Annotated in this window: 112 protein-coding genes and 1 tRNA gene (2 of these 113 only partly in view); 62 read left to right on the top strand and 51 right to left on the bottom strand. The window is 64.3% G+C overall.

The window, feature by feature from the left end:
* Together MUG98_RS15490 and MUG98_RS15485 are read right to left on the bottom strand one after the other, a co-directional pair.
* Window positions 1–2,015 carry the 5' portion of an FAD-binding and (Fe-S)-binding domain-containing protein gene (locus tag MUG98_RS15490; RefSeq protein WP_265108343.1) on the bottom strand. The gene continues 1,114 nt to the left of window position 1, outside the view, so 2,015 of the gene's 3,129 nt are visible here — the first part of the coding sequence; its start codon is at window positions 2,013–2,015; the stop codon falls past the left edge of the window.
* A gap of 5 nt (window positions 2,016–2,020) precedes the next feature.
* A complete protein-coding gene (locus MUG98_RS15485) occupies window positions 2,021–3,004 on the bottom strand; it encodes a D-2-hydroxyacid dehydrogenase (RefSeq protein ID WP_265108342.1) in 984 nt (327 codons plus the stop codon).
* 201 nt (window positions 3,005–3,205) lie between these two features.
* On the opposite strand from MUG98_RS15485, the gene MUG98_RS15480 reads away from it, so the two are divergent.
* On the top strand, window positions 3,206–4,432 hold the full coding sequence (locus tag MUG98_RS15480; protein WP_265108341.1) for an amidohydrolase: 1,227 nt from the start codon (window positions 3,206–3,208) through the stop codon (window positions 4,430–4,432).
* Window positions 4,429–5,679 (top strand): threonine ammonia-lyase, encoded by a 1,251-nt coding sequence (ilvA, locus tag MUG98_RS15475; protein WP_265108340.1) that lies wholly within the window; start codon window positions 4,429–4,431, stop codon window positions 5,677–5,679. Before MUG98_RS15480 ends, ilvA begins: the two co-directional genes overlap by 4 nt.
* Window positions 5,680–5,838: 159 nt before the next feature.
* On the opposite strand, the gene MUG98_RS15470 is transcribed toward ilvA, so the two are convergent.
* The 6 genes from MUG98_RS15470 to MUG98_RS15445 all read right to left on the bottom strand — a co-directional run bounded on the left by MUG98_RS15470 (window position 5,839) and on the right by MUG98_RS15445 (window position 13,577).
* On the bottom strand, window positions 5,839–7,200 hold the full coding sequence (locus MUG98_RS15470; protein ID WP_265108339.1) for an aminotransferase class III-fold pyridoxal phosphate-dependent enzyme: 1,362 nt from the start codon (window positions 7,198–7,200) through the stop codon (window positions 5,839–5,841).
* A 136-nt stretch (window positions 7,201–7,336) separates the two neighbouring features.
* On the bottom strand, window positions 7,337–9,001 hold the full coding sequence (locus MUG98_RS15465) for a BCCT family transporter (RefSeq protein WP_265108338.1): 1,665 nt from the start codon (window positions 8,999–9,001) through the stop codon (window positions 7,337–7,339).
* A gap of 509 nt (window positions 9,002–9,510) precedes the next feature.
* Window positions 9,511–10,158: a DUF8102 family protein gene (locus MUG98_RS15460; RefSeq protein WP_265108337.1), complete on the bottom strand. Its 648-nt coding sequence runs from the start codon at window positions 10,156–10,158 to the stop codon at window positions 9,511–9,513.
* An 88-nt stretch (window positions 10,159–10,246) separates the two neighbouring features.
* Window positions 10,247–11,527: an amidohydrolase gene (locus MUG98_RS15455; RefSeq protein WP_265108336.1), complete on the bottom strand. Its 1,281-nt coding sequence runs from the start codon at window positions 11,525–11,527 to the stop codon at window positions 10,247–10,249.
* A 261-nt stretch (window positions 11,528–11,788) separates the two neighbouring features.
* A complete protein-coding gene (locus MUG98_RS15450) occupies window positions 11,789–12,178 on the bottom strand; it encodes a Rid family detoxifying hydrolase (RefSeq protein WP_265108335.1) in 390 nt (129 codons plus the stop codon).
* Between the two features lie 16 nt (window positions 12,179–12,194).
* Entirely contained in the window at window positions 12,195–13,577 is a 1,383-nt protein-coding gene (locus tag MUG98_RS15445) for an aspartate aminotransferase family protein (protein ID WP_265108334.1), read from the bottom strand.
* Window positions 13,578–13,845: 268 nt separating this feature from the next.
* On the opposite strand from MUG98_RS15445, the gene MUG98_RS15440 reads away from it, so the two are divergent.
* Window positions 13,846–14,829, top strand: coding sequence for an alpha/beta hydrolase (locus tag MUG98_RS15440; protein ID WP_265108333.1), 984 nt, complete (start codon window positions 13,846–13,848; stop codon window positions 14,827–14,829).
* Between the two features lie 67 nt (window positions 14,830–14,896).
* Here the strand turns inward: MUG98_RS15440 and MUG98_RS15435 are convergent, their stop codons facing one another.
* The 3 genes from MUG98_RS15435 to MUG98_RS15425 form a co-directional block, all read right to left on the bottom strand.
* Window positions 14,897–15,403, bottom strand: coding sequence for a hypothetical protein (locus tag MUG98_RS15435; RefSeq protein WP_265108332.1), 507 nt, complete (start codon window positions 15,401–15,403; stop codon window positions 14,897–14,899).
* A 145-nt stretch (window positions 15,404–15,548) separates the two neighbouring features.
* Window positions 15,549–15,908, bottom strand: coding sequence for a 4a-hydroxytetrahydrobiopterin dehydratase (locus tag MUG98_RS15430; protein WP_265108331.1), 360 nt, complete (start codon window positions 15,906–15,908; stop codon window positions 15,549–15,551).
* 311 nt (window positions 15,909–16,219) lie between these two features.
* Window positions 16,220–16,765, bottom strand: a complete 546-nt coding sequence (locus MUG98_RS15425) for a CDP-2,3-bis-(O-geranylgeranyl)-sn-glycerol synthase (RefSeq protein WP_265108330.1) — start codon at window positions 16,763–16,765, stop codon at window positions 16,220–16,222.
* 117 nt (window positions 16,766–16,882) lie between these two features.
* Between MUG98_RS15425 and MUG98_RS15420 the strand changes: the two genes are divergently transcribed.
* From MUG98_RS15420 to MUG98_RS15410, 3 genes are all read left to right on the top strand, one after another.
* The gene (locus tag MUG98_RS15420; protein WP_265108329.1) at window positions 16,883–17,719 is read left to right on the top strand and encodes a proline dehydrogenase family protein; all 837 of its coding nucleotides are present in this window, start codon (window positions 16,883–16,885) and stop codon (window positions 17,717–17,719) included.
* 39 nt (window positions 17,720–17,758) lie between these two features.
* Window positions 17,759–18,469 carry a DUF502 domain-containing protein gene (locus tag MUG98_RS15415; protein ID WP_265108328.1) on the top strand — a complete coding sequence of 237 codons (711 nt, stop codon included), beginning with the start codon at window positions 17,759–17,761 and terminating at the stop codon, window positions 18,467–18,469.
* 226 nt (window positions 18,470–18,695) lie between these two features.
* Window positions 18,696–19,052, top strand: a complete 357-nt coding sequence (locus MUG98_RS15410; protein WP_320443080.1) for a hypothetical protein — start codon at window positions 18,696–18,698, stop codon at window positions 19,050–19,052.
* Between the two features lie 240 nt (window positions 19,053–19,292).
* Here MUG98_RS15410 and MUG98_RS15405 read toward each other — a convergent pair whose 3' ends face one another.
* Window positions 19,293–20,222, bottom strand: coding sequence for a branched-chain amino acid transaminase (locus MUG98_RS15405; RefSeq protein WP_265108327.1), 930 nt, complete (start codon window positions 20,220–20,222; stop codon window positions 19,293–19,295).
* A gap of 102 nt (window positions 20,223–20,324) precedes the next feature.
* Window positions 20,325–20,870, bottom strand: a complete 546-nt coding sequence (locus tag MUG98_RS15400; RefSeq protein WP_265108326.1) for a winged helix-turn-helix transcriptional regulator — start codon at window positions 20,868–20,870, stop codon at window positions 20,325–20,327.
* A gap of 306 nt (window positions 20,871–21,176) precedes the next feature.
* Here MUG98_RS15400 and MUG98_RS15395 point away from each other — a divergent pair, with 306 nt between their 5' ends.
* Window positions 21,177–21,527, top strand: coding sequence for a DUF7471 family protein (locus MUG98_RS15395; protein ID WP_265108325.1), 351 nt, complete (start codon window positions 21,177–21,179; stop codon window positions 21,525–21,527).
* 49 nt (window positions 21,528–21,576) lie between these two features.
* Here the strand turns inward: MUG98_RS15395 and ribB are convergent, their stop codons facing one another.
* Both ribB and MUG98_RS15385 read right to left on the bottom strand, forming a co-directional pair.
* The gene (ribB, locus tag MUG98_RS15390) at window positions 21,577–22,287 is read right to left on the bottom strand and encodes a 3,4-dihydroxy-2-butanone-4-phosphate synthase (protein ID WP_265108324.1); all 711 of its coding nucleotides are present in this window, start codon (window positions 22,285–22,287) and stop codon (window positions 21,577–21,579) included.
* Complete coding sequence (locus MUG98_RS15385) at window positions 22,284–22,991, bottom strand: CTP-dependent riboflavin kinase (protein ID WP_265108323.1); 708 nt, start codon at window positions 22,989–22,991, stop codon at window positions 22,284–22,286. Before MUG98_RS15385 ends, ribB begins: the two co-directional genes overlap by 4 nt.
* Window positions 22,992–23,282: 291 nt before the next feature.
* On the opposite strand from MUG98_RS15385, the gene MUG98_RS15380 reads away from it, so the two are divergent.
* The 8 genes from MUG98_RS15380 (at window position 23,283) to MUG98_RS15345 (ending at window position 31,967) form a co-directional block, all read left to right on the top strand.
* On the top strand, window positions 23,283–24,437 hold the full coding sequence (locus MUG98_RS15380; RefSeq protein WP_265108322.1) for a glycosyltransferase: 1,155 nt from the start codon (window positions 23,283–23,285) through the stop codon (window positions 24,435–24,437).
* Window positions 24,434–25,663, top strand: coding sequence for a glycosyltransferase (locus tag MUG98_RS15375; protein WP_265108321.1), 1,230 nt, complete (start codon window positions 24,434–24,436; stop codon window positions 25,661–25,663). The genes MUG98_RS15380 and MUG98_RS15375 overlap by 4 nt, the downstream gene beginning before the upstream one ends.
* Window positions 25,660–26,379 carry a glycosyltransferase family 2 protein gene (locus MUG98_RS15370; RefSeq protein ID WP_265108320.1) on the top strand — a complete coding sequence of 240 codons (720 nt, stop codon included), beginning with the start codon at window positions 25,660–25,662 and terminating at the stop codon, window positions 26,377–26,379. Before MUG98_RS15375 ends, MUG98_RS15370 begins: the two co-directional genes overlap by 4 nt.
* A 34-nt stretch (window positions 26,380–26,413) precedes the next feature.
* Window positions 26,414–27,796: a sulfatase-like hydrolase/transferase gene (locus MUG98_RS15365; RefSeq protein WP_265108319.1), complete on the top strand. Its 1,383-nt coding sequence runs from the start codon at window positions 26,414–26,416 to the stop codon at window positions 27,794–27,796.
* Window positions 27,797–27,896: 100 nt separating this feature from the next.
* A complete protein-coding gene (locus tag MUG98_RS15360; RefSeq protein WP_265108318.1) occupies window positions 27,897–28,850 on the top strand; it encodes an alkaline phosphatase family protein in 954 nt (317 codons plus the stop codon).
* 61 nt (window positions 28,851–28,911) lie between these two features.
* A complete protein-coding gene (locus MUG98_RS15355; protein ID WP_265108317.1) occupies window positions 28,912–29,829 on the top strand; it encodes a glycosyltransferase family 2 protein in 918 nt (305 codons plus the stop codon).
* 19 nt (window positions 29,830–29,848) lie between these two features.
* On the top strand, window positions 29,849–30,997 hold the full coding sequence (locus MUG98_RS15350) for a sulfatase-like hydrolase/transferase (protein WP_265108316.1): 1,149 nt from the start codon (window positions 29,849–29,851) through the stop codon (window positions 30,995–30,997).
* A 43-nt stretch (window positions 30,998–31,040) separates the two neighbouring features.
* A complete protein-coding gene (locus tag MUG98_RS15345) occupies window positions 31,041–31,967 on the top strand; it encodes an alkaline phosphatase family protein (protein ID WP_265108315.1) in 927 nt (308 codons plus the stop codon).
* Between the two features lie 61 nt (window positions 31,968–32,028).
* Here the strand turns inward: MUG98_RS15345 and MUG98_RS15340 are convergent, their stop codons facing one another.
* Complete coding sequence (locus MUG98_RS15340) at window positions 32,029–32,979, bottom strand: alkaline phosphatase family protein (RefSeq protein ID WP_265108314.1); 951 nt, start codon at window positions 32,977–32,979, stop codon at window positions 32,029–32,031.
* A gap of 312 nt (window positions 32,980–33,291) precedes the next feature.
* Here MUG98_RS15340 and MUG98_RS15335 point away from each other — a divergent pair, with 312 nt between their 5' ends.
* On the top strand, window positions 33,292–34,755 hold the full coding sequence (locus tag MUG98_RS15335) for a lipopolysaccharide biosynthesis protein (protein WP_265108313.1): 1,464 nt from the start codon (window positions 33,292–33,294) through the stop codon (window positions 34,753–34,755).
* Between the two features lie 32 nt (window positions 34,756–34,787).
* Here MUG98_RS15335 and twy1 read toward each other — a convergent pair whose 3' ends face one another.
* The 7 genes from twy1 to glpK form a co-directional block, all read right to left on the bottom strand.
* Entirely contained in the window at window positions 34,788–35,822 is a 1,035-nt protein-coding gene (gene twy1 / locus MUG98_RS15330) for a 4-demethylwyosine synthase TYW1 (protein WP_265108312.1), read from the bottom strand.
* Between the two features lie 61 nt (window positions 35,823–35,883).
* On the bottom strand, window positions 35,884–37,098 hold the full coding sequence (locus MUG98_RS15325; protein WP_265108311.1) for a PQQ-binding-like beta-propeller repeat protein: 1,215 nt from the start codon (window positions 37,096–37,098) through the stop codon (window positions 35,884–35,886).
* A gap of 175 nt (window positions 37,099–37,273) precedes the next feature.
* Window positions 37,274–37,573 carry a hypothetical protein gene (locus tag MUG98_RS15320; protein ID WP_265108310.1) on the bottom strand — a complete coding sequence of 100 codons (300 nt, stop codon included), beginning with the start codon at window positions 37,571–37,573 and terminating at the stop codon, window positions 37,274–37,276.
* A 66-nt stretch (window positions 37,574–37,639) separates the two neighbouring features.
* The gene (locus tag MUG98_RS15315; RefSeq protein WP_265108309.1) at window positions 37,640–38,638 is read right to left on the bottom strand and encodes an FkbM family methyltransferase; all 999 of its coding nucleotides are present in this window, start codon (window positions 38,636–38,638) and stop codon (window positions 37,640–37,642) included.
* A 187-nt stretch (window positions 38,639–38,825) separates the two neighbouring features.
* Window positions 38,826–39,509, bottom strand: coding sequence for a phosphoglycolate phosphatase (locus MUG98_RS15310; RefSeq protein ID WP_265108308.1), 684 nt, complete (start codon window positions 39,507–39,509; stop codon window positions 38,826–38,828).
* A 57-nt stretch (window positions 39,510–39,566) separates the two neighbouring features.
* Window positions 39,567–40,634, bottom strand: coding sequence for a DUF7973 family transport facilitator (locus MUG98_RS15305; protein ID WP_265108307.1), 1,068 nt, complete (start codon window positions 40,632–40,634; stop codon window positions 39,567–39,569).
* Window positions 40,631–42,175, bottom strand: coding sequence for a glycerol kinase GlpK (gene glpK, locus MUG98_RS15300; protein WP_265108306.1), 1,545 nt, complete (start codon window positions 42,173–42,175; stop codon window positions 40,631–40,633). Before glpK ends, MUG98_RS15305 begins: the two co-directional genes overlap by 4 nt.
* A gap of 312 nt (window positions 42,176–42,487) precedes the next feature.
* On the opposite strand from glpK, the gene glpA reads away from it, so the two are divergent.
* From glpA to MUG98_RS15280, 4 genes are all read left to right on the top strand, one after another.
* Complete coding sequence (gene glpA / locus MUG98_RS15295; RefSeq protein WP_265108305.1) at window positions 42,488–44,191, top strand: anaerobic glycerol-3-phosphate dehydrogenase subunit GlpA; 1,704 nt, start codon at window positions 42,488–42,490, stop codon at window positions 44,189–44,191.
* A 1-nt stretch (window position 44,192) separates the two neighbouring features.
* A complete protein-coding gene (glpB, locus tag MUG98_RS15290) occupies window positions 44,193–45,482 on the top strand; it encodes a glycerol-3-phosphate dehydrogenase subunit GlpB (RefSeq protein ID WP_265112470.1) in 1,290 nt (429 codons plus the stop codon).
* Window positions 45,483–45,564: 82 nt separating this feature from the next.
* Window positions 45,565–46,881, top strand: a complete 1,317-nt coding sequence (locus MUG98_RS15285) for an anaerobic glycerol-3-phosphate dehydrogenase subunit C (protein WP_265108304.1) — start codon at window positions 45,565–45,567, stop codon at window positions 46,879–46,881.
* Entirely contained in the window at window positions 46,881–48,041 is a 1,161-nt protein-coding gene (locus MUG98_RS15280; protein ID WP_265108303.1) for a Cdc6/Cdc18 family protein, read from the top strand. The genes MUG98_RS15285 and MUG98_RS15280 overlap by 1 nt, the downstream gene beginning before the upstream one ends.
* Window positions 48,042–48,153: 112 nt before the next feature.
* Here the strand turns inward: MUG98_RS15280 and MUG98_RS15275 are convergent, their stop codons facing one another.
* On the bottom strand, window positions 48,154–49,080 hold the full coding sequence (locus MUG98_RS15275; RefSeq protein ID WP_265108302.1) for a DUF368 domain-containing protein: 927 nt from the start codon (window positions 49,078–49,080) through the stop codon (window positions 48,154–48,156).
* 261 nt (window positions 49,081–49,341) lie between these two features.
* A complete protein-coding gene (locus MUG98_RS15270; RefSeq protein WP_265108301.1) occupies window positions 49,342–52,356 on the bottom strand; it encodes an oligosaccharyl transferase, archaeosortase A system-associated in 3,015 nt (1,004 codons plus the stop codon).
* Between the two features lie 182 nt (window positions 52,357–52,538).
* Between MUG98_RS15270 and aglG the strand changes: the two genes are divergently transcribed.
* A complete protein-coding gene (gene aglG / locus MUG98_RS15265; RefSeq protein WP_265108300.1) occupies window positions 52,539–53,501 on the top strand; it encodes a glucosyl-dolichyl phosphate glucuronosyltransferase in 963 nt (320 codons plus the stop codon).
* Between the two features lie 264 nt (window positions 53,502–53,765).
* On the opposite strand, the gene MUG98_RS15260 is transcribed toward aglG, so the two are convergent.
* Complete coding sequence (locus MUG98_RS15260) at window positions 53,766–54,944, bottom strand: glycosyltransferase (RefSeq protein WP_265108299.1); 1,179 nt, start codon at window positions 54,942–54,944, stop codon at window positions 53,766–53,768.
* A gap of 251 nt (window positions 54,945–55,195) precedes the next feature.
* Window positions 55,196–55,423, bottom strand: a complete 228-nt coding sequence (locus MUG98_RS15255; protein WP_265108298.1) for a hypothetical protein — start codon at window positions 55,421–55,423, stop codon at window positions 55,196–55,198.
* A 137-nt stretch (window positions 55,424–55,560) separates the two neighbouring features.
* Here MUG98_RS15255 and MUG98_RS15250 point away from each other — a divergent pair, with 137 nt between their 5' ends.
* The 3 genes from MUG98_RS15250 (at window position 55,561) to MUG98_RS15240 (ending at window position 58,454) form a co-directional block, all read left to right on the top strand.
* Window positions 55,561–56,973, top strand: coding sequence for an oligosaccharide flippase family protein (locus MUG98_RS15250; protein ID WP_265112469.1), 1,413 nt, complete (start codon window positions 55,561–55,563; stop codon window positions 56,971–56,973).
* 274 nt (window positions 56,974–57,247) lie between these two features.
* On the top strand, window positions 57,248–58,018 hold the full coding sequence (locus MUG98_RS15245) for a glycosyltransferase (RefSeq protein WP_265108297.1): 771 nt from the start codon (window positions 57,248–57,250) through the stop codon (window positions 58,016–58,018).
* Complete coding sequence (locus MUG98_RS15240) at window positions 58,008–58,454, top strand: GtrA family protein (protein ID WP_265108296.1); 447 nt, start codon at window positions 58,008–58,010, stop codon at window positions 58,452–58,454. Before MUG98_RS15245 ends, MUG98_RS15240 begins: the two co-directional genes overlap by 11 nt.
* On the opposite strand, the gene MUG98_RS15235 is transcribed toward MUG98_RS15240, so the two are convergent.
* Together MUG98_RS15235 and MUG98_RS15230 are read right to left on the bottom strand one after the other, a co-directional pair.
* The gene (locus MUG98_RS15235) at window positions 58,451–59,689 is read right to left on the bottom strand and encodes a glycosyltransferase family 87 protein (protein ID WP_265108295.1); all 1,239 of its coding nucleotides are present in this window, start codon (window positions 59,687–59,689) and stop codon (window positions 58,451–58,453) included. The genes MUG98_RS15240 and MUG98_RS15235 overlap by 4 nt on opposite strands.
* Window positions 59,690–60,102: 413 nt before the next feature.
* Window positions 60,103–61,533, bottom strand: coding sequence for a sulfatase-like hydrolase/transferase (locus tag MUG98_RS15230; RefSeq protein ID WP_265108294.1), 1,431 nt, complete (start codon window positions 61,531–61,533; stop codon window positions 60,103–60,105).
* Between the two features lie 157 nt (window positions 61,534–61,690).
* On the opposite strand from MUG98_RS15230, the gene MUG98_RS15225 reads away from it, so the two are divergent.
* The gene (locus tag MUG98_RS15225) at window positions 61,691–62,596 is read left to right on the top strand and encodes a glycosyltransferase family 2 protein (RefSeq protein ID WP_265108293.1); all 906 of its coding nucleotides are present in this window, start codon (window positions 61,691–61,693) and stop codon (window positions 62,594–62,596) included.
* 69 nt (window positions 62,597–62,665) lie between these two features.
* On the opposite strand, the gene MUG98_RS15220 is transcribed toward MUG98_RS15225, so the two are convergent.
* Window positions 62,666–62,863 carry a hypothetical protein gene (locus MUG98_RS15220; protein WP_265108292.1) on the bottom strand — a complete coding sequence of 66 codons (198 nt, stop codon included), beginning with the start codon at window positions 62,861–62,863 and terminating at the stop codon, window positions 62,666–62,668.
* A 240-nt stretch (window positions 62,864–63,103) separates the two neighbouring features.
* Here MUG98_RS15220 and MUG98_RS15215 point away from each other — a divergent pair, with 240 nt between their 5' ends.
* The 3 genes from MUG98_RS15215 (at window position 63,104) to aglF (MUG98_RS15205) (ending at window position 66,631) form a co-directional block, all read left to right on the top strand.
* Entirely contained in the window at window positions 63,104–64,489 is a 1,386-nt protein-coding gene (locus tag MUG98_RS15215) for a sulfatase-like hydrolase/transferase (RefSeq protein ID WP_265108291.1), read from the top strand.
* A gap of 59 nt (window positions 64,490–64,548) precedes the next feature.
* A complete protein-coding gene (locus MUG98_RS15210; protein WP_265108290.1) occupies window positions 64,549–65,529 on the top strand; it encodes a hypothetical protein in 981 nt (326 codons plus the stop codon).
* Window positions 65,530–65,899: 370 nt separating this feature from the next.
* Window positions 65,900–66,631, top strand: coding sequence for a UTP--glucose-1-phosphate uridylyltransferase AglF (gene aglF / locus MUG98_RS15205; protein ID WP_265108289.1), 732 nt, complete (start codon window positions 65,900–65,902; stop codon window positions 66,629–66,631).
* 242 nt (window positions 66,632–66,873) lie between these two features.
* On the opposite strand, the gene MUG98_RS15200 is transcribed toward aglF (MUG98_RS15205), so the two are convergent.
* From MUG98_RS15200 to MUG98_RS15190, 3 genes are all read right to left on the bottom strand, one after another.
* Window positions 66,874–69,681, bottom strand: coding sequence for a YegP family protein (locus MUG98_RS15200; RefSeq protein ID WP_265108288.1), 2,808 nt, complete (start codon window positions 69,679–69,681; stop codon window positions 66,874–66,876).
* A gap of 349 nt (window positions 69,682–70,030) precedes the next feature.
* Window positions 70,031–70,954: an NAD-dependent epimerase/dehydratase family protein gene (locus MUG98_RS15195; protein WP_265108287.1), complete on the bottom strand. Its 924-nt coding sequence runs from the start codon at window positions 70,952–70,954 to the stop codon at window positions 70,031–70,033.
* Window positions 70,955–71,032: 78 nt separating this feature from the next.
* The gene (locus MUG98_RS15190; protein ID WP_265108286.1) at window positions 71,033–71,995 is read right to left on the bottom strand and encodes an NAD-dependent epimerase/dehydratase family protein; all 963 of its coding nucleotides are present in this window, start codon (window positions 71,993–71,995) and stop codon (window positions 71,033–71,035) included.
* A 218-nt stretch (window positions 71,996–72,213) separates the two neighbouring features.
* Here MUG98_RS15190 and aglF (MUG98_RS15185) point away from each other — a divergent pair, with 218 nt between their 5' ends.
* From aglF (MUG98_RS15185) to aglJ, 3 genes are all read left to right on the top strand, one after another.
* Window positions 72,214–72,948, top strand: a complete 735-nt coding sequence (gene aglF, locus MUG98_RS15185) for a UTP--glucose-1-phosphate uridylyltransferase AglF (protein ID WP_265108285.1) — start codon at window positions 72,214–72,216, stop codon at window positions 72,946–72,948.
* Between the two features lie 135 nt (window positions 72,949–73,083).
* The gene (aglM, locus tag MUG98_RS15180) at window positions 73,084–74,379 is read left to right on the top strand and encodes a UDP-glucose 6-dehydrogenase AglM (protein ID WP_265108284.1); all 1,296 of its coding nucleotides are present in this window, start codon (window positions 73,084–73,086) and stop codon (window positions 74,377–74,379) included.
* Window positions 74,380–74,457: 78 nt separating this feature from the next.
* Window positions 74,458–75,480 carry an S-layer glycoprotein N-glycosyltransferase AglJ gene (gene aglJ, locus MUG98_RS15175; protein WP_265108283.1) on the top strand — a complete coding sequence of 341 codons (1,023 nt, stop codon included), beginning with the start codon at window positions 74,458–74,460 and terminating at the stop codon, window positions 75,478–75,480.
* Window positions 75,481–75,517: 37 nt separating this feature from the next.
* On the opposite strand, the gene MUG98_RS15170 is transcribed toward aglJ, so the two are convergent.
* Window positions 75,518–75,847 (bottom strand): DUF5789 family protein, encoded by a 330-nt coding sequence (locus MUG98_RS15170; protein WP_265108282.1) that lies wholly within the window; start codon window positions 75,845–75,847, stop codon window positions 75,518–75,520.
* Window positions 75,848–75,968: 121 nt separating this feature from the next.
* Between MUG98_RS15170 and MUG98_RS15165 the strand changes: the two genes are divergently transcribed.
* Both MUG98_RS15165 and MUG98_RS15160 read left to right on the top strand, forming a co-directional pair.
* Window positions 75,969–76,178: a ribbon-helix-helix domain-containing protein gene (locus MUG98_RS15165; protein ID WP_250140036.1), complete on the top strand. Its 210-nt coding sequence runs from the start codon at window positions 75,969–75,971 to the stop codon at window positions 76,176–76,178.
* Between the two features lie 136 nt (window positions 76,179–76,314).
* Window positions 76,315–76,440 (top strand): hypothetical protein, encoded by a 126-nt coding sequence (locus tag MUG98_RS15160; RefSeq protein ID WP_265108281.1) that lies wholly within the window; start codon window positions 76,315–76,317, stop codon window positions 76,438–76,440.
* A 142-nt stretch (window positions 76,441–76,582) separates the two neighbouring features.
* Here MUG98_RS15160 and MUG98_RS15155 read toward each other — a convergent pair whose 3' ends face one another.
* Both MUG98_RS15155 and MUG98_RS15150 read right to left on the bottom strand, forming a co-directional pair.
* Window positions 76,583–77,032, bottom strand: a complete 450-nt coding sequence (locus MUG98_RS15155) for a JAB/MPN domain protein-containing protein (protein WP_265108280.1) — start codon at window positions 77,030–77,032, stop codon at window positions 76,583–76,585.
* 177 nt (window positions 77,033–77,209) lie between these two features.
* A complete protein-coding gene (locus tag MUG98_RS15150) occupies window positions 77,210–77,893 on the bottom strand; it encodes a hypothetical protein (RefSeq protein ID WP_265108279.1) in 684 nt (227 codons plus the stop codon).
* Window positions 77,894–78,113: 220 nt separating this feature from the next.
* Between MUG98_RS15150 and MUG98_RS15145 the strand changes: the two genes are divergently transcribed.
* Both MUG98_RS15145 and MUG98_RS15140 read left to right on the top strand, forming a co-directional pair.
* The gene (locus MUG98_RS15145; protein WP_265108278.1) at window positions 78,114–78,443 is read left to right on the top strand and encodes a hypothetical protein; all 330 of its coding nucleotides are present in this window, start codon (window positions 78,114–78,116) and stop codon (window positions 78,441–78,443) included.
* A 2-nt stretch (window positions 78,444–78,445) separates the two neighbouring features.
* The gene (locus MUG98_RS15140) at window positions 78,446–78,985 is read left to right on the top strand and encodes a winged helix-turn-helix transcriptional regulator (RefSeq protein ID WP_265108277.1); all 540 of its coding nucleotides are present in this window, start codon (window positions 78,446–78,448) and stop codon (window positions 78,983–78,985) included.
* Window position 78,986: 1 nt separating this feature from the next.
* On the opposite strand, the gene MUG98_RS15135 is transcribed toward MUG98_RS15140, so the two are convergent.
* The 4 genes from MUG98_RS15135 to MUG98_RS15120 are packed head-to-tail and all read right to left on the bottom strand — an operon-like array spanning window position 78,987 to window position 80,944.
* Complete coding sequence (locus MUG98_RS15135) at window positions 78,987–79,532, bottom strand: hypothetical protein (RefSeq protein ID WP_265108276.1); 546 nt, start codon at window positions 79,530–79,532, stop codon at window positions 78,987–78,989.
* Window positions 79,532–79,813 carry a hypothetical protein gene (locus MUG98_RS15130; RefSeq protein WP_265108275.1) on the bottom strand — a complete coding sequence of 94 codons (282 nt, stop codon included), beginning with the start codon at window positions 79,811–79,813 and terminating at the stop codon, window positions 79,532–79,534. Before MUG98_RS15130 ends, MUG98_RS15135 begins: the two co-directional genes overlap by 1 nt.
* Window positions 79,803–80,672, bottom strand: a complete 870-nt coding sequence (locus MUG98_RS15125) for an FAD:protein FMN transferase (RefSeq protein WP_265108274.1) — start codon at window positions 80,670–80,672, stop codon at window positions 79,803–79,805. Before MUG98_RS15125 ends, MUG98_RS15130 begins: the two co-directional genes overlap by 11 nt.
* 2 nt (window positions 80,673–80,674) lie before the next feature.
* On the bottom strand, window positions 80,675–80,944 hold the full coding sequence (locus MUG98_RS15120) for a hypothetical protein (RefSeq protein WP_265108273.1): 270 nt from the start codon (window positions 80,942–80,944) through the stop codon (window positions 80,675–80,677).
* Between the two features lie 146 nt (window positions 80,945–81,090).
* Between MUG98_RS15120 and MUG98_RS15115 the strand changes: the two genes are divergently transcribed.
* Window positions 81,091–81,777 (top strand): VOC family protein, encoded by a 687-nt coding sequence (locus tag MUG98_RS15115; RefSeq protein ID WP_265108272.1) that lies wholly within the window; start codon window positions 81,091–81,093, stop codon window positions 81,775–81,777.
* 34 nt (window positions 81,778–81,811) lie between these two features.
* Here the strand turns inward: MUG98_RS15115 and MUG98_RS15110 are convergent, their stop codons facing one another.
* The 4 genes from MUG98_RS15110 to MUG98_RS15095 all read right to left on the bottom strand — a co-directional run bounded on the left by MUG98_RS15110 (window position 81,812) and on the right by MUG98_RS15095 (window position 83,847).
* Window positions 81,812–82,249 carry a MaoC/PaaZ C-terminal domain-containing protein gene (locus MUG98_RS15110; protein ID WP_265108271.1) on the bottom strand — a complete coding sequence of 146 codons (438 nt, stop codon included), beginning with the start codon at window positions 82,247–82,249 and terminating at the stop codon, window positions 81,812–81,814.
* 184 nt (window positions 82,250–82,433) lie between these two features.
* Entirely contained in the window at window positions 82,434–82,724 is a 291-nt protein-coding gene (locus MUG98_RS15105) for a DUF5779 family protein (protein ID WP_265108270.1), read from the bottom strand.
* Between the two features lie 85 nt (window positions 82,725–82,809).
* Window positions 82,810–83,265 (bottom strand): ferritin-like domain-containing protein, encoded by a 456-nt coding sequence (locus tag MUG98_RS15100; protein WP_265108269.1) that lies wholly within the window; start codon window positions 83,263–83,265, stop codon window positions 82,810–82,812.
* A gap of 132 nt (window positions 83,266–83,397) precedes the next feature.
* Window positions 83,398–83,847: a pyridoxamine 5'-phosphate oxidase family protein gene (locus MUG98_RS15095; protein ID WP_265108268.1), complete on the bottom strand. Its 450-nt coding sequence runs from the start codon at window positions 83,845–83,847 to the stop codon at window positions 83,398–83,400.
* Window positions 83,848–83,995: 148 nt separating this feature from the next.
* Between MUG98_RS15095 and MUG98_RS15090 the strand changes: the two genes are divergently transcribed.
* The 8 genes from MUG98_RS15090 (at window position 83,996) to leuD (ending at window position 92,534) form a co-directional block, all read left to right on the top strand.
* On the top strand, window positions 83,996–84,589 hold the full coding sequence (locus MUG98_RS15090; protein WP_265108267.1) for a winged helix-turn-helix transcriptional regulator: 594 nt from the start codon (window positions 83,996–83,998) through the stop codon (window positions 84,587–84,589).
* Between the two features lie 481 nt (window positions 84,590–85,070).
* The gene (locus MUG98_RS15085; RefSeq protein ID WP_425601096.1) at window positions 85,071–86,327 is read left to right on the top strand and encodes a LeuA family protein; all 1,257 of its coding nucleotides are present in this window, start codon (window positions 85,071–85,073) and stop codon (window positions 86,325–86,327) included.
* Window positions 86,328–86,656: 329 nt separating this feature from the next.
* Entirely contained in the window at window positions 86,657–88,471 is a 1,815-nt protein-coding gene (ilvB, locus tag MUG98_RS15080) for a biosynthetic-type acetolactate synthase large subunit (RefSeq protein WP_265108266.1), read from the top strand.
* Entirely contained in the window at window positions 88,468–89,133 is a 666-nt protein-coding gene (gene ilvN, locus MUG98_RS15075; protein ID WP_265108265.1) for an acetolactate synthase small subunit, read from the top strand. The genes ilvB and ilvN overlap by 4 nt, the downstream gene beginning before the upstream one ends.
* On the top strand, window positions 89,126–90,184 hold the full coding sequence (ilvC, locus tag MUG98_RS15070; RefSeq protein WP_265108264.1) for a ketol-acid reductoisomerase: 1,059 nt from the start codon (window positions 89,126–89,128) through the stop codon (window positions 90,182–90,184). The genes ilvN and ilvC overlap by 8 nt, the downstream gene beginning before the upstream one ends.
* Window positions 90,185–90,205: 21 nt before the next feature.
* Entirely contained in the window at window positions 90,206–90,478 is a 273-nt protein-coding gene (locus MUG98_RS15065; protein WP_265108263.1) for a DUF7989 family protein, read from the top strand.
* Complete coding sequence (leuC, locus tag MUG98_RS15060; RefSeq protein ID WP_265108262.1) at window positions 90,475–91,896, top strand: 3-isopropylmalate dehydratase large subunit; 1,422 nt, start codon at window positions 90,475–90,477, stop codon at window positions 91,894–91,896. The genes MUG98_RS15065 and leuC overlap by 4 nt, the downstream gene beginning before the upstream one ends.
* Window positions 91,893–92,534: a 3-isopropylmalate dehydratase small subunit gene (leuD, locus tag MUG98_RS15055; protein WP_265108261.1), complete on the top strand. Its 642-nt coding sequence runs from the start codon at window positions 91,893–91,895 to the stop codon at window positions 92,532–92,534. Before leuC ends, leuD begins: the two co-directional genes overlap by 4 nt.
* 57 nt (window positions 92,535–92,591) lie before the next feature.
* Here leuD and MUG98_RS15050 read toward each other — a convergent pair whose 3' ends face one another.
* Window positions 92,592–92,936, bottom strand: coding sequence for a CBS domain-containing protein (locus MUG98_RS15050; RefSeq protein WP_265112467.1), 345 nt, complete (start codon window positions 92,934–92,936; stop codon window positions 92,592–92,594).
* 188 nt (window positions 92,937–93,124) lie between these two features.
* Between MUG98_RS15050 and MUG98_RS15045 the strand changes: the two genes are divergently transcribed.
* The 13 genes from MUG98_RS15045 (at window position 93,125) to MUG98_RS14985 (ending at window position 104,260) form a co-directional block, all read left to right on the top strand.
* Window positions 93,125–94,105 (top strand): isocitrate/isopropylmalate dehydrogenase family protein, encoded by a 981-nt coding sequence (locus MUG98_RS15045; RefSeq protein WP_265108260.1) that lies wholly within the window; start codon window positions 93,125–93,127, stop codon window positions 94,103–94,105.
* Between the two features lie 303 nt (window positions 94,106–94,408).
* Entirely contained in the window at window positions 94,409–95,677 is a 1,269-nt protein-coding gene (locus MUG98_RS15040) for an ABC transporter substrate-binding protein (RefSeq protein WP_265108259.1), read from the top strand.
* A gap of 42 nt (window positions 95,678–95,719) precedes the next feature.
* Complete coding sequence (locus tag MUG98_RS15035; protein WP_265108258.1) at window positions 95,720–96,649, top strand: carbohydrate ABC transporter permease; 930 nt, start codon at window positions 95,720–95,722, stop codon at window positions 96,647–96,649.
* Complete coding sequence (locus MUG98_RS15030; RefSeq protein ID WP_265108257.1) at window positions 96,646–97,566, top strand: carbohydrate ABC transporter permease; 921 nt, start codon at window positions 96,646–96,648, stop codon at window positions 97,564–97,566. The genes MUG98_RS15035 and MUG98_RS15030 overlap by 4 nt, the downstream gene beginning before the upstream one ends.
* 48 nt (window positions 97,567–97,614) lie before the next feature.
* The gene (locus MUG98_RS15025; RefSeq protein ID WP_265108256.1) at window positions 97,615–98,742 is read left to right on the top strand and encodes an ABC transporter ATP-binding protein; all 1,128 of its coding nucleotides are present in this window, start codon (window positions 97,615–97,617) and stop codon (window positions 98,740–98,742) included.
* Window positions 98,742–98,939 (top strand): hypothetical protein, encoded by a 198-nt coding sequence (locus MUG98_RS15020; protein ID WP_265108255.1) that lies wholly within the window; start codon window positions 98,742–98,744, stop codon window positions 98,937–98,939. Before MUG98_RS15025 ends, MUG98_RS15020 begins: the two co-directional genes overlap by 1 nt.
* A 53-nt stretch (window positions 98,940–98,992) precedes the next feature.
* Entirely contained in the window at window positions 98,993–99,754 is a 762-nt protein-coding gene (gene glpR / locus MUG98_RS15015; protein ID WP_265108254.1) for an HTH-type transcriptional regulator GlpR, read from the top strand.
* Entirely contained in the window at window positions 99,751–100,659 is a 909-nt protein-coding gene (gene pfkB, locus MUG98_RS15010; protein WP_265108253.1) for a 1-phosphofructokinase, read from the top strand. Before glpR ends, pfkB begins: the two co-directional genes overlap by 4 nt.
* 18 nt (window positions 100,660–100,677) lie before the next feature.
* On the top strand, window positions 100,678–101,790 hold the full coding sequence (locus MUG98_RS15005; protein WP_265108252.1) for a PTS fructose transporter subunit IIC: 1,113 nt from the start codon (window positions 100,678–100,680) through the stop codon (window positions 101,788–101,790).
* A 29-nt stretch (window positions 101,791–101,819) separates the two neighbouring features.
* On the top strand, window positions 101,820–102,278 hold the full coding sequence (locus tag MUG98_RS15000) for a PTS sugar transporter subunit IIA (RefSeq protein WP_265108251.1): 459 nt from the start codon (window positions 101,820–101,822) through the stop codon (window positions 102,276–102,278).
* Window positions 102,278–102,550 carry an HPr family phosphocarrier protein gene (locus tag MUG98_RS14995; protein ID WP_265108250.1) on the top strand — a complete coding sequence of 91 codons (273 nt, stop codon included), beginning with the start codon at window positions 102,278–102,280 and terminating at the stop codon, window positions 102,548–102,550. Before MUG98_RS15000 ends, MUG98_RS14995 begins: the two co-directional genes overlap by 1 nt.
* Window positions 102,551–102,665: 115 nt before the next feature.
* Entirely contained in the window at window positions 102,666–103,109 is a 444-nt protein-coding gene (locus tag MUG98_RS14990) for a PTS fructose transporter subunit IIB (RefSeq protein WP_265108249.1), read from the top strand.
* Window positions 103,110–103,189: 80 nt separating this feature from the next.
* Window positions 103,190–104,260, top strand: coding sequence for an alpha/beta hydrolase (locus MUG98_RS14985; protein ID WP_265108248.1), 1,071 nt, complete (start codon window positions 103,190–103,192; stop codon window positions 104,258–104,260).
* A 15-nt stretch (window positions 104,261–104,275) separates the two neighbouring features.
* On the opposite strand, the gene dph5 is transcribed toward MUG98_RS14985, so the two are convergent.
* From dph5 to MUG98_RS14965, 4 genes are all read right to left on the bottom strand, one after another.
* Window positions 104,276–105,058, bottom strand: coding sequence for a diphthine synthase (dph5, locus tag MUG98_RS14980; protein WP_265108247.1), 783 nt, complete (start codon window positions 105,056–105,058; stop codon window positions 104,276–104,278).
* A gap of 52 nt (window positions 105,059–105,110) precedes the next feature.
* The gene (locus tag MUG98_RS14975; protein ID WP_265108246.1) at window positions 105,111–105,533 is read right to left on the bottom strand and encodes an ester cyclase; all 423 of its coding nucleotides are present in this window, start codon (window positions 105,531–105,533) and stop codon (window positions 105,111–105,113) included.
* 109 nt (window positions 105,534–105,642) lie between these two features.
* Complete coding sequence (locus MUG98_RS14970) at window positions 105,643–106,035, bottom strand: RidA family protein (protein ID WP_265108245.1); 393 nt, start codon at window positions 106,033–106,035, stop codon at window positions 105,643–105,645.
* Window positions 106,036–106,098: 63 nt separating this feature from the next.
* Complete coding sequence (locus MUG98_RS14965; protein ID WP_265108244.1) at window positions 106,099–106,620, bottom strand: Rieske (2Fe-2S) protein; 522 nt, start codon at window positions 106,618–106,620, stop codon at window positions 106,099–106,101.
* A gap of 159 nt (window positions 106,621–106,779) precedes the next feature.
* On the opposite strand from MUG98_RS14965, the gene MUG98_RS14960 reads away from it, so the two are divergent.
* Both MUG98_RS14960 and MUG98_RS14955 read left to right on the top strand, forming a co-directional pair.
* Window positions 106,780–107,769, top strand: coding sequence for a class I SAM-dependent methyltransferase (locus MUG98_RS14960; RefSeq protein WP_265108243.1), 990 nt, complete (start codon window positions 106,780–106,782; stop codon window positions 107,767–107,769).
* A 78-nt stretch (window positions 107,770–107,847) separates the two neighbouring features.
* Window positions 107,848–107,921 (top strand) — tRNA-Thr (locus MUG98_RS14955).
* A gap of 423 nt (window positions 107,922–108,344) precedes the next feature.
* Here MUG98_RS14955 and MUG98_RS14950 read toward each other — a convergent pair.
* Complete coding sequence (locus tag MUG98_RS14950) at window positions 108,345–109,028, bottom strand: hypothetical protein (RefSeq protein ID WP_265108242.1); 684 nt, start codon at window positions 109,026–109,028, stop codon at window positions 108,345–108,347.
* A gap of 446 nt (window positions 109,029–109,474) precedes the next feature.
* Between MUG98_RS14950 and MUG98_RS14945 the strand changes: the two genes are divergently transcribed.
* Entirely contained in the window at window positions 109,475–109,954 is a 480-nt protein-coding gene (locus MUG98_RS14945; protein WP_265108241.1) for a lamin tail domain-containing protein, read from the top strand.
* 67 nt (window positions 109,955–110,021) lie between these two features.
* Here the strand turns inward: MUG98_RS14945 and MUG98_RS14940 are convergent, their stop codons facing one another.
* Window positions 110,022–111,029 (bottom strand): tyrosine-type recombinase/integrase, encoded by a 1,008-nt coding sequence (locus MUG98_RS14940; RefSeq protein ID WP_265108240.1) that lies wholly within the window; start codon window positions 111,027–111,029, stop codon window positions 110,022–110,024.
* Between the two features lie 250 nt (window positions 111,030–111,279).
* Here MUG98_RS14940 and MUG98_RS14935 point away from each other — a divergent pair, with 250 nt between their 5' ends.
* Window positions 111,280–111,525 carry a hypothetical protein gene (locus MUG98_RS14935; RefSeq protein ID WP_265108239.1) on the top strand — a complete coding sequence of 82 codons (246 nt, stop codon included), beginning with the start codon at window positions 111,280–111,282 and terminating at the stop codon, window positions 111,523–111,525.
* Between the two features lie 87 nt (window positions 111,526–111,612).
* On the top strand, window positions 111,613–112,491 hold the 5' portion of the coding sequence (locus MUG98_RS14930; protein ID WP_265108238.1) for a hypothetical protein. The gene runs 723 nt beyond the window's last position; the window shows 879 of its 1,602 coding nt (coding positions 1–879); it begins with the start codon at window positions 111,613–111,615; the stop codon falls past the right edge of the window.

The following is a 112,491-nucleotide window of genomic DNA, read 5'->3' as shown; positions in this document are numbered from 1 at the left end:
CCTCGGAGCATGTTCGCGCGCCCGCGAGTGCTCAGCCCCTCTTCCTCTGCCGCGCGGTAGGTCGGGCACATCACGCCGCCGGTCGTCTCCTGGGACCCGCGACACCCGGCACAGCCGTGACAGAGTTCGACCATGCCCTGCATGCCGTTGTCGGTGTTCCACTCGAGAGCGGGCTCGAAGCCGGCGTCGAACTCGTAGTCCGGCGAAAAGCGGAGCCGTTCGTCCATTTTGTGGTCGCCGCAGACGTTTCCGGGGTTGTACAGCCAATCGGGATCGAACGCCGTCTTCAGGTCGCGGAAGAGCGACCAGACGTCGTCGCCGTAGAGTTTCCGGTTCCACTGGGTCCGGGCGCGACCGTCGCCGTGTTCGCCCGAGACCGACCCGCCGTACTCGACGACGAGATCGGTGACGGCGTCCGAGATCGCCTCGAACTGGTTCAGGCCGGCCGGGCTCTTGGTGTCGACCAGCGGCCGCATGTGCATGCAACCGGGACCGGCGTGGGCGTAGAAGCTCGCGAACGTGTCCCGTTCCTCGAGTACCTCCTGAAAGTCGGCGACGTAGTCCGCGAGGTTCTCGGTCGGGACGGCGGTATCCTCGATGAAGGAGATGTGCTTGGCGTCCGACGTCCTCGAAAGGAGGATCGGTGCCGCGCTCTTGCGGAGCTTCCAGAGGTCGGCGCGGGCGTCGGGTTCGTAGGCTTCGATGGCGTCGAACGCGCGGACGGGGTCGTCCGCGGTATCGGTTTCGGTGCCGGCCGCACCGGGCCCGCCGTTCGGTGTCGGAGCCTGCGGGTCGGGGAGCCGATCGGCGAGCAGTTCGGAGACCGTCGCCCGAGCGTCGGCCTCGCTGTCGGCGTAGAACTCGACGAGCAGCGCCGTCTCGGTTCCCGCGGGGAGGGTCGCAGCCACGTCGGCGAACTCCTCGGTGTCGCGGGCGAGGTCGAGCAACACGTCGTCGATCGCCTCGATCGCTGCGGGGTCGTGGTTGCGGACGATCGTATCGACGTCGGCCATCGCCTCGAGCAGGTCCCCGTAGGTCAACAGGACGACGCCCGTCGTCTCGGGAATCGGCTCGAGCGAGACCGTCGCTTCCGTGACGACGCCGAGGGTCCCCTCGCTGCCGGCGAAGACGCGGGCGAGGTTGACGGTCGCGTCGGGATCGGGATCGCCGTCGATCGCGGCCGCGCCGTCGGTGTTCTCGTCGAATGCGTCCGGCTCGCCGTAGGCCTCCGCGACCAGTCGATCGAGGTTGTAGCCGGAGACGTTCCGTTTGAGTTGCGGGAAGACGTCGCGAACGGCGTCGGCTTCCTCGTCGACGACGCGGCGGAGCGCCTCGTGAATTCGCCCGAGCAGGTCGCCGTCCGGGTCGGCGCGCTCGCGGAGTTCGGCGACCGTCACCTCACCGAACCGTTCGACGGAGCCGTCGGCGAGGACGCCCTCCACGGCCTCCACGTAGGCGTCCGTCTTGCCGTACTGCAGCGAGTGCGCCCCGGTGGAGTTGTTGCCGATCGCGCCGCCGATCGTGCTCCGATTCCCCGCGGCGGGATCGGGCGCGAATTTCAGGCCGTGTGATTCGAGGTCGTCGTTCAGGTCCGCGAGGACCGTCCCCGCCTGTACGGTCGCCAGTCGTTCGTCGGGCGCGACTGCGAGCACGTCGCCCATGTGCGTCGTGAGATCGAGGACGACGGCCTCGTTGACCGCCTGGCCGGCGAGGCTGGTGCCGCCGCCCCGCGGAAGGACCGGAACCCCCTCGTCGGCACAGTAGTCGACGACGGCGGCGACGTCGCCGGTCGACGCCGGAAAGACGACGCCGACGGGCGTCGCCTCGTAGGCGCTCGCGTCGGTCGCGTAGAGTCGTCTGTTGTAGTCGTCGAAGCGGACCTCGCCGTCGATGCGGTTTCGCAGCGCCGACACGAGTTCCGGGCGGTCGACGTCGCCACCGACGTAGTCGTACTCGGCTCGCGGGTCCGCCGCCGGATCGCTGGCGTCGGTCGGAGAATCGTCGTTCGTCGCCATCGATCTCAGCTCGAATCGGGCTGGTACACCGCGTTCTCCAGGTCACCGCCGGTCTCGAGCGCCTCGACGTTGTGCGCGACGATGTCGGCCAGCCGCTCCCAGTGCTTCGGCGTGTGGCCGCCGGTGTGTGGCGTAATGAGACAGTTCTCGAGGTCCCAGAGCGGGTGGTCGTTCGGGAGCGGTTCGGGGTCGGTGACGTCGAGGGCGGCGCCACGGATCGTGCTCGACTGGAGCGCCGAGACGAGCGCGTCGGTATCGACAATGGCGCCGCGCGCCGCGTTGACCACGACGGCGTTCGGCGGGAGCGTCGCCAGTTCCTCCTCGCCGACGAGCCCGCGCGTCAGGTCGTTGAGCGGACACGCGAGGACGACGTAGTCGCTCCGGGCGAACGCGTCGTGGACGTCGTCGGCCTCGAAGCCGAGCACCTCGTCGGTCGGACCCCCCTTCTCGGGCGTGTAGCGGATGCCGATCGTCTCGACCTCGAACCCCCCGAGGCGCGTTACGATCTCCTGGCCGATCGAGCCGAGGCCGACGATCGTCACGGTGCTGTCGGTGAACTCGAACGACTGGAAGTGTCGCCACTCGCCGTTTTGCTTGCGCCGCCACCCCTCGTGAAGCCGCCGGGAGAAGACGAGCATGTTCCCGATGGCCTGCTCCGCGATTCCGGGAGCGTGGATTCCACCCGCGTTCGTCACCGTGACGCCGTGGTCAGCCAGCGCGTCCGTCGGCACGTGATCGGTGCCGGCGAAGGTGCACGCGAACAGTTCGAGTCGGTCGGCCCGCTCGAGGAGGTCCGCTTCGATCGTGATGCCGGTCACGACCCGCGCCTGCGGGACGAGGTCGCGCTCTTCTTTCGGCGTCCGCGCGAGTGCGACGGTGTGATCGGACAGTCGCTCGCGCAGGGCTTCGGCGTACGATTCCATCGACAGTCCTTCCGTCCCCTCTCGGAGAACGACGACGTCCGGATGTGCGTCTGAATGTGCGTTCATGTGGGGTCTCCCGCGTCGCGGTGACGCGTTTCGTTGCCACTGGATCGAGACGCACCCGATCGCGAACCCGCGAGCGGGCGCGTCCGACTTTCAGCGGCGACTATAGGACACGATTGTCATCGGCTCTCTTATCCTTTTTGTGTAACCGACGTAAACACTGATTGTGTATAATTAAGTCACTGGGTCGCGTCAGCAACTCGCATGACCGACCCGATTCGGGACCGACTCGCGACGGTTCGTCGCAGCTTCCACCGCCACCCCGAACCAGCGTGGCGCGAATTCTTCACCACGGCCCAGCTCGTCGAGGAGATCCGTGCGATCGGCGTCGACGAACTGGCCGTCGGCCCCGACGCCTACGACCCCGCCGATCGGATGGCCGGCGGCAACACCGGCGCGGTCGCCGTCCTCGAGCGCGGCGAGGGACCTGCGATCGGGCTGCGCGTCGACATCGACGGCCTGTTCATCGAGGAATCGACCGACGAAGCACACGACCCCGCGGCCGAGGGCTTTCGATCGGAGATCGACGGGACCATGCACGCCTGCGGCCACGACGCCCACATGACCTGGGGGCTGGCCGTCCTCGAGGCGATCGAGGCGAGCGACTTCGCGGGCCGTCTGGTCGTCTTCTTCCAGCCGGCCGAGGAGATTTCCGGCGGCGGCTTCCCGATGGCCAAGAGCGAGTTCGCCGACGATCTCGACTACCTGCTGGCCGTCCACGTCGGTCTCGACCACCCCACGGGCGAGGTCGTCGCCGGCATCGAGAAACCGCTCGCGATGTGCCACGTCGACGCGACGATCGAGGGGACCTCCGCCCACGCCGGGAAGGCACCAAACGAAGGGGCCAACGCCATGCACGCGATGGGAACGGCGATCGAGAACGCGTACGGGATCCCTCGCCACAGCGACGGGATGACCCGCGTGAACGTCGGCAAGGCCGAGGCGGGGTCAGCGAGTAACGTCATCGCCGAGCACGCCCACATGGCGGCCGAAGCGCGGGGCGAGACCACCGAACTGATGGAGTACGTGAAACGGCGCCTCGAGCGGACGATCAGGTCCGCCGCCACGATGCACGGCTGCCGGGCCGACGTCGACGTGGTCAGCGAGTCGCCGCGGGCCGACAGCGACGCCGAACTCCAGGCGCTGGTGAGCGAAATTGCGACCGGCGTCGGGGGAATCGAGCGCGTGCTGCCGGCCGCCGATTTCGGCGCGAGCGAGGACGCGACCTTCCTGATGGAGCGCGTCCAGGACGACGGCGGACTGGCGACGTACGTGATCGTCGGTACCGATCACCCGACGAGCCACCACACGCCGACGTTCGACGTCGACGAGCGCAGCCTCGAACACGGCGTCGAGGTGCTCGTCGGGACGATCCGCGAACTCGAGGCCCGACACCCGGTGGCGCAGGCGGAGGACGGAATCGAGGTATGAGCAGAGATCAAAGCACGAGCGATCCCCCCGTCACCGTCGCGGACGTCGAGGCGGCCCGGGAGCGCATTACAGACGTCGTCCACCGGACCCCGCTCGACACCTCGCGGACCTTCGCCGAACTGAGCGGCGCGACCTCGATCGGGCTCAAACTCGAGAACGTCCAGCGGACGGGTTCGTTCAAGATCCGCGGGGCGTACAACAGGATGGCCCAGCTCTCCGCCGCGGAACGGGAACGGGGCGTCATCTCCTCGAGCGCGGGCAATCACGCGCAGGGAGTGGCGCTGGCCGGCGATCTGCTCGACATCGAAACGACGATCGTCGTCCCGGAGGTAACCCCCGCGGCGAAGATCGAGGCCACCCGCGGCTACGGTGCCGAGGTCGTCGTCGAGGGCGACATCTACGAGCGGTCCTACGAGTACGCCCTCGAACGAGCCGCCGAGACCGACGAGACGTTCGTTCACCCCTTCGACGACGAGGCGATCGTCGCCGGCCAGGGGACGATCGGGCTCGAACTGCTCGAGCAGTACCCCGAGATCGACACCGTGCTGGTCGCGATCGGCGGGGGCGGGCTCGTCGGCGGGATCGGAACGGCCCTGAAAGCCGCCGAGCGTGACATTCGTGTGATCGGCGTACAGCCGGAGGGCGCCGCCCACGCGAAGCCGTCGCTCGAGGCCGACGCGATCCACGAACTCGAGGACGTCGACACCGTCGCGGAGGGGATCGCGGACACGCGCATGCTCGAGACGACCTTCGAAATCGCCCGCGAGGTCGTCGACGACGTGGTCAGCGTGAGCGATCGGGAAATCGCCGCTGCAGTCACCTTGCTGGCCGAGCGCGCGAAGACGGTCGTCGAGAGCGCCGGGGCAGCGCCGCTCGCGGCTGCGTTGTCGGACGAGGTGGCCCTCGATGGCGAGCACGTCGGCGTCGTCGTCTCCGGCGGGAACGTGAACCTCACCGACCACGCCGAACTGACTCGGACCGGCCTCCACGAACTCGAGCGCTACGCCGAGGCCCGACTCGCGCTCGCGGACTGGCCGACGGCCGTCGGCGACGTCGCTGCCACCGTCGAATCGGCGGGTGCCGAACTGGACGCCCTCGAGCGCGCCCGTCGAACCGCAGTCGACCACCCGAATCGGACGCCCGTCACGATCGGACTCGAGGGAAGCGGTCCCGAACACGTAGACGGCGCGCTCGAGGCGCTCTCGGAACTCGAGGGTGTCTCGATCGTCGACCGATCGCTCGAATAGTCCCTCCTCGCACGACACTGGACCAGGGACTCGCGTCGTGATCTCCCGTCGGTGAGGTCGGTAAAACAGTATCCGTTTATCGAACCGACCAGAGACGATCGGTGGACGCGCTCGCGCCGAGCAGAAAAACGAAAATCGATCAGCGAAACCCGAAGGCCGTTACGCCACCCTGGCACTCGGACCGACGGCCTCGATCGCCTCCAGGAAGATACCGATCCCCAGTTCGATCTCGCGGTCGGTCGAGTCCAGCGGCGGGAGCAGCCGGATCGTCTTCTCGCCGCAACCGAGGGTCAGCAGGCCGCGCTCGAGGGCCGCCTGGACGACGGCGGTCCGACGCTCCGCAGTATCGAATTCGACGGCGAGCATCAGGCCCTTGCCGCGGACGTCCTCGACGTACTCGGGTGCGTCGTCGCGCAGGTGCTCTTTGGCCTGCTTCCCGCGTCGGGTGGCGTTGTCCAGCAGGTCGTGTTCCTCGATGGCCTCGAGGGTGAACGCGCCCATCATCGAGCCGAGCAGGTCGCCGCCGCCGAAGGTGGAACCCAGGCGATTCTTCTCGTCGGGGAAGATTTCGGTGCGGGAGATGGTCGCGCCGACGCGAAGGGCTTTCGCGCTGGCGATGACGTCCGGTTCGATCGGGTAGTGGTCGGAGGCCCAGATCTCGCCGGTTCGGCCGACGCCGGACTGGATCTCGTCGACGACCAGCGGGATGTCGTAAGTATCGGTGACGTCCGCGACCTCCTGCATGAACGCCTCGCTCGGGAAGCGGTAGCCGCCGACGCCCTGGATCGGCTCGAGCGCGAGGAACGCGACCTCGTCGGGTTCGACGTGGCCGCCTTCGGGTGCGAGCATCGACCGCAACTGCGAGTCGCCGCCCGCGAAGAAGCCGCAGTCACAGCGACTCGCGTCACAGCCCCGATCGGCACAGAACGGAACCGTCTCGATCCCACTGATTTCGGGGTAGTGGTGCGTGTAGACCGCCTTGGATTTCGTCAGCGACAGGGTGCCGAGGGTGCGGCCGTGGAAGCTGCCGCCGAACGCGACGCCGTATTTCGCCGGTGCCCGGTAGTCGTGGGTAATCTTCATCGAGTTCTCCATGGCCTCCGCGCCGGAGTTCGAGAGGAAGACGGTGTCCATTCCGTACTGGCTCGAAACCTCGGTCAGCTTCTCCATGAGGTGACTCGAGCCAGGGAAGGCGGCGTCTTCGGGGTCGGGTCCGGATCCGAAGTACATGTCCTGGCCCGCGATCTTCATCGGTTCGACGAGGTCGAACTCGCGGACCTTTTCGAGGACCTTCTCGTTGTTGTAGCCGAGCGGTGCCGCGCCGATGTGGCAGGTAAAGTCGAGAAGAACGTTCCCGTCGACGTCGGTGACGAACGGTCCGTCGGCCTCGCGAGTCACGTCCCAGACGAATTCGTGGGAGTACTCGCTGGGAGCCGAGTACTCCTGGTGGAAGTCGACCCACCGCTGCGCGTTCGGACCCGGAAGCGCGTCCGCGTCGGGTTCCGCCGTGTCCCTATCCATACACAGTTTATGTGTACCTCGTACATTAAAACTTGTTATGGATTGGCGAGGGTAACGGAACCGGCCGTCAGAAAAACGGGACGGCGCGACGGCCGACGCGGGACGTCGGTCCGCGAGGTGGTGGGCAGCGAACGGTTCAGTCGTCGTCCGACTCGACGGGGCCGCCTGGACCGGTCGGCGGTTCGGTTTCCGTTTTCGTACTCGAGCCGACGAGGACGGTCTCGTCCTGGAGTAACACCTGGCCGTAATTCGATCCGAAGTCCCTGATCAGCGAGAGCATCGCGATGAAGCAGACGAAGGCGAAGGGCGTGCCGGTGATGATCGCCGCCTGCTGGAGCGTGTTCGCACTGCCAGTCCCGCCGAGAATCATCAGGATCGCCGCGGTCATCCCGAGGACGACGCCCCAGAAGATGCGGTTGATCGACGACGGCCGGGCCTTCCCGCCGGTCGTCATCATCGAGACGGCCAGCGTCGAGGAGTCCGCGGACGTGATGAAGAACGTCGTCACGAGGATCATGAACGCGATCATGAACACCGTCCCGAACGGGAACGCCTCGAACAGGATGAAGCCGGAGACCTCCGCGCCGGCTTCGCCCGCCATCACCGCGCTGAAGTCGGCGACGCCGTTGTGATGGGCCCAGACGGAGGTGCCGCCGACGAACGTGAACCACGGGATGGTGGCCGCAGACGTCGCGACGATACCGGTGAACGCGACTTCACGGACGGTCCGACCCTTGGAGATGCGGGCGATGAACAGGCCCGCGAACGGCGACCACGAGAGCGCCCACGCCCAGTAGAAGACGGTCCAGTCGTTCATCCAGTTCGTGGCTTCCGGATTGCCTCCACCGAAGGCGCCGGCGCCGGTGAAGAGGCTCATCGAGACGAAGTCGGTGATCATCCCGCCGAAGGCCTGCGTCCCGAGCAGGATCAGGAACAGCGTCGGGCCGACGATGAACGTCGCGAACATGAGGATGACGAAGAGGACCATGTTGAAGTTCGAGAGTCGGCGAATCCCCCTGTCGACCCCCAGCACCATCGAGGTCGTAAACAGCAGCGTCATCATCGTCACCACGAGGAGGATACCGGCGTTCCCCATGTTGATGCCCCACTGGTAGTCGAGTCCGGTGATGAACTGGCTACCGATGAAGCCGAGCGACGTGGCCACGCCACCGATCGTCGCGAAGACCGCGAGGATGTCGACGACCTTCGCGAACGGCCCGTCGAGGTTCTCGGCACCGATGATCGGCGTGAGCGCCGAGGACACCCGCAGCGGGACGTTCTCGTAGTTGTACGCGAAGTAGCCGATCGCGATCCCCATGATCGTAAACACCGCGAGCTGGGGGAGCGCCCAGTGGAACAGCGTCTGCTGGACGGCAACGGTCATCGCTTCGGCCGAACCGCCCTCGACGCCGCCGAACAGCGGCGAGGGGTTGTCGTAGTAGAACAGCGCCTCGGTCGGCCCCCAGAACACGACGCCCGCCGCGAACCCTGCCGAGTACAGCATCGCGAAGAACGACAGGAAACTGTACTCCGGCGACTCGTCGCCGAGCCTGATCTTCCCCCAGGGGCCCACGATCAGGAACAGGAGGAATACGACGATCAGGAACACGATCACCAGCAGCGCCCAGTTAAACGCCCCGAGCAGCGAATCGTTCAGGGACGTGATACCGCTCTCGACGGAACCCGGACTGACGAAGAACGCGGCGATCACGCCGACGGTCAACAGCGCCCCGAACAGGAAGACCGTCGGATCGATCTCCTCGAGGAAGGTGTCGACCGCTCCCTTCTCAGCGTCACTCATTCGGTCTCACCTCCGGAATCGACCGATGGCTCGCTGATTGGTCGTGACCCCATCTACCGTCCACCATGATGCGTGATGGCATACCGAGTTGGTCGACCGTGTATACAATAAACGTTTCCCTCTTGGCAGAACCATATACAGATTATGTTTATTGGACGATCGAGCGACGGCGAGTCCCGGAACGCAGATAGGATCGTCCGCTCGTCCACGAATATCTCCAAATGTCCCACCTTTTAGAAATTATTCGCCACTCGTGCCCTGTTCACCCAGTCTCTGTGCGTACGAGCAACACGATCAGTCGTAACGGGACGGTCTCACGTCGCAGCCGGTACCCGCGGTACTGTATCGAATCCGGGCCACGAAAACCAGGAGACGGATCGAGTTACCGCGTCTCAGCCCGATCACGACCGACAGTGCACTGGCGCGGCCGTCCACGATCGGACGGCGAGGTTCCTTCCGGATCGATCGAAAAGACGGGCCGTCGGAGTCCCCGAACGGACACGAACCGCTCAGTTCGTCAGTTCCTCGAACTTCTGCTCGCGGACGTCGGCGCTCTCGGACACTTTCTGGCTGAACTCGTCGACACGGTCTTTGATCTCCTCGCGGGTCGCTTCCGGTGAGAACGCGTCGGACATCGTCAGGAGTCGGACGAACGCCCGGAGTTCCTCGTCGGTGAGCTGGGCGAACTCCTCGTTCTCGAGTTTTTCGACGACCTCGTCGACGTCGATCTGGCCGACCGGTTCGACGTTGAACTCGACGTTGACCATCCGGTAGTTCGAGCCGGCGAGTTGCTGTTCGGCCTTCCCGACGCCCTCGGAGAGCATGTCCTTGAACGGGGTGTAGTAGCCCATCGTCCCGAGGTGGAGGAAGGCGAGCATGTCGGTGATTCCCCGGGTGTACGCGTCGCGGTCCTCGTCGTTGGGGTCGAAGACCGTCTCCCGGTCGCGCTCTTCCATGTACTCGAAGAGAATGCTGAAATCGAGAATCGCGTTCCGGACGCGGCGTCGGATCCGGTTTCGCTTCTGTTTTTTCGAGTGATCCGTGTAGTCCGTCTTCCGGCCGAGCAGGAAATCGCGGTCGGAGGGCGTGAGAATTCCGCGCGGGCGATCCGAGTCCGCTGCCGTCTGCAGCGACTCCGGCAGGTCGTCCTGACTCATATACGGTACACGGAGAGCGCGCGAATTAACGTTTCTGATCCGGCGAACGTGATATCCGACGAACAAATCGCAAGGCGGGGCCGCTCCCTTACGGGCGCCGGCGGGAGAGTTCGATAGCCGTCTCGGACAGCAGCGCCACCCCGATATCGAGACTGCGCTCGTCGACGTCGAACGTCGGCGTGTGGTGGCTCGTCGGGTGATCGGTGCCGATCAGGACGTACGTCGCCAGTCCGCCGTCGTCCTGGACGCGCTCCATCAGGTAGGTGACGTCCTCGCTCACGCCGAAGTCTTCCGTGGAGACCACTCGTTCGACGCCCTCGACCTCCCACGCGACGTTTCCGACGAGGTCGCGCAGGGCGGGATGGCTGTCGACGCGGGGCGACTCGCTGATCACCCGCGGCGTGACGTCGCAGTCGTGCATCTCGGCGGCAGCGTACAGTACCCGTTCGAGTTCCGTGCGCATGTACTCCATCAGCGCGGTCGTCTCGCCGCGGACCTCGGCTTCGATCGTGACCTCCTCGGCGACGACGTTGCTCGCGGTGCCGCCTTCGATGCAGCCGACGTTCACGCGGGTCATCCCGTCGCTGTGCCGGGGAATGCCGTACGCGTTCTGAATAGCTGTCGCCGCCGCCTGCATGGCGTTGGCTCCTTCGTTCGGTGCCTTCCCGGCGTGGGCGCTGGCACCCTCGAACGTCGCGGTCAGGTGGGCCATCGCGAGCGGTTTCTCGATGCCGGCGACGACCTCGCCCGTGGGGTGGCCGAGGCCGATGTGAAGCGCGAGGAGGTAGTCGACGTCGTCGAGGTAGCCGCTCTCGGCCATCGCCTTCCCCCCACCGGAAATCTCCTCGGCCGGCTGGAAGAAGACTTTCAGCGTGCCCGCGAAGTCGCTCTCTTTGACCGCCTCGAGCGTTCCCAGCGCCATCGCGACGTGGGCGTCGTGGCCGCAGGCGTGCATGTAGCCGTCGTGTTCGGATCGGAACCCTTCGGCGGCCGGCCGGTGGTCGCTATCGTCGGCCTCCCGCATCGAGATCGCGTCGAGGTCGACGCGCAACCCGATACAGGGCCCCGCTCCCTGCTCGAGCACCGCGACGACCCCCGTCCGCCCACCGGCAGTGCGCTCGAGGATATCCGATCGAACCCCCGCCTCGCGGGCGCGCTCGAGCCAGGGCTCGAGTTCGGACTCCGGGGGCACGGCCATGCGCTCGTCGATCGCCAGCGCGTCGCGCCCGACGGCGATCTCGTCGACGCCGATCCGCTCGAGTTCCTCGACGACGCGTGCGGTCGTTCGGAACTCGCGCCATCCGGGTTCGGGATGGCGGTGAAACGCCCGCCGGAGATCGCGCAATCTGTTTCGCACGTCGTAGGACATTCTTGCCGGTTGTACGCCTGGAGGATACTTAATCGTAGTCGATAATCGGACGCCGTTTACGGACGATCGATGGAGAGCGTCACGAATTCGATCGGATTCGGCTCGATTTTGCACGCGGGAACGAACGGTGACCGACGCGTCCGGTCCGGGACGCGTCGAGGATCACGAAACACAGCCAGTGCCCGATGTTCCGGTCGAACGCGGTTTGCAGTTTGGAACCGGTCGATCGTCTCTGCAGTTGGTTCTCGCCTCTCGAACCGGCTACCCGAGGTACGCGGTCGCGTCCAGTTCGATGCGGACGTCCTCGGGGAGTCGCGAGACCTCCACGCAGACTCGTGCCGGCGGAGCGTCGTCGAATCGTTCGCCGTAGGCCTCGTTGACCCGCTCGTAGTCCGCGAGGTCGGTCAGGTAGACGGTCACTTTGACGAGGTCGGCGAGGCCGTCGCCGCCGGCATCGTCGACCACGGCGGCGATGTTGTCGAGCACGCGATCGGTCTGGGTGGCGATGTCGCCGTCGACGACCTCGCCCGTGTCGGGATCGACGGGGCCGTACCCGGAGACGTAGAGCGTCTCTCCGGCACGGACGCCCTGTGAGTAGGGGTTGTCGTTGCTCGGTGCGTCGTCGGTTTCGATAGGAGTCGCGTCAGTCATGGCCTGCGTGGTCGGGTCAGGCGGTCCGTGCGGCCTGCTCGGTCACGTGTTCGATCGCCTCGACGACGACGTCGAGGGCCGTCTCGGCGAGTTCGTGGGTGAGGACGAGCGGCGGCAGGAGCCGGAGGACGCTGCCGTGTCGCCCGGCCGTCCAGACGAGGACGCCGCGTTCGAAACAGTACTGCTGAATGGCGTCGACGAGGTCGCCGTCCGGGGAGCCGTCGGCGTCGACGAACTCGGCACCGATGAACAGCCCCTGTCCCCGGACTTCGACGAGTCGATCGGTTTCCGCGGCGGCTTCGCGCAGTCGGCCGCGGATCGTCTCGCCCAGATCGCGGGCGTGGGCCAGCAGGTCGTGGGCCTGAATGTACTCGATCGCCCGTGTGCCGGCCCGCATTCCGACGACGTGACCCCGGTAGGTGCCGGCGTGATCGCCCGACCCCCACGTGTCGAGGTCCTCGTGATAGATCGTCGCCGACAGCGGGAAGCCGACGCCGCCGAGCGCTTTCGCGGAGGTCATCGCGTCCGGCGTGACCCCCGCCCAGTCGCAGGCCCACCACTCGCCGGTGCGCCCCAGTCCGCTCTGGATCTCGTCGAAGACGAGCGGGATCTCGTTGTCGTCCGCGATGTCGCGAAGCCCCTGCAGGAACCCTTCCGGCGGCGTCACGACGCCACCCTCGCCCTGGATCGGTTCGACGAAGATCCCGGCCGGGTTAGCGAGACCGCCGTACGGATCTTCGACGATCGCCTGGACCTCCTCGAGCGCGTGATCGACCGCTTCCTGGGGTTCTTTCCCCTGATTGACCGGGTACGGGTACGGCGCGTGAACGACGTCCGACAGCAGCGGCGTGTAGTGGCCTTTGAACTTGGTGTTCGAGGTGATGCTCATCGCGCCGGTCGTCGCACCGTGGTACGCACCGCGGAACGCGACCAGACCGTCGCCGCCGGTGTTGTACTTGGCGAGTTTGATCGAGGCCTCGATCGCATCGCTGCCCGTGGGACCGCCGAAGACGACCCGGGTGTTCCCTTGCAGTCCGTCGGGCGCGATCTCGTCGAGTTTTTCGATCAGTTCGAGTCGTGCCTCGGTCGGGAAGTCGACCGTGTGGACCAGTTTGTCCGCCTGCTCGTGGACGGCTTCGAGCACGTACGGGTTCGCGTGGCCGACGTTGAGGACGCCGATGCCGGCGAACATGTCGATGTACGTGTTGCCGTCGGCGTCGCGGACCGTCGCGCCGCTTCCCTCCTCGAACGCGACGGGGATGTCCTCCGGATAGGCGACGGCATTGCTGTCGATTTCCCGCTGTTTTTCGAGCAGATTCCGGGAGTTCGGTCCTGGAACGGTGCCGACGTCCGGCGCGTCGTCGTAGTGAAGTTCGTCGATCGGTGGGCCTACCGTCATACGTTGGAGCAAGTGAAACAACGATAAATAGTTTGTCCACAATATCCATATAGCACATACACAATAATCGGTTTTTGATATGTGGCCGGACTTCGAGGGGTTCACGGTCGATACGGGCCGCGATCGGCGATTTTCGAGGTCTTCAGCGAGCTACGAACGGTCGTTCCGTAGTCGTCGCCACGATCAGTTCGGGGTGCGTATACCGGACAGGACGGCCCGTCTTGCGAGGAGGTCACGTTTTTTGACGATCCGGTTCGATTCACGGACGATGACGCCCACCGCTGCGGACGAGCCACATCCCGAGGCACAGGCCGTCCTCGATGCGCTCGAGGCGATGGACGTTCCGTCGCTCGCAGATCTCACGCCCGAGCGGGCGCGCGAGACGATGGCGGCGATGTTCGATCGAGACTCCGACATCGCGGTCGCGCGCGTCGAGGACCGCCGGATCGACGGGCCGGCCGGCGAGATACCGATCCGAATCTACGATCCCGATCCGGGTTCCGATTCCGATCGGGCTGACGACGAGTCCCGACCCACGATCTGTTATTTCCACGGCGGCGGCTGGGTCGTCGGGAGCATCGACGCCGACGACGCGACGTGTCGCAAACTGGCGACCGAGACCGGCTACCCGGTCGTCAGCGTGGGCTATCGCCTCGCCCCCGAACACCCGTTCCCGGCCGGGCTCGAGGACTGTTACGCCGCGCTCGAATGGGCCGCCGACAGCGTCGACGACCTCGGTGGCGATCGGGACCGGATCGTCCTCGCGGGCGAGAGCGCGGGCGGGACCCTCGCCACGGCGACGTGCCTGCTGACGAACCGTCGCGACGGACCGCCGGTCGCCTACCAGGTGCTCTTCTACCCCGCGACGGGGGACGCGACCGGAACCGACTCGTACGAGGCCTACGGCGACGGCTACCTGCTCTCGACCGAGGAGAGCGAGTGGTTCCGGACCCACTACTTCGAGCGCGAGATCGACGAGGCCAACGTCTTCGCCGCCCCGCGACTCGCGAGCGATCGCCTGCTCTCGGACCTCCCGCCGGCGACGATCGTCACGGCGGGGTTCGATCCGTTGCGGGACGACGGGGCGGCATACGCCGATCGGCTCGCGGAGGCGGGCGTTTCCGTCTCCGACCGGAACTATCCCGACATGATCCACGGCTTCGCGGGGATGCTCGAGCCACCGGTGGAACTCGAGGTGGCCCACGAGGCTCACGCCGACCTGGCGGCAGACCTGCACGAGGCGTTCGAGTGAGTCCTCAGTTCTCGGCGGCGTCGGAGATCGAGGACGAGATTCCGACCCGCGGACCGTGCCAGTCGGTCTACTCGAAGATCGTCTCCGGCCGCTTGAGGTACACGTCTTGCTCGGTCACGCGTTCGTAGATCCGGTACAGCGTGTCGACTGCCTCGGCGTCCGGTTCGAAGTGGACGTGTGGAGCCGAGTGATAGCCGCGGCAGGTGACCAGGAAGAAGTAGAGCGTCCGGTGGTGTTTCGGCGTCGCGTCGACGACACCGAGTTCCGCCCCGGCGAGGTCGTCGGAGAAGTCGTTGAGCATGCCCGCGATGTCGTCGTGGAGTTGATCGTCCAGCCGGTACTGGGGCATCCCGAACGTCTGCTGGAGGAACTCGGTCGTCGCCTTGAGAAACGGGTTCGAGTCGATACCGGTCGGGTCGACGGCCGCGAACGTCTCGTAGAGCGAGAGGAGCGTCGACAGTTCGTCCCGCGTCACCGCGATCGGCAGTACGGGCTCCCCGTGCGGGAGCGAGTAGTCCGGAAAGCTGTGGGATCGCGGGTCGGGTGGCTTCGAGAGGATCGTCTCGACGTCCATGACCGGATCTACGCGGTCGAAGGCCTAAAATCCGGGACCGGACTCCGAGTGCCGATCGGCCGCCGAACCGGCGGCCGCCGGTCCGTCATTGCCGGCCGATCGGAGTCGTTCTCAGTTCGATCGGAGCCGGTCACGCGACTCGGTACTACGCGTCCGGCGCGTACGCCTCGTAGAACCGGTCCATGCGGGCGGCCATGATGAAGTCGGTCTCGAACAGCCCGTCGATCTTGTGGGTCCACATCTCGATCACGACTTCACCCCAGGAGAGGTGGATGTCGGGGTGGTGCCACTCCTCCTCGGCCAGCTCGCCCACCTCCTTCGTGAACTCGAGGGCGTCGCGAAAGTCCTCGAACTCGTAGGTCCCCTCGAGGTGGTGTTCGTCGACGATTTTCCAGACGTCGGTGTCGAGGTTCTCGTACAACTCGTCGAGTTCCGCGCCGTCGAGCGGATCGTCGTCGCTGGTACAGGCGATACACTCCCGATCGGCGAGTGTCGTCTCGGTCATACGGGTGACTACGCCGACGAACCACATGTAGGCCACGCACGATGGTGTGACAGTCAGTCCGGACGAAGCAGGAACCGCCGTCGTGGGCCGGACGGAGAGTGGTCCAACATCGGCCCACTCCCGTCGTCGGCCGGAGATCGCTCAGCGGCTGATCTGTCCCGACTCCCGGCCACGCGTGCGGCTCTCCCGTCGTCGGTGACAGATCGTGAGAAGTGTGCACGTGGGACACAGTAGTCGTTCGCCCGACATTCGCAGGGATCCGCCACCGGATCCGAAGGACGTCGCACCGGCGAACGGCGAGTCCTGGCGGCTCACCAGGGTTCGTTCTTCAGTCCGAGCTGGTACGCGATCACGTTCGTCGTCACGTGCAACAGCGGCGTGAGCACGACGACGACGAGGATCACGTCCCAGGTGAACACCTCGCGGAACCACTCCGTCGCGAGCAGGGCGGTCAGCGGGAGCGAGACGACGACGAAGTCGAGCTGATCGAGTCCGGGGAACATCGCCCCGCGCTGGCGGCCCGTCCGGCGTTTGAGAAACGACGCGAGGACGTCGCCGAGCATCGCCCCGGCCGCGAGTCCGATCGCGGCCAGCGGATCGAACGCCGGCACGTCGATCCCGATCGCAGCACTCACGTCGTCGGCGAGCAGCGAGAGCACGGCCGCGAGCGCCACGCCGGCGAGGATGCCTGCGGCCGTCCCGCGCCACGTCTTCCCGTTTCCGAGGACCCGCCTGTCCCCCCACGTCCGACCGCCGTCGATCGGCCGGCCGCCGCCGGCCAGGACCGCGGCGTTGTTAGGGACGTAGGCGGGCAACATCGCCCAGAAGGCGACGACGATCGTCTCGATCACTGCCATATCGACCGGGACGAACCCCGGTATCTTAATCGCCGGTGGTTCGTGCTCGTCGGCCGCCCGCTCTGTCGGTGAGAAGTACCACCAACTGCCTTGGTGATGGCGTTACATTGGTGACGTATGATCCCGCCGATCGCGAATCGCTTCGTCGCGGGGGAGTCACCGGCCGAAGCCCTCGATCACGTCCGACAGCTGAACGAACGCGACCGCAAGGCGATCGTCAACCTGCTCGGTGAACACTACGACGATCGGGAGTCGGTCCGGGCGGACGCTGCGGAGTACCGATCGCTCGCGGCCGACATCGCAGCGGCAGACCTCGACGCCTGCATCTCGATCAAACCCTCGCAACTGGGGCTGGATATCGGCGAGGACGTCTTCCGCGAGGAACTCACCGAGATCGTCGACACCGCTGCCGAGGAGGGAGTCTTCGTCTGGATCGACATGGAAGATCACACGACGACCGACGCGACGCTCGACGCGTTCGAGGATCTCGCCTGGAAACGCGAGGGCGGAGTCGGGGTCTGCGTCCAGGCCAACCTCAAACGCACCCGCGAGGACGTGAAGCGACTCGCCGACGTCCCCGGCAAGGTCCGCTTCGTCAAGGGCGCCTACGACGAACCCGCTGCTCTCGCTTACAAGGACAAGGCCACGGTCAACCGCGAGTACGAGGCACTCCTCGAGTACGCGTTCGAGCACTTCGACGACGGTATCGCGGTCGGCAGTCACGATCCGGCGATGATCGACCGCGCGATCGAACTCCACGAGGAACACGGGACGGACTTCGAGATCCAGATGCTGATGGGCATCCGCGAGGACGCCCAGGACACCCTCGCCGAGGACTACGAGGTCTGGCAGTACGCCCCCTACGGCGACCGCTGGAAGTCGTACTTCTATCGGCGGGCGATGGAGCGAAAGGAAAACCTCTGGTTCGCCGTCCGGGCGATCGTCGGCCGGTAAAGGGAAGGGCTCATTAGCCTTTGGTGAGAGAATCTCTACATGGCTTCGTGGAAGCGGGATTTCGCGAGCGGGCTGATCGTCCTCGGCCCGATCCTCATTACCCTCTACGTCATCTTCTGGCTCTACGGACTCGTCGCCGGGGTGACTCCCGAACTCATCCTGAACGAAACAGCCCTTCAGCGGCTGATCCCGGGTGGCAGCGAGCAGGCCCAGCAGACCCGCGAGCAGCTCGCGCAACTCATCCGCGTGATCGTCGCGCTCACCGTCTTCATCATCCTCACGTTCTCGGTCGGCTACCTGATGCGGACGACGATCGGCGGCCTCGTCGAACGCCTCGTCGACGACGTCGCCAACCGCGTCCCCGTCGTGCGGGTCGTCTACAACGCCTCGAAGATGGCCGCCGAGACCGCCTTCGGCGAACAGGAGTCGCTCCAGAAACCGGTCAAGATCGAGGTCTGGGACGGGCTCCGGATGACGGCGTTCAAGACCGGCAAGACCTCTGAAGACGGCAGGGAGGTCCTCTTCCTGCCGACGTCGCCGAACATCACGACCGGATTCGTCGTCGAAGTCGCCCCGGAGGACATCACCGAACTCGACGAGGACGTCGAGGACGCGCTCACGCGAGTCCTCAGCGCCGGATTCGGCGACGCGAAACGCAATCGCGGCATGGACGCCGGGGTCTCGATCGACGTCGTCGACGAAGCGAGCGCGAACTCGACGGGGAACCCGGACAAGGCCGACGACGACTAACGACCGGTTACTCCGATCGCTCAGTAGCGCGACCGACACCGGTCTCTCCAGCCGATCGGGACGATTCCAGACCGGTGGGAGCGAAGCAAGGACGTTTTGAGATACCGTCTCCTTCCCTCGGTACGAAGCGACGAGCGGTCCTCGCTTCCGTCTCGAGCGTTCCCCTCCTTGCGGGCTGTCTGGTCGAGGAGACGACCGTCTCGGCCGCGGGAGCATCGACGTCGTCGTGAACGGGGTCCCGATCGATCTCTCCGCGGACCGGTTCCAGTCCGAACACGCCGAGAACGACCCGATCGCGTTCCACCTCCACGAGGGTCACGACGAGTGGTTCACGGAAGGCGAGGATCCGGTCACGTTCGCGGAGGGGATCGACCTGCTCAAGCATTTCGAGTATACGGACGCCGACGGTGATCACGTCGTGAGGATCGACGGCGAGACGTACGACGCCGGTAATCCGGGGACGACGATGACGTTTACCGTCACCGTCGACGGCGACGAGATCGATCCGACCGCGTACGAACTGCAGGACGGCGACGACCTCCGACTCGAGGTTTCGACCGGAGACCGATCGATCGGAGACTGAACATCGGAATCCAGAGATTCGTGGCCGAGAGCGTGCTCGCCCGGTCTGGGCGAGCACGCGATCCGGGGGAGGGCAGGCTACTGATACCGACACTCGCCGCGAGCGTCGTCGCAGGCGACGCGAGCGGGCCGACGACTGATGTGGAGGTGAGCTTCGCTCACCGGAACGGAGGGAGGAGTGCTTTTCATCAAAATTTTCCCGTGGAGTGCCTCCGGCGCCCCGCAGCGCAAAAGTTTGCGTCTAGACGTAGTGGAACCACTCGTCGTACTCGTCGGTGCGCCGCTCGACGACCTCGAAGAATTTCGACTGGATTTCCTCGGTGATCGGACCGCGGGAGCCGTCGCCGATGACGACGTTGTCGACCTTCCGGATGGGCGTGACCTCGGCGGCGGAACCGGTGAAGAACAGTTCGTCGGCCGTGTTGAGTTCGCCGCGGGAGATCGAGACGTTGTCGTGGACGGTGTAGCCGAGGTCCTCGGCGAGCGTGATCACGGTATCGCGGGTGATGCCGTCGAGAATGGACTCCGAGAGCCCGGGGGTGTAGAGTTCGCCGTCACGCACGAGGAAGATGTTCTCGCCGGGGCCTTCGGCGACGTTGCCCTCCTTGTTGAGCACGATCGCCTCCGCGTAGCCGTTGCGGCGGGCTTCTTCGCCGGCGAGCATGCTGTTGACGTAGAGGCCGGTCGTCTTCGCGTTCGTCGGGATCTGGCTCGAGGCGTGTTTCCGCCACGAGGAGATCATCACGTCGATTCCGTTCTCGAGGGCGTCCTCGCCGAGGTAGGCCCCCCACGGCCAGACGGCGATCGCCGTCCGGGTGGGACAGTCCTTCGGGCTCACGCCCAGCGAGTTGTAGCCGTAGAACGCGAGCGGTCGGATGTAACAGGAGGGCAGTTCCTGGCGCTGGATGAGTTCGATCGTGGCCTCGGTGAGTTCTTCGTTCGAGAAATCGATGTCCATCTCGTACGGTTTGGCGGACTGGAAGAGCCGATCGAGGTGTTCCTCCCAGCGGAAGATCGCGGGCCCTCGCTCGGTGTCGTAACACCGCGCGCCCTCGAAGACGCCCGTTCCGTAGTGGAGTCCGTGAGTGAGCACGTGGATCTGTGCCTCGTCCCAGTCGACGAACTCCCCGTCCATCCAGATCGTGTCGACGTCCATCTCGTCGAATCCCATGCTCGGAAGTGTTGCAAGCCACCGTACTAAGTGTTCGCGATTCGGGGGCCGAGCGGTCGACCGGGAACGGTCGGATTGCGCGCCTGGCCTGCAACGAGGCGTTCAGTCGGCCTCGGTGGCCCGGTCGGCTTCCGGCGCGTTCTCGAGGAGGCCGTCGACGAGTCGGGTGAACCGATCGACCAGCCGATCGGGAACGGTCGGCGTGACCTCCGAGAGCAGCGGGGCGGTCCGATCGGGGTTCGCGAGGCGGAGACTGACGCGGTTGCGATCGTCGTAGCGTTTCTCGACGACGTCGTGGTCGGTGAGCCGGTCGAGGTGGTACTCGAGCGTGCTCCGGGCGATATCGAGGTCGGCGGCGACCGTGGCAGGATCGACTGGCTCGTGTTCGATGAGGTAGACGACGATTTCGCGGGCGGTTTCGCGCCGGAACAGCGCGAGGACGGCGCGTTCCCACTCGTCGTAGCCGGGCGGGTAGTAGTGGGTCTGCCCGTAGAATTCGTTGCGGACGAGTTCGTCCGCGTCCAGCAGTCGACGGACGTGGTACTGGATCTGTCCGGGTGCGAACTCGGATCTGCGGACGAGTTCGTTGAAATGGACTCCGGCGTTCGTGTGGATGCGATCGCGTATCTGTCGTCGCGTCTCGCTCATGTGAATCCGTCCCGGAATCTCGACTAGGGACTATTGGCACCTAGCAGTGAAGCCGGCATAAGGCGGGTCGATCGTTCCCGGCGGCTGAGAATCGACGGTGGACAGGCGGGCGAATGGTTCGACTGACGATCGAGCCGGCACCTGGTGGCGTCCGCAGTAGCCGGCGCTGGTGGGTATCGCTGGCGGTCGCGGTAGCCGGTGCTGGGTGGCGCTACCGGTAGCAGTCGCCGCCGACGCCTCGTGTTCGACTCGATCGCTGACCGAAGCACCTACGGTACTCTTCGACCCAGCTAGAGTATAGCGGACATGGACTACACGAGCCCGTTCGACGTCCCGTGGCTGGATCCACAGCTGGCGCCCGTTCTCATCGTCATCATCGTCCTCGCCGTCCTCGGGACGACGGTGCTCTTTTGCTGTGGCGTCGTCGCGTATTGGCGGCGTCGATCGACCCGGTATCTGCTGATCACGATCGTCCTCGGGTTGCTCGTGGTCCGATCGCTGGTCGGTCTCGGGACCGTGTTCGGACTGGTGCCGATGACGGTCCACCACCTCGTCGAACACAGTTTCGACTTTACGATCGCCGTGCTCGTGCTGTACGCGGTGTATCGGGCCGGGACGACCTCGGGTCGGGTCTCGATCGGGACCGACGACGATTGAGGTGCGAGAGACGAACCCGAGGCGATCGTTCGGCCCACGTGCGGCGAGGTCAGCCGAGCCGTGACGTGATATCGCTGCCCTCGAGGTAGGCGAAGCCGTGGCGATCCGCGTAGGCGCGGGCGTCGGCCGGCGTGAGCGCCTCGCCGGTCTCGTCGTCGAGCATCTCGCAGACGACGACGGCAGAGGGGAGGTCGGCGACGTCGGCGAGGGCGATTCCCAGTTCGGTGTGGCCCTCGCGCTGGGCGAGCAGGTCGGGGGCGGCTTTCAGCAGGTGGACGTGGCCGGGGACGCGGAACTGCTCGGCGAAGTCGACGTGTCCGGGAGCGGCGGCGGCCGCGCCGAGCGCCTGGATAGTTGTCGATCGATCGGCGTCGGTGATCCCGGTGTAGGTGTCGCGGTGGTTGACCGTCAGCGAGAACGAGGAGCGTTCGTCGTAGCCGAGGTCGTGGTCCCCGGCGGCGGGGTGGTCGACCTCCTCGGTGTAGAAGGGGAGGTCGAACGCCTCCGCGACGTCGTGGCCGAGCGCGACGCAGACCAGCCCGCCGGCGTCGTTTCGCAGGCGGGCGACGGCGTCGGGCGTGACGGCGTCGGCGTGATAGATGAGGTCCGTCTCGCCTTCGCGATCGGCCGCGTCGTGGACCAGGATCGGGTCGCCGGTCCGGAGCGCGTCGAGGGCTCGATCGAACGCATCGAGGTCGGCGGCTCTCCCAGCGTCGCCCGGCCCCGCGTTCGAGCGGGCGCCCGCGTGACGGCCAGTCATCGCCGATCACCCACGGAGACGGTGACGCGGTCGCCGTCCTCGAGGGCGAGTTCCTCGCGGAGTTTGTCGGGCGCGATGACCTCGAGTTGGTCGTCGTCGTGGTGGGTCCGTTCGGGGGCGATGACGTGGGCCCGATCGTAGCTGTCGCCGTCGGCCGTCTCGATCGTCGCGGGGTGACAGACAGCAGGGCCGTACGTCCGTTCGTCGTCCTCCCAGCCGTCGATCGGGACCGGTTCGAGCGAGGAGACCGCGCTCCGCCGGCGGACGCTGTCCTCCCGGAGGTCGACGTTCAGCGTACCGGGGAACGGCTCGTACCCCAGCCGGTCCTCGAACTGGCGGCTGTAGCCCGGCAGCGAGATGTAGTGTCGGCCCTCGCCCATCCCGCTGGTGACGGTGCCGTCGAGTTCGACTTCGGAGTCGCTCTCGAAGATGCGGCGGTAATCCTCGTACTCGGCGTGGAGGGTTCGTTCGCCGTCGTCGGTGATCGCGACCCACTGGCCGTCGCTGACCGTATCGCGCTCGAGCAGGTCCGCACTCTCGAGTCGCTGGAGCCGTCGCGAGGCGGTCTGGTTGGACGCGTCGAGCCGATCGGCGAGGTGAGAACAGGAAATCTTGACGTCGCCCTCGAGCCCGCCCTCGAGAGCGAGCAGTTTCAGCACGGCGAGTTCGTCGTGACCGACGGCGGACTCAGTCGTCAGTGACATGGGTGTGGATTGGGAGCCCCTCCCTAAAAGCATACCGAATATGGCATGCGTAACGAAACTGTGATGCCGTTCACGACGGTTTATCGCGTACTCCGGAATTCCGGTCCGGACGCAAAAAGCCACCGGTCGGAGCACGACGCTCCTCGTCGGTCGGTGAAGCGATCGGTGCCCGCTCGCCATCGCCGCTGTCGTTCGGCGCTGGGACCGGATTGCCAGGGGCAACGACCTTCCCTTGGACAATGCAAGCCGTCTGGCTATATACCGATCTGTTGAGGGTCTACGCGTACTCGTATGAAGCGGCTCCTCGAGGCCCTGTTCGGTCTGATCGCACTGACGGGACTTCCCTATCTAATCTACCTCGGCGTGTACTACCTCCGGCGTCCCTCGGGTACGCCCGCCGACACGTGGCCTCGAGAGCCGTCGGTGAGCATCGTCCTGCCGACGTACAACGAGGCGGCGATCGTCGAGTCGAAACTCGAGGAACTGGTCGAACTGGACTACCCCATGGATCGGGTCGAACTCGTCGTCGTCGACTCGAGCGACGACGGGACGGCCGACCTGGTCGAGACCTTCTTCGCCGGCCGCTCCGACCCGGACCTCACGCTCATCCGAAAAGACGAGCGCGAGGGGCTCGCGATCGCGCTGAACGAGGCCTACGCCGCCGCCGAAAACGAAATCGTGGTCAAGACCGACTGTGACTCCCGTCTCGCACCCGACGCCGTCAGGCGGGCGGCCGCGAACCTCGCGGATCCCGAGGTGGCCGCGGTGACCGGCCGCAACGCCGACGTCATCGGCGGCAGCGAGGTTGAGCGGGGCTACCGGGACGTCCAGACGATGATCCAGGTCCTCGAGTCCCACATCGACTCGACGCTGATCTTCCACGGGCCGTTCTCGGCGTACGAGCGCGACGCGATCGTGCCGGTCGACGCGGACTCGATCGCGGACGACACCGAACTCGCCCTGCGAATTCGCCGTAACGGGGGGCGGGTCGTCTTCGATCCCGCCATCCGGTACCGGGAAGCCGCCCACTCCTCGTTCGGCAAGCGCCGCGACCAGAAGGATCGCCGCGCGATGGGGCTGTTACGGCTCCTGTGGCGACAGCGCGACGCGCTCGGTCGACACGGAGCCTACGGCCGCGTCGTCTTGCCGTTCAACTGGTGGTTCATGGTGATCTCGCCGTGGCTCGTCGCCGGATCGCTCGCGCTCGCGACGGTCGGCTCGCTGGCCGTGCTGGGCCCCCTCGGACTGATCGTCCCCGCCGGCGTCCTCGCGTTCACCGCGCTCGGCTCCCGGGATGCGCTCGGTCCGGTCCAGCCGCTGTACTCCCTGTTCGACACGCAGATATCGCTGTTTCGCGCGAGCGTGGCGCTCCTTCGCGCCGAGGACGAGACCGAACACGACGGCACCTGGACGCCGGATCGGGAACTCCGGGAGGTGTTACGGTGACCGACGTCGCGATCCTCCACGATCGGTTCCCCGGCGTCGGCGGCGGCGAGGAGTTCGCGATAGAGGCCGCGCGGGTGCTCGACGCGCCGATCTACACGACCTACGTCGCCGAGGGGACGGCCCTGCCGGACGACGTCGAGGTGATCCCGTTCCGGCAGGCCAAGTACACCTCGCTCCCGTGGCGTCCGTTCCTCGAGTGGAAAAACGAGGGAATGAACCCCCTCGAGACGCTCAACGTGGCACTCGACGTGACCGACGCCCACGAGGACCTCACCGGGTACGACGTGATCCTCGAGAGCGCGCCGCTCTCGAAGAACTACGTCCCGACGACCGACCAGCGGATCGTCCACTATCCGCACAGTCCGCCGCGCTGGCTGTACGACCTTTACCGCGATCGGCTCTCGTCGTTCCGAAAACCGTTCGTCGAGGCCGGCGTCAAGGCCTACGCGAAGGGCTGGCGGGCGCTGGACAAGGAGGCCAACGATTACGTCGATCGGTTCGTCGCGAACAGCGAACTCGTCCGGGACCGAATCCGGCGCTTCTACGACCGGGACGCGGCGGTCGTCTACCCGCCGGTGACCGGCGACTGGCGCAACGAGGGCGACGACGGCTACTTCGTCACGTGGTCCCGACTCGCCCCCGAGAAGCGGACCGACCTGATCGCGAAGGCCTTCGCGGGGCTCGACGAGCGTCTCGTGATCGCCGGCGACGGGCAACAACGCGATCGAATCGAGCGGATCGCAGCGACCCACGACAACGTCGAGGTGCGGGGCTACGTCGAGGACATCGAGTCGCTCGTCGCACGGGCGACCGCTGTCGTCTACGCGCCGAAACGTGAGGACTTCGGGCTCGTCGGCGCAGAAACCATGATGGCCGGCAAGCCCCTGCTCGGCGTGGACGAGGGGTTCACGCGGTACCAGATTCAGAGCGGTCGGACGGGGCTCCGCTTCGACCCGACCGTCGCCTCGATCCGGGCCGCCGTTCGACGATTCGATCCCGACGACTTCGATCCGGTCGCGATCCGCGAGGAGGCGAGGCGGTACGAGTACGAGCGGTTCGCACAGGGGCTCCGTGACGTCGTCGCGGAGACGGCGTCCGCGGAGCCGCATTCGAGATCCGGCGGGGACCGGGACCGGGACCGGGATCGGTCGCGATGGGGCGACGCGGAGGGACGGCGCACCGACGAAACGGGATCGACCCGGCTCGAGGGGGTGACCGACGAGTGACGGAACCGCCGGTCTCACGCGTCTCCCGCCCGATAGACCACCCCGATCCCCGCGTATCGGTGGTCGTCCCGACGATTCCCGCGAACAGCCACGACGCCGTCGTCGAGCACCTCCGCGAGCAGACGGTCGACGCCTACGAGGTGATCGTCGTCGACGACGCGACGCTCGACATCTGCGAGGCGCGCAACGAGGGAATTCGGGCCGCCCGGGGGAGTATCGTGGCGCTGACGGACGACGACTGTCGGCCGCCCCGTGACTGGCTCTCGCGCGTCGAGCGCGCGTTCGATCGCGACCCGGGCCTCGTCTGCCTCGAGGGGGCCGTTCACGGCGGGCGGACCTACGACGGCGAGCGACGCTACGTCGGCTGCAACCTCGCGTTCGATCGCGAGGGAGCGGTCGCCGTCGGCGGCTTCCGATCGGCGTTCGCCGGCTGGCGCGACGACACCGAGTTCGGCTGGCGGATGGAGCGCGACGCGCCGGGTCACTGCGCGTACCACGACGACGTCCGAATGCTCCATCCGGAGCCGCCGCGAGCGACGCTCGACCGGAACCTCGAGGCCCGCCTGCGAGAGGAGTATCCCCGTCGGTACGAAGCGGTGCTCGTTCCGGACACCCTCCCCGGCCGAGTCAACGACTGGCTGTGGCGCAAGGGGTTCTGGAACCTCGTCGACGCGATCCGGTACGACCTCCCGAACGCCGTTCGATCCGACAGATGACCACGACTCCCGATCACGATTGCACTCTCCACCCATGACGAACGTCGCACTCGTCATCCTCGACACGCTCCGGGACGACGCCTTCGAGGAGCACTTCGACTGGCTTCCCGGCAGGCGGTTCGATCGCGCCTGGAGTACGAGCCACTGGACGGTCCCGGCGCACGCCTCGCTGTTCACCGGCCGATACGCGAGCGAGGTCGGCGTCTACGCCGGCGCACAGACCTTCGACTGTCCCGAACGCCTGCTCGCGGAGCGGCTGCGATCGGCCGGGTACACGACGCGGGCGTTCAGCGCGAACCCCAACCTCTCCCCCGTGTTCGACGCCGACCGCGGCTTCGATCAGTTCGAACTGAGCTGGCGCCTGGAGCACCACGGGGAGGACCTCTTCGACTGGGACGGCTTCATCGCGGAGACGCGCGAGCACGGCCCGGAGCGGTACGCGATCGCGCTCAAGGAGGTTCTGCTTGGGGACAGCCGGACGCTCCCGTCGCTGAAACACGGCGCGAAGCTGAAGCTTCGCGACACGCCGCTCGCTCGCCACGTCGAACACGTCGACGACGGCGCGAGCACCGCGCTCGAACTGGTCCGCGACGCGGCGTTCGGCGACGACGAGTTCCTCTTCCTGAACCTGATGGAGGCTCACTCGCCGTACGATCCGCCCCCGGAGTGGAAGACCGTCGACGTCGACGTCGACGGGCTGGCCGCCTCGCTCGGCGAGCCGACGGACGACCCCGCGGACCTCGAACGGGCGTACGACGACTGCGTCCGGTATCTCTCGCACGTCTACGAGCGGATCTTCGCGTCCCTGCGCGAGTCGTTCGACGTGATCGTCACGGTCAGCGATCACGGCGAACTCCTCGGCGAACACGGCGGCTGGGAACACCTCTCGGGCATCTACCCCGAACTCGCCCGCGTCCCGCTGTCGATCTACGACGCGCGCGACGGGGCGGTCGAGGACGTCACGCACGACGATCGATCGGTGTCCCTGATGGACGTCCACGAGACCGTCCTCGCCGCGGCGGACCTCGAATCCGATCCCGACGCGCGAGGGCGCGACCTCACCGACCCGGACCGCCTGGAGTCAGCGGACCGAAACGGGTCGGACGACGGGTTCCGCGGCTGCGAAGTGCTCGTCGAGTACCACGGGCTTCCCGAGCGGCACCTCGACGCCCTGCGGCGCAACGGGTTCGAGGACCTCGAGTACCGCACCCGGTGGCTCGACGGGATCGCGCTGGGCGACTATTTCGGCTACGAGACGTTCGACGGGTTCGAGGAGTGGGGCGAGCCCCCCTACGAGGACCCGCGAGCGCGGCTCCGGGACCTCGTCGACGCACTCGACCGTCGCACGGACGTCGAGGAGGACCGCGAACTGGACGAATCGGTGATGCGACAGCTCGAGGATCTGGGATACGCATGACGGGGACGGAGTCGCTCACAGAGCAGCGGTCGTGCTCGCGGACGCCATCGTGGCGATCCGAACGAGTGGACCCGGGGCCGAGTCGGGAGGTGGTCGACTGATGGGCGTCGGACGGTTCGCGCGAAAGCTGCCGGAACGCGGCGTTCGACGATCGATCGAGGTCGTCGTCGAGTGGCTGGGACGTCGGCTGTGGATGGGCGACTTCGCCGACGAGACCGTCTTCGAGCGCGAGTGGGACGTGCTCGTCCTGCTGGACGCCTGTCGGGTCGACCTGATGGCCGATGTCGCCGCGGAGTACGGCTGGCTCCCGTCGCCCGGCGCCGTCGAGGCGGGCGCGATCGACTCGGTCGCGGGATCCTCGAAGGAGTGGATGCGTCGGACGTTCCTCTCCCGGGATGCCGAACTCGAGAACACGGCCTACGTAACCGGGAACCCGTTCTCGGCGGAGATCCTCGACGACGAGCATCCCCTCGGACTGGTCGACGAAGTGTGGCGGTACGCCTGGGACGACGACCTCGGCTCGATCCGGCCGGAACCGATCACCGATCGGGCGATCCGCGCCTGTCGCGACGGCGACTTCGATCGCGTCGTCGTCCACTACATGCAACCTCACGTACCGTTTCTCGACCGACCGGATCTCCACGCGGGGTATCGGCCGGACGACTGGGGATCGCCGGATTCGGTCGTCGACGCCGACGAGACCGGGCTGAACGTGTGGGGTCGCGTTCGAGAGGGCGACCTCGAGAGAGACGAGGTGTGGGCGGCCTACGCCGACAACCTGCGGATCGGGCTGGATGCAGTGCAGACGCTCCGGCGGAACGTCGACGGGACGCTGGTCCTGAGTTCGGACCACGGCAACGCGATGGGCGAACTCGGGATCTGGGGTCACCCCGACACTCCCGTTTCGAGTATCCGCCGGGTGCCGTGGATCGAACTCGAGGCCCGCGACGAGAGGACGAGAGAGCCGACGATCGAACCCGAAGCGATGGACGACGAACGCCCGGTCGACGCCGACGTCCAGGATCGACTGGCGTCGCTCGGATACACGGAGTGAGAACGATGTTGCAACCACCAGAGACGGTCGACGGAACGATCCGGGCGGAGGGTGGGTCGTCGTGAGCGATCCCGCCGTCGCCCTCGGGGTAAAGGTCTTCAACCGCACCGAGAAGCTCGAGGCCCTCCTCGAGTCCGTTCCCGCGGACGAGTACGACGTCGTCTACGTCGCGGACGACGGCCGGACCGAAGAACGCACGCACCTCTACGAGCGAGCGTGGCCGTTCGACCTCGAACTGATCGACCTCCCCTACGACGCCGGGCTCGGTCCCGGCCGCAACGCGATCGTCGACGCGCTCTCCGAGGAGTACCTGACGATCGTCGATAGCGACCACGAGGTGCCGACGAACGCGGCCATGCTCGTGCGACAGCTCGAGGCTCGCCCCGATTTCGGCGGGATCAGCGGGCTGTTGCTGGAACACGGGCGAATACAGGGACTGTGTCACGACCTGTTCGAGGAGGGCGACGTGCTCGTCCGCGACACGGGCTCGAAGACGGCCGAGACGGTGGCGGGTTACCCCCTCGTCGCGTTCGACTTCGTCCCGAACGTCGTGACGTTCCGCCGGGCGTGTCTCGAGGAGCGGGCCTGGGACGAGAACTACGTGATCGGTCGCGAGCACCTCGACTTCTTCGTCGGTCACTGGCGGGGAACCGACTGGCGGTTCGGCACCTGTCCCGCGGTGCTCTTTCCCCACCATCCCGGCGGCGGCAGCGAGTACGACTCGAACCGGCTCGATCGCACCAAGCTCCTCGCGAGCAAGTCCTACTTCCGGGAGAAGTGGGGGTACGACCAGATCGTCGCCCGCGAGTTCTGGCTCGGGAACCAGTCCATCGACAGGCCGCTCGCCGTCCTCGACGGGTCCGTCCCGGTTCCAACGTGGGTCGGTGCGAAAGTGATGGACCTGCGTGACGTACGGATGCGCATCGAGGCCGCGACTGCGAGCGCGAGCGAACTACTCCCTGAGGTGGCCCAGCGATGACCCCAGAGGTGAGACGACAATGACGACTGATACGGACACGGCTTCGACCGAGACGGCGCGGACGACGCTGCTGGTCACCGTCGACTCGCTCCGCGCCGATCGGTTCGACGAGATGGATCGGACGAGAGACTACCTGGAAGAGCGTCACCCGCGGGCGTTCGCGACGTCGACGGCGACCCTCGGAAGTTTCCCCGCGATCGTCGGCGGCGAGTACGCGACCGGCGACGGCCTCGGGCGGGCGACCAGCGTCGCCAGCGAGTTCGACTGTCGACGGATCGCCATTACGACGAACCACCTCCTCTCCGCGGAGTACGGCTACGCCGACGCCTTCGACTCGTTTACCTCGCCGAAAGGCAGCGGGGAGACGCTGAAGGACAAGGGTGCGATTATACTGGAACGCGGCACCCTCGCGTACGATCTCGCCAGCTGGGGCTGGAACCGGTACCAGGCGGTCCGGAGCCGGTTCGGCGAGATCGAGAAATCGTTTCGGCCTGCCGACGACGTGATCGAGTCGTTCCTCGCGGAACTCGAACGCGAAGACCGCGACGAGTGGTTCGGCTGGCTGCACTTCATGGAGCCGCATCACCCCTACGACCCCGACGGCGCGAGCGTGGGCCGAGCCGAGGCCCAGCGGGTGAGCCGCCGCGTACTCTCGGGTCGCGGCTCGGCGGACGACGAGGACCTCGTCCGCGAACTCTACCGCCGGGAGGTGGCCGAACTCGATCGGAAACTGGCGCGGCTCTGGGAGGCCATCCCCGACGAGACGCGGGTCGTCTTCTGTGCGGACCACGGCGAGCTACTGGGGGAAGACGGCCTGTGGGGCCACCCCGGCGAGATGCGCCCGGAACTCCTCCACGTGCCGTTCGGGACGCGAAACGCGCCCGACCTCGGCGAGGTCGTCTCGCTGATCGACGTCCCGACGATCCTCGCCGGGGGCGAGCACGGCGTCGGCACGCTCGATCGCGAGGTGGCCTTCGCCGCCTACGGCGAGAAGAAGGCGGCGATGAACGCCGACAACATCGCGACGAGCGAGGGGATCGTTCGACTCTCGGACGGCGACCCGGCGAGCGATCCGGCCCTCGAACGCCAGTTTGATCGGTTCGACCCCGCCTACGTGGTCACGGAAGACGCGCTGCAGGAAGACCTGGAGGATCTGGGATACGCATGACGGACGATCGACGACGACGGCCGATCGGCGGAGGGATCGACGGATGACAGTGGTGGTGCTGGCGCTAGACGCTCTCGACGCGGGGCTGGTCGAGTACTTCGACCTCGACGAGGTGCGACTCGAGACGAGCGGCGACCTCGAGACGTTCGCGCGGACGCAGGACCTCCCGTACACGCCGGAAGTGTGGGCGACGGTCGCGACCGGCCTGCCCCCGGAAGATCACGGCGTCACCGGCGGCGGTACGAGCGAGTGGGACAACCCGGTCCTCGAGGGGCTCTCCCGCGTATCGGGGCGGCTGGACGAGTCGACCCGCGGGACGCTCGGGAAGTTCGTCCGGTCGCGGACGGGCGAGCGCGAGCGGATCGGCCGCACGGACGCCGAGTCGATGTTCGACGCCGACGGCGCGGTCGTCCACAACTGGCCGGGCGTCGCCGACGGCCGGCCGCTCCAGCGGGCGTGGGACCTGATGAACGCCGTCGCTCAGGGCATGCCCCGCAGCGAGTTCGAGCGCGAACTGTTCGGCCAGTGTGCCCAGCAGTTCGCCTGGGCACGCGAGATGCTGAACCACCCCGTCTCGATCGCCGGCGTCCACGTCCACGCGCTGGACGCGGCCGGTCACGCCTACGCCGACGACGAAGACGCGCTCCGGCACGCCTACGCCCGCGTGGGGGAGTTCGTCCGGGACGTCGTCGACGCGCTCGGGGAGGGCGACGACCTCCTGATACTCAGCGATCACGGGATGCGAGCGGCCTTTTATCCGCCCGACGCCGACGAGAACCCGGCGACCCACTCCTGGCGGGCGTACGCGAGTACGACCGCGGAGACGCGTCCGGAGTCGGTGTTCGACGTTCGCGAGTGGGTCGAAGCGCGTGCACGCCGGACGCAGGTCGGCGGTTCCGGCGCCGTGGCCGGCGAGGAACGCATCGACGTGCCGACCGACCACCTGCGCGAACTCGGCTATCTCGACTGATCGACGGCGCGCTCGAGGGACCGCCGACGGACGCGGTGCGAACTGCCGATCCCCGCCGGCGTCACTCAAGGTAGCCCAGATCCCGGAGCTGTTCCTCGGTCGTGTCCATCACGGCCGATCGACGATCGGCTCGCTCCCTGCCGGAGTCGTCGACGCGCGTGTCGACCCACTCGCGAACGTCGAACACGCTCGCTGGCGGATCGTCGTCGAGAGTCGTCGACGCGAGCGCCCGAAAGCTGTGAAAGCCCGGTTCGGAGTCGCCGTCGATCCACTCGACCTGCATCCCGTGGTCCGAGAGCACGAGCAACTCGTCGACGTGCTCGCGGACGGACCCGAGCAGGCGATCGACCCGCTCGTACACCTCACAGAGGCGATCCGGGTGCGTCGCGAAGGCGTGCCCGGCGGCGTCGAGGACGTGCATGTGAACGCCGGCGACGGTCACGTCGGTCTGTCCCATCCCCTGGAGCCAGCCGATCTCGAGGCCGGCGTTCCCGTAGAGTCGCCGCCAGAGTTCGTCGTCGGTGATTTCGCCGCTCGAGGCGAGGTTGAGCCAGTGCCAGGTCTGGCTCAGGTGTTCTGCCGGGGTGACGCCCGGCCACCACCGCACGACGCGGCCGTCGGATCCGAAGAGGTGGGGATGTGCGGTCTGACGCAGCGTCATCCCGCCGCCGTCGCTGCCGTTGCCCCCGCTCCCGGCCCCGGAGTCGCCGCGCAGCCACGTGCCGAGTTTTATTCGCGTTTCCTTCGGGAGGAGATAGGGCGCTACCTTGCTCGCGTACTCGAGCACCGGATTTTCCCACTGCTGTTGCTCACCGGTCGATGCGAGGCCGTGGTCCGCCGGCTCGACCCCCGTCGCAACCGACGTCCAGACCTCGAGCGTGTTCGGGTTCGTACCGGAGTGGGCGAACGTCTCGAGTTCGCGGTGGGTATCGCACAGGACGTTCTCGCAGTTCCACTCGCGAGCGAGGGCGTAGTCGGCGGCGTCGAGGGCGACGATCCCGAGCGTCGTCATACGTGACCAACCACGAGCCCGGTATTCAACGTCCGGGGGACCTGCGGACCCCGGGGTCGGGATACGGATCGGGTGCCGGCGAGCGTCTCAACAGCCGTAGTAGGCGGTACACTAATACCGTCGGGTGATGCAGTGTTTCCCGACGCGAACTCGTCCGCTGATATCGATGGTGACGATCCTCCTCTCACCCGAGTCACGTCGATCGGACGCGAGCGATCGAGCGACGGCCGAAGCCGCCGGTCACGCACCGCTGGCGGGACAGAACGGAACGGACTGTCGGACGTCTCACTCGCCGCGCCCCGATCGAGACCCATGACGGACGCAACGTCGGTTAGCCTCGGCGGAGAGACGGTGAAGGCGACGGTCGCGAAGTTCACGATGGCCGTGATCGGGTTCGCCGGGACCGTCGTCTTCGCGCGGATGCTCGGGCCGACCGGGTTCGGCGGGTTCTACCTGCTCTTCTCGCTGGTGAAGCTCGGCGACCGGGCGGTCAACGGGTGGGGAACGGCGATCATGAAGCGATTCTCGGAGGTCGACGCCCCGGAACGGGAGCTGATCGGGGGGCAGTTGCTGTTCACGCTCGCGTGGCTCTCGGCCACGGGAGTAGCCGGTGTCCTCGCGTCCGGGTGGCTCGTCTCCTACACCGGCCTGCCCGAGGCACCCGTGCTGTTCGTCGTCTTGATGGGCGCCGTCACGCTCTACGAGCCAACCGATCGCGTCGTTCAGGCCCGCGGACTGGCCGGCGCCTCGATGTGGATCGACACGTTCCGATCGCTGCTGACCTTCCCGCTGCAGCTCGCGCTCGTCCTCCTCGGTCTCGGTGCCGCCGGCATGGCCTACGGGCTGGCCGCGGCGACGTTCCTCTCGCTACCCGCCCTCTGGCACTTCGTCCGGACGAGACCGACGGTCCCAAGCCGCGAGACGCTGGGAGGCCTCTGGTCGTACGCGAAGTACAGCATCCCCAACTCGTTCCTGGGCCAGGCGTACGACCGGTTCGACATCCTCCTGCTGGGGTACCTCCTCGCGCCCGCGGCGGCCGGCCGGTACGAGGTCGCACTGAAGCTCACATTGCCGGCGACGTTCGTGATGCTGGCGGCCCAGAGCGTGCTGATGGCCCGCGTCAGTCGGCTCCACAGCCAGGGCGAGGACGTGAGCGAGGACGTCTCGAACACGCTCGCGTTCTCGAGCGTCGTCGCGATTCCGATGTTCTTCGGTGCCGTCGCGATGCCCGAGCTACTCGTCGTGACGGCGTTCGGCCCCGAATACGCCGACGCCGCCGCGTTGCTGGTCGGACTCGCGCTGTTCCAGATCGCGAGCACGCAGAGCGGCCCGCTCACCAGCGCGATCGGCGGCATCGACCGACCGGACGTCAACACGCGGATCTCGGCGGTGACGCTAGCGCTCAACATCGTCCTCGGCGTCGTGCTGACGCTCGCGTACGGGGCGATCGGAGTCGTCGTCGCCACGATCGTCGCCGAGACGCTCCGGTACGTCCTCTCGGCGCGCGTCGTCGGGCGGGAACTGCCGGGCGTTACGTTGCTCCCCCGGACGCTGCTCGAACAGGTCGCCGCGGCGGTGCTCATGTTCCTGGTCGTCGTCGCGATCGTGCGGACCGTCTCCGTCGACCGGTGGTACCACCTGCTCGCCGTCGTCGCGGTCGGCGCGGCGGTGTACTCGACGACCCTGGTGGCGATCAGCCGGAGACTCCGGGTGACGATCCGCGGCGTCCTCCGCGGGTCCCGTTTCGAGCAGTACGTCGTTCGATCGGCCGATTGAGGTGGCCGGCGTGCGACCTGCTCGCCGACGCGTCAGTCGCCGGTCACCGGATCGCGCGCCCAGAACTCGCTGTCTTTCTTCAGTTTGGGAACCCAGGTATCACTGGTCTTCGAGAGGAGGGCGACGCGGGAGGCGGGGACCTCCTTGAGTTCGGTGAACTCCGGCATGTACTCCCGGACGCCCTCGGCGAACTCGACGACCGTCTCGTGGTCGGGCATCGACGATCGATCGAGTCGGCCCCGCGAGTGACCGACGTGCATGTAGGCCTTCAGCTCGACGAAGTCGGGATCCGCCTGCTGGTAGAAGCCGGCGTACCAGTCGGGGTGGTGCATGTTCTCACCCTCGACGAGGGTCGTCCGGAGGACGGTCCGGGTCTCGTCCTTCGCGGCGAGGACGGCCATCGTCTCGAGCAGTTTCTCCCAGGCGTCGTCCTCCATCGCGCCGACGACCTCGTCGAACGTGTGTCGCTCGGGCGCGTCGACGCTGACGTACAATTGGGTGGGATCGCACTCCCGGAGCACCTCGGGGCGGGTGCCGTTCGAGACGAGGAAGGTGGTGATGTCCCGATCGTGGAACGCCTCGATGAGTTCGGGCAGGTAGGGGTACAGCGACGGTTCGCCGTCCAGCGAGATGGCGACGTGGCGCGGTTCCATCGCCTGGTCGAAGACCTCGCGGGGAACCTCGTCGTTTCCGCCGAAGCCCGACAGGAGCTTCTTCTGGAGGTCGATCGAGGCGTCGACGACGGCCTCGGGGTCGTCCCACTCGACGTCGTCCATCTCGTAGGCGTGGCCCTGGTGATCGCGCCAGCAGAAGACGCAGCGTTCGTTGCACTTGACCACGGGCGTCATCTGGATACAGCGGTGTGACTCGATCCCGTACCAAATGTTCTTGTAGCACTTCCCCTCGCCGCGCATGGCGTTCGCGGTCCAGCCGCAGGTCTGGGCGGCCGTGTGGTTCTCGCTGTGGTAGTCCGGGCTCGAGACCTGTGCCGGCCCGCCGTTTTCCGTCCCCTCGCCCTGGGCGCTGGCGGGCGTGCGGCCTCCCCCGGGATCCGCGGAGTCGCTCATGTTGCCGGTCGTTGGACGGGCGTGATGAAAAGGCGTGTGGTCGTGACCATCGCTTCAGCGGCTATTCGAGAACCACCACGCCCTCCCGCGTCCCGAGAACGATGGCGTCTTCGACGAGCGCGAGGGGATGGGGGCCGAACGCGCCGGCCGTCTCCAGTTCCCAGCGAACCGCGCCCGTTTCGACTTCGAGCGCGAACAGGCGGCCGGTTCCGCGCGCCGATTCGGGGTGGCTCCCGCCCAGGTAGCACAATCCGTCCGCGACGGCGGGCGGACCGGCCGGTTCGGGGACGGTCTCCTCCCAGACGTGATCACCTGTCTCGAGGTCAATCAGCCCCACGGGGCTTTCGTCGAGTTCGCTCCAGTTGTTATCGTAGCCGCTGACGAGCAGGCGGTCTTCGAGGATCGCGGGCGTCGAAACTGATGGTTCGAACGGCCGCTGCCAGACAGTGCCTCGAGTCGATAGTGTCCGAATCGGGGCTTTCGGATCTGGGCCCTCCGATTCGCCACCGAGAGCGATCGTCCCGTCGACCACGGCAGGGCGGGACGGTGATATCCACGACTCGAAGCCGTCGAGCGAAATGGTCTTGATCTTCCGTTCGGCCGGACGATGCGGCCCGTTCGGCGAGAGGATGTGGTACGCTTCCCACGTTACCCAGTGGAGTCTGTTGTTGGCGACGGCGAGAGTGCCACGAACCCCGTCACTGTCGATCGTCCACCGGTGGTCGCCAGTGTCGGCGTGCAGTCCGTGCAGGTCGCCATCTGTGGTACAGTAGACCGTTCCGTCGATCTCGACGAGGTCCCGTGATCGGTCCGGTAATTCGTGTCGCCACTCCTCCTCGCCCGTGCTGGCATCCCGAGCGATGAGTGTCTCTTCCAATTGGGTGTAACAGCGCCCATCGATTACGACGACGTCGCCAGGCCTGTCCTCGCTCCAGAGCCGCGCTCCGTCTTCGAGTCCACGGGCTTCCACCCCGTCGGGACCGCCGGCGAAGACGACGCCGTCGGCCACGGCGACGTGATCGACGCGTCCTCGTTCCCTTCTCGCCCACCGTTCGGTCGGTCCTTCATGTGGCGGTGTCGCTGCCGGAGCGACCAGGTCGTTGGCGAACGATCGGGTCGAGCGAATCCACTCGTCCGCCCCGGGTTCGTACGAGAGCGGGACGTGTCGGTCCGCCGGTGACGTGTCGTGCTCATCGGTGGCGAGCCGATCCGCACAGCCAGCAATACCGCCCGTCGTAACAGCACCGAGAAACGCGCGACGGCAGATGGAGGGCATGGAATTGCGTATTCAGGTATGAGTGATAGTAGTTGCGTTGATATGTCCCACGTGGGGACACGATCGGCGTCCCATCCGACACTGCCACCGTCCTGTTCGAATGGACGTCCCCGCCGTCATCGCCGGCGGTTTTCCACGCGCTTTCGTCGGCGTTCGCGACCACGATATGCCGAGGCTACTTCTTGTGTGGCAATTGCCCCGGTTCGGCCGGTTCGTCGTCCTCCGTCGCGACCTCCCGCTCGAAGGTGTACAGTACCAGCCCCGTGTTGGCGGTGAGGATGACGCCGGTCATCGGCGCGGCCGGGACGAACAGGTACAGCCCGAATCCGATCGCGACGGGGGCCGCCGCGATCGCCGCCCACAGTCGGGGCCGTCCGATCTCGACCCCCGTCGCGTCCCGGTAGACGTACGCGAACGCGGCGATCGTCGCCGCGAGGCCGAGAAGTGCGATCGCGGGTGACGTTACCGGTCCCATACGTCTCGGTTCGGGTGCCAGTGCAAAAGCGTTCCGCGTGCGGACTCTCGACTGGAGATGACGTGACTACGTCCGTCTGAGAACGACGTGAATCGAGTGGGACTCGTCCATCGCACGCAGCTCGTCGAACGAGTCCCACGGGAGCCGGACCTCGTACCACATCGGGCCCTCGAGGTCTGTCACGGCGACGATTTCGAGATCAGATTCCTCCAGCGTGTCGAGCAGCTGTTCGAACGTCTCGTCGGCTAACCTGGAGCGATGGAGTTCGAAGAAGACCACCAGCGGCTGGTTCGACTCGAGGACGGCAGGCATTCCCCGGAACACCTGTGCTTCGTACCCCTCGACGTCCATCCGGACGACGTTGATCGCTTCCGGTGCGACGTCCCGCTCGTCGAGGAGCGTCGAGATCCGTTTCTGGGGGACCTCGATCTGTCGCTCGATATGATGTTTCCGGTCGAAAAAGTCCTCGTCGACGTGTGACTTGTTGCTCAACGGCAAGATATTGAACGTGACGGTGCCGTCGCTGTCTCCCACCGCCACCCGTTCGACGTCGATCAGGTCGCCGTACCCGTTGCGTTCGATCGATCGCGAGAGGAGGTCGACGTTTCTCGGATCGGGTTCGAACGCCAGTATCCGACCCCGGTCTCCGAGCACGTGCGCCTCCAGCAGTGCGTAGTACCCGATGTTGGCGCCGATTTCCAGGACGGTCACGGTCGAATCGATCCGATCTCTGAGCCGTTCGAGTTCCGCCTCGAAGATGCTGGCCGACAGTTCTTCGCGCCCGCCGTACATGAGCAACTCCTGCGAGATGCCGTCCATCGACGGGTCGAGAACCATTTCGCTGCCGTTGATCTCGCGCACCACGAGCCCAGTATCGCCTCTCCAGGCGAGGTACTCCGTGTACGCGTTCCAGTCGAGGAGACCGCCCGTGATCCCGCCGAGTAGCGGTCCCACCTCCCCGCGACGGATCCAGCGCTCGACCTTGCGCCGATTGGTCTCGACCCACGGCTGGACGGTCGATGGATCGCTGACGGCCCGATTCACCTTCGCGATGATATCCGCCATGAATACGGTATCGACGCCGGATCGTTTGAAGATATTTCAACTTGCGTGGTTAGTCATCAATTCGTGTCAGTACTAGAATTCTAGACGATGTCGACAGCGCGTCCCGGTGGCGCGATTTCGCGACCCGATAACGCTTATCGCGCCTCGCTGGAGCGGTCTCGTCTTCGAACGTCCCTCTCAGAAGATGCTATTCCGACCCGCGAACCCGATCGAGCACTGTCAGCGTTCCGTCTGCGTGTTGCTGATCGAGCACGTCGTCGGCCGCGGCTTTCGCGGCCTCGTCGGCGTTCGCGACCGCGAAGCTTCGGCCGACGCGCTCGAACGTCGAGACGTCGTTCATCGAGTCGCCGACGGCCACGCACTCGGCGAGGTCGATCCCGACGTAGTCTGCGATCGTCTCGACGCCGTCGCCCTTGTTCGGGCTGGGGTCTTTCACGTGGTAGGCGTAGCCGGTGTCGACCACCTCGAGGCCGTGGGCGGCGGCGATCTCGCGCAGGGGTCCGATCGGCTGCTCCAGGTTGACGGCGATCTCGGTCTCACGCCACCGGTTGACGGTGTCTTCCGGCCCCCAGCCGAGCGAGTAGCCGCGGGCCCGGTACTCCTCGACGACGGCCTGGGCGGCCTCGCGATCGGCGGTGAAGTGGACGTCGTCGCCGGTGTAGACGACGCCGCCGTTCTCGGCGACGACGAGTTCGGGCACGCCGACGAAGTGACAGAGGGCGACTGGATAGGGGAACGCCTTCCCGGTGGCGATCACGACGGGGGCGTCCCACTCGCGGATCGGATCGAAGACGCGGGGATCGATGCCCCACCGCTCGGGGCGGGTGAGCGTCCCGTCGATGTCGAGGACGAGCGGCGGATCGGCAGTCATACCCTGAGGTGAGCAGTGTAGCACCTAAAAAAGTCGGATGCGAATGCTTCGGTCGAGTTACAGCGTCGGGACCCAGACGGCGTCCGGGAAGACGCCCGCGAAGTACAGGATCGCGATCAGGAAGGTCCCGAAGACGATCGCAGCGGCCGGCGGGTCCCAGTGGGTGTCGCCGTGGGCGTAGAAGACCCGCTGGAACAGCTCGCCGAACAGCGCACAGATCACGCCGAAGACGCCGCCGATGATGAGTGCGGTCGGCTCACCAGCACCGGCGATCACGGCACCGCCTTCTGCGGTGACGGCGAGTGCGGCCGTCGAGGCCGGCAGCGTCATGTGGTGAGTTACTGGAATCTGTTCGACGCCGCAGTTGAGGAACAGCAGCGTCGCGGCGCTGATCCCGAAGGCGAGAAACGCGCTCCCGGTGACCAGCGCGGTGTAGGCTCCGAGCAGCCCGGCCGCGAGGCCGATCATCGCGACGTGGCCCCACTGGTACTGGTGGGGAAGCCACGGTTCGACCGCGAAGCGACCGGTCTGGGCGGCAGCGGCCGCGGACTGTGCTTCGCCCCCGTCGGTCATCGCTTCGCCCCCGTCGGCCGCGGCGCGGCGCTCTTCGCGCTCGAACGGGCCCATGTCGAGGATGCCCGAGCCGCGGACCTTGCCGATGACGCTGTAGCCGAGGATGAGCCGGTGGAACAGCGCCGAGAGGACGACGCCCATCGCGATCGGGTCGTACGGCAGCGCCAGTTCCGCCGAGGCCGTCTGGAGCCAGTAGCCGAAGATCCCGAACGCGCCGCCGACGGCGAGCACGTCGGGCTTGGTCCCGAGCGCGAACGCGATGTTCTTCGCCTCGTGGTAGTCGAAATCGGTATCCATGTAGCCTTGCCGTGCGGCGTAGGCGGTCGCGGCGACACCGCCGGCGAAGGAGATGGCCGGCGAGAACGGCGGGCCGAAGGCGACGCTGCCAGTGATCGCGCCGGAGCCTTCGATGCCGGTGATCGCCGCCGCTTCGCCGGCGATCACCATGAAGCCGGTGAAAATAAAGGCTGGCAGCGGACCGAGCGCCGCACCGAACGCGCCGCCGCCGAAGGCGGCGATGATCTCCGCGAGGTCGAGTAACGCGTCGATCATTCGCCCCCACCGTCCGTTGCCCAGTCACGCGATCGCTCGAGCGCGTCGCCCCAGCGGTCGTACATCTCGTCGGCCTCGTCCCGGTTCATCTCGGATTCGAACTCGGCGTCGACCTGCCAGTTGTCGCGCAGGCTGTCCACGTCGCTCCAGTAGCCGACGGCCAGCCCGGCCGCGTACGCGGAGCCGAGCGCCGTCGTCTCGTCGACGACGGGGCGGACGATGTCCGAGCCGATGATGTCGGACTGGAGCTGACAGAGGTAGTTGTTCTTGACGGCACCGCCGTCGACCTTCAGCGACGTCATCTCGATGCCCGAATCCGCTTCCATAGCCTCGGCGACGTCGCGGGTCTGGTAGGCGATCGACTCCAGGGTCGCACGCACGATGTGCTCCTTGCGGGTGCCGCGGGTCATCCCGACGATGGTCCCGCGTGCGCGCTGATCCCAGTGTGGCGCACCGAGCCCCGTGAAGGCGGGGACGACGTAGACGCCGTCCGTCGAGTCGACGCTGCGGGCGAGTTCCGCCGTCTCCGCGGGATCGTCGATCAGCGTCATGTCCTCGAGCCACTCGATCGCCGCGCCGGTGATGAAGATCGAGCCCTCGAGGGCGTACTGGACGTCCTCGCCCGACTTCTGGAAGCCGATCGTCGTCAGGAGGCCGTGGTCGCTCTCGACGGCCTCGTTGCCGGTGTTCATCAGGAAGAACGAGCCCGTCCCGTAGGTGTTCTTCGCGTCGCCGGCGTCGAAACAGGTCTGGCCGAACAGGGCCGCCTGCTGGTCACCGAGCGCGCCCGCGACCGGCACCTCGGCCTCGAGGAAGCCCTCGGGATCGGTCGTCCCGTAGGTGTCGTCGTCGCTGGACGGCCGGACCTCGGGCAGCATCTCCGCGGGGACCGAGAACTCCTCCAGGAGGTCGTCGTCCCACTCGAGGTCGTGGATGTTGTACAGCATCGTCCGCGACGCGTTCGTGACCTCGGTGATGTGGTTGCCCGTGAGGTTGTAGATGAGCCACGTGTCGATCGTGCCGAAGAGCACTTCGCCCTTCTCCGCACGGTCGCGAATGTCTTCCGGCCGCGATCGCTCGAGCTTGATCGGGTCGGCGTTGTCGAGCAGCCACTCGGCCTTGGTCGCCGAGAAGTACGCGTCGGCCTCCAGCCCGGTCTTCTCGCGGATGGTCCCGACCAGCCCGTCCTCCTCGAGTTGCTCGACGCGGTCCGTGGTTCTGCGGTCCTGCCAGACGATGGCGTTGTGGACCGGCTTGCCGGAGTCGGCGTCCCACAGGAGCGTGGTTTCACGCTGGTTCGTCACGCCCAGCGCCTCGAGCTGGTCGGGACTGATGCCCGCCTGCCCGAGCGCGGTCGTGATGACGCTTTTCGTGTTCTCCCAGATCTCCATCGGGTCGTGCTCGACCCAGCCGGGTTCCGGGTATATCTGTTCGTGTTTCTCGTACGCGCTGGCGACGACCTGGCCCTCGTGATCGAAAACGATAAACCGCGTACCGGTCGTCCCCTGGTCTACTGCGCCGACGTATGTATTGTCAGTCACTTCTGGTCACCCCATGTGAATTCCCACGCGACGTCTTTACTGATGGTCGCGTGCTACTGGTAAACAGTAGCGACGATCATTATAAATGTTACCGAAACTCTAACACAGATTTTATAATAAATGCTATATTTCTCGGCGGAGATTCGCCCGGTTCACCCGGATGTCGAGTTAATCACGCGTTCCAGAATTTGTCGTATCGCAACCCGGGAGTTTCTGTTGGAACGGACTGGTCGCAATACCTGCAATTCGTTATGGGTGTTGGGCAAGCGCCGATAAAATAAAGACGGAGGCGTCCTAGATGGGAATGAAGGGATGGCACACGACACCGAGGTCCTCGTTCTCGGCGGGGGGTCCACGGGCTGTGGTATCGCCAGGGATCTGGCGATGCGCGGGCTCGAGGTGACCCTCGTCGAACGAGGCAATCTGACCGACGGGACGACTGGCCGGATGCACGGCCTCCTGCACAGCGGTGGCCGGTACGCCGTCTCCGACCAGGCCAGTGCGACGGAGTGCATCGAGGAAAACGAGGTCCTGCGGGAGATCGCCGGCCACTGCGTCGAGATGACCGGTGGCCTGTTCGTCCAGCGACCCGAGGACCCGGACGACTACTTCCGAGAGAAACTCGAGGGGTGTCGGGAGTGTAACATTCCCGCACGCGTGCTCTCGGGACGGGAAGCCCGCGAGGTCGAACCGTACCTCGCGAAGGACGTCAAGCGGGCGATCGAGGTCCCGGACGGCGCGGTCGATCCGTTCCGGCTCTGCGTCGCGAACGCGATCGACGCCGAGAACCACGGCGCACGCATCGAGACCCACGCCGAAGTGGTCGACCTGCTTCGCGACGGCGACGACATCTACGGCGTGAAAGTGCGCCACGACTCCGGGCCGGGCAAGCGCACGCATGGGGCCTCCGGCACAACCGAGGAGATCACCGCCGACTACGTCGTCAACGCGACGGGCGCGTGGGCGGGCCAGATCGGCGCGATGGCGAACCTCGACGTCGAGGTCCGGCCCTCCAAGGGCGTCATGACGATCATGAACGTCCGGCAGGTCGACACCGTGATCAACCGCTGTCGGCCGAAAGGCGACGCCGACATCGTCGTCCCCCACGAGACGACCGCCATCCTCGGGACGACCGACGAGGAGGTCGACGACCCGGACGACTACCCCGAGGAGGAGTGGGAGGTCGACCACATGATCGACACCCTCTCGGAACTCGTCCCGATCCTGCAGGAGGCACGGACGATCCGCTCGTTCTGGGGCGTCCGGCCGCTGTACGAGCCGCCGGGGACGGGGACCGACGATCCGACGGACATCACGCGGGACTTCTTCCTGCTCGATCACGACGAGCGCGACGGCGTCGCGGGGATGTCCAGCATCGTCGGCGGGAAGTTCACCACCTACCGGATGATGGCCGAGCAAATTTCCGACCACGTCTGCGACAAACTCGGCGTTACCGCGTCGTGTGCCACCGCCGAGGAACCACTGCCCGGCAGCGAGAACATTTCGGTGCTCGAGGACGGGATGGACGACTTCGGGCTCCGATCGCCGATCGCTCGGCGCAGCAAACAGCGGCTGGGAAGCCGCGCGGCGGACGTGCTCGATACCGACGCGGCGAACCCGGTAATCTGCCAGTGTGAGGGCGTCACGAGGGCGGAGATCCAGGACGCGATTTCCCAGTCCGGCTCCGACCTCAACGCGGTCCGCATTCGGACGCGCGCCTCGATGGGGAACTGCCAGGGCGGCTTCTGCTGTCAGAACATGGCCAACGAACTCCACCCCGAGTACGACGAGCCGACGGTCAGGGCGGCGCTCGACGAACTCTTCCAGGAACGCTGGAAGGGGGAGCGCCACGCCCTCTGGGGCGAACAGCTCTCCCAGGCGATGCTCAACTACGCGCTGCACGCGACGACGATGAACCGCGACAACGATCCGGCCAGCGCCGCCGACCCGATCGGGTACGAGGCGTTCGACGGTGGCCGAACCCGGACGGAACCGCGAACCGACGGAGGGCAGTGAGATGGCGATCGAAGACGACGTCCTCGTGATCGGCGGCGGCATCGCGGGCGCGACGGCGGCGCTGGCCGCGGCCGAACGCGACGCCCGGGTGCGGCTGGTCACGTACAAGCAGAGTACCCTCCGCCACGCCAGCGGTCTGATCGATATTCTCGGCTACACGCCGGCGGGTGACGGGCCGCTGATCGATCCGTTCGACGCGCTCGAAGACCTCCCCGAGGGCCATCCCTACGAACGCGTCGGGGCGGAGACGGTCCGGGACGCGCTGTCGTTCTTCGACGACGTCGCGGGTGACGCGTACGCCGGCGAGCACACGGACGCGAACGCACTCGTCCCGACCCACGGCGGCACCGTCAAACCGACCGCACGCTACCCCGCTTCGACCGCCGCCGGACTGGCGAGCGATCCGCGGGACGCGCTGCTGGTCGGGTTCGAGACGCTCCCGGACTTCGAGGCACCGCTCGCCGCGGCCCACCTCGAGGCTGCGGGCGCGCCGTTCGAGACCCGTGGCGTGACCCTCTCGTTCCCCGGCATCGTCCGCGACGACGCGAAGGTGACCCGGTACGCCCACCTGCTCGACCAGGACGAGACGGTCGAGACGGCCGCCGGGACGACGACCGCCCGCGAGGCGCTCGCAGAGCGGGTTCGTTCACAGCTCGACGACGAGCCGCGGGTCGGCTTCCCCGCCGTTCTCGGCGACGAACGCGCCGACGAGGTCCGGGCCGACCTCGCGGACGCGATCGGCGTCGACGTGTTCGAGGTCCCGATGGGGCCGCCGAGCCTCCCGGGGATGCGCCTCGAGGATCTGCTGTACGACGCGCTCGAGGCGGCCGGCGTGGCCGTCACGTCGGGCGTGCCCGTGATCGACTACGAGACGAACGGCGACGCCGATCGGATCGACCGCGTCGTCGTCGACCGACACGGCGCGGAGATTCCCCACCGGGCCGACCAGTACGTGCTCGCGACGGGCGGTCTCGTCGGCAAGGGCGTCCGATCGGAGCGGGACCGGGTGTTCGAACCGATCTTCGACTGCCACGTGTCCCACGCCGAGGACCGCTACGACTGGTTCGTCGACGACGTCTTCGGCGACCAGCCCTACGCACGGTTCGGACTCGCTCCCGACCGGGAGCTTCGACCGCTCGACGCGACCGACGACCCCGAGTTCGCGAACCTGCGCGCGGCGGGCGCGGTGCTCGGCGGCTACGACTTCGCCGCGGAGAAGTCCGGTGCCGGCGTCTCGCTCGCGACGGGCTACGCGGCCGGCCGGCGCGCCGGCGAGGAGTGCGGTGACTGACGATGATCGAGACAACTGTGATGACTGACGAGACGACCGACCCGATCGATCGACGACCCGATCGACTGACCCAGGTGATTCGATGAGCGACGCAGAACAGCCGACCGACGACCACGTACCGGGCGACGACGAGTTCGAACCGATCCAGGTGTTTCCCCAGGCCGAAGACATGGACCTGCGGCCGGGGGCGGACAACTGTTACAAGTGCTCGACCTGCGACACGAACTGTCCGGTCGCCGAGGTCGACGACGAGTTCCCGGGGCCGAAGTTCCAGGGGCCCGAGCAGTGGCGGCTCAAGCGCCAGGACGACCACGACATCGACGATTCGGTGATGAAGTGTTCGAACTGCATGCGCTGTGACAGCGCCTGTCCCTCGGAGGTGCCCCTTTCGCAGATGCACAACACGGCCCGGGGCGAGTACGTCGACGAGCAGATGAGCACAATCTCCCGCGAGTACCTGCGAAACCGGATGCTCGCGAACTACCGCAAACTCGCCCCGCTGGCGGCGACGTTCCCGCGCACGGCGAACTTCGTGATGGGGCTCTCCGCCACCAAGTGGATGGGCGAGAAACTGCTCGGGATCACGAGCGAGCGGGAGTTCCCCGACTTCGCGACGGAGACGTTCCGGGAGTGGTGGACGAAGCGGGGTGGGGCACAGGTCGAGAGCGAGGAGAAACGCATCGCCTACTTCCACGGCTGTTACTCGAACTACAACACCCCGGAGGTCGCGAAGGCGCTCGTGCGCGTCTACGAGCACTTCGGCTACGAGATCATGGTGCCCGAACAGTCCTGCTCCGGGACGCCGATGTTCGCGAACGGGATGTTAGACGACGCCCGCCGTGCGGCCGAGACGAACGTCCGCGAACTCGGGGCCGCGATCGCGGACGGGGCCGATATCGTCGCCTCCTGTAGCTCCTGTTCGATGTCGCTCCGCCAGGAGTACCCCGAACTGTTCGATTTCGCGGGGACCGAAACCGTCGCCGAGAACACGTGGGACGCCGTCGAGTTCCTCCGCGTTCACGAGGACCTCGAGGGGGCACTCGAGGGGACGTCCGTCGAGGACAGCAACTTCGCCTACCACGCCCCGTGTCACTCGCGCAATCAGGGACTCGACGGCCAGACGATCGAGATAATGGACCGCATCGACGGCGTCGAGGCCGAGGACGTCGGCGATTCCTGTTCCGGCATCTCCGGCACCTACGGCTGGAAGGCGGAGAAATACGAAACCTCCATGAAAATCGGCGAGGAAATGTTCGATCACATGGAAGACGCCGACGCCGAGACCGGCCTCACCGAGTGCCCGACCTGCTCGATGCAGATGGAACACGGCACGGGCTACGAGATCACGCACACGCTCGAAGTCCTCGAAGACGCACTCGTCGGAGCTAGGTCGGAGTAATGAATCTGCAGGAACGGATCGCTCGACGACGCTCTGCACACCAGGGCCAAGACGTCGTCGTCGATCGGGACCACCTCAGTCCGGTCGTCCATCGATCGGAACCGGTCGGGCGCGGCCCCGTTCTCGAGCAGTTACTGGACGAACTCGAACCGGTGTTCGACGGTGATCTTCCGCCTCCGGTCGCGGTGGTCGGCCCGGCGGGTGCCGGCACGTCCGCGATCGTGACCGCACTCTTCGACGCGATGAACGATCGACTCGGCGAATCGTCGCGCACGATCGGCACGACGACGCGGGCCGGTAGTCTCGGTCCGGTGACGTGGTTCGTCTACGTCGACGCCCGCCGCGTCGACAGCCCCTTCGCTTTCTACCGGGCCGTCCTCTCGGTCGTCTCGAGCGACACCGTCCCCGAGAGCGGCGTCGGAACCGACGACCTCCGTGAGCGGCTCTGTGAGCGACTCTCCCGGCCCGATCGGCGAGCGATCGTCGCGATCGACCACCACGACGAACCGGAGACGCTCACCTACGATCGGGTCCGGGAACTCCTCGAACCGGCGGCCGAGAGCGTCTCGACGCTCGCGGTCGGCCAGGCCGAACCCGACGACTGGCGGGGTCCGACCGTCGCGGTGCCGGCCTACCGACACCACGAACTGGTCGACGTCGTCACCGATCGGGCGTCGACGGGACTGGCCGCGGGCGCGCTCGATCACGAGTCGGTCCGCGACCTGGCCGTCTGGGCCGACGGAAACGCCCACGACGCGCTCGCGGCGCTGTTCGGTGCCGCGGTGGTCGCGAGCGAGGAAGCAAGCGACCGGATCGAACACCGCCACCTCGAGACGGCGAAGGCCGACGTCCCCGAGGACGGGGTTCACGTCGATCGGGCACTCGCGCTCTCGGAGACGCGCCAGCGGGTCCTGCTCGATCTCATCTCGGTCGAGACGGCCCAGCGGCCGATCCGCGAGGTCGCGGCCCAGATCGCCGACCGGTCGTCGCTGACGGCCGGCACCGTCAAACGGTTTCTCTACGAACTCGCCGATCGCGGCGTGATCGAGCGCGTGCCGCTCCCCTCGAGCGGCAGCGGTCGCCGCCCCAGTACGGTCGAACCGCGGTTTCCGACGATCGCGTTCCGATCGCTCGGGCCGTCCGACGATCCGGCGCCGTGACCGACGCCGATCGAACCGTTGTGTGAGGACGAACCGTTCGAGTACAGGAATCCCGTTCCCGACGAGATTCTATCCGAATGTTACGCGGTATCCGGACGAGCTACGGGTGGTTCTAGTACTCCAGATCGTCCGTGTACCGATCGACGACCAGCACGGCGACGGCCCCGACGAGCGCGGCGAGCACTGCGATCGCCGGCGAGTTCGTCGTCCCGTCGCCGAGTGCGCCGTACACTTTCGCGACGGGAAGCCGAAGCGCGCCGACCATCAGGCTCACGAGGAAGGCGAGCGTCGCGGCCCGGAACCGATCGAGCGCGCGACTGACCGCGTGGGCCATCGTGAACAGGCCGATCGCGGCCCCGACGCCGAAGATCACGACGATCGTCCCGGCCTCTACCACCGGTGCCAGCGAGCCCCCGTTTGCCAGGCCGACGATCCCGTCGACGAACCGGCTGAGCGTCCCGATCATGTACTCGTACTGGCCGAGCACCAGTAGGAAGAACGAACCCGAGACGCCCGGCAGCACCATCGCACAGATCGCGATCGCGCCGGCGAGAAAGATCATCGGTACCCCGTGGGGCGCATCGCCCGCCGTAACGCCCGTCACGGCCGCCGCGATCGCGATGCCGGCGATCGAGACGGCCACTCGCGGGACGGTCCAGGTCCCGACCTGGCCGTAGAGGACGATCGCGGACGCGGCGATCAGCCCGAAGAAGAAGCCGTACGTCGGGACCGGATACACCGTCACCGCCTCGTGCATGAGCTGCGAGAGCACCACGATCGCCGTCGCGATACCCAGTCCCAGCACGAGCAGGAACGGCAGGTCCATCCGGTCGATTGCAGCGAGCAACTCCGCCCGGCCCTCCGAATCGTGGACGCGAAGGACCGGCTCGAACGCACGGGGATCGATCGCCGTGACCGCGGCGATCAGTCGATCGTAGATGCCGACGATGAGCGCGATCGTCGCCCCGGAGACGCCCGGGACGACGTCCGCGGACCCCATCGAGAAACCCTTGAGGTAGACGGCGAGAAGTTCCCGCATCGCTCGTGGGTATTCCGAATGCCGGTAAAAGCTTTCTTACTTTCGGACTACCGTGTGACCGACTCCCAGCGAGTCCGATCGCGGACCCGATCGGCCGGAACCCCGCGTCGGTGATCGAAGCCCAGTCGACGGGGTCGTGAGTCAGCCCGCGAAGCTGTCGTCAGGCCCGGAACCGGGAAACAGGAGGCGGAAAACGGGAAGGGGAAACACGAAGCGGGAAACGGAGAGCGGGAAATGGAAGCGGGAAACGGAAAACGCGGGTCAGAACGCGGGTTCGGCAGCGATCGGTGCGATCGCCTCGGTCGTCTCGTTGCCCGCCGTCTCGTTATCCCCCGTCTCGTTGCCCGCGGTTCCCTCGTCGCCGGTGCCGGTGCCGGCGTCGGTCTCGTTTCCGGTATCGGTTTCGTTGCCGGGGTCGACCTCCTCGAACTCGACGCTCTCTACGTCGACGTCGATCGTCTCACCGTCGACCACTGCCGTCTCGGGGACCTCCGTCTGTCCCTCGTACTGCACCCCGGTCGCGTTCCGGTCCGGGTGTGGGCCCACGACGGAGACGTTGTACGCGCCGAGCGTCTCGACGCTGCTGTTCGTGTAGCCGTCCTCGACGCCGAGTTCGTCGTCGGTCGCGTACGGGACGGTCAGTTCGAAGCTCCCGTCCTCCTGGACCGTCGCCGTCTGCTCGTAGGTGAACGCGTCCAGCTTGGTTCCGGGTTCGACCTGGACCGACGCGGTGACGGTCGCGTTCCCGTCCCGGAGGTGCTCGTCCTCGACGGTTCCAGTGAGCGTGGCACCCTCGACGCGTTCGTAGGTCTTAATTGCGGCCCCCTGACGCACGTCGAAGATCTGGAGTTGGAGCTGTGGGATCTGCTGGAGGACGCTGTACTGTTGCTGGATCCGCTGTGGACCTCCCCGCTGGTTCATGTAGATCTGGGGTTCCCACGCGGTGTCGGACGGGGCATCTACCTCGCCCTCTCCTTGCTGCTGGACCATGCGATCGATCACGGTCCCGAGGTCCTCCGTCAGGACGTTGCCGGTCTGGGTGTTGACGATCGCGTAACTCGTGAACGCCATCACGTACTCGTCGTTCTCGTGGACGAGCCGGTAGTGTTCCATCCCGCTGGCGTCGTCGAAGTACAGCCGGGACTGCATCGTGTCGTGGTACGGCGCGTCGGTGGACGCGTTCCGGAGCGCCGACACCGGGATCGTATCGCCCTCCTCGTAGCCGTCGGGCGTCACGTAGTGGCTCCGGTCGGGGCCGGTCCACCGGGTGATCGCGCTGAACTTGCCCCCGACCATCTGGTCGTCGATCATCACGTAGCGGATCTCTTCGTCGCTCTGGTCGGACTCGGCGACGATCGATTCGAGTTCATCGTTGGATTGCTCGTTGACGTTGGCGCCGGTGGCGATCGCGTCGAGAATCAGTTCGCCGCGTTCCTCGGACTGGGCGGTGAGGTACGCCGACGAGGAGCGGGCGTTCTGCTGGAACGGGTTCGAGTGGGGGATCCGTTCGCCCTGGGTCGTTATCAGGTGGCCGTAGTCCCACCACGACATCACGCCGTAGGTTCCCTCGGGGTAGTCGTAGTCACCGTTCGCGGGATCGTAGGTGCCGTAGTAGTCGAGCTTGTCGGCGTTTTCGGCGTCGCCGTAGTTCCCCGGCTCGGGGGTGTTCTCCTCGAGCCAGTGGTTCGACTCCTCCCAGACCATGGCGTCGCCGTGTGGTCCCACGCCGTCGCCACGCTCCATTACGGTGGCGCTGGCGAGCGGTGGGAGCAACGGTGCGAACAGCAGCAGGACGATCATGAACAGGACGATGACCTGGTAGGTCTCGATCTGCCGGAGCCTCCGGACGCCGCCCTGGACGTCCAGGTTGAAGATCCGAACGACGTCCGCGACGAACACGGCGTTGACGACGGCCACCGCGAGCACGAGGTAGTACGCGAAGCGGATCTGGGTCGCGGTCATGCTGATCAGGAACAGCGACCAGACGAGGACGAGCGTGTACTCCGCGCGGAACTCGCGGCCGAGGAACGGCCGAGCGACGAGCAATGCGAGCCCGATGAGCATCGTGTAGAAGGCCGTGCCGAACTCGCTTACCGCGTACTCCGAGAGGAAGTTGTCCGGCGGCTGTGCCTCCTGAATGGTGAGGTCAGTGGCCGCGTTTCCGAACGGTAGCATGCGCCGCGTCGCGTTACCCACGATCGTGTCGAATAGCCCGGGGAGGGCGAGCCACATCACCAGGAACGTCGCGGCGATGAGACCCGCGATGGCGGCGGGATAGTACCGTCGCTCGAGGCCGCGATCGTTCCACTGGCGGGCGAGCCAGGCCATGAAGACACAGCCGACAGCCACGAGCAGGGCGAAAAGCGGTTGGAGGTAGCCGAAACTCGTCGTTCCCATGCTCGCCCGCTCGAACAGCACTGTCGTCACGATGGTCGTGACGCCGAGGCTCACGGCGCCGACGAAGGCGACGTGATCCGGGGAGACGCCGCGGAGGTAGTCGAGACAGAGCTGGACGGCGAAGAAGACGCCGAATATGCCGACGAGTACGACCGCCGACGGCCAGACCCAGATGTACAGGCCGAGCGCGAGTCCGGCGAGGCCGCTGTACAGGGCCGGAGCGCGGAGGGCGTCCCAGTCCCTGTCGACGACGAGTTCGTAGATCGGTTTCTCCTCCTCCGCCACGCGAAGCGCGGCCATCATCGCGACGACCGCGATCGCCATGAACAGGACTTCGCCGACGTGGTGGTCGAGTTGGCCGACCGTCGATCGGACGAAGAACTGACCGGGTGCGAGCGCGAGCACGATCACGGAGACGATGCCGCCGATCGTGCCGCCGAGTCGCCGGCCCGCGTAGAAGACGGGGATGGCGACGAGCGCGGCCATGATCGGAATGGCGAGCAGGGAGACCGCGTAGAGCGTCTCGGCCGACGGATCTCCGAGGCCGACGATCATCGCCAGGGTGACGATCAGTTGATCGAACAGCGTCCCGAACTGACCGACGTAGGTGCCAGTCGGGAATCCGGTCCATACCTCGTACGGCATCGTGTGCGGATAGTTCTCGGCCGTCCACTGGATCGTGCGCCAGTGGTACCACGAGTCGACGCCCGCGAGGGCGGGCGTCCCGTCGTCGGTGACGAACTCGCTGTAAGATTGTGTCCGCGCCCAGAACATGAACAGCATCACGACCCCGATTACGGGGAGATGATACCAGTCCCGCCACGTTTCGAGGATGGACGTCTCGGCTCCTTCCTCGACGCGTTCAGTGTCGGTACTCATTGAATTGCACCAGACCGAACCCAAGAATAAGTCTTTTTATATACTCGTGGTGGGTTGATATCCGGGCCCCAAACCGATCGTCCGCGCTGATCTGTCTCACGTAGCTGACGTCGACTCCCTCGAATAAGTCGTGATCGATTGAACGAAAAAGCTTATTCAGTATTCCCTACAATCACTCGGCGATGAAGGTCTCCGTCGTCATCTGTACGTACGCGATGGACCGCTACGACGTCTTCTCCGAGTGTGTCGATAGCGTTCTCGACCAGACCTACGAGCCGCTGGAAGTCGTTATCGTCGTCGACGGGAACGAGGACGTCTTCGATCGCGTTCGCGACGACTACGGCGATCTCGAGGACGTCGTTCTCCGCTGCAACGACGAGAATCAGGGGATTTCGTACAGTCGGACCCGCGGAGCCGAAATCGCGACCGGGGAGGTCGTGGCGTTCATCGACGACGACGCCGTTGCGGAACCCGACTGGGTGGACGAACTCGCTCGCGTGTACGACGAGACCGACGCGATCGCAGTCGGCGGCCACGCGAAACCTGACTGGGTGACCGAGAAACCGGATTTCTTCCCCGAAGAGTTCTACTGGCTCGTCGGCTGCGACGAACGCGGGATGGGCGAGCACATGGAAGAGTTGCGGAATACGTACGGCTCCAATATCTCGTTCCGGCGGGACGTCTTTCTCGGCGTGGGCGGGTACGACGAGAACACGGGCCGGAAGGGCGATCGGCACATCCAGGCCCACGAGGCGCCCGTCTGTATCCGGATGGCCAACGAGTACGGGCAGGGCGTGATCTACAACAAGGAGGCCGTCGTGAATCACAAGCTGTTCGACTATCGCGGGGACTTCCGGTGGCTGGTGTTTCGATCGTTCTGGCAGGGCTACTCGAAGCGAATTATGGATCTGCTCCTGCCGGAGGCGAAAGGCGACAAGAACGAGTACCTGAAACAGCTCATGCTCGAGTTCGTCCCGATGCGACTGAAAGAGTTCGTCCGGCGACCGTCGGTGCCGAAGGTCAAACAGCTGGTGACCATCTTCGTTTTCACTGCCGCGGTCGGCTTCGGGTACCTGTACGGGTTGGTCCAGTCGGACGACGCGCTCGTTCGGGACGAACCGAGCGAAGAGCCGACGGCCGCGTGAGTCAGTCGTCGGACTCGAGTTGCGGTATTCTTCCTGGCGAATCGTCGTCGGCAGATCGTATCGACTCGAGGTATTCGCGGTAGTAGCCGAGCCCGCGAACGGCAGTAAGGATTCTCGAGAACGCACCGAAGGTGAGGCGATCGCGTATCTCAAGGTCGGGGTCTTGACGCCGCTCGGCCGCGATAAAATGCACGGCATACTATTGGTAGTATATGCGCTCCTCTGCTGCAAACCAGTCCATGTTTTCTAAACGGAGTCCGGAGATCACGACGAATTATACTCGTTGTACCACCTTGGTGTGGTATCTGCCCGTGAAATAGCTTCAGCAACGACTTCTCGGATACCTTCGTGGAACTCGTCTACCGAAAATCGTTCGGCGAACGATGTGATTTCCGTCTCCGACCACTGCACGCCCTCTGTTTCGAACCGATGAACAGTGTCTTCCAATGATGGACCAGAGGAATCCGAACGTGTGTGTTTGTATCCGTTTTTTCCTTGGATAACCTGATATTGCGTCATTCCTTCGTCAACGCCCAGCAACGGCGTTCCCGCCGCTAATGCTTCGACGGGTGCGATACCGAAATCCTCGTCTCGACCATTGAACACGAATGCCTTCGCACCAGAAAGAAGGCGACGTTTCTCGTCTTCATCGACAAATCCGAGGAACTCGATGTTGTCCCGAGCGAGTCCCTCTAACCGTTCTCGCTCAGGACCATCACCAGCAATGAGCAATCGCTCGTCCAGTTCATTGAACGTCTTGACGATACCGTCGATATCTTTGTGCCAGTCGAGGCGCGAGAGTGTCACGTAGTAGTCTTTCGTTGGAGCATCATTCGGGGTGTAGACGTGTGTATTGACGGGCGGGTACACGACACGGATTTTCGCCTCGGGAACGCCCCAGTATCGGACTACCCGTCGCTTTACGAGTTCAGAATTCACGACGAAGAGATCCGGTTTGTGTGTATTATGGTCGAAGGCGACACGAATTGCGTAGTGGATGAGCAATCGGATTCTTTTGAGTCGCTTCGATTCAACCTCGGTGATCTGATCTGATTGGCGCCGGTTCGTGTGGTGAATGTAGGCGATCCATGTCTGCTCGTCAGGAGCCATATAAAATAGCGGTTCATTGCCGCTGGTGAGTAGCACGTCATAATCTCGAAGCGGAGACGCTATCTGCCATCCAAGTAAATGGGCTAGCTTCCGTGGAAGCCCGCCGTATTCCAGCGCGCGGTTCATCATCGTCCCGTTGATGAACTGTTCTGCGTTTATATCGTCCGGCTCGATCGATTCGTTACCCCATCCCACGTAGAACGCGGAATCGTCGAATACGCGGGCAAGTTCCCATGCGAGTCGATCCCCGCCACCATTCGCGTGCTCTCCCCAGTGAGCGATAGCGAAGTTCGAGGGGGAATCACTTGATCGATCCCCGGATTCGTCCGTCATCTCTCATGGCTCTCGATTCCAGATCCATATCGTTCACGACTTGAGAGCCCTACTATCTCAAATCGGGACTATAAACTACATTACCTCCGAGGAAACTTCGAGACGTATACTCAATCAACGCATTTTCGTGGCCTGTGGTGCGGGGTTCCTTGGATCGACTTCGCGGACCACCTCGCAAACGAGAACGAGGTAATCGCCCTTGCCGACTGCTCTCTCGGGACACCCGAGCACCTTTCGGTCGATATTGAATTTTACGAAGGTAGCGTCGATGATGAGCTGCCGACGAATGTCGACGTCGGTAGGAGACCGTCTTCGACCAGTGATGTTTCGACGAAGTCACCACCCTCACCGAGATTCACGAGCGTATTGAGGTGGGTTTCGTCGATCGTAATCACTTCGTTATCTATTGCGAGGTGGTTTGCGGGGTTCAATCCAATAAATGTCGCGTCTTCCGTGACGAGAACGCGTTGGTCGTGCATTAGGATGGGTTGTGAGAGAGGAGTAATGATAGCTTTAATCGGGGAATCGAGAAACGAGGTATTGATACGTCGGCAGTGGGAACCAGTTCGCACCCGCGAATCCCGCGTGAATACGTATGAAATACGGCCGCACGTCGATGGTGAACTTCCTGTCACAGCTCGCGATGTCGTTTTCGGGATTCGTCGCGACAATCGTTCTCACTCGTACGCTCGGCCAAGAGCGATACGGAACGTACGTGGTGGTTCTTTCGGTCCTAGCATGGGTTGCGATCGCTGGCGACCTCGGACTGGGCCCGGCCGTGAAAAAACGGGTCAGCGAAACGACAGATGGAAACTACATCGTGGCTGGCGCGATCGCACAGTTCGGGCTCTACACAGTCGTCGCCGTCTGTCTCTGGCTCTTTCGCCCACAATTGAACGAGTTCATCGGATTCGAAGCGACGTCGTTTCTCATCGTACTTCTTGCGGTGCGACTGGCGGCGAACTTCGTCCAGACCATCCTCGACGGCCAACACCTCGTACACGTTTCGAGCATTCTCACCCCGATCGAGTGGACGAGTCGAAGCCTCGTTCAAGTCTCCCTCGTGCTCTCCGGATTTGGAATTGCTGGAGCACTAACGGGCTATGTCGTCGGTGCAGTCGTCGGCTTACTCATCGGAGCGTACTTCGTCTCGGTCAGACCATCGCACCCGTCAAGACGGGACTTCGCTATGCTCAAATCCTACGCGCAGTTTTCGTGGCTCACTTCTATCAAAGGACGAACATTTCTATCGATGGACACACTCGTACTCGCGGTGTTCGTGTCGAATAGCCTCATCGCGGTCTACGAGATTGCCTGGAACCTCGCTTCGTTGTTTGCTATCTTTGGCTCCTCTATCCGGCGAACGCTGTTCCCCGAGATCAGCAAACTCTCCTCCGAGGCTGGCGTTAGTGGTGAAATCACAGGACTCCTTCGTGCAAGCCTCACCTATTCCGGGCTGTTCATCATTCCCGGTCTCGTCGGCGGTGCGGTCGTCGGCGACATCGTGTTACGGATTTACGGACAGGGGTTCCAAACCGGATACTACATTCTCCTCGTGCTGACGTTCGCGCGGTTGTTGTACGGTTATCAAGGACAGTTTCTTAATACACTCGACGCGATCGACCGCCCTGATCTTACGTTCCGTATCAATGCAGTGTTCGTCGCGGCGAATCTGGTTTTGAATGTACTCCTCACATGGCAGTTCGGCTGGTACGGGGCAGCGGCAGCGACCACGGCCTCTGCTGCGCTCGGACTAACGCTCGGCTACCATTACGCGTCGAACGTCATGAACGTCGTCGTCCCACTAAGCGAAATCGGGAAACAGTGGGCTGCTGCAGGGGTGATGGCGGCCGTCGTGTACGGACTTCGACTCCTCGTCGGAGATGCGCTGCCAGTCGTAGTGGTGCTCGTCGGTGTCGGCACAGCAGTCTACTTCGCCGTCTTGTTAGCGCTCTCCCGGGAATTTCGGACCACCGTCGCAGAGAATCTCCCCGTCAGTGTGCCACTGCTGGCCGCGGAATCTCCGTAATAATTGGGATATGAACATTCGCCTGCCTTCCGACAAAATATATGAAATCGCAATTAATGAGGGATCTGGACGCAGATCGAACTCGATGAAGCCGACGAATACACCGTCGTGAAAAACCGCGAGTAAGCCGAACCTGTGGCAGGTACGAGCCTTGAGAGTAGCTCCACTGGCCAGTGGTCAGAAGCGTTTGGCTACCCCTACGCCAAGGCACTCCTTTGTTCAGTTATACTTTAGTATTTGTCTTCAAATATAGATGCAATAGGTGATCTGAACGATGACTGATTATATTGGAGTCGTTATTCCTGCATATCAGCCGGATATCCCGACTCTCAAAACGTATATTGAACACATAGAGTCGGAAATTTCTCCTACAGTCGTCCGAATCGAAATTGACGTCCCTACTCAAGAACACATCGATCAGCTTTCTGAGATGGGTGTTGAAATCGGAGTTTCTAAACAACGACGTGGTAAAGGCGCCGCGATTATGGCCGGCTTCGACGCCCTTGGTACAGATATCTGTCTCTTTGCAGATGCTGACGGGTCGGTCCCTGCATCCTCGCTCGCCGGCATCATTCAGCCGATTACAACTGGCGAGGCCGATGTAAGTATTGGATCTCGACGACACCCATCGTCGAATATCATCACCCACCAGACAGTCCTCCGTCGGTTCCTCGGCGACGTTTTCGCTCTCGGAGCCCAATATATGCTACCTACCCAGTGCCAGGACTATCAGTGCGGTGCGAAAGCAGTGACAGCCGATGCATGGTCGTCAATCGCCCATCACTGCTATGAACCTGGCTTTGCGTGGGACCTTGAGTTTGTATCTGTTGCAGGGTCGCTCGGATACAAAATTGCGGAGGTGCCGGTCACGTGGGAAGACCATCCAGAATCGACAGTGAATCCACTAACGACCTCGGTTGAATTGGGAAGCGCCTTGATCGATGTGAAGCGCCGAACCGATGCGATCGCGACAAGTCCGCGGTATCGGGATGTGGATTCAACAGATGAATCAGACCTCATGGGGATCGGAAGCGATGGCGACTGAGTCGAAAATTGACGCGCTCGCTCAGACAACTCGGATTGGGCAGTTCGTTTCTGTTGGGGTTGTTGGTGCGGTTATTGAGACGATCATCGTCGCGATTTTGACCACATTATTCGGTGTCGGGCCGCTCATCGCGAAAGCAGCGGGTTCCGAGACGTCAATTTCGACGATGTTTGTGGTCAACGATCGGTGGACATTCGCAACCCACGGGACCAATGGATACCTTGCTACCCTTCGCCGATGGGGGAAGTCCCATATCGTCCGTATCGGTGGGCTATTTGTCGCATTTGCTGTGCTTTTTGTACTGACGAGCCTAGTCGAAATATCGCTAACGGTGGGTACTGTCGATCTCTGGCCGACAGTTGCAAATTTGATCGGAATTGGCGTGGGGATGGTACTTAATTACGTTGCAGAATCGCTGTTTACATGGCGTGTTTAAGGAGACAGATGGTGGGTCTGGTCAGTCGGTACGCGAGTCGTCTGGCTGAGTAACCGCCAAAGTGGGAGTGCAAAGAGGATCAAAGATGCCCATAAAGCGGGTGATAGTGCTGGAAGTGCTGGAAGTAATACCTCTGCGATCGCCCCTACGACGGGCAGACCCCTCGTGACATCGCCAGCTAAAAACTCTACCAGAAATGGATGAGTGGCAATCAGCGCCGCAGCACCAACCGGGATAATCGGTTGCCCACCCGATCGTTGATTTTCGAGAGCCGTCAAGACAAGTATACCCGGGACCGCTATCGAGAGGTCCAAAATGCCCGGTGATGGCGTTGCTAACGGAACTGTGAAAAGCCCGAGAGCGAGTACATATAATTCAGTTTCCCGATCCCGCTGCGCCCATGTTAGGAAGGTTGCGAGGAGCGTCGTTAGGATAACTGCGGCGTTCGCGAACAGATGATGAGGGTAAAGATAGTACCAGGGCATATACGTCGTCACTCGCCATTCATTCGGTGAGAGATGAGACTCGGTCCCCCATCCCTTTCCGTCTTGCAGGACTTCGAGATAGACGATGTGTTGGTCAAGCCCGAAAATGGACACTCCAGCGATGAGAGTGACTGACCCGACAACGAGTGCACCGAGAAGTCGTCTTGGCGACCGGAGAAGTGGGGTACCAACTGGGAGGTAGGTTGGTTTGGTTATCGCCACCAGTGTAGCAGTCCCACCGGGAATAAGGTTGTTTTCGCGATCTGTTACGAGAGAACCAGCGTAGAGACACAACGCAGCAGTAATCATGGGAGTCACCTGTCCTAAAAAGAGTGCAGAGAGAATCGGCGGGAATGTGAGTACAGCAACACCGAGAACAACTGTTTCCGGCGTGGTGAGAGATGGAAACAGCTGATTTGAGAGGTGGGCTACTGAAACAACGAGAATAAGTGCGGTGGCTGTGGCCCAGAGGATTGTCGCAACCGGATACGGAAACACAGTGAACGGAATGAACAGGATGGTGTAGATCGGTAGATAGAGCCATCGACTTCCAGTATTCGGGATACTGGAATAATCTGCGGTATACAGCGACTGTCCGTCAAGAGCGTATTCAGCTGCTTGGTAGTACACACCAAAATCGATGAAAAGCGTTGATGGACCAGATATCAGGAGTCTGAGGGCCGTTCGAACCCCCCCTAACAGAATTATGAACCCTACAACAGCAGAAATAGTGCGTCGGTTGATATTCATAAAGGAAGGGTGCTAACGGAAGGTGTTTATTTTATCGGTTGAGTCTATTCCGGGGTCCGATCTACCACGCTCACGCCGATGAGGATCACTCGCGAATGCTCCGCGGCGTAGCGAGCACCCGCGACCGGGCAATTTCACTTATGTTTTCATTCACTAATAGATAGTCAATATGAGCAATCCTGGGATCATCAGCACTGTCTGGTTGAGTCAGTTTAAGAAGTAAGCAGGTCATTAATTTTCTTGTCTAAAGATGCTCGCAGACCTGCTCAACGAGAGCTATGCGACTGATTCCGAGATTATCATAAAACATAGCATCGTGACTTCTAACGAATCCTGTGCCACCGGTGATTAAAATCGATTTCACCATCAGACTGGAGTTCAGCAGTGGAAAGCACATTGGAGTTGGGTGTGCCTTAGGACAAGTACCCCAGATCTTTCAGCTGTTCAAGTTGCGAATCGCCGAAGTGCGATTCTCGCTTTTGCTCTCCGACTGTCCATTCAATCGCCTCTCGGTCAATGACAGATCTTAGCTCCGCCATCACATCGTCACAGTGTTTCTTAACGTCTGTATCTTCGTCTGGAAGTCGATAGAGTTCGGTTCGATTCTGGTTAGAGGCCAATTTGTACTCTTCACTTCGAACTACAGTGTACGGATCTTTGAAAAAGCGTTCGGTGTCGAAAGAATTGTTATATTGTGTATATGAGGTTAGATTCGCCCGCCCTCGTTGACTGATTGCATACTTTCGACCAGTATTACGGATATCTTGTCCCTCAAATTGATCAGTCGTTACACCAGTAATTTCACCTAGAGTGTATGTTAGATCAATTTGCTGTGTCAAAGTAGTTTCGTCTGTGGTAGCGTCTGGTATCCCCGAAATGAGCATTGGAACCTCAATCAGATTGTCATGTAGAATCAAATTGTGGCCAATGAGGCCGTGTTCTCCGAAAAGTTCGCCGTGATCACCGACGACGACGACTACGAGGGAGTCCGAGACGGACCGCGCCTTCGAAATTAGGGCATCAACGGTGTCGTCCATGTGTCGGAGTGTCGCGTCATACATAGCCTCAATCGCCTCCCACTCGTTGGCGGACAAGTCAAGCCCTTCAGCCATCCTCCGTTTAATCGCTACCGAACCTCCGTAGTAGATGTCTTCCACGAGGTTGTACGCTTCTTCTGCAGAGAACGAGATCTCGTCGGTGAAGCAGTTCAAGTAGTCGGTGTTCGGGAAGTATGGGTGGTGCGGGCCGGGGATGTGCATATACGCGAAAAATTGATCAGCGTTTGCACCCGTCGAATTTAGCCACCGTTTCGCGTGGTGTTCAAGCACCTCGTTCTCTGTGGTCTTCAATTCGTGCTTGATACGTACAATGTTCGGTTTTCTGGACCGTAGAATTCTGCGCAGCCCTTCCGACCAATAGATTCTCGCATCTGACTGGAACGGTGAATAGCTTTCCGGGACAGCCTTTACAGATGTGGTATGGTCAAATCCTCTGTCAAGTCCCGTTGCTTCACTAACGTACGGATTCGGAGAAAATAGTGCAGTCTCGTAACCTATATCACTGAGTAGTTCTGGGAGCGTGTCGATAGCTGCGGGAAGTTTTTTTTCTGCACGTCCGTCCTGCCCGACGCGGTGGGTAGAAAGGTACGTCCCGGTCAGCATTGAGGCGGAAGAGGCTGGAGTCCAAAGAGACTGTGCGATTCCATTGTCAAACACCGTAGTGGCCGGCTGGCTCGCAAATCGGTCAAGAGATGGTGTCGTATCGCGTTTGTAGCCATACATGGGTGTATGATCGGCACGAACGCTCTCCAAACTCAGCCAGAGAATATCTGGTGCATTATCCATTGTGAATCTCATTTGTTATTGCTAATCAAAATAATTGCTTGGAAAACGCTGACGACTGGACTCGAATTTGATACTGGACAATTCAGTCCTCTCCACCAAACAGGCAGCGATCATCCAAAGAATCTACACGGGTGCTTGAACAAATCGATACTATCAGATGATAAGCGTCGTCATACCTGTGTACAATCAACCTGAACTCTTGACAGAGGCACTCGAGGGTGTCCGTGAACAGACTACTGAAAATCTGGAAGTAGTCGTTGTGGACGACGCGTCAGAGGTTGACCTAACTCGAGTTATTGACGGACTCGGCGACTGGGTTCGACTGGTCGAACACGAACATAACCGTGGTGCAGCCGAAGCAAGGAACACCGGTATCAAAGCCGCACACGGGGACTATATTGCATTTCTCGACGCTGACGACACCTGGGAACCCACGAAAATTGAGGAGCAACTCGACATGTTTGAACGCGGTGACGACGACCTCGGACTCGTCTATACGGGGTTCGTACAATATGAAACGGACGGCAGCGAGTGGGTCCGGTACCCCGAGGCGTCCGGCGACATTTACGTGCAGGAACTAGAACGTGACCGAGTGCATCCGACCTCCACGGTGATGGTTCGGAGGGACGTCATAGAGGACGTCGGCGGGTTTGACCCGTCGCTGCCGAGTCGACAAGACTACGACCTCTGGATTCGCATCACAGAGCACTACGAGGTCGATTACGTGGACGAAATCCTCGTTGATAAGCACGAACAACCGGACAGCATCTCGAAGGACTTCGATAGCAGAATTGAAGGAGATCTCGCTGTCTTCGAAAAGGTCAAGGAACGAGCGTCGGACTTCGGCTTCATCACCCGTAGCCGCATCTTCTCGTACCACCACCACGTTATCGGACGGGACTACGAGTCGAACGGCGACCGCTGGCAGGCATTGAAGCACCTCGGACTCGCCATCCTCCGCTATCCATTCAGACCCATCTCGTATGCAATGTTCGTCATCGCGTTGTTCGGCATCGACAGGAACGGGCGATTTTTGACGTTCGCCAAGCAGTTCCTTCGGTGATTCCCGGAGCGCGGTAGTTTTCGGCGTACTCTCGACGTGAATTTTCGACGTACCTCTGGACTCCGAGTATCAGTCGGGAGTCGCGTCCGCGTTTTCGATTCGGCGTTGGACTGCCCCGTCCATGCGATCGTGGAACGCCTGCACGGAGAACCGGTCCCGAAGGCCGCGATCTCCGGCATCCCAGTCCAGTCTGCCCGCCTCGAATCGACGAACTGTATCTTGAATGGTCGAGCCAGTTTCGTCGCGTTCGAAGGTGTAGCCATTCATCTCATCCACGATCTAGTACTGAGTCATCCACTCTTCAACACCAACAAGCGGCATGCCGGCCGCCAAGGCCTCCACGGGAGTGATTCTGAAGTCCTAACTCATTGATCTTGGTTCGTGAGCTCGGTGCTACAGGCTTCACAGAACCCTGATTTAGAGAACGTGAGCCGACGAGTCAGCGTTCCGGAGGCCGGCATCCACGTACCGATATATTCTTAACATTCATCACGAAGACCTCATCCAATGACTCGGAACGTTGTTCTACTCTGTCTTGACACTGTCCGCTACGACCACTTCGAGCGACATGCCGACGACTTACAGGCAATTGCGTCCCACTCCTTCGAAGAGTGCCGGACAGCGAGTACGTGGAGCGTTCCGAGCCACGCGAGTATGTTCACGGGCGTCTTACCCCACGAACACGGGTTCCACTCCGCCACGCCGGCGTTCAGCGATCTCGATCGCGAGGACACGTTCCTCTCGGATCTCGAGGGCTTCCGGTTCGTCGGCGTGAGCGCGAACCCATACGCGAGCCCGGTATTCGGTTTCGACAAACTCTTCGACGACTTTTATCACGTCGAATCCTCGATGCCTTACACCGAGGGCCTGTCGCCATCGAAGTTCTGGCACAAGTCTTCGACCGAGGACTGGACTCGCTACATTGAATTTCTCAAGTTGTGTGTTCAACACGACCACCCCGTGAAAAGCTTAGCAAATGGGGTCGCATCCCAGACGGAGAACCTGTTCCAGAAACTCCCAGTGGTGAAGCCCTTCGACGACGGCTGCAAGCGAATCCTGTCGCGTACACGCCGCGTACTGGACGAGTCAGAGCAGCCGATGTTCGTGTTCGTGAACATTATGGACGCCCACGGGCCGCTGACGAACGTCCGCGGCTACGATCAGTCGCTGATTGCGAAGGAACACCGCAACCGCAGTCCGGACATCGATGCGTTGGCGATGAACATGGACGGCACGTTCGACGAACACGAGGAAGACATCGCTTCCTATCGAGACCTCTACGCTGCTGCCGTGGAGTACACTACTCGACGGGTCGCCGAGTTCTGCAAGCGGGTCGACGACGACACGGCTGTTGTCGTCACGGCCGACCACGGCGAACAACTCGATGATGAAACCGGTGGGCGGCGATTCGGTCACGTTACGCCGGACATGGCGGAAACACTTCTGCACGTGCCGCTCACCGTCATCAATGCTGACCTCTCCGTGGACGAATCCAAGCCGATATCCCACTTGGACCTCGGGAACCTCGTCACGGCAATCGCTACTGAGACCGAGTTCGAGAAACGCCAGCCACTCACCGCAGAAGTCGCCGGCCTCGGCGTCGCACATCCTCCGAGTGACCATGAGGACTTTGACTACTGGAACCGCATGTCCCGATGCGTATACCTCGACGACGGCGCGTCAAAGTACGTCTGGAATTCGCTCGGTGTGGCGCGCCACTACGAACGTAACGGTGGCGAATACGTCCTAGAACACAAGGGCGACCCGGACCTCATCCCGGCGGACGCCACCGGACTGTTCACGAGGGATATCGGAGACATGAGAGCCGATGGGAAGACAGCGGACGTTGACGCCGCCGTCGAGTCGAAACTCGAAGAGCTGGGATACCTTTAAGTCAACTGTCGAGAGGAATATCATCGTCTACTTATTTGGGTGTTGGCTACGGGGATGTGATGGAGACCAATCTCGGTGCATGGCTCTCGGAGATGCGTGAGCACATCCGCGAGCGCCCGAAACGTGCGCTCCTCTACGTCGTATTCACGCTCTATCTCACCATCTGGTACGCCGTAACGTCTCGCTGGCCGTTCGGAAAAAACGTCTACAGGTCAGACTGGGACCTCCTGATCATCCTCGACGCGTGCCGTGTGGACGCGCTCCGTGAGGTGGCCGACGAATACGACTTCATTGAGGAAGTGAACAGCGTCTGGTCGGTCGGCAGCCAGTCCGCCGAGTGGATGGCGAACACGTTCACGGAATCGTGGCGCGACGAGATCGGAAATACGACATACATCTCAGGGAACGGCTTTAGTGGTGCCGTGCTGAAGCGTGGGAGATACCCACCAGCAAACAACACGATCCCTGTCGATTTCTCGTCGTGGTCGACGGTCGATGAATCCGCACTCAACTCTCACATAGAGGTGTGGGAGACGAACCACGACGAAACGTACGGATCGGTGCTCCCCGGACCGATGACTGATCACGCCATCGAGGTCGGGCGAAACGGCGACGCCAACCGTATTATCGCGCACTACACTCAGCCACACCTCCCGTACGTCGGCACCGCGTACCGCGAGGGGCGGGAAGCCACCGATCTCGAGGACCGTGGCTACGAAATCCTCGAGGAAGGCCGCGGGTCCACCGACGAGGTGTACGAGGCGTACGTGGAAACGCTCCGATGGGTGCTCGACGACGTAGCGGAACTTCTAGAGAACATCGACGCCGAGAAGGTCGTTATCACCTCCGATCATGGCGAAGCGTTCGGCGAGTGGAAAGCCTACGGCCACCCCGAAGGGTTCCCGCATCCGGTCGTCCGGAAAGTCCCTTGGGTAGAGACGACAGCACGCAATGAACACACGCGCGAACCCGATATCGAGGTCAATTCGACCACCGGGACGGATATCAAAGAACACCTTCGTGACCTCGGATATCGATAATTCCACTCAAAGAAAATCCCATTCAAGGAATTCCCACGTATATACTGACTTTGCTCGCAATCTCACTGCGTTTCCGGTGCACAGTCGCCCGGAACCTGTCCGTAGGTCTCCCGATGCTTGCACAGTAACTTCAGTGAGACGCTCGTCGTGCGATCACTGTCCAAGGGATGCCAACAAAGACGAACGGGGCCAGTGGCACCAATAGACGGATACTCGCGCCGACAACGAACCCTCACTGGCGTGGAGACGCCGTTCTTCTACGAATAGTGCCGCGAATCGCCGACTTAGCTGCCCGTCACTCGTTCGCCGGCGGCTGGAACGACGCGTCCGCTCACAAAGTATATATCACCCCATCAGAACAATTCGGCACATGCAAGCAGTCGTTTTAGCAGCCGGAAAGGGAACCCGCCTCCGGCCGCTCACCGAAGACAAGCCGAAGGTCCTCGTCGAAGTCGACGAGAAACCCCTCATAGAGGACGTCTTCGACAACCTCATCGAGATCGGTGCGACAGAGTTCGTCGTCGTCGTGGGCTACCAGAAAGAACGGATCATCGAGCGCTACGGCGACGAGTACGCGGGCGTCCCGATCACCTACGCCCACCAGCGCGAGCAACTCGGCCTCGCACACGCGATCCTCCAGGCCGAACCCCACATCGACGACGACTTCATGCTCATGCTCGGGGACAACGTCTTCCGTGCGAACCTCGGCGACGTGATCAACCGTCAGCGGGAAGAGCGCGCCGACGCCGCGTTCCTCGTCGAGGAAGTGCCCTACGAGGAGGCCTCCCGCTACGGCGTCTGCGACACTAACGAGTACGGAGAGATCGTCGAGGTGATGGAGAAACCCGACGATCCCCCCACCAATCTCGTCATGACTGGCTTCTACACCTTCACACCAGCCATCTTCCACGCCTGTCACCTCGTCCAGCCGTCCGATCGCGGCGAGTACGAACTCCCGGATGCGATCGATCTGCTCATCCAGTCGGGCCGGACGATCGACGCGATCCGGATGGACGGCTGGCGGATCGACGTCGGGTACCCGGAGGACCGCGATCGGGCCGAAGAGCGGTTGGCGGAACCCGTTACCGTTCAGACGGAGTGAGGCCCGTCGCTTCTGGTTCTGGTCTGGGTCCTGGTTCTGATCCTGGTCCGGGGGACGCGCGACTTCGATCGATGGCCAGTGTCACATCTCTTCTCGCCACGAACCCACGCGAACGAGCGTGAGAACCGCTGGCGAGTCGTGTCGGATACCGTACCGCCAGAGTGCGGTACCGGACCGCGACGCGGGATCCAGCTACCGTGCGCTGATCGCGTCCGGAATCCTCGCTGCGGTCGGCGTCGCGATCACTCGTCGACCGTGATCTCGCCGTCGGGCACGTGGGCTTTCAGATCGGCGATCGCCTCCCGAGCAGCAGTGCGCGTCGCGTAGGTCTGCGTGCTCTCGACCATCGTCGAGTCGTATTCGTCGACCAGCCGCCACACCCACTCGTCGTCGTCCGCGTGCAGTTCGAAGGCGGCGCTGTCGATCGCGAGGACGCTCGCCCGGTCGATCAGCCGACGGACCTCCGAGACCGCGTCGCGAGCGGTCTCCTTCGAGTCGTAGCGATCCGAGCCGATCGCGACGACCCGTCCGTCTTCGTCGCGAAGTTGCCACCGCCAGCGATCGTCCTCGGTCGCAACGAGGTCGAACGACGCGACACCGAACTCCACCGGTTCGGCCAGCGGTGCGAGCCGACGGACGTCGGCGATGTCCGCCACGAGTTCCCTCTTGGTGTCGACGGCGGTGGCCGCACTGGCGATCACCTCGCGGTCGCGATCGACGAGGTCCCAGCTCCACCCGTCGCCGTCGTCGAGACGGATCGCCGCGTCCTCGATCGTGAAGATCGGTGCCTCGTCGGCGTGGGACGTGAGCGTCTCGACCGCCTCCAGCGCCGCCTCGCGATCGGGATACGATCCCGTTCCGTCGGCGAGTTCCTCGCGGTCGCGGTCGAGCAGCCGCCAGTGCCAGTCGCCGCTGTCGTAGAGCTGGATCGCGACGTCGTCGATCGACGCGTCGCCGGCAGTGGCCGCGGTCTCGCGGACGGCCGACAGGTTCTCGACGAGGGCGTCCCGGGTCGGATCGGTGGTGGCGGCGACCGCGACGGTTTCGCCCGTCGGGAGGACGAATCGCCAGTGCCAGTCGTCGGCTCCAGAGACCTGGAAAATCGGTCGGTCCATCGTGCGAACGTCCGACTCGAGATGGTCGAGCAGACGGATCATCGCGCCGCGGGCGGCCTCCCGGGTCGGATGCGTGGCTGGATCCTTGGCGACGAGTCGACCGGTGCCGTCGATCAGCCGCCAGCCCCACTCGTCGTCCGCGGTGACGAACAGTTCGAACGCCGCGGTCTCGATCTCCAGTACGTCCGCGTCGGGGGCCTGCTCTTTTAGCGTCAGCATCGCCTCCGCGGCGTCGCCTCGCGAGGCGTGTTCCGCGCCGCTGTCGGCGAGTACGGTCCCGTCCTCGTCGAGCAGCCGCCAGCGCCACTCGCCGGCGTCGCTCTCGTAGACGCGAAACGCCGCGTTCTCGAACTCGATGAACTCGGCGTCGCGGGCCTGCTCGCGAACCCGCTCGATCGCCGCGCTGGCCGACTCGGCGTCGGCGTAGGGGTCGGAACTCGCGGCGACGACCTCGCGGTCGTCGGTCACGAGTCGCCAGTGCCAGCCCGACTCGGCGTCGGTCGTCTCCGCGGCCGTTTCGGGGACCGGCGTGCCCGCACCGTCCGCGACGGCCGCGGATCGACTGTCGGTCCCAGCCGCCGGTGCGGTCCGGTCCTCGGCGGTCTCGGACGCGGGGTAGACCTCGTACTCCGCGGCCTCGATTTCGACGACCGCCGCGTCGCGGGCGGTCTCCCCGAACCGCTCGATGGCCCGGTCCGTGCCGCCGCGCTCCGGCGTCCCGGCAGCCGATCGGGCGATGACGTGATCGGTCTCGTCGACGAGCCGCCAGTGCCACTCCCCGCCGGACCGGTACCGCTCGAAGGTCGGCTCGCCGGAGACGATGACCGCAACCGATTCCAGCGCCGGAAGCACGGCGTTCGCGGCGCTCTCGGCATCCCGGCGGGTGTCGAACGTGCCGATCGAGTCGGCGACGACGGTGTCCGCGTCGTCGACGATCCGCCACGCCCAGCCGTCACCCCGCTCGTGCAGTTCGACACCGACGTGGTCGACGTCGAGCACCTCCGCCTGGGCGAACCGGTCCGCGAACGTCTCGGCGGCAGCGTCGGCTTCCTCCTGGCCCGCGTAGCCGGTTTCGCTCTCGGCGAGCGGGGTTCGCTCGTCGTCGACCAGCTGCCAGTGCCACCGCTCGCGGTGCTCGGCGAGCGTGAACGCGCCGCCCTCGACGTCGATCAGATCGGCGTCGGGCCCGTGCTCTTTCAGGAAACTCACCGCGGTCTCGGCGTCGTCGCGGCCGTCGAACTCGCGGGTGGCGGCGCTGACGCGACTGCCGTCGGCGCGTACCAGCGTCCACCGCCAGGCCCCGTCACGATCGGCGGCCAGCCGGAACGCCGACTCGGACACCTCCAGCAGGCCGGCAGAGCCGATCGTGGCCTGCAACCGCTCGATCTGCTCCGTTGCCGCCGCTCGCGTCGTGGCCCGGTCCGTGCTTTCCGCGCGGGTCTCCAGATGCAGGACGGACCACGTCCAGTCGCCGGTTGCGTCCTGTACCACCGCGATCTGGGCGCTCTCCGGGGTGTCTCCGGTCGGGAACGCTGGTGTCACGGTCGCGCCTCCGTCGGCGACGACGAATTTCCGTTTCGCGGCCAGGCCGAGCGCGAACGCGAGGAGGCTCAGGACGATCAGGATCCCGGCCAGGATGACGACCACTTCGGTATCCATCCCCGTACTCTGCCCCACCCAGCCCGAGGAGAGAATCCCGATCGACGCCAACCCAAGCCCGCCGAGAAGTAGGCTCAGACACCGTGTGCCGCTCCCGGGCTGAAGACGGTGCGTGAACTCCTGGCGGGCCCGATCGCGGGCGGCGATGACCGCAGAATCCCGCGGTGCGTCGCTGCCCAGACAGGGTGCGATACAGTCGTACGTCGAGTCCGGCGCACCGACCGCGCGTTCGGTGAGTCGCCGCAGGTGTCGGTGTACGGAACGCGCGAAAGCCATCACGTACCAGCCCGGAGCACTGACTGTCCCATAATAATGTGCTACTTACAGACCACCGCCGCGTGCCCTCCGATTCGAACGCGCCCGAGCGGCGCACTGCGGAGGTCGGGAGAGGGGCCCTTGACGGGGAATGACGCGGAAGCGGAGTCCCTGATCGATCCGAAACGCGATGGGCGCTGGGACCGATCGCGACGGAACACACAGGTTCTGCATACTCGATACGAAGAGTGTTCCCACGGCAACGCTGCGTCCGCAGCCACTATCGATAACGTTCCGCAGCTATCGATACATCTTCTACAACAACTCTCGACACGCGCCGATGAGTCGCCTCGGTCGGCGATGACTCACTTCAATCGGCCGTATACTGCGCACAGACTCGTCGAATCCCCTCCTCGAAGTCGATCTGGGGCTCCCAGCCGGTTTCCTCGCGGATCTTCGAGGCGTCAGCACAGGTATCGTGGACGTATACCGACTCGGGAATCGGGTTCTCGACGTACTCGGGCTCTACGTCCGTTCCGAGTTCCTCGTTGAGCAGTTCGACGACCGTATCGAAGTCGTACGCCTCGCCCGTCCCCAGATTGTAGACGCCGGCGAGTTCGTGGTCGGCGGCCAACTCGAGGCCGCGGACGATATCGGACACGTGCGTGAAGTCCCTCGTCTGCGTCCCATCGCCGTAGAGCGTCGGCGACTCGCCGTTGGCGATGTCGTCGGCGAACTGGGCGATCACGTTGGCGTACTCTCCTTTGTGTTCCTCTGCCCCGTCGTAGCCCTGATACACCGAAAAGAAGCGGAGTCCGGCCATCGCCATCCCGTAGTGGTTCGCGAAGTACTCCCCGTAGCGCTCGCGGGCGAGTTTGGAGGCCTCGTAGCCGGTGTGGGCCTCGACGTCCATCGACTCCGGCGAGGGTTCGGTCCGGTTCCCGTAGATCGACGACGTCGACGCGTAGACGACGGTATCACAGCCGTCCTGTCGGGCCTGCTCGACGACGTTGACGAACCCTTCGACGTTGACGCGGGCCCCTTTCCGGGGATCGTCCTCGTGCATCGCGTACGAGGAGAGCGCCGCGAGGTGAAACACGGCGTCCACGTCGGTCGGGAGGTCGTCCTCCAGAACGCTTCGCTCGGCGAATTCGACGTCGTCGACGAGGTTCTCCGGGGTCCCGAGATAGCAGTCGTCGATCACGATTACGTCGTTGTCCGTCGCGAGGTGGTTCGCGAGATTCGATCCGATGAATCCCGCACCGCCCGTGACGAGAACGCGCTGGTCCTGCATACGGAGGTTCTTTCGGCAGTCGAGTAAAAAGGATTCTAGATCAGTCCGATCGGTCCGCGCCGAACCCGCCCGACCCTGTCACGCCTCGTCGATTTCGTCGGCCAGTTCCTCGGCCGCCCGTCGCACGGCGTCGTCGCTCTCGAGGTTCGGCGTCCAGCCGATCGCCGCGAGTTTCTCGATCGAGAGTCGCATCCGCGGGACGTCCCCGGTCCAGCCGCGATCCCCGCCGGTATACTCGTAGTCGGGATCCAGGTCGAGGACGTCGCTGACGATGTCGGCGATCCGATCGACGGACGTCGTCGTTCGGGTCCCGAGATTGTACGTGTACGTCGCCCCGCCGTCCGACTCCACGTCGTCGGCCCCGGCGCGGTCGACGACGTGGCACATCGCGTCGACGCAGTCGTCGACGTGGAGGTAGGACTTCTCCTGTCGGCCGTCGCCGAGGATCGTGAGTGACTCCGGATTCGCCCGCAATTTTTCGAGGAAGTCGGGGATGACGGCCCCGCGAAGGCGCGGGCCCACGACGTTCGCGAAGCGGAACGTCCACGCGGTGAGTCCGTGGGAGTGTGCGTAGGTCGAGACCAGTCCCTCCTCGCCGAGTTTGCTCGCCCCGTAGACGCTGATCGGTTCGAGCGGGGCGAAGTCTTCGGGCGTCGGTCGCGGCGCTTCGCCGTACACCGTCGAGGACGACGCGAACGCGAACCCCTCGACGCCCGCGTCACGACACGCCTCGAGCAGGAGGTGCGTCATCGTCGTGTTCTCGTCGAACTGACCGCGCGGATCGTCGTCGTTCGGATCCTTCCGGGCGGCGAGGTGGAAGACGAGATCGAGATCGGCGTCGATCGCGTCGGTCACGGCGTCGCGGTTGGTCAGATCGGCTTCGAGTACCTCGGCGCCGGCGGGAACCCACTCCTCGCGGCCGTTCGAGAAGTCGTCGACGACGACGACCTCGTTGCCGTCGGCGAGGAGGCGATCGGATAGCTGGGACCCGATGAATCCCGCACCACCGGTGACGAGAATACGGGCGTCCGTTAGATCCATACGGTTCGGTTATCCGTCGTCGAAAAAGGTCTTCTGATCGTGTAGCCAACGGAACGGGAACGGTTTCCGGACGATGCGATTTCGGGCCCGGATCGTTCACTGCGCGGTTCCGATCGGGAATCCGTTCCGGGGGCGCGATCTGGTGGCAGTTCTCCGAACTGTTTTCCGGCTATGAAAATCATCGGAAAGCCAATTCCGCTCCCGCCGTCAGTACGCGTATGCAAGCAGTCGTGCTGGCCGCGGGGAAAGGAACCCGCCTCCGGCCGCTCACCGAAGACAAGCCGAAGGCCCTCGTCGAAGTCGACGGCAAACCGCTCGTCGAGGACGTCTTCGACAACCTCCGCGAGATCGGCGTCACCGAGTTCGTCGTCGTCGTGGGCTACCAGAAAGAACGGATCATCGAGCGCTACGGCGACGAGTACGAGGGCGTCCCGATCACCTACGCCCACCAGCGCGAACAGCTGGGTCTGGCCCACGCCATTCTCCAGGCCGAGCCACACGTCGATCACGACTTCGTGCTGATGCTGGGGGATAATATCTTCCGCGGGAACCTCGGCGACGTGATCAACCGTCAGAGGGAAGAGCGCGCGGACGCCGCGTTCCTCGTCGAGGAAGTGCCCTACGAGGAGGCCTCCCGCTACGGCGTCTGCGACACCAACGAGTACGGCGAGATCGTCGAAGTCGTCGAAAAGCCGGACGACCCGCCCTCCAATCTCGTCATGACTGGCTTCTACACCTTCACACCAGCCATCTTCCACGCCTGTCACCTCGTCCAGCCGTCCGATCGCGGCGAGTACGAACTCCCCGACGCGATCGATCTGCTCGTCCAGTCGGGCCGGACGATCGACGCGATCCGGATGGACGGCTGGCGGATCGACGTCGGGTACCCAGCCGATCGCGAGAAAGCGGAAGAACGACTCCGGGAAGCCGCGCCACCCGTTACCGAACGGTAGCCGTTCCCGGTGGACCCGTACGTCCAGTTCGCCGTTCTCGGTAATCGGGAGTCGCTCCGATCGTCGTTTTTGATGACGGGGCCGCTCCGGTCGGAACCCAAAAACCACTACCGACTACACCTCATCTCACAGCGTATGCACGTCTCGATCGTCGGCAGCGGGTACGTCGGAACGACCGTCGCCGCCTGTCTCGCGGACCGTGGCCACGACGTCGTCAACGTCGAGATCGACGAGGAGATCGTCGATCGAATCAACGCGGGCGAGGCACCGATCCACGAGGCCGGCCTGCAGGACCTGATCGCCGAGCACGCCGGGAGCCGCCTCCGGGCGACGACCGACTACGGAGCCGTCGTCGACACCGACCTCACGATGCTCTGTCTGCCGACGCCACAGGCCGAGGACGGCAGCCTCGATCTGGCGATCATGCGGGCTGGCGCGGAATCTCTCGGCGACGCGCTCGCCCGAAAGGACGACGACCACCTCGTCGTCGTCAAGAGCACCGTCCTCCCGGGGACGACCGAAGACGTCGTCGGGCCGATCCTCGAGGACCGATCGGGCAAGCGCGTCGACGAGGACCTGCACCTCGCGATGAACCCCGAGTTCCTCAGGATGGGAACCGCCGTCGAGGACTTCCTCGAACCGGACAAGGTCGTCGTCGGCGCGAGGACCGATGCGACCGCCGCGACGCTCCGGGAACTGTACGCGCCGATTCTCGACCGTCCCGAAACGACCCTCGTCGAGACCGACGTTCGCGAGGCCGAACTGATCAAGTACGCGAACAACGCCTTCCTCGCCGCCAAGGTGTCGCTGGTGAACGAACTCGGCAACGTCGCGAAGGAGTACGGCGCGGACGCCTACGAGGTGCTCGACGCCGTCGGACTCGACGATCGGATCTCGGACCGGTTCCTCCGATCGGGCCTCGGCTGGGGCGGTTCGTGCTTCCCGAAGGACGTCGACGCGCTTCGTGCAGGGGCGCGCGAGCAGGGGTACGATCCCGAACTGCTCGACGCGGTCGTGGCCGTCAACGACGAGCAGCCGCGGCGACTCGTCGCCCTCCTCGCGGAGCACGTCGCTCTCGACGGGGCCAGGATCGCCGTCCTGGGACTCTCGTTCAAACCGGGGACGGACGACATCCGGAAATCTCGCGCGCTCGACGTGATCGATCGACTCGCGGATCGCGGTGCGGACGTCGTCGCGTACGATCCCGCGGCGATGGCGAACGTCCGGGAGCAGTACCCGGCTCTCGACGTCGACTACGCGGACTCGGCCGAGGCGGCGCTCGAGGCGGCGGACGGGGCGGTCGTCGCGACGGACTGGCCCGAGTTCGACGACCTCTCGTTCGCGGGCATGCGCCGGCGGGTCGTCGTCGACGGTCGCCGGATCGACGTCGACGCGGACGATCTCGCGGTCTACGAGGGGCTGACCTGGTGATCGCGATGCCGGCTCCGTTATAAACGATCGATTCGTCTATCAGTATCCTTTTGCGCTCCGCCGCGAGAATGGCACCCAATGGAGCATGACGGGGCACGCGTGGACCCGGTCGACCGAACGCAGGAGGTCCTCGCGATGACCGACGAGACACGCGAGATCTCGACCGACGAGGTCTGTGTCCTGATTCCGACGCTCGACGAGGCGGCGACGATCGGTGACGTGATCGACGGCTTCCGCGAGCAGGGCTACACGAACGTGGTGGTCGTCGACGGCGGTTCGGACGACGAGACGCAGGCGATCGCACGCGATCGCGGTGCCGACGTCGTCGTCCAGTCGGGCGACGGGAAGGGACAGGCCGTCCGGGAGGCCCTCGAGTACGTCACCGTCCCCTACGTGTTGATGGTCGACGGGGACGGGACATACGACCCCGCCGACGCCGACCGGATGGTCGAACCGCTCTCGCGAGGCTACGATCACGTGATCGGCAACCGGTTCGCCGACATGGACGACGACGCGATGCGCGCGTTGAACGGGTTCGGGAACCGGCTGATCAACAGGGCGTTCCGATTCATCCACGGAGCCAGCTACGAGGACATCCTCTCGGGCTACCGGGCGTTTACCGTCGACTCGTTCGAACGCCTCTCACTCGACTCGGACGGGTTCACGATCGAGACGGAACTCGCCGTCGAGTGCGTGAAACACGGGATCGACACGACCGTCGTGCCGATCAGTTACAGCGCCCGTCCCGACGAGTCCGAGACGAACCTCCACCCGATCACGGACGGCGGGACGATCATCCTGGCGCTGTACACGCTCGCCAAGACGAACAACCCGCTGTTTTACTTCGGGAGCCTCGGCACCGCCGGCATCCTCTCGGGCGGCGTGATCGCGGGGTACGTCCTCTGGCAGTGGATCCAGTACCAGCAGGGCCACGAGATCATGGCGCTCGTCTCCGCGGCCGCGATCCTGCTCGGGGTCCAGTTGATCATGTTCGGCGTCCTCTCGGACATGCTCGTCACGTTACACCGCGAACAGCGCCGCCGACTCGAACAGATCGCGCGCGATTCCCGGGACAGAGACAGGGACAGGGACGACGACTAGCCCGTACCCGAGTCCCGCGAACCGAGACGAGAACCGGTCAAAAGGGCAGAAGCGATCGGACCTGCTGGACGACGCCGCCGGAGTGTCGTCGCCGGTACTCCTCGAAGGGATCGTGCAGGGCGTTCAGCAGTTCCTGTCGGGAGCGGAACTCCTCGACGTCGACTTCCGCGAGCATTTCGCCCAGGGGGACGTCGTTGCCGTGGACGTCGTAGGGGATGCGCTCGTGACCGAGTTCCGCAGCGACGTCGTCTTTCGTCGCCGGAAACGCGAGATCAGCGTCTTTCAGACGAACGTCGACGGCGGCGATACCGAACTCGATGCTCTCGGGTTCGTCGTCGTCTCCACTCGATGGTGGCCGGACTCCCATACGTATCGCTAGTCAGGGAGGTATAAAAACCGCTACGGAGACGATTCGCGTCCCGGTTCGCGTGAGGCCCACCGTCGGGCCGCGGCGACACGCCTTTGACGTCCGCGATGGAGTATCGAGTATGACCGAATACACGACGGTGTCGATCCCGAAGGAACTCGCCGATCGGGTCGACGAGACGATCGAGGGGACGAGTTTTCAGAGCACGAGCGACCTCGTTCGCTTTCTCCTGCGCAGTATCGTCATCCAGCACCAGAAGGAGGGGCAGTTGACGGAAGCCGAGTTCGAGGAGATCGCCGAACAGCTTCAGGGACTCGGCTATCTCGACTGACCACTGACCGCCGTCCGTCGTCCGCCGATCGCTGCCCGCGGTCCGCTGTCACGCGCGAGTCGGTCGCCACTCGCCTGCCGCCGGCCGGACGTTTTTGGGCGTCGAGCGATCTAGCACCGAACGGAGGTCGAGATCCATGCCCCACGTGCCGGACTTCCCGACCCCCACGGACGACTCGGAGGACGATCGCGACGACTCGAACCGAAGCATCATCGATCACATCATCGGAAGCGGAGACGGGCCGATGCCGACCGGTGACTGAGGCTACCGGTCGCCGATCGCCCGGACGCCCGACTGCTCGATTTTTCCGATTCGGTGGTGTCGACCGGTCCAGTCGGCGTCATCACAATTCGAAGTCGAGCCTCCTGCCTCGCGGAGTAACCGTCTGAAGCGAGGAGGGGAAGTCACTTCCCTGCTTTCCACCCGACGTCCGACAGCGATCGGTCCGGCGCGGTGGCCTCGATGATCTCGAGGGGCTGGCGATCGCCGGATCGATCGAACGCGGCGAACGATCGCTCGTCGATCTGCCACGGCGGGACGGCGACGAAGATCACTTCCGCGAGATCGTCCCGTTTCGTCACCTCGAGTTCCCTGAGGGGGTGAGAGACGAACTGCCCCTGGGTCTGGCGCGCGGGCGTCGTGAGGTCGACGCCGAAGACGGCGTTGACGGCGTTGCCGGGATCGGGAAGGTAGAAGTCGGTGAACACCGGCGTCTCGGCCGGGATCGCGGCGGCATCGTCGCCCTCGAGTTTGCCGGCGGGCGTCACGGAGACGCCGGTCGTCACCCGATCGGGATCGGCGCCGCTGGCCAGATCGAGTAGCACGTCGACGAGGGCACGCGTGACGTAGACCACACGGGGTACACGGGCGGCGCGCAGTTAGGTGTATTCCCCGCGCCTGCCCTTCGGCAGTCACCGCGCCTGCCGATCGGCGGGGGTGTACCTGTTGGATACTGCGAGCGCGCACTCGTTGCGGCTACTGCGAGTACCATCGGGATACTGCGAGTACCATCGGGATACTGCGAGCGACCGCTAGAACGGCAGCATGTTCCACCCGACCTCGGCGTAGAGCCGCGGCGTCCGTTTCCGGGAGCCGCCGAGGGCGTCCTCGAGAGCGGCCGCCGCGTCGTCCATCACGCCGGCCCCGTGAGCGACGAGCACCCGTTCGGGATCGAGGTCCCCCAGCACGTCTCGCGGGGGGACGACCCGTCGCATCGGGTGGACGCCCAGTCGTTCGCCACCCGCGAGGAAGTAGTCGACCGTCCCGACGGACTCGGGGACGACGAGCGTCCCGTCGTCCGGGTTGTAGAGCGACACCTCCTGCCAGAACCGGTTGTCGACGACCGTTCGTGCCTCGAGGCCGGTGTCCGCGAGTTCGTCCTCGAAGCGAACGATCGGCGCGTCGAGGTCCTCGGCGACGCCCTCGAAGAAGTCGGGTAGATAGACGTGGACGCCGTATCGATCGGCGATCGCGGCGGCGTCGCGCTTGTGCCGATCGAGCATGACGACGACGCCGGCTACGTCGCCGAACTCGGCGAAGAGGTCGTCGAGGCCCTCGGCGTCGACGGGATCGAGGACCCAGACCTCGCCGTCGATCTCGAGGGCGTGACTCGCCCGTTGCATCTGCTCGTCCGGATGGGCGATCCAGCCCACGCCGCCGTCGAATCGGTCGATCTCCCTGAAATCCGTCGCGCGCTCGTCGACGCGAAATGCCATATCGGGGAGTACGGATGCCGTTCTCATAAAATCCTGCTGGACGGATTCGGGCGTCGGACGATCGGCCGGAATCGATCGGTCCGATGCCGTCGTCGCGGTAATCGAACCGTGGCGACGACTGCCCCCTCGAGAACGGACGCGAGCGACGGGCCAGCAGCGCGATTCGACGATCGGACGACAATCCTTTTTCCCGATCGAACCGTCGATCGATCCATACCGAATGGCAACACCAGTTTCGGGGGTCGCCGCGATGGCCGTTGCACTGACGCTCGCCCAGCAACTCGAGCAGTACGTCAGTCTCGGTATTTTCCTTCTCGGGTCGACGCTAGCCGCGCTCAGTTTTCTGGCGTGGCGACGGGAACGCGACCGGCGAATGTTCGTCGTCACCGTCGGCTACCTCATGTTCGCGCTCTACGGACTGATCGTCTTTCTCGAGTACTATCTGCTTCCGTACTTCACGTTTCGGACCGTCGAGTTGCTGGAACACGGTGCGGCCCTGCTCATCCTCGCGGGACTGCTCGCATTCTTCGTCGCGCTGGCCCGGAACTGACCATGACGGACTCCGATTCGGACGAGGAGTCGGCGCTGGAACTACGATCTCGGCGGACGATCTACCAGCACGTCCGCGCGAACCCGGGTATTCACTTTCGTGCCCTCCTCGACGACCTCGAGTACGCCCAGGGGACGCTTCAGTATCACCTCCGATGGCTGGAAAACCGGGCCCTTCTCGAGGAGTCGGACGACGGGAAGTACACCCGGTATTATCCGGCGGAGACGTTCGACGAGGCCGATCAGGCCGTGATGAACGCGCTGCGTCGGGAGTACGCCCGCCGGATCGTCGCCCACCTCGCCGTCGAGGGAGCGCTGTCGACCGCCGAACTGAGCGAGCGACTCGACAGGTCGCCCTCGACGGTGTCGTGGCACCTCTCGAAACTCGAGGACGCAGACCTCGTGACGAAGGAGCGACGGGGGCGCACCGTCGCATACGAGTTGTACGACCCGGAACGCGTGCAGTACCTGTACACCGTCCACCGGAAGTCGTTCACCGATCGGGTCGTCGACCGACTGTTCGACCTGTGGGATAGCTACTGAGTTACCGATCCGCCGTGGCCGCCGTCGACAGCAGTTCGCTGTCCGCCAGGAAGCGCAACAGCAGGACGTAGACGAGGAACGCGATCGCCGGCCCGAAGACCGGTCGGATCAGCCCCGCGACGTCGGTCCCGACGGCGGCGGCGTGGATCGTGGCGAACCCGAAGCCGCCGTAGGCGAACGCGTGGACGACCTGCGGCCCCCAGGGCCGGTCGAACCGTCGCGCGTCGAGAAAGCCCAGAACCGCGACGACGAGCAACTGGAGCGCCCCGACGCCGACCACGACGCCGGCGAGCAGGTAGGTCGTCGAGTACGCGGGCTGGGGTGTCGAACCGGAGACGATGAACCAGGTATCGAGGACGCCGAGAACGCCGTGAAGCAGTGTCGTGAGCATGGCGAACACCGAAATCTCGATGTGGGTCCGTCGGGCGATTCTGTGGAGGGGTCCGAACGACCGCGCGCTATAGAGGATCCCGGTCAGGACGGCCAGATACAGGGCGGGATAGGCGACGAGCGCCGCCGCGCGATCGAGATACCAGATGACGTCCATCACGAGGCCCCCGTCGTCGCGACGACGTCCGGGCAACCGTCGCCGTCCTGGAAGCCGTTCGTCGTCTCCGGACGCGTCGGGCACCGATCCGCGTCGTCACGGATTTCGTCGCCGTCGTAATCGTTCGGAGCCTGTCTCGTCGGCACCGTCGTGTCGACGAGATCCGCTTTCTCTCGTTCGACCGCCTGCGACTCGCGGACGTCTGCGATTCCCCACGTGACCGGGACCGTGATGACGAAGAACGCGATCGCGACGATCGCGACGGATTGCTTATACGACATGGTCGTCGAACCCCTCCGTCGTCCGAAAGACGCCGCGGTGAACCACGAACGCCTCGAGGTCTGGCCATCCCTCGGCGAGTTCGAGCGCGTCCGATAGCGACATTGCGGCGAGCGTCGTCGCGATCGCATCGGCCTCCATACAGTCACGGTTCGCGACCACGGTGACCGTCTCGTGTCGGGAGCCGACCCTGTTCGTCGTCGGATCGTAGACGTGGTCGACGCCGTCGCGCCGGCGACGGTAGCCGCCGGACGTGGCGACGCTCCAGTCGGTCTCGAGGACTTTGAGCGGGCGCGCGTCGCCGTACGGACTCTCGACGGCGATCGGGCCGGTCGGCGGCGACACGTCGCCGCCACCGCTGACGAAGCCGCTCCGGCCCGGGCCCGCCGCGGCGGCGGCTGCCCGGTCGACGATATACCCTTTCGCGAGGCCGTTCAGGTCGAGTTTCGTCTCGGTGACGACGCGGTCGCCATCGACGCGCACTGAACCGGTGTCGAACGTCGTCGAAAGCGTCTCCCGGTCCCCGCGGAGGTACGCCTTCAGGTCGTGTTCGACTGCGCCATGGCGGACGTCGAAGACGCCGTGGGTACGCTCGACGTACTCGAGGCCGCGCCGAACCAGGCGGGCGACGTGTTCGTTCTCGACGCGTCCCGTTCGGTTGAGACGCGCGACCGCGCTCTCGGAATCGAACGCGTCGAGTTCGGCCTCGAGCGACAGCGCGGTTCCTCGAGCGCGATCGGCCGCGACGTCGGCGCGGTAGCCGGTCGTCCGGACCGCGAAGTCAGTGTCACAGCACCGAAAATTCCGGCGAGCGTCGCCGAGCCGCGTGCGTGCGGTAGTAATGGTGTCGGCCAGACTCATGGCTAGTCGTCCTCCCGTTCTTCGTGTTCCTCGTGTTCTTCGTACTCGTCGTCTTCGCGTTCCTCACCTCCCTGGGTATCGACTGCGGGCGTGAAGTCCTCGTTCGGGGTCGGCGCGTCGTCCGCGATCGACGTCGGACCCGTCCCGTCGGTCAGCGAATCGTCGACGACTCCGAGTCCGGGTGCCGCCAGCACGAGCGCGACGGCGCCGGTCAGCACCGCGCCGGCGAGCGTGAGCGCGACGAGTCTGTTCGTTGGTAGTGGGATTCTCATGGACCAGTTGAAGGTGGATCGCGTCCGTATCTATCGCTTCGCGTCCATCCGTCGAATGTTCGTCCAACCGTCGAATCGGCCGCTCTCGGCGCTCGATCGGGAACGCCGCCGACGATTCTTTATTCCTCCCTCGAGTACCTGGACTCATGCTAACGGGGCTTTCCTGGCTGGCACTCGAGGCCAAATACCTCGATCGTTCGCGCACCTTCTACGAGGAGACGCTGGGACTCGCCGTCCGCGAGGACCGCGCCAGGGAACTCGCGCTCGAGACCGGCGAGACCGACCTCGTGCTCCGGCGCCCCGAGGAGGTGCCGCGTGGCGGGCTCCACACCCACTTCGCGTTCTCGATCCCCGACGCCGAGTACGACGACTGGTGGGACCGCCTGGGCGAGGACTACGACCTCGAGGAAGCCCGGTTCGGCCCCGCCCGATCGCTGTACCTGTACGATCCGGACGGCAACTGCGTCGAACTCGGCCAGCAGGACGTCGAGGGGCCGGGTATCGACGGGATCTTCGAGGTCGTCCTCGAGGTCGAGGACCTCGATCAGTCTCGATCGTTCTACGAGGATCTCGGGTTCGAGACGGTCGACGAGGGCGACGACCGCAAGCGCGTCCGACTGCAGGGACCGATGGCGCTCGAACTCTGGGAACCACACCTCGGGATCGCCGACGCGCGCGGCGGCGTCCACGTCGATCTGGGGTTCGAGAGCGACGACCCGGGCGCGGCACTCGACGCGGTCCGCGATCGGGTCCGATCGATCGATCGAGAACTGGACGAGATGATCGTGGTTCGCGATCCGGACGGGCACTTCCTGACGTTCCGGTCCGACTGAGAGGGAGGTGACGCCGGCTGGCGAGTCCTGCCGATCACCGCTGCCAGATGGTGTGATTCCGCAACGAGAGGACGAGTTCGTCAGCCACCGTCGCGGTCCGCCGCGTGGTGACGATGCCGCGTCCGTCGTCGTTCGCCGACGCGCGCTTGTCTTCGACCTCGAGCGAGACGTGAATGGTATCGCCCGGCCGGACCGGGGCGGGGAACCGCAGGTCCTCGATGTGGCCCGCGGCGATCAGGTCCGAGTCGCCGTAGAAGTGGTCGACGACGAGGGGCTGGGTGAGTCCGAAGGTGTGGATCCCGCTTGCGATCAGACCGCCGAACGGTGATTTTGCGGCGGCGTCAGCGTCGACGTGGATCGCCAGCGGGTCGTACTCCTCGGCGAACGACGTGATCTCCTCGCGCGCGACTGCGTTCGTTCCGCAATCGATGGTGTCGCCGACGGTCACGTCGTCGAACGTTCGGTGACTCATTACGCAGAGACAGAGCGGAACGGGGAATAGGGGTTGCGTTCGTTCGATACCGGTGCCCCGTGCCTCTTCGTCCCACGCGATTTCGCCCGGCGCGTCTTCGTCTCGCACGTCTTCGGCCCCTCTCGCTACTACGGACCGTTTCGCCACTGTTCGCGTCCGAGACACGATCGGTTCGAGTGACGCTCTAGAGCCGATCGGTACTCACGTCCACGCCCGGCGGCGTCACGATCAGGAATCCGCGGAAGTGGACGAGATTCCCGCCCGATTCCTTGACGTCGCGGGCGAACCCGGAGGCCAGTTCGTTGACGTCGCCCTCGACGCAGAGGACGAGGACGTTCCCGTTTGCGATCGCTTCGAGCCACTCATCGGCTGGCGTCGACCCGTCGAGGACGCCGAGGACGAGTTGCCCCTCGAGCTCGAGTTCCTCGTCGATGTGTTCCTCGACGGCCCGCAGGTCGAGGTCGAAATCGCTCATGTGGATCCGGTCGAACCACGACGAGAAAAACGTTCGCCTCGCGCGGATCGTCCAACAGTCGACGCTGGTCCTGCAACAGCCGACGCTAGTCCTGCGGGAACTCCTTCTTGAACCCGCGGAACTCCGTGTGGTGGGCCTCCTCGTCTGCGAGGATGGTGACGGCGACGTCCTCGGTGACGGGGTCGTTCGCCTCGCGGGCGGCCTCCAGGAGCGATCGGTAGGTTTCCGTCGCGTCGTTTTCGGCCTCGAGGACGCCGTCGATGACCGACTGGACGTCCGTCGTATCCGCGGGGGGTTGCAGACTCGACTGGCGGGCCTCGAACGACTCCGAACCCGGCGGCGACTGGTCGAGTTGCTTCAACCGGTTTCCGAGCAGTCGCGCGTGTTCGAGTTCCTCCTCGACGTCCGCGTCGAGACTCTCTTTGACCTCCTCGGCGTGGACGCCGTCGAGCACGATCGCGTTCGTGAGGTAGTTCATCACGGTCTCGAGTTCGTCGATGTACGCCTCCGTCAACAGGTCGGTGACTTCGTCTGTTGTCATCGCCTGGCTCCCTACCACGAGGACGGGTAAAATTCTTTGACCCCGCTCACGGCCGAATCCGTGAGTTCCGTCCCGTCGAACGGAGGGCAGCGGATCCCCCGATCGCGTTTCCGTGGCGAGCACTGACCGACGCTACCCCGTGTTCTGGATGCCGGTCCACTCGTCGATCCGGAACCGATAGCCCTCGACCCCTCGCATCGGATTGGCAGCGCTGAACACGTCAGGATGCCACGCGTTTCCCATGGCGTCCTGCAGGGATTCCCACTCGTCGTCGGGTACTGCGTCGATGCGACCGACGAGGCTCGCGCTCCGCCACTCGTGTGCAGACTCGGCACTGTACACGAGAAAGCGGGCCTGTCGACTCCGTTCGCTCAATTGTTCCTTGCGGCTTTCCGTCCCGAACAGCAAGAACACGAAGTAGAGCGTCGAATTCCCGTCGTACCCGAACGACATCGGGACGAGATACGGTACCGCCTCGTCGGCGAGTCCGAGTATCCCGACGCCCTGTTCCATCAGGAACGCTCGTATCTGGTCGTCGGTCATGGAATCGGGACTCGATTCCCGCACTTCGTCCATGGACATAGGTAACAATTCACGTGAAATCCTATTAAATCGGCGGACGATTCCGATCGATTCGGAACTCGATGCGTCCCGAATCGGCGCGCCGTCTACTCCGTTTCAGTGTCTCCGCGAGGCGGACACTGATTACGATCCCGTCCGTAGCCATTCTATGCGCGACCTCGACGACACCGATCTCGAGATCCTCCAGTTGCTGACCGAAGACGCCCGGCGGCCGTACAGCGAGATCGCCGACCACGTCGACCTGACGCCGCCGGCGGTTTCCGATCGGATCGCCCGCCTCGAGGAACAGGGAATCATCCGGGGATTCACCGTCGACGTCGATCGGGCGAAACTCCGACGCGACGTGGCAGTGCTCGCCGAACTGGACGCGAAACCGGGGGCCGTCGACGACGTCTACGCGGCGGTTGCCGACCTCGACGGCGTCGACCACGTCTTCGAGGGGATGGACGGGCGCGTGATCGTCCACGCGACGCTGCCCGACGCCAACGTGCGATCGTGGCTCGAATCGGGGTTGGACCTGAAGACGCTGTCCGGCTACGACGTCACGCTGCTCACCCGATCGGATCGACTCACCGGCGTCTCGGCGACCGATTTCTCGCTCGAGTGCGTCGTTTGCGGTCAGCAGGTGGCCGACGGGGGCGTGACGGCGACCGTCGACGGCGAGATCAAGACGTTTTGCTGTCCCTCCTGCGAGGACCGGTACCTGACGGAGTACGAGTCCCACCAGGAGGCCCTGGAGTAGCCGTCCGATCGAGGGAACTGGTGAGTCAGGTGGAGTCGCCGACCGATCGAATCGGGTAGCCGGTGAGTCAGGGAGGACAGTCGTCCGATCGGGTGACGAACCGGACGACTATCGAACGGACTCGATCGACGCCGACGTCCCCTCCACTCCGAACCACTGTATCTGGACAGATGGTCGCCGCTGGAACCGATATCGAATCGATTTCGAACACAGTCGGCGTCAGTACCTCGATCGATGACCGAACGTCCACCGGCGAGGCGCGCGCGATCGATCGATCGATTCGTACGCGCCGATCGGGGCCGATAGTATCGCGATCGACTCGCATCGGCGTGCGTTCTCGATCGTCGCCTCTAGTATTGTAATAGGATGTTGGGGTCTGTATCAGGGCGTTGATGTCCTGCGGTTTTCCGTTCCGATCGGTAAAGTGTGTCATCGATTCGCACTGTCTGTCGGCCGGAGCAGCGTCAGTTTTATATACTCCATCTCCCGTCGAGTTCTGATACAATGTCTTCACAAGACAACCCGTCCTCTGACACCAGTCAGGGGGGTCGAGTTCTTCCAGGGCACGTTAGATTCCACTGACGAAATTGAGTCAGCACGTGTCTTCGACACCACCCTCCGGGACGGTGAACAGTCGCCCGGAACTTCGTTCTCGTACGACGACAAACGGCAGATCGCCTCGATCCTGGACGACATGGGAACCCACGTCATCGAGGCCGGGTTCCCCGTCAACTCCGACGCGGAGTTCGAGGCCGTTCGTGACATCGCTTCCTCGACGTCGACGACCACCTGCGGGTTAGCCCGCGTCGTCGACAAGGACATCGACGCGGCGCTCGATTCCGGCGTCGAAATGGTGCACACGTTCGTCAGCACCAGCGACGTCCAGATCGAGGATTCGATGCACGCCACGCGAGACGAGGTCGTACAGCGCGCAGTCGAATCGGTCGAACGCGTCACGGAGACGGGAACGACCTGTATGTTCTCGCCGATGGACGCGACGCGAACCGACGAGCAGTTCCTGATCGACGTGATCGAGGCGGTCACCGAGGCGGGCGTCGACTGGATCAACGTTCCCGACACGTGTGGCGTCGCCACCCCGACGCGGTTCAAGGCCATGATCGAGAAGGTCCGCGCCCACACCGACGCGCGGATCGACGTCCACACCCACGACGACTTCGGTCTGGCCACCGCGAACGCGCTCGCCGGCATCGAAGCGGGGGCGGATCAGGCGCAGGTCTCGGTCAACTCGATCGGCGAACGGGCCGGGAACGCCGCCTACGAGGAGTTCGTGATGGCCGTCGAGTCGCTCTACCAGACCGACACGGGGATCGACACGACACGGATCACCGAACTCTCGAACGTCGTGGAGGAGAAAAGCGGCATGGAGACGCCGGGCAACAAACCCGTCGTCGGTGCCAACGCCTTCTCCCACGAGAGCGGGATCCACGCCGCCGGTGTCATCGAGAACTCCGACACCTTCGAGCCGGGCGTGATGACCCCCGAGATGGTCGGCGCCGAGCGCCGACTGGTAATGGGGAAACACACCGGCACCCACTCCGTCCGGGAACGTCTGCACGAACTGGGCTTTTCGCCCACCGACGAGCAGGTACGGGCGGTCACCCGTCGGGTCAAGGACTACGGTGCGGAGAAGCGTCGGATCACGGTCGACGATCTGGAACGCTTCGCCGAAGAGGCTGACGTCGAACGTCAGCAGGAGCAAGAGGAGGTGCGCGTCTAACGGATGTCCCCCCTGTTTGCCACCGGTCGCGAGCACCGGCTATCGCACGCGAACGGATCGACGCGGCCCCGACCGCTGCTGACTCGCAACAGTTATGTCCATCGAGTCACGTATGTGGACGATAATGAGGTTCCGCGCGTCAGTGTCGGCTCGCACGGTCGACAGCAGCGCGCTCGCTCTTATTCGTATTGTAGGGGCGTAAGCGCCCCTCATCACACTAGCCACCGATCCGTACTCGCACCGACCCCACAGCGACCAGCAATCTACCAGATGACACCGTACCATACACCCAGATCCACGACTCGCCCCACGACGGCGGGAGATACTCGATGAGCGAACGCGCAGCATCGATCACGCCGACCGAGGAACAGGACGACGAACAGCTCGAAGATGCCGAAATCACCGACAGCGCGTCGCCGGAGACGGACGACGTCTCCGACGCTGAGACGACCGGTCCCGTCACCAACGGTGCCGAGTCGGTCGTCCGCGCGCTCGAGAACGCGGGCGTCGAGTACGCTTTCGGCGTTCAGGGCGGGGCGATCATGCCCGTCTACGACGCGCTGTACGACTCCGATATCACTCACGTGACGATGGCCCACGAGCAGGGTGCGGCCCACGCGGCCGACGCCTTCGGCATCGTCTCCGGTGACCCGGGCGTCTGTCTCGCGACGTCGGGCCCGGGCGCGACGAACCTGGTTACCGGCATCGCCGACGCCGACATGGACTCCGATCCGATGATCGCGTTGACGGGCCAGGTCCCGACGGAGTTCGTCGGCAACGACGCCTTCCAGGAGACCGACACCACCGGCGTCACGACTCCGATCACGAAGGACAACACCTTCGCGGCCGACCCCGATCGGGTCGGGAGCGACGTCAGCGAGGCGTTCGCCCTCGCCCGCGAGGGCCGGCCGGGGCCGACCCTGGTCGACCTGCCGAAAGACGTCACCAAGTCCGACACCGATCGCGAACCCGACGACCCCCGGGTGCCCGACACCTACGAAGTCCAGGAGCGGGCCGACGAGGAACTCGTCGACGCCGCGGCCGAACGGATCGAGAACTCGAGTCGCCCGGTCATGCTCCTGGGCGGGGGCGTCATCAAGGGCGAGGCCAGCGAGGCCTGCCGCGAGTTCGCCACGGAGCACGAGATTCCGGTCATCACCACGATGCCCGGCCTCGGCGCGTTCCCCGAGGACCACGAACTGTCCCTCGAGATGGCGGGGATGCACGGCACGGGCTACGCCAACATGGCGATCACCCACTGTGACACCCTGATCGGGATCGGGACCCGGTTCGACGATCGGCTGACCGGCGGCATCGAAACCTTCGCGCCCGACGCGGAACTGATCCACGTCGACATCGACCCCGCCGAAATCTCGAAGAACATCCACGCGGACTACCCGCTGGTCGGCGACGCGGAAACCGTCGTCGAGCAACTGGCCGCGGCGGTCGACGCCTCGCCACAGGCGAAGAAGTGGCGCGCCCAGTGCCAGCAGTGGAAGTCCGACTACTCGATGGCCTACGACGCGCCGGAGGACGAACCCGTCCAGCCGGAGTTCGTCGTCGAGGCCTTGGACGAGGCGACGAGCGATCGGGCGATCGTCACCACCGGCGTCGGGCAACACCAGATGTGGGCCTGCCAGTACTGGACGTTCACCGAACCCCGGACGTGGGTCTCGAGTCACGGACTCGGGACGATGGGGTACGGACTGCCCGCCGCGATCGGGGCCCGCCTCGCTGCCGACGACGACCAGGAGGTCGTCTGCGTCGACGGCGACGGCTCGTTCCTGATGACGCTGCAGGGTCTCTCGGTGGCCGTTCGCGAGAACCTGGACATCACCGTCGCCGTGCTCAACAACGAGTACATCGGCATGGTCCGGCAGTGGCAGGACGCCTTCTTCGAGGGCCGTCACGCCGCGTCGGACTACGGCTGGATGCCGGAGTTCGACAAACTCGCCGAGGCCTTCGGCGCGCAGGGCTTCCGAATCGACGACTACGACGACGTCGCCGAGACGATCGAGGAGGCGATCGCCTACGACGGGCCGTCGGTGATCGACGTCCACATCGATCCGCAGGCGAACGTCTACCCGATGGTGCCGAGCGGCGGCGACAACGGTCAGTTCGCACTGACGGAGGAGCAGCTATGAAGCGCGGATTGGAGGGACCGGCCCCGGAGGAGCGACCGACCCCCGCGGGCCGGCGGAACAAGCAGGGGATCCGCATCGACCCCGAAGTCGAGGCGATCCACGAGCCGCGACGGACCGTGATCTCGGCGCTCGTCGAACACGAACCGGGCGTCCTCGCGGAAGTCTCGGGACTGTTCTCGAGACGGCAGTTCAACATCGAGAGCCTCACCGTCGGGCCGACCGCGGACGAGGACCGGGCCCGGATCACCCTGGTGGTCGAGGAACCCGACCCCGGCATCGAACAGGTCAAGAAGCAACTGCGCAAACTGGTGCCGGTCATCTCCGTGCGCGAACTCGCGCCCGACGCGATGCGCCGGGAACTGGCGCTGGTGAAGGTCGACGCCGAGAACCCCGCTCAGGTCAACGCCGTCGCGGACATGTACGACGCCAACACCGTCGACTCGAGCCCCGAGACGGCGACCTTCGAGATCACGGGGGCCCGCCAGAAGATCGAGGCCGCGATCGAGACGTTCAGCCAGTTCGGGATCCGCGAGATCTCCCGGACCGGGACGACGGCACTCGCCCGCGGCACCGACGATACCGCGGCACCCGTGAGTGCGACCGAATCGGCCGCCGAAGCGGCGAACCAGCCGGACCAAACCTACACAGCAGACGATGACTGACGAGTTCACTACCGACATCTACTACGACGACGACGCGGACGTATCGACGCTCGACGACGACACCGTGGCCGTGCTCGGCTACGGCAGCCAGGGCCACGCCCACGCGCTGAATCTCCACGAGAGCGGGGTCGACGTGGTCGTCGGCCTGCGCGAGGGATCGTCCTCGCGATCGGCCGCGGAAGAAGACGGACTGACGGTCGCGACGCCGGCGGAGGCCGTCGAACGGGCCAGCTACGTCTCCGTGCTCGTTCCCGACACCGTCCAGCCGGCCGTCTACGAGAACGCGATCGAGCCGAACCTCGACGCGGGTGACACGCTGCAGTTCGCCCACGGCCTGAACATCCACTACAACCAGATCCAGCCACCCGAGGACGTCGACGTGACGATGGTCGCGCCCAAGAGCCCGGGTCACCTCGTCCGCCGCAACTTCGAGAACAACGAGGGAACGCCCGGCCTGTTGGCGACGTACCGGGACACGACGGGCGACGCGCAGGAACGCGCCCTCGCGTACGCGAAGGCGATCGGCTGTACCCGTGCGGGCGTCATCGAGACGACGTTCCGGGAGGAAGTCGAGTCCGACCTCTTCGGCGAGCAGGCGGTGCTGTGTGGCGGGGTCACCTCGCTGGTCAAGCACGGCTACGAGACGCTCGTGGACGCGGGCTATTCGCCCGAGATCGCCTACTTCGAGTGCCTGAACGAACTGAAGCTGATCGTCGACCTGATGTACGAAGGTGGCCACGCGGAGATGTGGGATTCCGTCTCCGACACCGCGGAGTACGGTGGCCTGAGCCGCGGCGATCGGATCGTCGACGAGACCGTCCGCGAGAACATGGAGGAGACGCTCGAGGAGATCCAGAACGGCGAGTTCACGCGCGAGTGGATCCTCGAGAACCAGGCCGGCCGACCGAGCTACAATCAGCTTCGGGAGGCCGAGAAGAACCACGAGATCGAGCAGGTCGGCGCGCGACTGCGCGAACTGTTCGCGTGGGCAGAGGATGAGAGCGAAACCGAGGACGAAGACGAGTCCGTCCAGGTGCAGGCGGACGACTGAACCACGACTGCAGATTCACCCATGAGCGAGAACGATACCACGGACAAGATGCGATCGGTCAGCCACACCAATCCCTACACCGGGGAGACGGCCGGCCGCCTGTTCAGCCGCGGACCGACCGTCGTCGCGGCTGACGGGGGCAAACCGGCTGCAACCGATCCGAACGGGCACACAGACGACGAACCAGGCGAGGCGGACACGATGGAAGACGTCAGTCACACGCCGCCGAAGGACGCCGACGACGCGAACCGCGTCTTCGAACGCGGGAAGGAACTCGTAGAGGACGAGGAATGAGCGAGGGAACGCTGTACGACAAGGTGTGGGATCGCCACAAAGTCACGACCCTGCCGACCGGACAGGACCAACTGTTCGTCGGACTCCACCTCATCCACGAGGTGACCAGCCCGCAGGCGTTCGGGATGCTCCGCGAGCGCGACCTCGAGGTCGCTTTCCCCGAACTGACCCACGCGACGGTCGACCACATCGTGCCGACGGCCGATCAGTCCCGGCCCTACGAGGAGGACGCCGCCGAGGAGATGATGGCCGAACTCGAGGAGAACGTCCGCGACGCGGGCATCGACTTCTCGGACCCGACGACGGGCGATCAGGGGATCGTCCACGTCATCGGCCCGGAGCAGGGCATCACGCAGCCGGGCAAGACGATCGTCTGCGGCGACTCGCACACCTCGACCCACGGCGCGTTCGGCGCGCTCGCGTTCGGGATCGGGACTTCCCAGATCCGGGACGTGCTCGCGACGGGCACCGTCGCCATGGAGAAACAGCAGGTCCGCAAGATCCGGGTCGACGGCGAACTCGGCGAGGGCGTCGAAGCGAAAGACGTCATTCTCGAGATCATCCGCCGGCTCGGTACGGAGGGCGGCGTCGGCTACGTCTACGAGTACGCCGGCGAAGCGATCGAGTCCCTCGGCATGGAAGGCCGGATGTCGATCTGCAACATGTCGATCGAGGGCGGCGCCCGCGCGGGCTACGTCAACCCCGACGAGACCACCTACGAGTGGCTCGCGGAGACCGACTACTTCCAGGAACACCCCGAGAAGTTCGAGGAACTGAAGCCCTACTGGGAGTCGATACGGTCGGACGAGGATGCGGACTACGACGACGTCGTGACGATCGACGCCGACGAACTCGAGCCGGTCGTCACGTGGGGGACGACTCCGGGCCAGGGGATCGGTATCTCCGACCCGATCCCGGCACCCGAGGATCTGCCCGCGGACAAGCAGGACACCGCCCGACGCGCCCAGGAGCACATGCGCGTCGACCCCGGCGAGACGATGGAGGGCTACGACATCGACGTGGCCTTCCTCGGTTCCTGTACGAACGCCCGTCTGCCCGACCTGCGGCGTGCCGCCCGGATCGTGAAGGGTCGGGAGGTCCACGACGACGTCCGCGCGATGGTCGTACCCGGCAGCCAGCGCGTCCAACACGCCGCCGAGGAGGAGGGCCTGAAGGACGTCTTCGAGGAGGCCGGCTTCGAGTGGCGAAACGCCGGCTGTTCGATGTGTCTGGGGATGAACGAGGACCAGCTCGAGGGCGACGAGGCCTGTGCCTCCTCCTCGAACCGGAACTTCGTCGGCCGCCAGGGCTCGAAGGACGGCCGAACCGTCCTGATGAACCCGCGGATGGTCGCCGCGGCGGCGATCACCGGGGAAGTCTCCGACGTGCGCGATCTGAAGGAGGTGACCACCCTATGACCGACACTGACGAAGTCGAGATTCCGGAAGTCGACTACGTTTCCGGCTCGGGCGTCCCGATCCGCGGCAACGACATCGACACCGACCAGATCATCCCCGCGCGGTTCATGAAGGTCGTCACCTTCGACGGACTGGGCGAGTTCGCGTTCTTCGATCTGCGGTTCGACGAGAACGACGATCAGAAAGACCACCCGTTCAACGAGGCCCGCTTCCAGGACTCCTCGGTGATGGTCGTCAACAGCAACTTCGGCTGTGGCTCCTCGCGCGAGCACGCCCCACAGGCGCTGATGCGCTGGGGGATCGACGCGATCATCGGCGAGAGTTTCGCCGAAATCTTCGCGGGCAACTGCCTGGCACTCGGCATTCCGACGGTGACCGCCGACAGCGAGACGATCCAGGACCTACAGGACTGGGTCGACGAGAACCCCGACGAGGAACTCGAGATCGACGTCGAGGCCGAGACCGTCACCTACGACGGCGAGACGATCGACGTCACCGTCGACGACGCCCAGCGCAAGGCGCTCGTCGAGGGCGTCTGGGACACGACGGCGCTGATGAAGTCCAACGCGGGCGCGGTCCGAAAGAAGGCCGAAGCATTGCCCTACGTCGAGGACGCGGCGATCCCCGAAGCGGAGTAGGACCGTCCCGAAGCGGAGCGGGAGCGTTCCGCACCGGGGACTCGGTTTTTCGATCCGTCAGGAGAGCTGTGCGGTGACGTCGGTCGAGGAGATCATCCCGACGTACTCGTCGTCGGTCGAGACGACGGGGAGGTGTTTGATTCCGAAACTGGTCATCATCGCGGCGACCTCCTCCAGGTAGATGTCCGGCGGCACGGTCTCGACCGACTCCGTCATCACGTCGGCAACCTGGACCGCCTCGGGATCGCGTCCGTCGGCGGCGACCGCGAGGACGTCGGTGCTGGTGACGATCGACGGCGGATCGGTCGTGACGACCAGCGCGCTGATGTCGTTGTCGCGCATCCGCTGGGCGGCTTCCTGGACCGGTGCTCCCTTCGCTATCGTCTCGAGCGGCGTCGACATGACCTCGTCGACGCGGGTTCTGGTGTTCGAATTCACGGGACTCGCTACGGGTGTCGGCTATATTGAGGTATGGAATACTCGTATCTCTGATAGTACTGGCGATCGACCCCGGACGCGAGTTCCGGAACCGCGCCGTCGATCGATGACGGTATCGATATGCTCTTTTCAGCGCCGCATCGAGGTAAGGTATGACTCACGAAATCGCCGTCATTCCGGGCGACGGGATCGGACAGGAAGTGACACCCGCCGCGGTCGAGGTTCTCGAGTCGCTCGACGTCGACTTCGAGTTCGTCGAGGCCGAGGCCGGCGACGCGGTGAAAGCCGAGACGGGCGAGGCACTTCCCCAGGAAACCTACGACCTCGCGGCGTCGGCCGACGCGACGTTGTTCGGCGCGGCCGGCGAGACGGCCGCGGACGTGATCCTCCCGCTCCGCGAGGCGGTCGACTCGTTCGTCAACGTCCGGCCCGCGAAGGCGTACCCGGGGATCGACGCCGTCCGCCCCGAAACGGACCTGGTCTTCCTCCGGGAGAACACCGAGGGCGTCTACGCGGGACACGAGGATCGACTCACCGAAGACGTCGCGACGCTGACGCGGGTCACGACGCAGTCCGCGTCCCGGCGACTCGCCGAGTTCGCCTGCGACTACGTCGAGGACAGCGAGCACGACGGGTTCACGATCGCCCACAAGGCGAACGTGATGCGCGAGACGGACGGCCTCTTCCGCGACACCGTCGCCGAGGTGGCCGAGGAGCGCGGCGTCGAGACCGACGAGGTGCTGATGGACGCGTTCGCGACGCACGTCTGTCTCGACCCGGCACAGTTCGACGTCGTCGTCTGCCCGAACCTCGCGGGCGACGTGCTCTCGGACCTCGCCGCCGGTCTCGTCGGCGGACTCGGCCTGTTGCCGAGCGCCAACGTCGGCCCCGATCGGGCCCTGTTCGAACCCGTCCACGGCACCGCTCCGGACATCGCCGGCGACGAGGTCGCGAACCCGGCCGCGAAGATCATCTCCGCCGCGATGATGCTCGACTACCTCGGCCACGAGGCGGAGAGCGAGGCCGTCCAGGCGGCCGTCGAAACCACGCTCGCAGAGGGACCGTGGACGCCCGACCTCGGCGGCGACGCCTCGACCAGCGACGTGACGAACGCGATCATCGATCGGCTGTAACGCGGTCTGTTCATATCTGACTGCTCGTGATTATTTGTGTTGAACACGCTCCACGGGGGAGACGCGCTCGCTGCGTGAACCGAACGGCGTATCGAGTCGTCTTTTCGTCCCCGTCTGGCCCGTAAATCGCCCTGCGAGCGACAATCAGAACTGAATAGCGATCCCCGCAACGGGGACGCTCGATCGTAGATAATCGATCGTGGACTTAAAATCGATCACCACTATTTTTATTTTTCCTACTATTGAGTGAATATGATTGAAATTACGCAAGTTTTATTACTACCTCTTGGAATGTGTGATGGTATGCCATCCAAACGGCACTCGCGGCGAACGGTCATGAAGACGACAGGGGCGCTAAGCGCCACCGGTATCGTGGGAATCACGGGCTGTCTGGGCGACGATTCGGAAGCTAATGACGGCGAGATGGCCGACGAGATCACGTTCTACAACGCGGGAAGCCTCGAGTTCGATCCGGGGACCGAAGCCAACATCGGGCGCTTTCAGGACGAAACCGGTATCACCGTCAACGTCAACGAGGTGCCCTGGGCGAACCTGAAAACCAGCCTGACGACGATCTTCAACAGCCAGAGTCCGAAGGTCGACGCGTTCAACGGGCCGACCTGGTGGCTCGCCGACTTCGTCAACGCCGGCTGGCTCGAGCCGCTCGACCTCTCGGACGACCACATGGACAAGTTCCCGGACAGCCTCGTTGACCTCGTCACCTTCGACGGGGACCCGTACATGGCGCCGGAGTTCGGGAAGTGGGGGTCGTTCCTCTACGACAAGGACGTCGTGGACACCCCGCCGGACACCTGGGACGAGGTCCTGGAGATGGGACCGGACCTGAGCGACGGCAGCCGCGCCGGGTTCGGGTTCACGTGGGCCGACAAGTCCGTGTTCACGTTCAAGCAGTTGATCTACCAGGCCGGTGGGTCGCTGTTCAACGACGACAACGAACCGATCTTCGCGGGCGACGCGGGCCAGCAGGCCATGGAGTTCATCACTGACCTTCGTGACGAGGGAATCATCCCGGACGGCATCTCGAGCATGGGCGAGGGTCCCGTCGGCGACGCGTTCATCGCCGGCGAGTTCGCGACCGTCGAATCGTGGACGCCGCTGGGTTCGCGCGCGATCGACGAGTGGGGCGAAGAGCGGGTCGGAAGCGCGAAACCCCCGGAGGGACCGGGCGGTCGCGCCACCTTCCAGGACACCAACGGGATCAGCATCTCGGCGTTCTCGGAGAGAAAGGCCGCGGCCCAGAAGTTCGCCGAGTTCATGACGACACGTGAATCCTGCAAGAACAACATGCTCGTCGAGGGCAACCCCTGCGTTGTCCCCGATGTCTACGAGGACGACGAGATTCAGGACGAGTACCCGTCCTGGCTCCTCGAGGACATGAAGTACAACCTCGAACACGCGGCGAGCGAGACCTACATTCAGCAACCCCAGGTCGACGACTACATTGACGAGCAGATCACCCCGGCCTTGCTCGGCGAGAAAGATCCACAGACGGCACTGGAGGATGCGGAGGCAAACGTCACTCGCCTCTACCAGGACATCGGACTCCTGTAAGGTACGGCCGACGACTATCCCTGCCAGAGGAACACAAATATTATGGAAACGACAGAGAAGTCGCTACGACGAACGCTCGACCGGTTGTTCGTTCCATTGACGGTCGGTCCCACGCTGATCTGGATCGCCGCGATCATCGTCTATCCGACGGTCAGACTCCTGTGGTCGAGTCTGTTCTGGATGAATCCGCTTACGCGAGAGACGGAGTTCGTCGGCCTTCGGAACTTCAAACGGCTGCTACTCGATCCCAGCGGAACGCTGGGCGTCTTGAACCCGAGTTTCATCGCGTTCACCAAGAACACCATCATTTACGTCGGCTGCAGCGTCACGTTTTCGTTCCTGCTCGGTCTCGGCATCGCGCTCCTGCTCAACAAGGACCTCAAAGGACGAGGATGGTTCCGGACAGCCGTGATCGTCCCGTGGATCCTCCCCTACGTGATGAGCGGACTCATGTGGCGCTGGATGTTCGAAGCGAAAAACGGCGCGATAAACGGTTTACTCGTCCAGACGGGCCTGATCTCGGAGAAGATCGCGTTTCTCTCGGACGGAACGCTCGCGATGATGACGCTGATAATCGCCGACATCTGGGTATTCACGCCGTTCATCGTAATCATCCTGCTTGCGGGCCTTCAGAACGTCCCGGAGCAACTGTACGACGCCGCCGAGGTGGACGGGGCAAGCCGCTGGTCTCGCTTCCGGAACGTCACGTATCCGTTCCTGAAGCCGTCGATCCTGGTCGCGCTGACGATCCGCATCATCTTCGACATCAGGGCACTCGATCTGGTGTGGGTGATGACGAAGGGCGGTCCCGGGAAGTCCACCGAGGTGTGGGCGTCCTGGCTCTACCGCACCTCCATGGAGTTCCAGCGAACCGGTGAGGGCGCCGCGCTGGGCGTCATCATGCTGGCGGTCACGTTCGCCATCGTGGCGATCCTCTACTCGATCTTCGGAGGGACACCCTACGATTCATGAGCACGAAAGATTCCCGCTTCAACAGAGTCGCCGCACGTGTCGGTCTCAACACGGACGACGTGTGGCCGAGTGTCGTCAGAGAACGCCTGCTCGCGTACGGGTTGCTACTCCTGTACGTGATCGTCATCTGGTTCCCGATCTACTATATCTTTATCACCAGCCTGAAGACCCAGAGCGAGGTTCTCACGATCCCGATCACCTTCGTTCCGCAGGAGCCGACGGCACAGAACTACATCGACATCTTCCGGAATCGGCCGTTCGAGGCGTACACGATCAACAGCCTGATCGTCGCGTCGACGACGACCGTTATCTGCGTCACGCTAGGTACGATGACCGGATACACGTTCTCCCGACACAACTTCCTGGGGAACAAGGCGCTGCTGCTTTCGATCGTGGCGGCGCGGATGATTCCGCCGATCGCGCTGATCGTTCCGTTCTTCCAAATAATGTCGAGTCCGCCGCTGATCGGCGGGCTGACCGGCAATCTCACCGACACTCGGGTGGCGCTCATCCTGACGTACACGTTCTTCAACCTGCCGTTCGCGGTCTGGATCATGAAGAACTACTTCGACGGGGTGCCGCGGTCGCTCGATGAACAGGCGAAGGTTGACGGCTGTTCCACCTGGGAGGCGTTCGTGAAAATCGTCCTTCCCGTTGCCAAGCCCGGAATCGCCGCCACGGCGATTCTCGCATTCATCTTCTCGTGGAACGAGTTTATCTTCGCGCTGGTGCTCACCCGGAGCGAAGCGTCGCAGACGCTACCGATCGCCGTATCTCTGTTTGTCGCCGACGATTTCGTCGACTGGTCGCACCTAGCCGCTGGCGGCATGATCGCCGCGCTGCCCGGCATCCTGTTCGGGCTGTTCTTCCAGCGGTACATCGTGAGCGGCCTCACGCAGGGGGCGGTGAAAGAATGAGTTCGAAACCAATGGAATTACGACATACGGTTACCGGCGGTGGTATAGATGGCTGAAGTGCGACTCGACGACCTGGTAAAACGGTTCGACGACATCGTCGCCGTCGACGGCGTCTCGCTCGAGATTCCCGACGAGAGTTTCACTGTGCTGGTGGGTCCGTCGGGCTGTGGCAAGACCACGACGCTGCGGCTGATCGCCGGCCTCGAGCGTGCGAGTGACGGTACGATCGAAATCGGCGACGACGTCGTCAACGACCGGCGCGCGTACGAGCGCGACATCGCCATGGTGTTCCAGAACTACGCGCTCTACCCGCACAAGACGGTTCGCGGGAACATGCGTTTCGGGTTGGAACAGCAGGGCGTCGACGACAAGACGATCGAAGAGCGCGTTGACGAGGCCGCGAACTTGCTCCAGATCGACGACCTGCTGGATCGCAAGCCGGCCGAACTCTCCGGCGGGCAGCAACAGCGGGTCGCGCTCGGCCGCGCGATCGTCCGCAAACCGGACGTCTTCCTGATGGACGAACCGCTGTCGAACCTCGACGCGAAGCTCCGCGTCCAGATGCGCGCCGAGTTGAACAAACTCCACGACAAACTCTCGACGACGACGGTGTACGTCACCCACGACCAGGTCGAGGCGATGACGCTCGGCGACCAGATCGCCGTCATGAACGGCGGACAGATACAGCAGGTCGGCCCGCCGACGTTCGTCTACTCCAACCCGCGGAACCTGTTCGTCGCGGACTTCCTGGGCTCGCCGAGCATGAACTTCCTCGAAGGAACGGTTCGACGCCGTGAGGACGGACTCGCGGTCGACCTCGACTCGTTCCAACACGAGGTGCCCGACGAGTACCACTGGGCGTTCGAGGACTCGATCGGTGACGACGTCGTCCTCGGGGTCCGCCCCGAGGACGTGACCCTGCGACCGGACGGACTACCGGCGACGGTCAACGTCGTCGAACCGCAGGGGGAAAAGACCGTCCTCGAACTCGGACTGGGAAACGGCAAGACGATGAAAGCATCGATCGAGCCGGGCGGGCCGGTCGAGGTCGACGACCGCGTCAGCATCGAGTTCGATCGCCGCTCGCTTCACTACTTCGACTCCGAATCCGGCGAGTCGCTCACGTTCGAGTCCGAGCACGGGAGCAAAGCGGAAAGCGAAGAGCAACTCGCGTGATGACAGTCGACACGGAGACGGTCGCGGAGTTCGCCCCGCTGGCCCTCGGAGTCGCGCTCGTCCTGATCGCGACGTACAACTACCTGCAGGGGAGCTACGGCGGTGCGATCGTCGCCGGGGTCGGCGCGGTCGTCACGTTCGCTCTCGCGGTCCTCTCCAGCAGGCAGAGTCGGTCAGAAATGATCAAAAACACATAAGGTCACGGGAACGAAACTCCTAGACCAGCGAATACCCTCCCCCTGCTCGAGTTATGCTACCCAAACAACGGAAGCGTGAGATCGTCGAGGTCGTCTCGGAAGAGAACGGACGGACCGTTACCGAACTCGCCGAGGAACTCGGCGTCTCCGAGGCGACGATCCGCCGCGATCTACAGGACCTCGAGTCCGACGGACTGATCGAGCGCTCCCACGGCGGAGCCCTCCCGACGTCGAGCGTCGCCGAAGAACGAACGTACAGTCAGAAACAGGTACAGAACCTCGAGGCGAAACGCGCCATCGGGGAACGTGCGGCCGAGGAAATTCGCGAGGGGCAGGTCGTCTTCTTCGACTCCGGCACGACGACGATCGAAGTCGCCAAGGCAGCCCCCGATATCGAGTTCATCGCCGCGACGAATTCGCCGCTCATCGCGATGGAACTGGGCGAACGCGGCGACGTGAAGCTCACCGGCGGAACGCTCCGCGAGCAGACCTGGGCGCTCGTCGGGCCCACCGGCGAGCAGTTCCTCGAGCGGACGAATTTCGACACCGTCTTTCTCGGAACGAACGCCATCCACCCCGATGCGGGGCTGACGACGCCGAACGAGGACGAAGCGCGGATGAAGTCGTTGATGGTGGAGAAGTCCCAGCGGGTCGTCCTCGTCTCGGACGGATCCAAACTCGGCCGGCGGAGTTTCGTTCACTTCGCCGACCTCGAGGCGATCGACGTGTTCGTGACCGACGCGATACTGTCCCCCGAGCAGCGCGAACCGTTCGAGGCTGCCGGCGTCGACGTCGTCGACGGGGTGGTCGGGTGATCCTCACTGTCACGCTCAATCCCGCCGTAGATCACACGATCACAGTCGAGGGGGACCTCGATTCTGACGTGGTCAAGCGGGCGAGCATGTCGCAGTACGATCCCGGCGGGAAGGGCATTAACGTCTCGAAGTACCTCTACGGCCTCGGCGTCGAGACGGTGGCGACTGGCCTCACGGGGGGATTTCTGGGTACCTACATTGAGGAGCAACTCGCCCGTCAGAAGATTCCGAGCGACTTCGTCGAGATGGGCGGGTGTACGCGCCTCAACACGACGATTCTCACCGACGACGAAGAGTACAAGATCAATCAGTCGGGCCACAACGTTAGGAAGGAAACCGTCCGCGAGGTCGTCACGAAGGTCCGCGAGCACGACCCCGAGATGGTGGTCGTCGCGGGAAGTCTTCCGCCGAACCTGGGTCCGGCGACGATCGATCGCATCGCCAGCGCCGGTTCGTGGCGGACCGTCGTGGACGTCCAAGGGGACCTGCTGAAGGGGCTTCGAAGCGAGTACTTCGCCTGTAAGCCCAACCGTCGCGAACTCGGGACGGCGACGGGAATGCCCGTACACACCGTCGAGGAGTGTATAGAGGCGGCCCGATCGCTCCGCGAGGGAGGATTCGAGCACGTCGTCGCGTCGCTGGGCGACGACGGCGCGTTGCTGGCCTCCCCCGACGGGATCTATCGGGCGGACTCGCGGAACGTCGAGGTCGTCGACACCGTCGGCGCGGGCGACGCCCTGCTCGCGGGCGTTCTCTCGACGTTCGTTCGGGGTCAGTCCGGAACCGCCGCCCTCCGCATGGGCGTGACCGTCGCCGCCGAGGTCGTTTCGGTACCAGGGACGACCGTCCCCGAGATGTCCGGCCTCCGCTCGGCCTCAACTGACGTTCCCCTCTTCACGAAGTAACCCGGTGCCAGAGAAGCCATGACCGTCACGACTGCGTTCTCCGCCCACCTCGCGTCGGTTCGGCGAGACCTCATGACCGGCGTGAGTTTCATGATCCCTTTCGTCACCATCGGCGGCGTCTTCTTGGCCGCGGCCCACACGGTCGGCGGGGAGGGTGCGCTCGAGCAGCCGGGAACCCTCGCGTGGTTCCTCGCCGAAATCGGCCGCGTGGGACTCGCGTTCGTGGCCCCCGTGCTAGGCGCGTACGTCGCCTACGGGATTGCCGACCGACCGGGTCTCGCGCCGGGGTTCGTCCTCACCGCGCTCGTCCAGCAGGGGGCGGTCGTGGAGCAAGCGGGACGAATCGTCGGAATCGAGACGGGACAGACGGGGGCGGGCTATCTCGGAGCGATCGGTGTCGGTCTGCTCGCGGGAGCGGCCGCCGCCCGTCTCGCCGGCCTCAACCTGCCGGGCGCCGTCGAACCGCTCGTTCCCGTTCTCCTGCTCCCCGTCGTCGTGACCGGTCTGTGCGCACCCGTCGTCCTCTTTCTGCTCGCGCCACCGCTCGCACTCGCGAACGAGCGGCTCATCGCCTTCTCCCGAAACGTAGTGGGTTTCGAGGCGATAGCGCTCGGTGCCATCCTGGGCGCGATGATGGCCATCGATAGCGGCGGTCCCGTCAACAAGATCGCGTACGTCTTCGGTGTGACGCTGATCCCCCATCAGATATACGCGCCGATGGCGGCGGTGATGATCGCTGGGATGGTGCCGCCGCTCGGACTCGCCCTGTCGAACGTCGTCGCTCCGCACAAGTACCCCGAGGACCGCTCCGAAACCGCCAGGGCCGCCGTTCCGATGGGACTGTCGTTCGTCACCGAGGGCGTGCTCCCCTACGCCACTGCCGATCCCGTTCGGGTCGTCCCGAGCATCGTGATCGGGAGCGCGACCGCAGCCGCCACCGCGATGTGGCTCGGGGTCAGGATGCCCGCGCCCCACGGCGGCGTCCTCGTCGTATTTCTCGCGAACAACTGGACCCTGTTTCTGGCGTGTGTCGCCCTCGGGACGGCCCTCACGGCCGCGATAGTGACGTTCCTCAAACCCGCCTACGACGAGAACACGGCCGCAACCGAGACCGTACGGAAGAGCGACTAACTAAACCTTACCAACGTTATACTACGTTCATGGACGATATCGACGCCGTACTCGTGCCGGAATTACTCACGCTCCAGGAACCGCCGACCAGCAAGGACGCGTGTATCGAGTACCTCCTCGATCGCGCCGTCGAGGCCGATCGGGTAACGGATCGCAGCGCCGCTCTCGAGGCGGTGCTCGCCCGCGAAGCGGAGTCGACGGCCGGGATCGGAAAGGGGATCGGTCTGTTCCACGCGAAGACCGATGCCGTTGGCCAGCCGACGATCGTGTTCGCTCGCTCGAACGAGGGCGTCGACGTCGACGCGATGGACGGAGAACCAGCGAGGCTGCTGTTCATGCTGCTCGCCCCGTCCGACGGCACCGACGACCACCTCTCGGTGCTCAGTTCGCTTTCGCGTGCGCTCATGCACGACGAGGTGCGTGCGGATCTGCACGACGCGGCGTCTTCCGCGGAGGTCCGGAACACCCTCGTGGAGGCGATCACGTGATGGAGCGGATCGTCACCGTGGGTCCGGCGGACGGACTCCACGCGCGCCCGGCTGCGAAGTTCGTCGAGACCGTGACCCAGTTCGACGCGGACGTGCAGGTCGCGCCCGTCGACGGCGAGGCGGTGGACGTGGCGAGCGTGCTCGCCGTCACGAGCCTCGGGGTCGCGAGCGGCGCCGACGTTCGAATCGTCGCCGAGGGGGACGACGCCGAAGCTGCGCTCGACGCGCTCGAGGAGGTCCTCTCGACCCCCGAAGCGGAATCCGCAACCTGAGACCACGTCGGCGGACGAGCTGCCGGATCCAGCCGGGGTCGATCCGAGGGCCGAACGAGCGACCGACGTGACCACGAAGACTACGGTTCGTGAGTACGTAGCGGAGCGATACCATATGAAGTTCGTCGCAGTCACGTCCTGTCCGACAGGGATCGCACACTGTCAGATGGCAGCGGAGTCCCTGGAACGGGTTGCAGCGGCGAACGATCACGAGATCGACGTCGAGGTGCAAGGCGCCATGGGCCAGGAGAACGAACTCGCGTGCGAGGCAATCGCGGCGGCCGACGCCGTCATCATCGCCGCCGACACCGCGGTGACGCGGGACCGATTCGAGGGAAAACCGCTCGTCGAGGGGACAGTAAAAGAGGCCGTCAACGACGCCGAAGGGCTTATCGACCGGGCGCTCAGAGAAGCCGCCGACGCGGCCGCGGGAACCGCCGACGCGGACCAAGATACTGACTCCGTCGCCGCCGATCCGGTCGAGGTATCACCATCGTCGAACCGTGGCGGCGATCGATCGAACGGGCTGTTCGCCAGACTCAAACGGCTATTTTCCTGAAGTTGAGCGGGATCTCCGCTCGAATACTCGAACTGATACGCACCACGACAGCTATCCCGGTCGCCGTAATACCCCCACACATGACTCGAGACGACACCTGTGCCGGCGTCGACTCCCGCGTCGTCGAGACCGATCGGCTCGAGACGCACGTCCTCGAGGCGGGCGATTCGGACGGGGCACCTGTCGTCTTCTTGCACGGGAACGTCTCCTCGTCGCGGTTCTTCGAGGACACGCTCGTCGACCTGCCCGAGTCCTACCGCGCGATTGCGCCCGATATGCGAGGGTACGGCGATTCGGAGACGAAGCCGGTCGACGCGACGAACGGTCTCGGCGACTTCGCCGGCGATCTCCGGGCGTTTCTCACCGACCTCAGGATCGACGAGTCGGTGACGCTCGTCGGCTGGTCGAACGGGGGTGGCGTCGCGATGCGGTACGCGATCGACTTCCCCGAGGCCGTCGACGCGCTCGTGCTCGTCAACCCCGTCTCGCCGTACGGGTTCGGCGGGACGAAAGACGTCGAGGGGACGCCGTGTTTCGACGACTACGCCGGGTCGGGGGGCGGCATCGGCAACGACGAGTTCGTCTCGGCGCTCGCGGAGCGCGATCGCGACCCGTCCGGAGAGGCCTCGCCGCGGAAGATCCTGCGGACCTACTACGTCGATCCGACCCACGAGTTCGACCCCGATCGCGAGGAGTCGTACCTGACCGGGATGCTCGATACGGTCATCGGCGAGAAGAACTACCCGGGGTCGGCGATCGAGAGCGAGCACTGGCCGGGCGTCGCGCCGGGCGATACCGGGGTGAACAACGCCGTCTCGCCGAAGTACTGCACGCTCGACGAGATCACGGACATCGACGAGGACGAAAAACCGGCCGTCCGCTGGATTCGCGGCGACTCCGACCAGATCGTCTCGAACGAATCCATGTTCGATCTCGGGACGCTCGGCCGGATGGGGCAACTCCCCGGCTGGCCCGGCGAGGACGTCTTCCCGCCACAGCCGATGGTCGACCAGACCCGTGCGGTCCTCGAGGAGTACGCCGATCGCGGCGGGGCGTACGAGGAAGTCGTCTTCGGCAACACCGGCCACACGCCACACGTCGAGGTGCCCGGGGATTTCATGGCCCGTCTCGAGGAGTTCCTTTCTCACTAGCAGTCCCGCCGCGGATCAGACCACGTCGAGGGCGTCCCGGTCGGCACCGGCGAGTTCGACGAGCGCGTCGGCCTCCAGCAGGTGACACTCGCCCGGGATCACGAGCAGGTGGAGCGGATCGCCGAACTCGCGATCGGCGAGGTCTGTCATCGTCCCGGCCTCGACCAGCGGTTCGGGGCTGCCCGCGCGGGCGACGACGACGCCGACGAGGTCGGGGTACTCCGCGGCAAGTAGCTCGGCCCCGACGTCGGCGGTCATGTACTCTTCGCGGTCCTCGCGATCGGCTTTTATATCCAGGTAGACGACCGTGTGAAGCCCGTCGGCCCGATTCTCGTCGATCGTGTTCGTCACGCTCGCTGGGAGGCCGTCGGCCCCGTGTGCGTAGGGGAACGGTAGCGTGGTGGCCGTCCCGAAGCGGTAGTTCTGGAGTCCGGTCAGTGAACTGGTCGCCGTCTGGGCCGTCACGCCGTGGATCACGCGCGTGTCGATGCCCCGCTCGTGGGCCCGGAGTCGAAGGTCGACGTGGGTCGTCGAAATCATCGTGTCGCCGGCCGTCAGAAAGGCCACGTCCTCCGTTTCGGCCGCGTCGAGAACGTCGTCGGGGTGCTGTTCGACGCCGGCGCGATCCCGGACCTCGATCGTCACGTCGTGGTAGTCCTCGAGGTCGTCGACCGACGTGCCGATCAGTTTGCTGGTGTAGAACTCGGCGTACGCGCGGTCGGCGTTCCGAAGGGCTTCCTGGCCCTCGACGGTGATCGATCGTTCGTCGTAGAGGCCGAGACCGATGAACGTGAGCATGGCCGTCGCTAGTCGGCACCCTCGCTATAACCTTTCGAGTCGAACAGCGCCGCTACCGCTCGGATACCGTCCCGAGTTGTTCGAGAAACCCGAGTACGTGGTCGACGACCCACCGCTCGGCGATCTTGCCGTCCTCGACGCGGGCGAAGATGGTACCGACGAGTTCGACCTCGTTTCCCGTCGGCTCGACGCCCATGAACTCGCCCTGGTGGGTCGCGCGCATGGTGAACCGGTTCGCGACCGTGTCCCCCTCGGCGACGACGTCGTCGATCGTTCCGTGCAGATCGGGGAACGCGGCGTGGAAGTCCCCGATCTGCTGTTTGAACGCCTCCCGGCCGTGCAACTCCGACGGCTCCCACGGGGAGTGCTGGACGAAGTCCTCCGCGAGGAGATCGTCGATCGCGTCCACGTCCCCCTCGTTCCAGACGTCTTCCTGCATGCGGCGGGCGAGCGTTTTGTTGGCTTCGGTGCTCATGATGTGTTTCTCTAGACAAGTGGCTCACAGCCGAAATAACGGTTGTCCACGCCCGGCTGACGGGTCCGAGGTCCGGACAGTCACGATCGAGGTTCGAGATCGCGGGAACTCAGTCGTCGCCGACGATCGCGACCGCTTCGATCTCGACTAAGTGGTCCGGATCGATCAATCGCTGCACCTCGACCATACTCGCCGCCGGACGAACGTCCCCGAAGAACTCGCCGTGGGCCTCGCCGATCGCCCCCCAGTCGTCGATGTCGGTCACGTAGATGCGGGTGCGAACCACGTCCTCGATCGACGCGCCAGCCTCCGCGAGCGCGTCTTCGATGATCTCGAGCGCCCGAACGGTCTGTGCGTGGGGATCACCGACTCCCACGACGTCGCCGTTCTCGTCGGTCGCCGTCGTGCCCGAGACGTGGATCTGCGACCCGGCGCGGACGGCCCGGGAGTAGCCCACGCTCGATTCCCACTCGGTGCCGCTCGTGACGCGCTGACGGTCCATACGTCGGCCCAGGTACGCCGAAGGTATAGTTCCAGCTACGCCCGCTGCCGATCCGATCGAGGGCTAGAAGGAGAGGTGCGAGGTCGAGGCGGGCCCGTCGTCATCGTCCTCGTCGTTCGCACCGATCCCGCCCGCGTGGGCGAACGACACCTCGTCGTCGGTGAGGTAGACGGTGCCGTCCTCGATCGCAATCTCGATCGAGGGAAGGGTCGTGTCGGCGGCCTCGCCGTTGTCGCAGTAGCCCGAACACGCGTCGAACATCGAGCCGTGTTTCGGACAGATGATCTGGCAGTCGCGCATCGCGACGCCGCGGCCGGTGTCCAGCCGCTGGGCCTCGTGCGTACAGCGGTTGATCCACGCCTCGACGCCGTCGTCGGCCGCAGGCCGACTGCTCGTGGAACACGGTTCCACGCTGTCGTCAGCGCGGGAACCGCGCTGACTGCTTGTCGAGCTATGCTCGACACCGTCCTCGCAGGGGACGAGGACGACCTCGTCCTGGTTCCCGTGTCGATCCAAGACCGTGAACAGCCACGATCGCTCTTCGTGGACCGTCTCGACGGTCGTCAGCTCCGTTCGATCGGCCATGCTACTGCCCACGTAGTGGCGGGTCCCTGAAAACTGTTCACGAAACGATGCATCGATCCGGCCAGCGACGGCCGGCGGACCGGGCCCCGAAGTGTTGCCGGCCGATCGTTCCGGGCGGCGAAGCGTCAATATTACGGCGTCCCGTCTCCGACTCCGGGTATGGAGGTGCCGTGCGTCCGCGTCGCGCGCGAAGAGGGCGAAGCGACGCGATCGCGACTCGCCGACGCGGACCTGATCGACGACGACTACGAGATTGCCGTCGAGGAGGGGACGCTCTACATCCCCGTTTCCGATCCCGACGCGGTACCGGCGGAGTTCGCGGTCGTCTCCCGGGAGGTTCCCGAACGCGAGACGCAGACGATGCCGGCTGATCTGCTGGGGTTCGACCCGTCTTACGAACGCCTCGGCGACGTGGTCCTGCTCGACGAGGACGCGCAGGAACGCGCCCTCGAGATCGCCCAGGCGATCGTCGACTCGGATCTGCCGGTCGAGACGGTCGTCAACAAGCGATCGAAGGTGAAAGGCGAGACGCGGGTCCGCGACTGGGAGGTCCTCGCGGGCGAGGGGACCGAGACGGTCCACCGGGAGTACGGCTGCGAGTTCGCGCTGGACCTCGACGCGGTGTACTTCTCGCCCCGGCTGGCGACCGAACGCCACCGCGTCGCCGAACAGGTGACGGCGGCCGATCGGGCGTTCGACATGTTCGCCGGCGTCGGCCCGTTCGTCGTCCCGTTCGCGAAACGGGGTGCGGGGTGCGTCGGCGTGGACATCAACGAGGTCGCGATCGAGTACCTCCGCGAGAACGCGCGCCGGAACGGCGTCGACGACCGGGTCACGGCCATCCACGGCGACGTCCGCGAGGTCGCCGGGGAGTACGAGGACTGGGCGACGCGGCTCGTGATGAACCTGCCACACAGCGCCGACGAGTTCCTCGACACCGCCGTTCGACTCGCGGGCGAGGAGTGCGTGCTCCACTACTACGACATCCAGCACGAGGACGATCCGTTCGGCCCGGGCGAACGCGCGATCCGCGCGGCCGCTCGTCCCGAGTACGAGATTACCGTCGAGAACCGGCGACTCGTCCGCTCGTACGCACCCCACGAGGTGAACGTCTGTCTGGACGTCCGCCTGGAACGGTCCACGCAATAGCGTCACACGATCGGTCCGATTCGCAACCCTTATGGCTGCGATCGGTCCTACGTTGAAGTGCGCAGATCGCACGATCGTGCCGGTGTAGCTCAGACTGGCAGAGCGAATCCTTCGTAAGGATTAGGTCGAGGGTTCAAATCCCTCCACCGGCTTAACTTCAGCTTCGCCTCGTTAATGACCGTAAACAGCAGTTAGGAGCGGTCAGTCTTGAATCTTCCTCTCAAGGTAGCCACTACCGGAGACATTTGAGTAGGTCTCACTCGCGCCCCTTGCCGGTAACATTTGATTCCTTGACGGACACGGTGCGCCGACGTCATGCGGTTTCAGAAAAGGAAGTCAGTGAACAGCGAGAAGGCCGCGTCCCAACTCGGTCAAATCAAACGTCAGAACGGACACTCTCGCTATCAGGTAGTGCTATTAACGGACGCTGACTGCGGTGAGCCGAATCCTGCGGGAACGCCGCCACTCTACTGAACCGTGAATAACCGTCAGGTATCTCCTATGGGGGCGGTTCGTAGTCGGGAGTAGCCAAGCCTGCGGGAACGCGCCGACTCCCCGATAGGGCTCTCCGGTACTCAGGGGACGGCCCGAATCGGGTATCCGGTCGGCTTCTCAATGGGGATGTCGTCAGAATCGTAGTCGGGCGGTGCGAACGTCCCCACTACAGGTTCCTCTTTGTCCTCCTGCTCCGCCATAGATAATACTGAACGGTTTATATACCCCTCCCCCCACCGGCTTCGCACAAACCGGTTCTGCACCTTCCCGTAGAGCCGGTGTCGCTGGCGTTCAGTCAGACTAAGTCCATCTGCCAGTTCCCTGAACGCTCTCTCAGTGGTTTCCTCCTTGCAGGCCGGATGGGTCTGCCGGACGTCCCCCTTGTCAGAGTGTACGATATACGTACAGATCGCCCACGCGACGAACCGCTTGTCGATACCCCACTTGCGGAGGTCTTGAGAGAGAAAGAAGGAGACAGCGCGTTCCCGCTGAATCTGGCTTAGTTCGAGGCAGGCGGCGTAGTGTTCGATGAGATTCCGGTTCTCGACGTAGGTGTAGTAGGAGCCGTTGTACCACTTCGGCCCGTTTCGCTTCCCGGCGTCCACCTCGTCCTGATACTCCCAGTAAGCCCCCTTGCGGAGATAGAGAAAGTCGGCTTCGTAGTAGTCGTTTGCCTCCGGCCAGTCCTCGTAGCCGATTTTAGTCTCTCTGTGAGTGTCTACCTTGACGAGATGCGTCGCTGTGTCTGTGGTCGCTATGGACATAATAATCCGGGGATACCGGGATGCGCCGCTCGGCACAGTCCCCTTGGTCGTCCCCCCCTCCCGACTGCGCCAGCCGATATAACTCTGCCGATGGAGGCAATCAGAGTCCAGCATTAATACACCGAACCAGACACCACCTCACCGGACGAGGAGCGCCTTCCCGCCCCTCACAGCGTCCGGGAGTTCCTTACGCGCCCGGAAAATAACCCAACGTCGCGAGGCGAGTAACGTGGATCCGGAAGGCTCCTTCCAGAGTGGTGTAACAACTGCCCTCCGTTCCTGCGGGGTTCGGCTTGGTCGAGCGCAGTCCTTTGCCTACGAAGTATTGCGGAGAGGGCCGGACGTGCCTGATGAGAAGTATCCCTACGTAATGAGCAAATCAAGATAGGGCAAAGAACTGGTTTACCTTGTAGAAAGCATATACCAGTCACCTACAAAGATGGAGTATGAAACGACGCAGAGTACTCGCTACAACCGGAATCGCTCTCTCCGCTCCCCTCGTCGGGTGTTTGAACACTGCTACTGGTGTTGAAGAGAACAATACAAGGTCTCAGTCACCCACTGACGATAAATCTGACTTCCAGATTAGATTCGCAGAACAGGAAGGTGACACAGCAGAATCAGTACGCGAACGAGTTCTTATAAAGAACAGTTCTGAAGAGAGTCAGTACATTAGTGGTTATACACTTACCTACAGTTCGGGCTACGAATACACGTTCTCAGGGGGCTTAACCCTCGAACCTCGAAGCACGGTCGCTGTCGTCAGTCAGGGAGCGGGAGACAGCGTTGCCGAGTCCGACCCCCCAACCTACTATCGGAACGCAGACCTCCCTGAACTGGTGCTTGAGGATGGGGAAGAGACGATACGTCTACTCAATCAGGAAGATGAACTGGTCGTTGAGGAAACCTTCAACGCGCAGGACTGATTGGCACGATTAGTACTGAACCAAGTAGTGGCTTACCTGTTCTTAACACTGAAAAAGAGAGATTGGTCTAAATGTCTTTGACGTAGTCTCGCCGCCGCTCGGCCTTCTCCGCGTTCGTCCCCTTGTCGTAGTGCTTGTCCAGTACCTTCCCACTCATATTGACTCGCTCCCCGGTCACGTCCTTGGGTTGTCCTGCGTTCCGCGCCGCTGTGACGTAGCCCCGACGTAGCGCGTGCGGGCTGACCGAGCCGGGACACTTCGAGGCGTTGGCCCAGTAAGTGGCTTCGCAAGTCTCGGGTTCCCGGTCAAACGGGCAGTTCCCGCCGTTGTAGAAGCACGGCTTGGTGGCGACATAGACGTGTTTGGTGATGGCTGTCCGACTCGCTCGCCCGTGATTGGTGGCGATGAGGGGACGGCGTCCGTGGTCGTCCTCCACGTCAGGGCGCTTGGTGTCGATGTAGTCCCGAACGACTTCGGCAGTCTCGGGAGTGATGAGGACGTCCCGCTCGCTGTGCCCCTTCCGCTTGAGGGGTGTTCCGGTCTCGGGCCGATGGCGAATCTCGACGGCAGGACGACCTTCATCAAAGTCCTCCACGTCGAGCGCCCGAAGACCGCTGAGTCGCATCCCGCACTTCCAGAGGAGCAGGAGAACGACGTGCCGGGTGCTGGCATAGTCGTACTTCCCGAGGTGTTCGAGGATTTCTGTCGCCTCTTCCCGCGTGAGAACGTCGTCGCATATCTCCTCGCCTTCGGAGACCTTAGTGGGGACGACGAGTTCGTGGAGACCGACGGGGACGGCCTGTATGGTCTCGCAGAACTGGATGAAGTTCTTGACCGTCCGCATATCGTTCCGGCAGGTGATCGGTTTCACGTCCTCCAGACGCCACTCCTCGAACCGAACAATCTCGTCGCTGTCCACATCCCGCATATCGGTGATGCTGCGCTCGTCAAGGTATTCGAGGAACCGTTTGAGGGCGGTGTCGTAGTTGTAGTAGGTCTTGTCCGAGACGTAGGTCTGCTTCTTTTTCAGGTAGCGGGTCTTCGCGTCGTGCGGTGGTGTCGATTTCAGTTCCATAGTCTGTGTACGGTCACACAGAGGCGGAGCCGGTGTCTGCCCCGGCAGAGGGTCGTCTGCGTACACGCGGTAGCGACGGTACAGCGTACCGGAGCGTGAGGGTTCAACCATCCCTCCACCGGCTTAAATCCCCAGGTTCAAAGCTTCTACCTTCAGGTATCGGTACTTTTGGAGGTCGTCGTTTTCCCAGTAATCCGAACCCGAGGTTCAAAGCCCATTCTCTCAGCGGGTCTAACGGGGGTGTTCCCGCGTGACGACCTGGTTGTTAATTGCCGACGACGGCTACGGTTGTCACCTCGAGTCCGGGCTGCAGTACACGACGCTCTGTGGGCGGACGTTCGACGCCGCCGAGGTTGAGCGCGTCGAGTACGAGGGTGTCGACAGCCACGACCACCCGCACTCAGCGAAGTGCTTCGACTGCCTCACTGTCAACGCTGGCGGCGAGGTCAGTCCCTGTCGTCGTGGGATTCACTTCTCTGGAGGTGGGTCGGCATGAGCGGGCGTTCCTACGACGGGCCTGCGCTCGACGGGACCTACCAGTACATCACGGAGCGCCCTGAGCTTCCTCAAGCGCGAGCAGTGGATGGGGCACGTCGAAAAGAAGCCATTCGCACCGTGGGGTGACGAAGACGCACCTGCCGAGTGCGACAAGGAGGGTCACGAGACTGCCGCGGAGTGTGATTGTGATGCCCGCTGGAAATGGGGATACACCGACCATTACGTCGACGGCGAAACCATCGCGATGGCCGAAGTCGACCCCCGCCTCGATGGACGGGCGTTCCTGCAACAGGAGGACGATCCATACGTCTACGTCGCCGGCGACGATGTCCGCTGTCCAGAGACCGGCGATGTCCACCCCGCATTCATTGCGATTCTCGAGCATTTCGGACTCACTTACGCCGATCTCTCTCAGTCGGAGGCGGGTGTCCACGCCCAGTACAAGGGAGAATTCCCCGACGATGTCAAACAAGCTTCGTGGCGGCTCGACGATGATTCCTGGGGCGCGAACGACGACCTCCCCAGCATCGAGATCTACGACGGCAAGCGGGTGTGCGTCGCGACCGGGCTCCACGTCCCTGGGACACCCACTGAGGTTCGCGAGTGGAACGAAGACGTCCTCGAGAATTTGCTCGACGCGAACGATCAGCTGCCGAACGAGCAGAGTTATGATCGCAACCGAGACGAGGCTTCGATTGATCGCGACGACTATGACCTCGAGGACTACGAGCCCGAGGCAACGTCGAGCACCGAAACCACCGACGACATCCGCGATATCTTCGCCGCGATTGATCGCCTCGACGCCCAAGATGTGGCCGAACGAACGATCGTCCAGCGCTGGAACGACGACGCCACAACGAGCGACGGCGAGCGTGCATTCTGGCCGATTTGGAGTTCGCTCTCCGATGGCGGGACTGCAAACATCGTCACCGACAACCGCTGGCAGGACACCGGCGATCTCGGC

Source organism: Halosolutus halophilus (assembly GCF_022869805.1).
Taxonomy (GTDB): Archaea; Halobacteriota; Halobacteria; order Halobacteriales; family Natrialbaceae; genus Halosolutus; species Halosolutus halophilus.
This window is presented reverse-complemented; position numbering and strand designations above follow the sequence as displayed.

Bases quoted from the DNA above. Each gene is read 5' to 3' on its own strand.
- MUG98_RS15485 (WP_265108342.1), bottom strand. From the start codon at position 3,004: ATGAACGCACATTCAGACGCACATCCGGACGTCGTCGTTCTCCGAGAG.
- MUG98_RS15480 (WP_265108341.1), top strand. From the start codon at position 3,206: ATGACCGACCCGATTCGGGACCGACTCGCGACGGTTCGTCGCAGCTTC.
- ilvA (WP_265108340.1), top strand. From the start codon at position 4,429: ATGAGCAGAGATCAAAGCACGAGCGATCCCCCCGTCACCGTCGCGGAC.
- MUG98_RS15470 (WP_265108339.1), bottom strand. From the start codon at position 7,200: ATGGATAGGGACACGGCGGAACCCGACGCGGACGCGCTTCCGGGTCCG.
- MUG98_RS15465 (WP_265108338.1), bottom strand. From the start codon at position 9,001: ATGAGTGACGCTGAGAAGGGAGCGGTCGACACCTTCCTCGAGGAGATC.
- MUG98_RS15460 (WP_265108337.1), bottom strand. From the start codon at position 10,158: ATGAGTCAGGACGACCTGCCGGAGTCGCTGCAGACGGCAGCGGACTCG.
- MUG98_RS15455 (WP_265108336.1), bottom strand. From the start codon at position 11,527: ATGTCCTACGACGTGCGAAACAGATTGCGCGATCTCCGGCGGGCGTTT.
- MUG98_RS15450 (WP_265108335.1), bottom strand. From the start codon at position 12,178: ATGACTGACGCGACTCCTATCGAAACCGACGACGCACCGAGCAACGAC.
- MUG98_RS15445 (WP_265108334.1), bottom strand. From the start codon at position 13,577: ATGACGGTAGGCCCACCGATCGACGAACTTCACTACGACGACGCGCCG.
- MUG98_RS15440 (WP_265108333.1), top strand. From the start codon at position 13,846: ATGACGCCCACCGCTGCGGACGAGCCACATCCCGAGGCACAGGCCGTC.
- MUG98_RS15435 (WP_265108332.1), bottom strand. From the start codon at position 15,403: ATGGACGTCGAGACGATCCTCTCGAAGCCACCCGACCCGCGATCCCAC.
- MUG98_RS15430 (WP_265108331.1), bottom strand. From the start codon at position 15,908: ATGACCGAGACGACACTCGCCGATCGGGAGTGTATCGCCTGTACCAGC.
- MUG98_RS15425 (WP_265108330.1), bottom strand. From the start codon at position 16,765: ATGGCAGTGATCGAGACGATCGTCGTCGCCTTCTGGGCGATGTTGCCC.
- MUG98_RS15420 (WP_265108329.1), top strand. From the start codon at position 16,883: ATGATCCCGCCGATCGCGAATCGCTTCGTCGCGGGGGAGTCACCGGCC.
- MUG98_RS15415 (WP_265108328.1), top strand. From the start codon at position 17,759: ATGGCTTCGTGGAAGCGGGATTTCGCGAGCGGGCTGATCGTCCTCGGC.
- MUG98_RS15405 (WP_265108327.1), bottom strand. From the start codon at position 20,222: ATGGGATTCGACGAGATGGACGTCGACACGATCTGGATGGACGGGGAG.
- MUG98_RS15400 (WP_265108326.1), bottom strand. From the start codon at position 20,870: ATGAGCGAGACGCGACGACAGATACGCGATCGCATCCACACGAACGCC.
- MUG98_RS15395 (WP_265108325.1), top strand. From the start codon at position 21,177: ATGGACTACACGAGCCCGTTCGACGTCCCGTGGCTGGATCCACAGCTG.
- ribB (WP_265108324.1), bottom strand. From the start codon at position 22,287: ATGACTGGCCGTCACGCGGGCGCCCGCTCGAACGCGGGGCCGGGCGAC.
- MUG98_RS15385 (WP_265108323.1), bottom strand. From the start codon at position 22,991: ATGTCACTGACGACTGAGTCCGCCGTCGGTCACGACGAACTCGCCGTG.
- MUG98_RS15380 (WP_265108322.1), top strand. From the start codon at position 23,283: ATGAAGCGGCTCCTCGAGGCCCTGTTCGGTCTGATCGCACTGACGGGA.
- MUG98_RS15365 (WP_265108319.1), top strand. From the start codon at position 26,414: ATGACGAACGTCGCACTCGTCATCCTCGACACGCTCCGGGACGACGCC.
- MUG98_RS15360 (WP_265108318.1), top strand. From the start codon at position 27,897: ATGGGCGTCGGACGGTTCGCGCGAAAGCTGCCGGAACGCGGCGTTCGA.
- MUG98_RS15350 (WP_265108316.1), top strand. From the start codon at position 29,849: ATGACGACTGATACGGACACGGCTTCGACCGAGACGGCGCGGACGACG.
- MUG98_RS15345 (WP_265108315.1), top strand. From the start codon at position 31,041: ATGACAGTGGTGGTGCTGGCGCTAGACGCTCTCGACGCGGGGCTGGTC.
- MUG98_RS15340 (WP_265108314.1), bottom strand. From the start codon at position 32,979: ATGACGACGCTCGGGATCGTCGCCCTCGACGCCGCCGACTACGCCCTC.
- MUG98_RS15335 (WP_265108313.1), top strand. From the start codon at position 33,292: ATGACGGACGCAACGTCGGTTAGCCTCGGCGGAGAGACGGTGAAGGCG.
- twy1 (WP_265108312.1), bottom strand. From the start codon at position 35,822: ATGAGCGACTCCGCGGATCCCGGGGGAGGCCGCACGCCCGCCAGCGCC.
- MUG98_RS15325 (WP_265108311.1), bottom strand. From the start codon at position 37,098: ATGCCCTCCATCTGCCGTCGCGCGTTTCTCGGTGCTGTTACGACGGGC.
- MUG98_RS15320 (WP_265108310.1), bottom strand. From the start codon at position 37,573: ATGGGACCGGTAACGTCACCCGCGATCGCACTTCTCGGCCTCGCGGCG.
- MUG98_RS15315 (WP_265108309.1), bottom strand. From the start codon at position 38,638: ATGGCGGATATCATCGCGAAGGTGAATCGGGCCGTCAGCGATCCATCG.
- MUG98_RS15310 (WP_265108308.1), bottom strand. From the start codon at position 39,509: ATGACTGCCGATCCGCCGCTCGTCCTCGACATCGACGGGACGCTCACC.
- MUG98_RS15305 (WP_265108307.1), bottom strand. From the start codon at position 40,634: ATGATCGACGCGTTACTCGACCTCGCGGAGATCATCGCCGCCTTCGGC.
- glpA (WP_265108305.1), top strand. From the start codon at position 42,488: ATGGCACACGACACCGAGGTCCTCGTTCTCGGCGGGGGGTCCACGGGC.
- glpB (WP_265112470.1), top strand. From the start codon at position 44,193: ATGGCGATCGAAGACGACGTCCTCGTGATCGGCGGCGGCATCGCGGGC.
- MUG98_RS15285 (WP_265108304.1), top strand. From the start codon at position 45,565: ATGAGCGACGCAGAACAGCCGACCGACGACCACGTACCGGGCGACGAC.
- MUG98_RS15280 (WP_265108303.1), top strand. From the start codon at position 46,881: ATGAATCTGCAGGAACGGATCGCTCGACGACGCTCTGCACACCAGGGC.
- MUG98_RS15275 (WP_265108302.1), bottom strand. From the start codon at position 49,080: ATGCGGGAACTTCTCGCCGTCTACCTCAAGGGTTTCTCGATGGGGTCC.
- MUG98_RS15270 (WP_265108301.1), bottom strand. From the start codon at position 52,356: ATGAGTACCGACACTGAACGCGTCGAGGAAGGAGCCGAGACGTCCATC.
- aglG (WP_265108300.1), top strand. From the start codon at position 52,539: ATGAAGGTCTCCGTCGTCATCTGTACGTACGCGATGGACCGCTACGAC.
- MUG98_RS15260 (WP_265108299.1), bottom strand. From the start codon at position 54,944: ATGACGGACGAATCCGGGGATCGATCAAGTGATTCCCCCTCGAACTTC.
- MUG98_RS15255 (WP_265108298.1), bottom strand. From the start codon at position 55,423: ATGCACGACCAACGCGTTCTCGTCACGGAAGACGCGACATTTATTGGA.
- MUG98_RS15250 (WP_265112469.1), top strand. From the start codon at position 55,561: ATGGTGAACTTCCTGTCACAGCTCGCGATGTCGTTTTCGGGATTCGTC.
- MUG98_RS15245 (WP_265108297.1), top strand. From the start codon at position 57,248: ATGACTGATTATATTGGAGTCGTTATTCCTGCATATCAGCCGGATATC.
- MUG98_RS15240 (WP_265108296.1), top strand. From the start codon at position 58,008: ATGGCGACTGAGTCGAAAATTGACGCGCTCGCTCAGACAACTCGGATT.
- MUG98_RS15235 (WP_265108295.1), bottom strand. From the start codon at position 59,689: ATGAATATCAACCGACGCACTATTTCTGCTGTTGTAGGGTTCATAATT.
- MUG98_RS15230 (WP_265108294.1), bottom strand. From the start codon at position 61,533: ATGGATAATGCACCAGATATTCTCTGGCTGAGTTTGGAGAGCGTTCGT.
- MUG98_RS15225 (WP_265108293.1), top strand. From the start codon at position 61,691: ATGATAAGCGTCGTCATACCTGTGTACAATCAACCTGAACTCTTGACA.
- MUG98_RS15220 (WP_265108292.1), bottom strand. From the start codon at position 62,863: ATGAATGGCTACACCTTCGAACGCGACGAAACTGGCTCGACCATTCAA.
- MUG98_RS15215 (WP_265108291.1), top strand. From the start codon at position 63,104: ATGACTCGGAACGTTGTTCTACTCTGTCTTGACACTGTCCGCTACGAC.
- MUG98_RS15210 (WP_265108290.1), top strand. From the start codon at position 64,549: ATGGAGACCAATCTCGGTGCATGGCTCTCGGAGATGCGTGAGCACATC.
- aglF (WP_265108289.1), top strand. From the start codon at position 65,900: ATGCAAGCAGTCGTTTTAGCAGCCGGAAAGGGAACCCGCCTCCGGCCG.
- MUG98_RS15200 (WP_265108288.1), bottom strand. From the start codon at position 69,681: ATGGCTTTCGCGCGTTCCGTACACCGACACCTGCGGCGACTCACCGAA.
- MUG98_RS15195 (WP_265108287.1), bottom strand. From the start codon at position 70,954: ATGCAGGACCAGCGCGTTCTCGTCACGGGCGGTGCGGGATTCATCGGA.
- MUG98_RS15190 (WP_265108286.1), bottom strand. From the start codon at position 71,995: ATGGATCTAACGGACGCCCGTATTCTCGTCACCGGTGGTGCGGGATTC.
- aglF (WP_265108285.1), top strand. From the start codon at position 72,214: ATGCAAGCAGTCGTGCTGGCCGCGGGGAAAGGAACCCGCCTCCGGCCG.
- aglM (WP_265108284.1), top strand. From the start codon at position 73,084: ATGCACGTCTCGATCGTCGGCAGCGGGTACGTCGGAACGACCGTCGCC.
- aglJ (WP_265108283.1), top strand. From the start codon at position 74,458: ATGGAGCATGACGGGGCACGCGTGGACCCGGTCGACCGAACGCAGGAG.
- MUG98_RS15170 (WP_265108282.1), bottom strand. From the start codon at position 75,847: ATGGGAGTCCGGCCACCATCGAGTGGAGACGACGACGAACCCGAGAGC.
- MUG98_RS15165 (WP_250140036.1), top strand. From the start codon at position 75,969: ATGACCGAATACACGACGGTGTCGATCCCGAAGGAACTCGCCGATCGG.
- MUG98_RS15160 (WP_265108281.1), top strand. From the start codon at position 76,315: ATGCCCCACGTGCCGGACTTCCCGACCCCCACGGACGACTCGGAGGAC.
- MUG98_RS15150 (WP_265108279.1), bottom strand. From the start codon at position 77,893: ATGGCATTTCGCGTCGACGAGCGCGCGACGGATTTCAGGGAGATCGAC.
- MUG98_RS15145 (WP_265108278.1), top strand. From the start codon at position 78,114: ATGGCAACACCAGTTTCGGGGGTCGCCGCGATGGCCGTTGCACTGACG.
- MUG98_RS15140 (WP_265108277.1), top strand. From the start codon at position 78,446: ATGACGGACTCCGATTCGGACGAGGAGTCGGCGCTGGAACTACGATCT.
- MUG98_RS15135 (WP_265108276.1), bottom strand. From the start codon at position 79,532: ATGGACGTCATCTGGTATCTCGATCGCGCGGCGGCGCTCGTCGCCTAT.
- MUG98_RS15130 (WP_265108275.1), bottom strand. From the start codon at position 79,813: ATGTCGTATAAGCAATCCGTCGCGATCGTCGCGATCGCGTTCTTCGTC.
- MUG98_RS15125 (WP_265108274.1), bottom strand. From the start codon at position 80,672: ATGAGTCTGGCCGACACCATTACTACCGCACGCACGCGGCTCGGCGAC.
- MUG98_RS15120 (WP_265108273.1), bottom strand. From the start codon at position 80,944: ATGAGAATCCCACTACCAACGAACAGACTCGTCGCGCTCACGCTCGCC.
- MUG98_RS15115 (WP_265108272.1), top strand. From the start codon at position 81,091: ATGCTAACGGGGCTTTCCTGGCTGGCACTCGAGGCCAAATACCTCGAT.
- MUG98_RS15110 (WP_265108271.1), bottom strand. From the start codon at position 82,249: ATGAGTCACCGAACGTTCGACGACGTGACCGTCGGCGACACCATCGAT.
- MUG98_RS15105 (WP_265108270.1), bottom strand. From the start codon at position 82,724: ATGAGCGATTTCGACCTCGACCTGCGGGCCGTCGAGGAACACATCGAC.
- MUG98_RS15100 (WP_265108269.1), bottom strand. From the start codon at position 83,265: ATGACAACAGACGAAGTCACCGACCTGTTGACGGAGGCGTACATCGAC.
- MUG98_RS15095 (WP_265108268.1), bottom strand. From the start codon at position 83,847: ATGTCCATGGACGAAGTGCGGGAATCGAGTCCCGATTCCATGACCGAC.
- MUG98_RS15090 (WP_265108267.1), top strand. From the start codon at position 83,996: ATGCGCGACCTCGACGACACCGATCTCGAGATCCTCCAGTTGCTGACC.
- ilvB (WP_265108266.1), top strand. From the start codon at position 86,657: ATGAGCGAACGCGCAGCATCGATCACGCCGACCGAGGAACAGGACGAC.
- ilvN (WP_265108265.1), top strand. From the start codon at position 88,468: ATGAAGCGCGGATTGGAGGGACCGGCCCCGGAGGAGCGACCGACCCCC.
- ilvC (WP_265108264.1), top strand. From the start codon at position 89,126: ATGACTGACGAGTTCACTACCGACATCTACTACGACGACGACGCGGAC.
- MUG98_RS15065 (WP_265108263.1), top strand. From the start codon at position 90,206: ATGAGCGAGAACGATACCACGGACAAGATGCGATCGGTCAGCCACACC.
- leuC (WP_265108262.1), top strand. From the start codon at position 90,475: ATGAGCGAGGGAACGCTGTACGACAAGGTGTGGGATCGCCACAAAGTC.
- leuD (WP_265108261.1), top strand. From the start codon at position 91,893: ATGACCGACACTGACGAAGTCGAGATTCCGGAAGTCGACTACGTTTCC.
- MUG98_RS15050 (WP_265112467.1), bottom strand. From the start codon at position 92,936: ATGTCGACGCCGCTCGAGACGATAGCGAAGGGAGCACCGGTCCAGGAA.
- MUG98_RS15045 (WP_265108260.1), top strand. From the start codon at position 93,125: ATGACTCACGAAATCGCCGTCATTCCGGGCGACGGGATCGGACAGGAA.
- MUG98_RS15040 (WP_265108259.1), top strand. From the start codon at position 94,409: ATGCCATCCAAACGGCACTCGCGGCGAACGGTCATGAAGACGACAGGG.
- MUG98_RS15035 (WP_265108258.1), top strand. From the start codon at position 95,720: ATGGAAACGACAGAGAAGTCGCTACGACGAACGCTCGACCGGTTGTTC.
- MUG98_RS15030 (WP_265108257.1), top strand. From the start codon at position 96,646: ATGAGCACGAAAGATTCCCGCTTCAACAGAGTCGCCGCACGTGTCGGT.
- MUG98_RS15025 (WP_265108256.1), top strand. From the start codon at position 97,615: ATGGCTGAAGTGCGACTCGACGACCTGGTAAAACGGTTCGACGACATC.
- MUG98_RS15020 (WP_265108255.1), top strand. From the start codon at position 98,742: ATGACAGTCGACACGGAGACGGTCGCGGAGTTCGCCCCGCTGGCCCTC.
- glpR (WP_265108254.1), top strand. From the start codon at position 98,993: ATGCTACCCAAACAACGGAAGCGTGAGATCGTCGAGGTCGTCTCGGAA.
- MUG98_RS15005 (WP_265108252.1), top strand. From the start codon at position 100,678: ATGACCGTCACGACTGCGTTCTCCGCCCACCTCGCGTCGGTTCGGCGA.
- MUG98_RS15000 (WP_265108251.1), top strand. From the start codon at position 101,820: ATGGACGATATCGACGCCGTACTCGTGCCGGAATTACTCACGCTCCAG.
- MUG98_RS14995 (WP_265108250.1), top strand. From the start codon at position 102,278: ATGGAGCGGATCGTCACCGTGGGTCCGGCGGACGGACTCCACGCGCGC.
- MUG98_RS14990 (WP_265108249.1), top strand. From the start codon at position 102,666: ATGAAGTTCGTCGCAGTCACGTCCTGTCCGACAGGGATCGCACACTGT.
- MUG98_RS14985 (WP_265108248.1), top strand. From the start codon at position 103,190: ATGACTCGAGACGACACCTGTGCCGGCGTCGACTCCCGCGTCGTCGAG.
- dph5 (WP_265108247.1), bottom strand. From the start codon at position 105,058: ATGCTCACGTTCATCGGTCTCGGCCTCTACGACGAACGATCGATCACC.
- MUG98_RS14975 (WP_265108246.1), bottom strand. From the start codon at position 105,533: ATGAGCACCGAAGCCAACAAAACGCTCGCCCGCCGCATGCAGGAAGAC.
- MUG98_RS14970 (WP_265108245.1), bottom strand. From the start codon at position 106,035: ATGGACCGTCAGCGCGTCACGAGCGGCACCGAGTGGGAATCGAGCGTG.
- MUG98_RS14965 (WP_265108244.1), bottom strand. From the start codon at position 106,620: ATGGCCGATCGAACGGAGCTGACGACCGTCGAGACGGTCCACGAAGAG.
- MUG98_RS14960 (WP_265108243.1), top strand. From the start codon at position 106,780: ATGGAGGTGCCGTGCGTCCGCGTCGCGCGCGAAGAGGGCGAAGCGACG.
- MUG98_RS14950 (WP_265108242.1), bottom strand. From the start codon at position 109,028: ATGTCCATAGCGACCACAGACACAGCGACGCATCTCGTCAAGGTAGAC.
- MUG98_RS14945 (WP_265108241.1), top strand. From the start codon at position 109,475: ATGAAACGACGCAGAGTACTCGCTACAACCGGAATCGCTCTCTCCGCT.
- MUG98_RS14940 (WP_265108240.1), bottom strand. From the start codon at position 111,029: ATGGAACTGAAATCGACACCACCGCACGACGCGAAGACCCGCTACCTG.